Here is a 112,801-nt window from a genome sequence, read left to right as displayed (position 1 = left end):
CCCGCGCGAAGCGGCGGATCGGCCTTGGGGTGACCGGGCTTGCGGATGCGCTATTGATGGTCGGCCTGCGCTACGGCTCCGAGGAGGCGGCGCGTCGGACGGAGCGCTGGTTGCACGCCATTGCCCGCGCCGCCTACCTGGCCTCGGTGCAATTGGCCAAGGAGAAGGGGGCCTTCCCGCTCTTCGATGCGGAGGCGTTCCTCGCCTCCGGCACCATGCAGTCGATGGACGACGACGTCCGCGAGGCGATCCGGGCCCATGGCATCCGCAACGCGCTGCTGACGTCGATCGCACCCACGGGGACGATCAGCCTCTACGCGGGCAACGTCTCGTCGGGGATCGAGCCGGTCTTCGCCTACGCCTACACCCGCAAGGTGCTGCAGAAGGACGGCGCGCGCACCGAGGAGGAGGTCGTGGACTACGCCGTGCAGATGTGGCGCGACCTGCACGGCGACGCCCCCTTGCCGGATTACTTCGTGAACGCGCAGACGCTGGCGCCGCTGGACCACGTCCGGATGCAGGCGGCGGCGCAGGCCTGGGTCGATTCCAGCATTTCGAAGACCATCAATTGCCCCGAGGATATCGGCTTCGAAGACTTCAAGGAGGTCTACATGGCCGCCTGGGACCAGGGCTGCAAAGGCTGCACCACCTACCGCCCCAACGCGGTGACGGGCTCCGTGCTCTCGGTCAGCCCTGAGCCGCAGGAACAGGTCGACGACACCCATTCGGGCGACGTGATCTACATGTCCGAACCGCTCGACCGCCCGCAGGAACTGGAAGGCGCGACCTACAAGCTGAAATGGCCCGACAGCGAGCACGCGATCTACATCACCGTCAACGACCTGGTCGTGGCGGGCCACCGTCGTCCGTTCGAGGTCTTCATCAACTCCAAGAACATGGAGCATTTCGCCTGGACCGTCGCCCTGACGCGGATGATCTCCGCCGTGTTCCGACGCGGGGGCGACGTCTCCTTCGTGGTGGAGGAACTGAAAGCCGTCTTCGACCCGCGGGGCGGGGCCTGGGTCAAGGGCAAGTACGTGCCCAGCATCCTGGCCGCCATCGGCGGGGTGATCGAGCGCCACATGATCGCGACCGGCTTCTTGTCGGGCGAGGGAGCAGGCCTGAAGAGCGACCCGACCGCCGAAGTCACCCCGCTCTCCCCCCCTCGCGGCAAGGCCTGCTCCAATTGCGGCAGCTACGAACTGCGGATGGTGGAGGGGTGCGTGACCTGCGCCAGTTGCGGTTACTCCAAGTGCGGGTAGGTTTCGGGTAAGGTGTGTGAAGCGACCACCAATTATTGACCATTTTCGGGGTCATTTGTCCATTATGACAACCAAAAGCTGGCCATTGGACGATTCCAATGGTTAGTTGGCCGCTCGAGCCGTTTCAGTGGGTCGGATGACCTTGAATGGCGGTGAGAGTCTTTCGGGTCCCACCGTGCCCGAGCGCTGCCTTCGTATCGTTCATGCCCTCGTAGCGGATGCGGTGGCGTTGCAGGCCCGGATCCTGGCGCGGTGCGGGCGGGGCGACGTATGACGTCGCCCCGTGGGCCACGAGTTCCTTTGGTTCACCGTCCGGCAAAGTCGGCGGTCGAGATGACCTCTCCGTAGAAGAAGGCGAGCGCCGCCATGATCGCCGCATGGACCTTGTCCGCAGGCACGGTCATGCCGTCGAATACCAATTCGCGCGTGGCACAGGCATCGTGGATCGTGACCGTTTTGTAGCCAAGATCGTTGGCGGCCCGGGTCGTCGCGTCGATGCACATGTGACTCATGGCTCCGATGACGATGACCTCCTCGATGCCCTTCTCGACGAGCAGTTCCTGAAGGCCGGTCTCGCGGAAGGCGTTCGGAAAGTTCTTGGTGATGACCGGTTCGCCCGGGCCGGGGGTGACGGCTTCGTGGATCTCGACACCCGTCGAACCGGGGACGAAGACCGGGGCCCCCGGCATCTCGTGACGCACGTTAACGATCAGATCGCCCACCGCGCGGCCGTGTGCGATCACGCGGGCGGCATTCGCTGCAGCGGCATCGATGCCTTCGAGCGGCAGGTTACCGTCAGGCCAGTATTCGTTCTGGAGGTCGATCACGACGATGGCGCGCTTGGACATGGAAAACCTTTCAGAGTGCACGTTTCTTGTCTTCGATCTGGCCCGGATCTAGATCGACCGCCATTGGCGCAATCGACAGAACCCGGGGCAATACCGACAAATGGACGAGATCAGGATCGGTATCGTTCTCTATCCCGGTGCACAGCTCTCTGCGGCGATGGGGATGGCGGACCTGTTCAAGATCGCCAGTGACCTAGCGGAGCGTGCGGGGGAAGGTGCACCTCGTCTGCAGGTCAGGACCATCGACCCACAGATGAACGGGGCGGCCGAACTGGCGAAGGGGCAGGATACGAGCCACGTCCTGATCCTTCCTCCCTCCTTGGAGGAGCCCATTCCGCCCGTGATCGCCGCGCCGCTGGCTGACTGGCTGCACGCCTGTCACGACGCGGGTGCGACGCTCGCCTCGGTCTGCGGCGGCGCGTTCCTCCTGGCCGAGACCGGGCTTCTGGCGGGACGGACCGTCACGACCCATTGGGTCTACGCCGACGCTTTTCGTGCGCGGTTCCCTGACGTGGTGCTCGACACCGACCGGCTGATCATCGACGGGGGTGACATACTGTCGGCAGGTGGACTGATGTCGTGGACGGACCTCGGTTTGAAACTGGTGGACCGTTTCCTTGGCCCCGTGGTCATGGGACGGACGGCGCGGATGATGCTCGTCGATCCTCCGGGCCGCGAGCAGCGCTATTACAGTGGCTTTGCACCCCGACTGACCCATGGTGATGCGGCCGTGCTCAAGGCGCAACACGTCCTGCAAGCGAACCAGGGGCGCGATGCGCGTCTGGCGGTTCTCGCGAAGGCGGCCGGGCTGGAACAGCGCACCCTCCTGCGTCGCTTCCAGAAAGCGACTGGCCTGACCACAACGGCTTACGCGCAGCGCCTGCGGGTCGCGAAGGCGCAGGAGTTGTTGCAATTCAACCGACTGCCGATCGAGCGGATTGCCTGGGAGGTCGGCTATGCCGACGCTGGCGCCTTCCGCAAGATCTTCCATCGGATCGTCGGGCTGACGCCGGGAGAGTACCGCTTGAGATTCCGGGCGTGAGCAGACGCGATACCGACCGCTTTCACATCGGACCACGAGATCGCATCGTATGGCGGTCGCGCGTATCCTCACCTTATCGACCTTCGGCTTTGCCCGCAGTGCGAAAAGGAGCCGGCCCATTTACAGCGCTCGTCTCAGGAGAGGCCAACGGTGAAAATTCAACCGTTTTCGACACGAGGGTTTGAGGCGCTCGCCGCCGCTAAGTGGCTCGGATTCACTAGGCTTCTCTCTGCCGAAAAAAATTTCGACCGGCATGCAAGTTTCAGCACCAACACCGTGCATCGTCCCTGATGCTATGAGCCGGGTTGTCCGGACATCCTGCAAAGACCGTTCGACTCTTCACCAGGACCGGCCCTTGCCGGCCCTCAAGACAGGTCAGTGGCCGTTTCGCGGATCTCGAAGATCGTCGTCTTGCCGAGCTTCTGGATCAGGGATTGCTCGACCTCGGCCATCACGGTGGAAACGCGGTGGTGAAACGCGTGGGCCACGGTGCAATCATGGGGTTCTTCCTCCGCATCCGGCGCGGCCAGGCGTTCGTCCAGCGCCAGGTAGACGTCGGCGAGCGTGATCTCCTCCGGTGGGCGGGCCAGCCGCCAGCCGCCCGAGTGGCCCGATTCGGAGACGAGAAGCCCGGCCTGGCGCAGGCTTCCCAAGACGCGGCGCACGACCACGGGGTTCGTCCCTGCGTGAGCGGCGATGTCGGCTGATTTTCGGATGCGATCCGGCTGCCCCGCCATGTGGCCAAGCGTATGAAGGGCAAGGGACAGACGGCTGTTGCGTTTCAAGGAATGAAAATCCCGCAAGTTGCGTAACAGTTGGAGTTGCGGAAAATCCGCAACCTCAGTAGTTGCGGAACCATACCGATCCCAAATCGAGACGCAAGCTGATGACCGATACACGCCTTCCCGTTACCGTGCTCTCCGGCTTTCTTGGCGCCGGAAAGACCACGCTTCTCAACCGTGTCCTGAACAACCGCGAAGGCCGCCGCGTGGCCGTCATCGTCAACGACATGTCCGAGGTGAACATCGACGCCGATCTCGTGCGCGAGGGTGGGGCGAACCTGAGCCATACCGACGAGACGCTGGTCGAGATGTCGAACGGCTGCATCTGCTGCACCCTGCGCGACGACCTTCTGGAGGAGGTCCGCCGCCTCGCCGCCGAAGGCCGCTTCGATTACCTGCTGATCGAATCCACCGGCATCTCGGAGCCGCTGCCGGTCGCCGCGACCTTCGATTTCCGCGACGAGTTCGGTGACAGCCTGTCGGACGTGTCGCGCCTCGATACGATGGTCACGGTCGTGGACGCGGTGAACCTGCTGCAGGATTATTCGAGCCACGACTTCCTGAGCGACCGTGGAGAGACCATGGGCGAAGGTGATGAGCGCACCCTGGTGACCTTGCTGGTCGAGCAGATCGAGTTCGCCGACGTCGTGGTCCTGAACAAGGTCACCGATGCAGGGCCCGAGCGCACCGACGCCGCGCGCAAGATCATCCGCAGCCTGAACGCGGACGCGAAGATCATCGAGACCGACCAGTCGGACGTCGCGGCCAGAGAGATCCTCGACACAGGCCTTTTCGATTTCGACACGGCCCACGCGCACCCGCAATGGGCCAAGGAGCTTTACGGCTTCGCCGACCACGTCCCCGAGACGGAGGAATACGGCGTCACGTCCTACGTCTACCGCGCGCGCAGGCCCTTCGTGCCAGAGCGGATCATGGCCGTGCTGGATGGCGAGATGCCCGGCGTGATCCGCGCCAAGGGGCATTTCTGGATCGCCACGCGTCCGCAATGGGTGGCCGAATTCTCGCTTGCCGGGGCCCTGTCGTCGGTGAAGCCCCTGGGCACGTGGTGGGCTTCCGTCCCGAAGGAGCGCTGGCCCGACCACGAGGGCGCGCGCACCTACATGAAAGCCCACTGGCAGGAGCCCTGGGGTGACCGCCGGCAGGAGATCGTCTTCATCGGGTCCGGCATCGACTGGTCCGCGCTCAAGGCGAAGCTGGACGCGGCCCTTCTGCCCGAGTCCGACGCGGCCGGACCCGATGCCCTGCCGGACCTGCCCGATCCCTTCCCGGCATGGCGCAGCAGCACGGAGGCCGCATGAGCCGTAACCTCGGTCAGACCTCGCTGAAACGGCGTCAATCGAACAACCCCATGCGCGACTTCGATGCCCTGCCACCGGAGTTGCGACGCTGGCTGGCCGACGCCTCGTTGCCCTGGTCGCCCAGATCCTGCCGCCGCATCTGGATGCGGGCCCGGTCTGACGGCTGCGGCATCGATACGGTCCTCGCACGGCTCGATCGTGCGCAGGCCAAGACACTGGCGCGCGACACGGTCCAGATCCCTGGACAAACCACCTCATTCGACACCCACAGAAAGACATGAACGTGATCCGCAGCTTTATCGCGACCACCGCCGTGGCCGCTCTCGTCGCAGGTGCCGGTCTCGCGCAGACCGGCGAGACGCTCGACGTCGCCGCGCAATACGAGATCCAGGGGCCGGAACCCTCCACCAGCGGCTACATCTTCACCCGCATGGGCATCAGCGAGACGCTGGTGAACGCCGACGCGGACGGGCAGCTGACGCGCGGTCTGGCGATTGAGTGGAGCGTCTCGGACGACGGGCTGACGTGGGACTTCACCTTGCGTGAAGGCGTGACGTTCCACGACGGGACTGCGATGGACGCGGCCACGGTCGTGAACGCGCTGGAAATCGCGCGGGGCAAACCCGGCCCGCTGGCGGATCTGCCGATCACGGGAATCACGGCGGGCGACGGCTCCGTCGAGATCGCATTGTCGGAGCCGTTGGCAGCACTGCCCGCCTTCCTGGCCGAATTCCGCGCACAGATCCTGGCGCCCGCGTCCTACGGTGCGGACGGCAGCGGGACCGACATCATCGGCACCGGCCCTTATCGCATCACCGCGATGGAACCGCCGCTGTCGCTCGATGCGACGGCCTATGAAGGCTACTGGGGCGATATGCCCCAAATCGCCGAGGTCACCTATTCCGGCGTCAGCCGGGTCGAGACGCGCGCCTTGATGGCCGAGTCCGGCGAGGCGGAGTTCGTCTTCGGCCTTGATCCCGCCAGTGTCACGCGGCTTGGGGGCCTCGATACCGTCGATGTCCTGTCGGTCGCCATTCCGCGCACGCTGCTCATGAAGGTGAACGCCGGGCATCCCTTCCTGGCCAAGCCCGAGGCGCGGCGCGCGCTGAGCCTCGCCATCGATCGCGCGGGGATCGCCGCGGCGGTGCTGCGCTATCCCGAAGGGGCAGACCAGCTGTTCCCGCCCTCGGTCGCCGGCTGGCACAGCGACGAGATCGCCCCGCTTGGATACGACGTGGCGCAGGCACAACAGATCCTGGCGGACCTCGGGTGGGAAGCCGGAAGCGACGGCATCCTCGCGCGCGACGGCGAACGGTTCGCGCTGACCCTGACGACCTACCCGGACCGGCCCGAGTTGCCGCTGGTCGCCGCGGTGCTGGAACAGCAGTTCCGCACGATCGGCGTGGAACTCACGATCAACACCACCAACTCCTCCGAGATTCCGTCGGGTCACCAGGACGGCTCGCTGGAACTGGCCCTGATCGCGCGCAACTTTTCGCTGGTCCCGGACCCCATCGGGACGGTCATGTCGGACTACGTGGGCAACGGCGACTGGGGCGCGATGAACTGGCAGAATGAGCAATTCGCCACCCTGGTGCGCGGCATCGCGCGCGGCGAAGGGGACGACGGCGACCGGGCGCAGGCCGCGGCGATCCTGCAGGACGAGCTGCCGATCATCCCGATCGCCTGGTACCAGCAGACCCTCGCGGTGTTGGATCGCGTGGAGGGGGCGGAAATCGACCCCTTCGAGCGGTCCTTCGGCCTGCAAGACATGCGTTGGGCGGAATGAACGTCCTCGTCTCCCGCCTTGTTCAGGCGGTGATGGTCGCGGTCCTGATCGGGACCGCGACCTTCGTGATGATGCGCAGCCTGCCGGGGGATGCCGCCTGGCGCATCGCCGCCGGACGGTACGGCTACGATCGCGTGGACGCGGCCTCTGCCGATGCGGTGCGCGCGGAACTGGGGCTGGACGGACCGACGCTGCCCGCGCTTGTGCAATGGCTGGGCGATCTGGCGCGGTTCGACTTCGGCACCTCGCTCGTCACCGGGCAGCCGGTCATCAAGGAGATCGTGCACCAGTTGGGCGCCACCGTGTCGCTCGCGCTGGCGGCCTTGCTTCTGTCGCTGCTCATCGGCCCGCCGCTGGGCATCCTCGCGGGGCTGCGGCCCGGCGGTGCGCTCGACCGGGCACTGCTTGTCGCTTCGACCGGGCTGAAGGCCGCGCCGCAGTTTCTGATCGCACTCGTGTTGATCGTGCTGGTCGCCGTCCAGTTGCGCTGGTTGCCCGCCGCCGGACATGGCGAGCCGCGGCATTTCATACTGCCTGCGCTGACGCTGGCCCTTGGCCTATCCGCGGTGAACGCACGGATCGCGCGCGACGCCATGGCCCGGATCGCGGACATGCCCTACTGGCGGTTCGCGCAGTGGAAGGGCCTGAGCGAGCGGCAGACCCTGCTGCGCCACGGTCTGCGCGGCGTTTCGGTGCCGCTCGTGACCTATCTGGGTCTGCAATTCGTCACGCTGGTTGAAGGGGTCATCATCGTGGAGTCGATCTTTGGCTGGCCCGGGATCGGACACGCGCTCGTCCACGCGATCTTCTCGCGCGACGTGCCGATGGTTCAGGGCACCGCCCTGATGCTGGGGCTGGGCTTTGTCCTGATCAACGCGGCCATCGACCTTGCCGTGAACCGCCTTGATCCGAGGACCGCATCATGACCGCCACCACAGACCTGCCGCTGCGGCGTCCGAGCGTCCTGCGCGCCCGGGGCGTCGGAACAACCCTCGTCCTTGCCCTTTTGGCCTTGGCGCTCCTCGGGGGGCTGATCGTGCCGGGCGATCCTTACGCGCAATCGCTGACGAAGGCGCTTGCGGGTCCAGAGGCGACGGCGCCGCTGGGCTACGACCACCTGGGCCGGTCGGTCTTCCACCGCCTCATCCATGCCTTGCGCCTGTCGCCCCTGATCGCGCTCGCGGCCGTGGCGATGGCGGGCGCGACGGGCCTGATCCTGGGCACGCTGGCCGCCGCCCGCGGCGGCTGGGTCGAGCGCGCGTTGGTGATTCTGACCGACGCGTTGCTGGCCCTTCCGGGCCTTCTGCTGGTGCTGATCGTGCTGGCCATGGTGCCCGGCACGGCGCTTGGCTTCTGGGTCGGACTGACACTCGTTCTCTGGATCGAGTTCTTCCGCCTGGCGCGTGCCGCCACGCGAGAGACTCTGGCGTCGCCCGCCGTGCAGGCCTCGCAACTTCTGGGGTTCGGGCCGGTGTACATCTTCCGCACGCATATCTGGCCCGAGATCGCGCCGATGATGCTGACGGCCGCCGCCTTCGGTACGGCGACCGCCATCATGTCCATCGCGGCACTCGGGTTCGTCCACACGGGCATGCGCGCGCCCACGCCGGAACTCGGCCTGATGATGGTGGAACTTCTGCCTTACTGGCGCGAGGCACCGCTGGCGCTTCTGTCGCCAGTCATCGCCACCTTTGCCCTGCTTCTGGGCCTGACCCTTCTGGCCGGGAGCCGTGAGACATGAGCCTGTTGAAAGCCTCGAACATTACCGTCTCGCAAGACGGCACGCCCATCCTCGAGCCGGTGTCGCTGCGCCTGGAGGCGGGGGAGCCGCTGGTCATCCTGGGCGAGACCGGTTCCGGCAAGAGCTTGCTCGCACAGGCCATCATGGGCACGCTGCCGCGTGATCTTGCGGCCCGGGGCCAGGTCGCACTGGGTGATCACCTGCTGGACGCGGCACGCCCCGTCGGGTTCCGTGCGCTCTGGGGGCGTCAGATCGCGGTGCTGCCGCAGGAACCGTGGCTGTCGCTCGATCCGCTGATGCGCGTGCAGTCCCAGGTGACCGAGGCGCATCGGCTGGTGAACGGCAAGCCGGTGGCGGAGGCGCGGACGCAGGCCTCGGCCGACCTCGACCGGCTTGGCCTGACCGGCGCCGGGCATCGCTACCCGCACGAGTTGTCCGGCGGCATGGCACAACGCGTCGCGATCGCCGCGGCGCGGGCCGGTGGAGCACGCATCGTCATCGCCGACGAACCGACGAAGGGGCTGGACGCCGCGCGGCGTGACGATGTCGCGGACCTGCTTCTGGCCGAACTGGCGCGGGGTGGCGGATTGCTGGTCATCACCCACGACCTCGCCCTCGCACGACGTATCGGCGGGCAGATGATCGTCCTGCGCAAGGGCCAGGTGGTCGAAGAGGGACCGACCGCCGCCGTGATGGCGGCACCGTCACAAGCCTACACCCGCGAGCTGATCGCAGCCGACCCCGAAAACTGGAAACCGCGCACCAAACAGGCGGCCGGTTCGGCGGTCCTGACGGCAACGGGATTGGCGGCGGGGCGTGGCGGCACGCGACTTTTCTCCGACGTGTCGTTCGATCTGTCGGAGGGTGAAATCCTGGGGGTCACGGGACCGTCGGGCTGCGGGAAATCGACGCTCGGCGGCGTGGTCCTGGGGTTGATCGATGCTGCGGACGGCGTTGTGAACCGCGCGGACGGGTTGAAAGCCACGGCCTTCCAGAAGCTCTACCAGGACCCGGTCGCCGCGTTCCCGCGCCACAGGACCCTGGCCCGCACGCTTGACGACGTGGCCCGGCGGCACGGTCAGGCCTTGGGGCGTATCGAGGAGCTTCTGCCACGTCTGGGGCTTTCCCCGGCGCTCTTGTCGCGCAGGCCCGATGCCGTCTCGGGCGGAGAGCTGCAGCGTCTGGCGCTGTTGCGCCTCCTGCTCGTGCGGCCTAGCCTGATCTTCGCCGACGAGCCGACGTCCCGCCTCGACCCGATCACGCAGAAACAGGTGATCGACTTGCTTTGCGAGACGGCCCGAAGCGAGGGATGCGCCATCATGCTGGTCAGCCATGACCCGGCGCTGGTCTCGCGGACGGCGGACAAGATGCTGTCGCTCGGCACAACTGCGGCTAAGGTCGATGTGACCGCGCCGCGTGTCGTGGGGGCGTTGCGATGACCCGTCCAACTCTTATTCGATTAACCTCGAAAGGACTCAACATGAAACCCATCCAGCTGACCCTCGCCGCCTCGACGCTCGCCGTGCCCGCCTTTGCGCAGGACACCCGCGAGATGGACGCCCATGTGCATGGCGTCTCCACCGCGCAGATCGCCATCGAGGACGGCACGCTCGAGATCGACATCGTCTCGCCCGGCATGGATATCGTCGGCTTCGAATACGAAGCGACGTCCGCCGAGGATCAGGACGCGGTGGAGGCCGCCATCCGCACCATGCTGTCGCCCGAGAACATCGTGACCCTGCCCGAGGCCGCCGGTTGCCGGCTGACCGACATCCTGGCCCACCTGCATGGCGGCGATCACGATCACGAGGATGCGGATGCGCATATGGACGAGGATCACGATCACGAGGAGCATGCCGAAGGCGACGACCATGACCACGATCATGAGGACGCGCATGCGGAAGACGACCACGACCACGATCACGACGACGCGCAGGCCGAGGACGACCACGATCACGACGATCACGCGGAAGAGGCGCAGCACAGCGAATTCCACATCACCTATGCCTTCGCCTGCGAGGACGAGACCGCACTGACCACGATCTTCTTCCCGTTCTTCGACCAGTTCGAGAACGCGCAGGAGATCGAGGCCGAATACGTCACCGAAGCGGGTGCCGGTCAGGCCGAAATCGGGCGCGACGCACCGGAGCTTGCGCTGGAGTGACGATCGTCGACCCGGTGCTGACGCTCGAAGACGTCCGCTTCCGCTGGCCGGGGCGGGCGTCTTTCGGCCTGTCCGTACCGGGTTTCCGGGTGGAGCAGGGCGAAAGCGTCCTGCTTCTGGGCGAAAGTGGCTCCGGCAAGTCGACCTTGCTGTCCCTGATCTGCGGGATCGTCACCGCGGACGGTGGGCGTATCACGGTGGGCGGCACCGATCTGTCCGCCCTTCGTGCCGGGGCGCGCGACCGGTTCCGGGCCGAACGGATCGGCGTGATCTTTCAACAGTTCAACCTGCTGCCTTATGCCAGTGTGTCCGACAACATTCTGCTGCCGCTGCAATTTGCCCCCGAACGGCGCAGCCGCGCCGCAGCGGGCGAGGTCGCCACCTTGTGTTCCGCGCTGGGCCTGCCGGACGGGATTGCCGGGACCTCCGCCGGGCGGCTGTCGGTCGGCCAGCAGCAGCGGGTCGCCGTGGCCCGCGCCCTGATCGGGCAACCATCGCTGATCGTCGCGGACGAGCCGACCTCGGCCCTGGATGCTGCGACGCAGACCACGTTCCTCGGCCTGCTCTTCGACCGGATCGCAGCTGCGGGGTCGTCGCTGCTGATGGTCAGCCATGACGAAAGGCTGGGCGCGCGCTTCGACCGGGTCGTGCACCTTTCCAATATCGCCCGGACCGAACGGATGGCCGCATGATCCTGCGGCTTGCCCTGGGGTCGCTTCTGGCGCGGGCGTTGACCGTGAGCATGACGATCCTCGCCATCGCCTTGTCGGTTGCCCTGTTCCTCGGGGTCGAGAACGTCCGCGTGGGTGCGCGGGCCAGTTTCGCCGACACGATCTCCGGCACGGATCTGATCGTCGGGGCGCGCTCGGGGTCCGTCCAATTGCTGCTCTATTCCGTGTTCCGGATCGGCAATGCCACCAACAATGTGACCTGGGAAAGCTACCAGGACATCGCGGCACGCCCGGAGGTCGACTGGATCGTCCCGATATCGCTCGGGGACAGCCACCGGCAGTTCCGGGTCATGGGCACCACGCAAGCCTTTTTCGACCATTACAAGTATCGCGGCGGCCGGTCCCTTGCCATCGAAGAGGGGCAGGGCCTCGATGACCTTTACGACGCAGTGATCGGGGCGGAGGTCGCGGCGGCCCTCGATTACGAGGTGGGCGACCCGATCGTGGTCTCGCACGGGTTGGCCAGCTTCACGGATCACGACGACCAGCCGTTCCGCGTCGCCGGGATCGTCGCGCGCACCGGTACGCCGGTCGATCGCACGGTGATCGTCAGCCTCGAGGCGATCGAGGCGATCCACGTCGATTGGCAGTCGGGCGCGCAGATCCCCGGCCAGACCACGCCGGTCGAGCGGATCCGGCAGATGGACCTGACCCCGACGGCGGTGACCGCGGCCCTGGTCGGGGTGGACTCCCGGCTGCAGATCTTCGGCTTGCAACGGGCGATCAACACCTACCCAGAGGAGCCGCTTCTGGCGATCCTGCCGGGCGTCGCCCTGCAGGAGCTCTGGCAGATCGTCGGCGTGGCCGAGACGGCGCTGGTCGGCGTGTCGGCCATGGTGGTGGTCACGGCGCTTCTGGGGATGATGGCGATGATTTTCTCGTCGCTCAACGAACGGCGTCGGGAAATGGCGATCTGGCGGGCGATGGGGGCAAGGCCGGCGACGATCTTGGGCCTGCTGTTGCTGGAGGCGACGCTCATGGCGGCGATCGGCGCGATCCTGGGGCTGGCCCTGCTCTATGCCGGGTTGCTCGTCGCCCAACCGCTGGTCGACAGCGCGTTCGGCCTGTGGCTGCCGATCGACGCGCCGAGCCTGCGGGAGCTGACCGTTCTCGCAGGTGTGATCGCCGTGGCAGCGGTTGCGAGCCTTTTGCCCGCCCTCAGGGCCTATCGCCTGTCGCTCGCCGATGGCATGATGGTCCGGATATGACCCGCCTAGACCCATCCAGACGCAGCTTCATGGCGCTTGCCGCCGCGACCTTTCTGCCGGGTCGCGCCTTCGCCGACTCATTCCGTGAAATCGCGTGGCCGGACCTGATCCCCCGGGGCGTGCCCTACGGGGAAATCATCGGCCCCGGCCAGATGGACGTCATGAACGATACCTGGGTGCCGGAGTTCGACGAGAATGCCAGCAAGGTGAATACCCGGCGGGACGGGCAACCGGTGAAGCTGCCGGGCTATATCATTCCGTTCGACATCGGGGCCGACGGCGTGACCAGCTTCATGCTCGTGCTTTACGTGGGCGCCTGTATCCACACGCCGCCGCCGCCGCCGAACCAGCTTGTCTTCGTGACCACCCGGACGCCTTGGCCGAGCGAGTCGATGTGGGATCCCGTCTGGGTGTCCGGGCGCCTGCAGGCCCGGGCGATGACCACCCAGATCGCCGATGTCGGCTACCAGATCGGGGCCGAACGGATCGAAATCTACGAATGGCAATGACCCTGCCCTCGCGGCGCGGTCTCGCTTGGTGACGGGGCTTGCGGGGCGCGCTTTTGCGAAAACGGCGGTCGAACGCGCGTGGCGGGACCTTCTGCCCAATGGCGATGCGTCCCTCCCCGGGAACCTGGCGGGCCTCATGCCGCAGGATGAAGGGCAGCCTTCCCGCCCGGCCGCCGATGTCGACGGGCGTGCGTACGGACCGAAACGGGCAGATCGTCCGGCTCCAAGGTTTCATCGTGCCGATCGGTTACGAGGGGGCCGGAACCGCAGCTTTGATTTTCATGCCTTTCGTTTGCGCCTTCGTGCACGTGCCTTTGCCCACGGCAACTTAACTCCTCTTCGTGACCGCCGTCCGGCCCTATTAAAGCTCCGGCCAGTTCGAGGCCGTCAGCCGGTCGGCCTGTTCGAAACCGTGTCGACCCCGATCCGGTTCGCCGAGATCGGTTATACACTGTTGGCGGATGAGGTCAGACCGCATCGGGCCCGGGGCCAGTTAAGATAAAATAGTTCGCTGACGATTTTGAATGTCCCCCATCCGGATCTCGCGAGGGGACCCGCGGCGATGTCGGTCGTCCGAGACGATGCTCGACATTTTGCAAAATTGCGATATCGGGGCCTCGACCGAGGAAAACTGACCCGTGGTGACCCCGTGACCGATCTGCCGAACATAGACTTCGACCACCTGCACGCCATCGATCCCGCAGACTACGCGAACGAAAGCGATGACGGTCACGCGCCGCGTATCCTGATCCTGCACGGGTCGCTGCGCAGCCGCTCCTATTCGCGGCTCCTGGCTGAGGAAGCGGGCCGGCTCCTTGAGCATTGGGGCGCGGAGGTTCGCCATTTCGACCCCACGGGTCTGCCTCTGCCCGACGCGGCCGAGGCGGATCATCCCAAGGTCGCGGAATTGCGCGACCTTGCGACATGGTCCGAAGGGATGGTCTGGTCCTCGCCCGAGCGTCATGGCGCGATGTCGGCGGTGATGAAGGCGCAGATCGACTGGATTCCGCTCTCGCTCGGGGGGGTGCGACCCACGCAGGGCAAGACCCTTGCGCTTTGCCAGGTCTGCGGCGGATCCCAGAGTTTCAACACGGTGAACCAGATGCGCATTCTGGGGCGCTGGATGCGCATGGTCACGATCCCGAACCAGTCTTCTGTGCCGAAGGCTTGGGACGAGTTCGACGACGCGGGCCGGATGCGGTTTTCCCCGCTCTACCTGCGTATCGTCGACGTGATGGAGGAGTTGATGAAGTTCACCTACATGGTGCGCGGTCGCAGCGCGTCCCTCACCGACCGGTATTCCGAACGCGTGGAAAGCGCGGCGGAGCTATCGGTCCGGGTCAACACGCCCAGGCTTTGACGCGGCGGGTCGCCCGCGGCCCCGGGAACGGCGCCCTTTGCCAGATACGCAAGCGACCGGTGAACGAGGAGGCCCGCACCGCACGGCGGGGCCTCCTGTCGGCTGCAAGTCCTACTCGGCGGTGACGGAAAAGAGCATCGTCTCGCCGGAGTGTTCGTCGACACCGTCATTGTCCGTGGAAACCCACATCGTGCCGTCGGCCGCGATGGCCAGCCCTTCGACCTTGTCGAGCACGTAACCGCCCGTCGAGGTCAGGTGGGGCAACAGGTCGACGACCAGTTCGGGCTCCAACACGGCGGGAGTCTCGCCAAGGGGAACCATCTGGTCCAAGGCGCTCATCGGGATCCGTGTGATGATCTTCGTCACGGCGCGGGCGTCGAGCTGGTTGTCGCGCTCGATGAAGTAGACGTGGTCGTCGTGGGCCACGATCTCGGACAGGCCGACCCAGCCGGTCGACGGCTCGGTCAGCGGGTAGTGGATCACCGACCATTCCTCGGACGAAATGTCGTAGCCCAGCACCTTCGCGTGATGCTCCGGATCGTCGCGCCATTCGCGCTGCACGGCGATGTAGAGCATGTCGTCCACACGGGTGATCCCCTCGAAGCCGTAGCGGGTTTCGACGGCGAGAAGTTCCTCGGGGAGGGTGACGTAATCCTCGATTTCACCGTCGGCCGCCACGTGATAGATCGCATGCGGAACGAGCCGATCCGAGCGGCCTTCGGAGGCGATCCAGAACCCACCCTCGCCATCGAGCGCGATGCCTTCCATGTCCATCAGCTGCGCGGGCTGGCCCGCGCGCGTCACGCGGATCGCGTCGATGATCCGGGCCGGCGTTTGCGTCACGTCGATCTCGAAAATCGTGGGCTGCATCGCGTAGAAGCTGTCGGAGACGGCGTACATCGTGCCGTCCTCTTCCATGACCTGGCCGGAGATCGCGCCCCAACCGGTCAGCTCGTCCATGCCCGCCGAGGTTAGGTGCGGATAGACCGCCGGCGCGTCCTGGTATTTGAAGAGCATGACATGCGCACGGGGGCCTTCGTCGTCGGTCTCGTTGGCCGAGATGAGCAGGTTGCGCCCGGGGATCGTGACGTAGCCTTCCGGACCGATACCAGACGGCAGAAGCTGCCGCAGGACCGGGGCCGAGGGGTCGGTCACGTCGTAGACGCCGACGACCGAGGCCCGTTCGGCCCCGACGAAGACGAAGGGCGTGTCACCGAAGGTGTCGAAGGTCACGCTTTCCGGCTCGACACCCTTGTTGCCCGAACGCTGCTCGGGGTAATGGCCGATCTCGATGATGGCGGTCTCGAACGCCATGCCGGCATCGTAGATCAGCTCCCCATCCTGGCTGAAGATCGACCAGCCGCGCGACCCACCGTCCATGTCGCCCTCGTTGGCCATGGCGAAATGCGTGTCGTCGATCCAGGCGATGCTGTCGGGCTCGCGCGGGACGGTGATCGTGTCGGTGAAGACCAGCGCGCCTTCCTCTTCGGTGTCGACGCCGTCCAGCGTGACCTCACCTGCGGAAAAATGACTCAGGACTTCGCCGGCTGCGGACAGGACCACGATGTGGTTGTTCTCCTGCATCGTCACGACGACTTCGTTTTCCGCGTTGATCGAGACGAACTCGGGCTCGGGGTCTTCGGGGGCGATGTCGGCCAGTCCGGTCACGTCGGCGGTCCGCGCCGTGTCGCAATCGATCTGTCCGTCCTCGGTCAGGTCCGCCATGAAGACCGATCCCGCGGGCAGCTGGCCCACGCGACCGTCGCCCAGATCCTCGTCGCGCTCGTTCTCGATCGCGACCGCCACGAAGGAACCGTCGGGGGCCACGGCGACGCTGTCGGGTTGGCCGGGCAGATCGCACCGGCCGACTTCCTGCTGCGTGGTGACGTCGATTTCGACCAGGTAGCCCGAGGGGTTGGTGAAACTTTCCGAGGTGTTCACCCCGGCCAGCGCGTGGTTGCCGATCACGGCGACCGACGTCGGCTCGCCTTCGGGCATGAAGACGCCGGCGGCGGTGGGATTGGCCGGGTCGGTGATGTCGATGAAGCCGATCGAAGCGCCCGGGCTGTCGGTGTAGACGAGGGTCATGCCGTCCTCGGTCGCGGCGATGATCTCGGCCGAGGTTTCCTCGGCGTCGGGCAGGTTGTCGGCGACACGGAAGGACGCGATGCGGTTGAAGTTCATGTCCTGTGCCGAAGCCGGCACGGCAAGACACATGAGGGCCGACGTTGTCGTCAGCACGCGAATGGCCATTTTCATTCTCCCTTATGGCGTCGAACGGATGGGCGCGACCGGGCGCGCAACCGCCGCCCTTATGGTCGCGGCCATGTAACAGGCCCGCGACGGTGGGCGCTGAATGTGACCATCCGCGACACGGGACGCCTTCGTTCGCACGCGCCTAGATGGAAGCGCCTAGACGGTCTTGCCTTACAGACGCGGCGCTATTCCGTGGTTTGCGCAAAACGGCTCTTCAGCAGCGCTTCCGCGTATTCTTCCACGGCGGTGCTGTCCCACACCACGCCGCCGCCCACGTTCAGCCGTGCCATGCCGTCCTGAACGATCAGGGTGCGGATCGCCACGTTGAAGCAGGACGTCCCATCCGGCGCGGCCCAGCCTATCGTGCCGCAATAGATCCCGCGTGCCGCGCGTTCCTGTGCCGCCAGGATCTGCATCGCCATGATCTTGGGCGCCCCGGTTATCGACCCGCAGGGAAAGAGCGCGCGAAGGATGTCCGACAGGGCCGCGTCCGGCATGAGCTGGCCCTGCACCGTGCTCGTCATCTGGAAGACGCTGGCGTAGGGTTCGATGTCGAACAGGCGCGGCACGCGGACGCTGCCGGTCCGGCAGACCCGTGACAGATCGTTGCGCAGCAGATCCACGATCATCGTGTTCTCGGCCAGGTTCTTGGGGTCCTGTCGCAGCCAATCGCGTCGCGCGACATCCTGGTCGGGCGTCTCGCCCCGGGCCACGGTGCCCTTCATGGGGCGCGTCTCGATCAGACCGTCGGGCGTGGTGCGGAAAAACAGCTCCGGCGAGCAACTGACGAAGGCCGGCGCATCCGGTCCCTGTTCGACAAGGGCCGCGTGCGGGACGGGCTGGCGGCGCAGAAGGTGCGCGTAAAGATCCACGGGCGCACCCTCGACCCCGGCAATGATGGGGAAGGTCAGGTTTGCCTGATAGATATCTCCGGCCTCGATCGCCGCGTGGATCGCGGCGAATGCCCGGTCGTAGTCCGCTTGCCCCAGTTGCGGCGCAACGTTCCTGACGGCGGCTTTTTCCGGCAGGGGGAGCCGGTCCCGGTTCGGGGCGTCGAAGACCCCGAAACGCAGAAGCGGACCGCGACGCACTTGCGGCAGGACGGCTAGGAGACGCGGTTCGAAGGCGTGACCCATCTCGTAGGTGGCGTAACCGGCAAGCCAGCCTCCCTTGGCCCGAACTGCATCCATCCGCGCCAGGGCGTCTGCGACCTCCGCCGGTTCCCAGGCCTCTATCACCTCGGAGGGGCGGTCGAAGACGAGGCCGTCGGTTTCGGTCGGATCGGCGTGATCGAACCTGAGTGTCAGCATCCAGCCTGCACCTTTGTGACAGATCCGCGCCGGTGCCCATACCTTGGCGACGTGAAGGACGAAAGCGCCACGTCAAGCCGCCTTCAACCGCGCCGGGATCAAGCCCCGCAGCGAGTTCCCGACCCAGACCTTTCGAGCAGCCCGAAGGTCGGCCAAGGTCAGAACCGCCTCCGCGAACCCATCGTCGAGAAGGGTCTGCCGCAGCACTCCCGGCAGCAGGCCGCAGGCAAGCGCGGGGGTCAGGCGTCGGCCTTGCGCGTCCTCCACGAAGAGGTTGGTGATCGTCCCCTCGCACAGTTCGCCGCGCTCGTTGGCGAATATGACCTCGTGGTCGGGCCGGGCGATCTGTTGCCGCACCTGGTCATAGAGCGCGCGGTTCGACGATTTGATCCGAAGCCATAAGTCGTCCGATCGCAACCGGACAGGGGAAAGTTCGACCGTCCAGGGGCCGGCGTGCGGCGCCATAGGGGATGTCTCGATCTTGACCGAGCCTTCATCATCGAGGGTCAGGCGACAGCGACGCGGTGCCTCTTCCTTCATCATCTCTGCCGACAGTCCCGCGACCTGTGCGTCCAGCCGCTGCGGATCGGAGGGATACCCAAGGTGCTCTGCACTCCGCAGCAACCGGGCACGGTGCAGGGGCCAGCGGCGTATGCCCTCTTGCGGCCAGAAGCCGAAAGTCTCGATCAGGAAAGGGCGCAGGCCACCGCGCGTTGCCTCGGGGACGGTCATCGGGGGCTGATCTTTTCTTCATGGTCGACGCTCCCGGGTATGCGCGGAGCGCTAATCATGCGAAAGACCTGCAACGACCGTCTCCAAGGGTTTTACGGCGGAAGCGTCGTCACCGTCGCCGCAAGAGCCAGATGAAGAACGCGCCGCCGATCAACCCGGTGACGATCCCGATCGGAATGTCGTCCGGTGCCATCACCGTCCGTGCAAGGATGTCGCACCAAAGCAAAAAGACTGCCCCGAACAGGGCCGAAACCGGGAGGACGCGGGCGTAGCTGCCACCGACGACCATCCGTGCGATGTGGGGGACCATCAGGCCGACGAAACCGATGACGCCGGAAAAGGCCACCATCACGCCGGTCACCAAGGCTCCGGCCACGAAAACTTCGAGCCGGAAGCGGGAAACGGCGATGCCGAGCGTGGAGGCGGTCTCGTCCCCCACGGTCATCGCGTCGAGATCCCCCGCCCGCAAACGAAACCACGCACCGCACAGGATCAACACGCCGAGCGGAAAGATCAGCTGCGACCATTGCGCGAGGCCAAGCCCGCCCAGCATCCAGAACACCACCGTATGCGTCGCGCGCGGATCGCCCAGGAAGATCATCACATTGGCCGCGGCCATGATGACGAACGACACGGCGACCCCCGCCAGCACGAGCCGGTCGGCCGACCCCGAATTCGTGATCCGCGCCACGCCAAGGACCAGCCCCATCGCGCCGAGCGCGCCGAGGAAGGCGAAGACCGGCACCGTGGCGAGACCCAGCACGAAGCCCGTGTGCAAGAGCGCCGTGATCGCACCGAAGGCCCCGCCCGACGAGATCCCCAGAAGGTGCGGATCGGCCAGCGGATTGCGCGTCACCGCCTGAAGCGTCGCCCCCACCAACGCAAGCCCCGCACCGACCAATGCCGCCAGGATCGCGCGCGGCAGGCGCAGGTTCCAGACGATGGCCTCGTGCCCCGCGCTCCAGACCGGTTCGACTGCACCGGGCACCAGATGGTTCAGGATCACGCCCCAGACGGTGCCGGTGCTGACGCCGACGGCGCCCAGGCTGACGGCGGCCGAGAAGGATACCGCCAGCACCAGGCCCGACAGCCCGAGCGCCGTTGGAAAGGCGCGGGACCTGGTTCCCGCGCTTGTCGCTGTCAGGGCGTCGCTCACTCCCGTGCCTCTGCGAAGGCCGTGGCGAGGGTGCCGATCGCCTCGATGTTGCGCGGCCCCGGCGTCGCCTCGACGTATTCGAGCGTGACGAAATTGTCCTCTCGCACCGCCGTGAGGTCGGCGAAGGCCGGGTTCGACATCATGAAGTCACGCTTCTGCTCGGCGGTGACATCGCCGTAGTTGACGATGACGATGACCTCCGGGTCGCGTTCGATGACCTCTTCCCAGCCGACGGTGGCCCAGCTCTTCTCGAAATCATCCATGATGTTGGTGCCGCCCGCCGCCTCGATCAACGCGGTAGGCATCGCGTAGCGCCCGGCGGTGAAGGGCGTATCCTCGCCGCTGTCGTAGACGAAGACGCGCGGGCCTTCGGCCGGATCGACGCCGTCCGTCATCGCGGCCACTTCGTCCTGCCAGCCCGCGACCAGCTCTTCCGCACGGTCGGAGACGCCGAAGATCGCGCCGAGGTTGTCGATGTCGGCATAGAGGTCGTCGAGGCTCGCCTTGGACTTGTCCATGATGTGCGTGCAGCTTTCGGTCAGCTCGTAAACCTGGATACCGAAGGGTTCCAGCGTCTCGGGCGTGACCTCTCCACCGACGCGCATGCCGTAGTTCCAGCCGGCGAAGAAGAAATCGGCGCCCGCACCCAGCAGAACCTCGCGGCTGGGATATTGCGCGGACAGTTCGGGCAGCTCCTCGACGCCTTCGCGCAGGCGTTCGTCCAGCGTCTTCCAACCCGAGATCCCGGTATAGCCGACCATCCGGTCGGTGAGGCCGAGCGCCAGCATCATCTCCGTCAGGTTGACGTCGTTCGAGATCGCGGCTTCCGGCGCGTCCTCGAAGGTCACCTCGCGGTCGCAGCTTTGGACGATGACGGGATAATCCTGCGCCGCGGCGGGCGTGGCCAGCAGGGCGAGGGGAAGAATGAAGGTGCGGTTCATGGATCAGATCTTTTCGGAGTTGGGAAGGTGATAGGTGAAATGGGCCCACCCCGACGGCTCGAGCCGTTCGCGGCGGGCGGTGATGTCGAAGGCGCGGGCGACATTGTCCTCGGTCAGCACGGCGTCCGGCGCGCCGAAGGCCAGCGCCGTGCCGCCCGACAACACGAGCACGTCATCGCAAAGGCCCGCTGCAAGGTTCAGGTCATGCAGGCTGAGGACGACCGTCACGCCAAGACCGCGCACGAGGGCGAGCACCTCGAGCTGGTGACGGATGTCGAGATGGTTGGTCGGCTCGTCGAGGATCAGCACCTGCGGTTCCTGCACAAGCGCGCGCGCCACCATCACCCGCTGCTTCTCGCCGCCCGAGAGGGTGCCAAAGAGCCGGTCCGCCATCGGTGCAAGGTCCAGCCGATGGAGCGAGGCCGCGATGATGCCCGCGTCCCGCGCGCCGCCGGAGGCGAGGCCGCTGCGGTGCGGGGTGCGGCCAAGGGCCACAATCTCTCGCACGGTCAAAGCGAAGTCGGTCGGCTGTTCCTGCAATACGGCGGCCACCCGGCGCGCGGTGTCGCGGGCCGTGAGGCGCCAGATATCGTCGCCGCCGATACGCACGGTCCCGGTGTGCGGGCGGTGATAGCGGTAGAGCAGGCGCAGCAGCGTCGACTTGCCCGCCCCGTTGGCCCCCACGATTCCCAGCGTGCGACCGGCGGCGAGGTCGAAGCCGATGTCGCGCAGGATCGCAGGCCGACCGGGCGGCCCCCACCCGAGGTCTTCGACCGTAACGCAGGCGGGCGTCACTGCACTGCCTCTGCATCGGCGCGGATCACGGCGGCCGGCACCCGCGCGAGGGCGGTGTGCCGTAACTTGCCCGGTCGCTCCGCCGCCTTGAACCAGCCGTCGTCGGAGTCCGCATACATCCGCCCGAATTCCACGAGTGCGGCCACGTCCTCGTCCGCGTCGATGTCGCCGAAAAGCCAGACCGTCTTGCCGCAGGCGCGGTAGGCCACGGTGCAGGGCCGTCCGCATCCCGCAAGGCAGGCGGTGCCGCTCACCTCGAAGTCGGGGCCTGCGGCAGGCCCCGCCCGATCGAAAGCGGCGCGCAAGCGGCGAATGAGGTCAAGGCCCGGCCTGCAGTCGGTGCTCTGGTGTCGGCACGAGGTGCAGACGGTCAAGACGTGTTTCGAAGTCCGGTCCATGCAGCCCTCCGCGCATACGCGGGGTGCGTGCGGACAAGAGGGACCGGCGATATGTGACCGGCAACAGCCGACAAGCCATCATGGCCTCCTGCCGGGACACCCCGCCCGGTTGAGATTCATCGATGACGGCAGGTCTCCTGACTTGCGGGTCACGGCCTGTCCCGACCCTTCCCGGACCGTTGGCCCAGTGGTCGTATCGGGTGGCTCGCCGCTTACAGTTGCGGGGGCAGTCACGGAATTGGCGCCTGATGGCTACACCGCACCGTGTTCCCTTTTCATCCCGCTTGCCTTGGGGCGCGCAGGAACCATCTACGGGGACCATGATCGTAAGCCGAATGTGGGTCAACGGGGTATCGGCGCCCCGGATCGAAACGGCGAACCGGTCGGCGCGTCGTGGCTTGCACCTATCTTCTGCGTATCGGCGATCGACACCACCGCGCCGCGCCGGACGAGGCCGGGCAAACTCCCAGCGTGTTTGTCGCCAGTTTCACCGATTGCGGACTGGGACAAAGCATTTCCGCGTCGAGCACCTGATTCGATAGTGCGCAACAGGCCGTGCGGACTGCTTCGATGAAGAGGGAACATCGTTTTCCTGAAGCGCGTTTTGTAGGTGTTATCGAGAGTAAGAGCAGCATGACCCATCGTCGCCCTGTCCCCATCGACCGCCAGGTCGTCGTCCTCACCGGTGCCACTTCGGGGATCGGCCTCGCGGCGGCCCGGTTGCTGGCCTCCAAGGGGGCGGCCCTCATGCTCGTGGCCCGGAACGAGGCGGCGCTCGGTCAGGTGGCGGCTGACATCCGGGCTGCCGGAGGAGCGGCAGATCACGCCGCAGCAGATGTCGGCGACAGGGCGGCGATGGAGGCCGTGGCCCGCCAGGCGGTCCAGAGGTTCGGGCGAATCGACACCTGGGTGAACAATGCCGGTGTCGCGATCTACGCGCGCTTGGCCGATACGCCAGACGACGAACACGAGCGGCTGTTTCGCACCAATTACTTCGGTGTTCGGAACGGCTCGCTCGTCGCATTGTCGCACATGCGCGAACGCGGCGGAACGATCATCAACATGGGCACCATCGGCTCGGAGGTTCCGAGCGCGATCCTCGGGGCCTATACCGCGTCAAAGCACGCGATGCGGGCCTTCACCGAAGCGCTGCGCCAGGAACTCATCATGGACGGCGTGCCGGTCACGGTCGCCCTGTTGCTGCCCGGCGGCGTCGCGACCCCGCTTGCGGAACATGCAGCCGTCCATGCGGAAGGTGATGCGCTGATCCCGCGTCCGACCTATGACCCGCAGGTCGTGGCCGAGGCCATCCTTGATGCCGCCTGTCACAGTCGCGGCAATGTTCACGTGGGCGGGCAGGGGCTGTTCACGGTCGCAGCGACGCGGCTCTTGCCCGGGCTCAACGACCGGATCGGCAAGACGACGGCCCGCACGCTTCTCGATCAAGGGAAGTGGGTCGATCGGCCAGGCGATCTCTTCCACCCGGGCGAGGGCGGTCGGCAGCGATCGCTGTCTCAAAGTGGACGAATTGGCAGTTTGCACGCCGCGGCCCGATGCCATCCGATCCCCCTGGGGCTGGCCTTGGGCGCGATCGGAGGATTCGCGGCCTGGAAGATACTGAAGAACAAGACCTGACCTCTGGATATGGCCGGACCGTTACGTTCTCCGGTTCGTTGACTGACTGATAGGGGGGCCGAAGTTCGATCAATCTGTGCAACGGCTTTCCGCCCTAGGGCACTCCGAACCTAGAAAGTATCATCCCCGGAACGCGCTCTGTCACGATGGCGCGTCGGCGGTCGGGATGCTACGCATCGCCTCCTCTCGGTTTTATGAGTTCGAGCATCACGTAGCCCCCCCGACCCTGCGATTTAAATAAAGGCAGGGGTAACGACCTTGGATAGGTTTGGTTCGCGTTTGCATCCCCTTCATGCGTCTTCGCTGAGGTTGGGTGCGAAGATCAGCGATTGATGTGCTGCGAACCCGGCCATCGCCCCCGCTGCCGCGGCCAGCGTCGCATTGGCCATCGCGGCGGCAAGGTCCCCCGCGGCGAAAACGCCGGGAATGCTGGTCGCCTGCTTTCCGTCCACGGCGATGTAGGGGCCGGTCGGACCGTCCGTCGTCTTGCAGCCCAGTTCGGCACCAAGGCCGTCAGCAAGCGCAGTCTGCGGCGCGATGAACAGACCCACCACCGGGACTTCGCGCCCGTCCTCCAACTGCACCGCGTCGAGCGCCGGGGCCGGGCCGGACAGGCTAATGATCGGCACGTCCTCGATCGCGACGCCTCGCGCGGCCAGCGTCCGCCGGTGTTCTTCGGTCGGCACGAATGCGCCTTGTGTGAAGAGCGTGGTCGGCCCCCAGTCGGGCAGCAGCATCGCCTGGTGCATGGCCATCTCGTTCCGGGCCAGTACGCCAACGGGTCCACGGTTCAGTTCGTAGCCGTGGCAGTAAGGACAATGCAGGACACCATGGCCCCAGCGTTCAGGCAGGCCGGGCAGATCCGGCAGCGTATCGCGAACACCGTAGGCGAGGACAAGCCGGTGGGCCGTGACCGCGGCGCCGCTCGCCAATGCCATGTGGAAACCGTCACCATGCCGGGACGCTGTGACCGCCGCGTCCTCTTCGAATGTGACGGTCGAATAGAGACCAAGTTCATTGCGCAAAGTCGCCCTGATCTCCTCCGGTCGCTTGCCGTCTTGCCCGGGAAAACCGTGTGACGTGGCGGCATAGCGATTGCGGGGGAGTCCGTATCGAGCACCAGCACATCCCGCCGCGCCCGGGCCAACTGCATGGCGGCCGAGAGACCGGCGAAGCTGCCCCCTACACGGCCTCAGAAATCCAGGTGTTCGACGCTCAACGCGTTGTTCTGGATGAACTCGCGCCGGGGTTCGACGACGTCGCCCATCAGCTTGGTAAACAAATCGTCGGCTTCGGCCACGTCCTCGACCTTGACCTGCAGCAAGGTGCGCGCATCGGGGTCGAGCGTGGTTTCCCACAGCTGGTCGGGATTCATCTCTCCCAACCCCTTGTAGCGCTGCAAGGTCAGGCCGCGTTCGCCTTCTTCCAGGATCGCCAGCAGCAGATCGAGTGGCCCGTGGATCAGCTGGCTGCGGTCCTTGCGGTGCAGGCTGGCCGGCAGTTCGTAGACGTCCTGAAGGGCTTTCGTGAAGCTGCCGGTCTTGCGCGCCTCGCCGGAGCGGAGCATCGGGCCGTCGAGGGTGCGGACCTCTTCGACGCCACGCAGGATGCGTGCCAGACGGATGCCATGATCCTGCGTGATCCGGCCTTGCCAGCCGCGCTCCCATTCCAGCGCGATCAGGTTCAGGCGCTGGGCGACCTTGTCCGCCACGCCTTGCAGGTCCTCCGACACGGCGCCCGGGGCAAAGGCCCCCGCGATCGCCGCCTGTTCGAGGATATGGCGCGGATAATGGGTCGGGAAGGCGTCCAGCACGCGCTTCAGGCTGCGCGCGTCGTTCACCACCCTGCGAAGATCCTGCCCCGTCAGCTCCTGCCCGTCGCCAAGGCGCAGCATGGCGCCGTCGACACCCTGTTCGATCAGGAAGTCGTCCATCGCCGCCTGGTCCTTGAGGTAGACCTCTGACTTGCCGCGCTGCACTTTGTAAAGCGGCGGCTGCGCGATGTAGAGGTAGCCACCCTCGATCAGTTCGGGCATCTGGCGGAAGAAGAAGGTCAGCAAAAGCGTGCGGATATGCGCACCGTCCACGTCGGCGTCGGTCATGATGATGACCTTGTGATACCGCAGCTTGTCGATGTTGAACTCGTCGCGGCCGATGCCGGTGCCGAGCGCCATGACGAGGTTGCCGATCTCCTGGCTGCCCAGCATACGATCGAAGCGCGCGCGCTCGACGTTCAGGATCTTGCCCTTGAGCGGCAGGATCGCCTGCGTGCCACGATCGCGCCCCGTCTGGGCGGAACCGCCGGCGCTGTCACCCTCGACAAGGAACACTTCAGTCTTGGTCGGGTCCTTCTCGGAGCAGTCCTTGAGCTTGCCGGCAAGGAAATTCACGTCCATCGGGTTCTTGCGACGCGTCAACTCGCGGGCCTTGCGGGCGGCTTCGCGGGCAAGGGCCGCCTCCACGATCTTGCCGACGATGGTCTTGGCGATCTGGGGGTTCTCCTCGAACCACTCGGAGAGCTTTTCGCCGACGAGGTTCTCGACCGCGGGGCGTACCTCGGACGAGACCAGCTTGTCCTTAGTCTGGCTGGAGAATTTCGGATCGGGCACCTTCACCGACAGCACGCAGGTCAACCCTTCGCGGGCGTCGTCGCCGGTGAAACTGACCTTCTCGCGCTTGGCGATGCCGGATTCGGTTGCGTAGCGGGTCAGCGTGCGGGTCAGGGCCGCGCGGAAGCCGGCCATGTGGGTGCCGCCATCGCGCTGGGGGATGTTGTTGGTGAAGGGCAGCACCATCTCGTTGTAGCTGTCGTTCCACCACATCGCGACCTCGACCCCGATGTCGTCGCGCTCGCCCTTCACGTAGATCGGTTCCGGCAGGATCGAGGTCTTGGACCGGTCGAGGTACTTGACGAATTCTCGCACGCCGCCGTCGTAGTACAGTTCCGTGCGCAAGGGCTCCGCCGGGCGTTCGTCGGTCAGGATGATCCGCACGCCGGAGTTCAAAAACGCCAATTCGCGCAAACGCTTCTCCAGGACGTGGAAATCGTAATCGCGGTTCGAGAACGTCTCGGTGCTGGCCAGGAAGCGCACCTCGGTGCCCTTGCGGCCTTCGGCGTCGCCCAGCACTTCCAGGGGATGGGTGGTATAGCCGCCTTCGAAGCGGGCGTAATGGGCCTTGCCGTCACGCCAGATCCGCAACTCCAGGTAGTCGGACAGGGCGTTCACGACCGAGACGCCCACCCCGTGCAAGCCGCCCGAAACCTTGTAGGAGTTCTGGTCGAATTTCCCGCCGGCGTGCAGCTGGGTCATGATGACCTCCGCCGCGCTGACGCCTTCGCCCTTGTGCATGTCGACCGGGATGCCGCGGCCATTGTCGCCCACGCTGACCGACCCGTCGGCGTGGATCGTGACGCTCACGTGGTCGGCGTGACCTGCCAGGGCCTCGTCGATGCCGTTGTCCACGACCTCGTAGACCATGTGGTGCAGGCCCGAGCCGTCGTCGGTGTCGCCGATATACATGCCCGGACGTTTGCGGACCGCCTCCAAGCCCTTGAGAACCTTGATGGAATCGGCGCCGTAAGCGGTGTTCGGTTCGATGTCGTCGGCCATGCAATCCTGCCCCTTGTCTTATCCGCAAAATATATGCGTTTCCCGGTGGGTTGTCACCCGCTAACCCCTAGATTTTGTGGTCAGACGAAGGGGATGGCGAGGCCCACCGCGATCAGCAATCCGCCGGCCGTGAGGTTGGTCCGCCGCAGCGCGGCGGGGGAGGTCAGCAGACGGCGTGCGCGACCGAAGAATGCCGCCAGTACAAGGTTGCCGATCAGCGGAACCGCAAAGGAGGCGATGCAGATCACCGCGATGTCCGGACGGGTCAGGGCGCCGAGGTCGAAGAACCCCGGCAGCACGCCCATGTAGAACAGGATCGCCTTGGGGTTGCCCAGGATGACCGCAAGTCCGGCCAGGAATCCCGCCCACATGCCGGGCCGCGTCAACCGGCTGTCGGAGCCCACGCCGCTGTCGGCGTGTCGGATGACCAGTGCGCCCATGATCAGGAAGGTCACGCTTGCGACCCAGCGCAGCACGATCATGAAGTCCGCGTAGACCGACACGACCCAAGCCACGCCGAGGATCGCCAGAAGCGGCCAGAGCACGTCACCCACCACCACGCCCAAAGCAAGCGGCCAGGCCGCATTGAAGCCGCCCGAAAGCGTCCTTGCGATCAGCGCGACCCAGACCGGCCCGGGGGTAAGGAAGAGCGCGAAAAGAGCGCCGACATACAAGGCCAGATCCGGAAACGAGATCGTCATCAGAACAGGTGCCCCAGCAAATCCACGGGTGCCGCGAAGTCCCATTGCGCAGACCCCACCGGCAGGACCATCAAGGTGTCCTCCACCCGGCGCTTGACCCCGTGGGTCGTTGCATCGTCCAGGACCGTGTAGGTCAGCGTGTTGTTGGCGCGCACGAAGCCGTGGCCCGCATAGATCGGGCGATCTCCGAAAAGCACGATGAAGTCGGCCAGAGAGGCGCGTGAGGTCGCGATGGCCTCTTGCAAGAGCGCCGTCGCCAGCCCCTGGCCGCGGCGATCGGGATCGGTCGCGACTTCGGCGAGGCCGGTGATCGGCACGAGGCGGTCGCCCAGGCGGATATCGCGCATCAGCACGGCGATATGCCCCACGACGCGGCCCTTTTCGCCGCGGCACAGGACGCGGCAATGATGACGCTGCTTGTAGAAGGAGCGCCCGCCGAAGTCCGGCCCGAACGCCCGGTCGAGCAGATCCGCAATCCCCGCATCGTCCTCGACGCTCAGCGCCCATTCCGGGATTGTCTCAATATGCATGGGGCGTGCTCCTTTCTGGCTGGTGCGGTCGCCCGGGCCGCGTATCTTCCATCTGCCGGGTCATGCCGGCTCCCGTCGGTTCACGACCGACAAGGCATCGGCCTCGGTCACTTCGAGGTACTGCGCCCGCCCGCCCAAGGCGTCGAACAGGCCCACCTCCGTCCCCGTCATCCACGCCTGCGCCCCGAGCGCGCAGATTTCGTCGTAGAGCGCGGCCCGGCGCGCTTCGTCGAGATGAGCCGCCACCTCGTCCAGCAGAAGCACCGGGGGGCGACCGACCTGCGCCTGCAAGGCCCGTGCGTTCGCCAGGATCAGGCTGATGAGCAACGCCTTCTGCTCTCCGGTCGAACAGTCACGGGCGGGCACGCCCTTGCCGGCGAAGACCGCCTCCAGATCGCCGCGATGCGGGCCCGACAACGTGCGCCCGGCGGAAAGATCCCGTGCGCGGCCTTCGGCAAAGGCGGCGCGCAAGGCCTCGGCCCCCTGTGCGGGAATCGCACTGCCGTCCGAAAGGGAAAGATCGGCTGCAGGAAAGGCCGTCTCGGCCCCGTCTTGGGCCGTTCGCAAGGCCTCAAGGCAGGCAATGCGGTTGGCCTGCACCTGGGCGCCCGCCTCGGCCATGCGCGCTTCGAGAGCGGCGTACCAATGCGCGTCGCGCACCATGTCCTTGAGCAGGCGATTGCGCTCACGCATCGCCCGCTCGTAGCTCAACGAGGCCTCAGCGTGATCGGGTACAAAGGACAAGGTCGCCCGGTCCAGGAACCGTCGACGCCCTTCGGCCCCTTCGATCCACAACCGGTCCATCGCCGGAATGAGCCAGAGCACCCGCAAGACGGAAGCCAGCGCCGTCTGCGTCGTGGCCTTGCCGTCGATTCGCACGTCGCGGGTGGCCGTGCCTTCCGCCCCGGTCTCGATCTCGATCGTATGGTTGGCCTCCACACGGGCGGCGACCTTCCAGCCAAGGGACTCGGGCTTGCGGGCCACCTCTCCGGTGGCCGCGCGCCGCAAGCCGCGGCCGGGCGACAGAAAGGAGATCGCCTCAATCAGGTTGGTCTTGCCCGCGCCGTTCGGTCCAAAGATCGCCACGGGCCGCGGGTCGACGTCCAGCCGCGCCTGCCGGTGCGAGCGAAAGTGCGACAGTCGCAGATGCGACAAGCTCAGCCCGCCCAAGCGAGGTCCTCCCTTCTTCCAGCCGGAAATACCTCCGCCGGAGGCATCGGGTTTTCGAAGGAAACCGGAAGGATCACACCCGCATCGGCATCACGACATAGACCGCGGACGTGTCGTTGCCTTCGCGCATCAGGGTCGGGTCGCCGGAGGAGTTGAACAGGAACACTGCGTTCTCGCGGTCCACCTGGCTCGCGATTTCCAGCAGGTATTTGGCGTTGAAGCCAATTTCGAGCCGTTCGTCGGAATAGGCGACGGCCAACTCTTCCTCGGCGTTGCCCGAATCGGGGGCGTTGACCGAGAGGACCAGTCGATCCTCTTCCAGTTGCAACTTGACCGCGCGCGAGCGCTCGGAACTGACTGTCGCGACCCGGTCCACCGCCTTGGCGAAATCCGAGGCATCGACTTCCAGCTTGCGGGTGTTTCCGGTGGGAATGACGCGGGTGTAGTCAGGGAAGGTCCCGTCGATGACCTTGGACGTCAGCGTAATGTCGGGCGTTGCAAACCGCACCTTCGTCTCGGACACGGAGACGGCCACTTGCAGGTCGTCGTCGTCCAGAAGCTTGCGCAATTCGCCTACGGTCTTGCGGGGCACGATGACGCCCGCCATGCCCGCGGCCCCTTCCGGCAGATCCGCGTCGATCCGGGCCAGCCGGTGGCCGTCGGTGGCCACGCAGCGCAGGGTTTTCCCGCCCTCGCCATCGGCTTCGTGCATGTAGACCCCGTTGAGGTAATACCGCGTCTCTTCCGTCGAGATCGCGAATTTCGCCTTGTCGAAGAGGCGCCGCAACACCGGGGCAGGGGCGTTGAAATTGGTGGTGTAATCGCTCGTCGCCATCACCGGGAAATCTTCACGCGGAAGGGTCGCGAGCTGGAAGTTCGACCGGCCGGCCTGGATCGTCAGACGTTGGGTGGCGCTGTCTTCGGACAGGGTCACGAGTGCGCCGTCGGGCAGCTTGCGCACGATCTCGTTCAAGGTGACGGCGGCGACGGTCGTGGCCCCGGCGCGGTCGACCTTCGCGGGCGCGCGGTCCACGACCTCGATATCGAGGTCGGTGGCGCGGAACTGGACGGTGTCCCCTTCGGCCTCGATCAGCACGTTCGCCAGGATCGGGATGGTGTTGCGCCGCTCGACGACCGATTGCGCCTGCGCCACGGCCTTCAGAAGGCTGGCCCGTTCGATACTGAATTTCATGGTCGTCCCCGTCGTTGCCCGGCCACACGTTGCCCGGACCGAGACGCTACCGCTTTTGCCCGGGCGTTCAAGCGCTTCGCGCAGATTTTGTGGACCTGTGGCCTACTCTTCCAAGGCGCGGCGCAGATTCTCGATGTCGTCGGCGATCTGGCTGTCGGTCTGGGACAATTCCTCGATCTTGCGGACCCCATGCATCACGGTGGTGTGGTCGCGCTTGCCGAAACGGCGTCCGATGTCGGGCAGGGACCGGCTGGTCATCGTCTTGGCCAGATACATCGCCACCTGACGGGGGCGCGCGAAGTTGCGCACGCGCTTCGGTCCCAGCAGATCCGACAGGCGAATGTGGTAATAGTCCGACACCTTGCGCTGGATTTCCTCCACCGTGACCTTGCGATCGTTGGCCCGCAGCGTGTCTGCCAGGCAATCCTGCGTCTGCGCCATGTCGATCGGACGACCCACGAGGCTCGCGTGTGCGAAAAGCCGCACCAAGGCCCCTTCGAGCACGCGCACGTTCGTGGTGATCCGCTGGGCCAGGAATTCCAGCACGCCGGGCGCGACCTCGAGGTCGGGGTAGTTCGACAGCTGCTCTTCGGTCTTGGACTGCAGGACGCCCAGCCGCAACTCGTAATCGGTCGGGTGCAGGTCGACCACGAGGCCGGACTGCAGGCGGGACTTCATCCGGTCCTCGAGGTCCTTGATCTCGTTGGGCATCCGGTCGGAAGAGAGGATAATCTGCTTGCGGGCATCCACCAACGCGTTGAACGTGTGGAAGAACTCCTCCTGCGTGGAATCCTTGCCGCCCATGAACTGGACGTCGTCGACCAAAAGCACGTCGACGCTGCGCAGCATGTGCTTGAATTCCATCATCCGGCGTTCGCGCAGGGCCGTGATGAAGCGATACATGAACCGCTCGGCGGACAGGTACAGGACCTTTAGCTCCGGCTGCCGGGCGCGCAACTCGTGAGCGATGGCATGCATGAGGTGCGTCTTGCCGAGGCCGACGCCGGAATAAAGGAACAGCGGATTGAAGGTCACGTCACCGCCCTCGGCGACCCGGCGGGCCGCGGCGTGGGCCAGCTCGTTGGGCTTGCCGACGACGAAGGTGTCGAAGGTCAGGCGCGGGTCGAGCGGAAGCCCCAGGGGATCGTCCTCTCCACCGAAATCGGCGGTGGCGCTGGCAGCCGTCGTCGCCGCGGGGGAGGGGGCGGGCGCCTTCGCGGAGGCCTGTGCCGCGCGGTCGGCATCGACCCTGAAGGCCAGCCGGTCGGTGGCCTGCCCGTTGCGGTTGAACCCGTAGAGGATCTGGTCCCCGAAGTTCTGGTCGACGTAATTGCCGATGAAGGTCGTGGGCACCGTGAAGACCACGGTATTGTCTTCCACCCCTTCGTAATCCAGCGAGGCGATCCAGCTTTGGAACTTGGCCCGGCTGATGTTCTTGCGAAGGTCGTCCTGTACCCGTCCCCACACGGTTTGATCGCCCATGATCTTCTTGCCCTATCTCCAGTTTCTGACGACGGACCCGTGGTCCGCCACGATCCGACAACCGGTCCGGGGCATTCGGCCTGCGCCGGATCTATGCCCGACTGACCCAGCCAAAGGTCGCCCGGCCCACCCGCGAGGGTCGGCAAGGGCGATGACGGTCACGACAGATACGGGTGGTCCAGGCAAGCAGCATGCCCGGTTCCCGCAGACGAACGGCGAGAGCCCACGGCAATCGCCGTGCGCGGATCGCTTCATCCTGTCGGTAGCGCGGAAGAGGGACTAAAACGCGAGGCTGCCGAACACCGGCCAAATCCCGTCCCCGTCCTTCCGCAACCCCTGTCGTTCCCCCCGGAACGTTGTGAATCGCTCGATTAAACTACCAAGCGGAGCGACCGAGACAACAACACAACGCGCTTGACTCAAGCCTTGATCGCTCCGAATCCCGGACCCCTTTGATCTGTCACAAAACTTTTGGATAAGGCCGAAACGGAACGAAAAAGCGCGCCCGAAAGGGGCGCGCTGGGCGGTGGCAACGGTGCCACGGGTCGGGCCGAACGGCCCTGTCGGGATCAGGCCAGAGCCTTCACCCGCGAGGCCAGGCGCGACATCTTGCGCGCGGCGGTGTTCTTGTGAACGACGCCCTTCGAGACGCCGCGCATCAGCTCGGGCTGAGCTTTCTTTAGCGCGTCGGCCGCGGCTGCCTGATCGCCCGAGGCGATCGCCTCCTCGACCTGGCGCAGGTAGGTGCGAATGCGCGAGCGGCGCATCTTGTTGACGGCAAAACGGGCTTCGTTCTGCTTGGCGCGCTTCTTGGACTGGGGAGTGTTGGCCATGATCTGGATCCTTCGGGTCGGTCAAAATACTGCAAGAGCGCCTGAACGGCCCGCCCGGGTCTGGATGCCGGGTTGATCTGCCAAAGCGGGCATCACGCGCATGTCGGGCGGGCTATAAAGTGCGGGCCCGGCTTTGGAAAGCCCCTATTTGTCGCGGAACTGGGGTTCGCGCTTTTCGGTGAAGGCGGCCATGCCTTCCTTCTGGTCCTGCGTGGCGAAGAGACCGTAGAAGGTCCGCCGCTCGTAATTCAGGCCTTCGGCCAGCGTCGTCTCGTAGGCGCGGTTCACGCAATCCTTGACCGCCGTGCTGGCCAGAAGGGACTTGCTGGCGATCTTGGCCGCGGCGGACCGCGCTTCCTCCATCAGCTTGCGGGCGGGGACGACCCGGCTCACGAGGCCCGATTGCAGCGCCTCCTCGGCGTCCATGAAGCGGCCCGTCAGGTTCATGTCCATCGCCTTCGCCTTGCCGATGACCCGGGTCAGTCGCTGGGTGCCGCCCAGTCCCGCGATCACGCCCAGGTTGATCTCGGGCTGGCCGAACTTGGCGGTGTCGGAGGCGATGATGAAGTCGCACATCATCGCAAGCTCGCAGCCGCCGCCCAGGGCATAGCCCGAAACCGCGGCGATCATCGGCTTGCGGATCGCGCCGATCCGCTGGGCCTCGCGCTTGAAATAGGACTGACCGACCATCTCGACGTAGGATTTGTCGGCCATCTCGGTGATGTCGGCACCGGCGGCGAAGGCCTTTTCCGAGCCCGCGATGATGATGCAGCGGCATTCGTCGGACCTGTCGGCCTCTTCCAGCGCATCGCAGACCTCGTTCAGAAGCTGCTGGTTCAGCGCGTTCATCGCGTCGGGGCGGTTGAGCGTGATGACGGTGACGTCGTCGGCGTTGTCGACTGTGATGGTCTCAAAGGCCATGAAGCACCTCGTTCATTCGGGTCAGAGACCTGTGTTGGCCCAAAGCGCCGAACCGTTCAAGTCATCTTTGGCAAGCCGGGCAAAAGAAGGAGGACCGCCCCGACTGCACGATCCGGCGGATGACGCCGGGGCAGGCGGGGCGTGGACAGGGCGCGCCTTCGCGGTCGTAGACGGCGAATTCGTGCTGGAAGTAGCCCAGATCGCCATCCGCCTGTCGATAGTCCCGCAGCGACGAACCCCCCGCCGCGATCGCCTCCGTCAGGACCTCTCGAATCAGTGGCACGAGGCGCGCGACCCGCGCGGCGGAGATCCGGCCGGCCTTTCGGGCCGGGTGGATGCCCGCCCGGTGCAGCACCTCGCAGACGTAGATGTTGCCCAGGCCCGCCACGATCCGCTGGTCCAGAAGTGCTGCCTTAATCGGCGTGTTGCGACCCTTGAGGCGGGCGACGAGGTAGGATTCGTCGAAATGGTTCGAGAGAGGCTCCGGCCCGATGTCGCGGATCAGCCAATGGTCCTCCTCGGACCCCGTGGCCATCAGATCCATCGCTCCGAACCGACGCGCATCGTTGAAGGTGACTCGCGCGCCGTGATCCATGTGCAACACCACGTGGTCATGCTTGGCGGGGGCGGGATGGTCGTGATGGAAATCACCGACCCGCGCCCCGGACACCAGCATCCGGCCGGACATGCCAAGGTGGACCAGCAGCGTCTCCTTGCTGTCGAGATCGGCGAGGATGTACTTCGATCGTCGCCGCAACCGTTCGACCCTGGCCCCCGTCAGCCGGTCCGCCATGCGTTCGGGGAACGGCCAGCGCAGGTCGGGGCGGTTCACCTCCGCCCGCGCGATCCGCCGCCCTTCCATCGCGGGGGCGAGCCCGCGGCGGACGGTTTCGACTTCTGGCAGTTCGGGCATGATGGTTCCTTACTGTCGCACGCCGTTGTAGGGACTGGGCAGCACCCTACATCTGGGGGGATTGAGACAGGACCGCAAGACCATGACTGACGGACGCAAGACCACCCATTTCGGCTACCAGACCGTGGACGAGGACGAGAAGGCCGGCCGGGTGCAGGGCGTTTTCTCGTCAGTGGCATCCCGCTACGACGTGATGAACGACGTGATGTCGGGCGGTGTCCACCGGCTGTGGAAGGACGCCATGATGGATTGGCTGGCCCCACGTTCCGGCCAGCGGCTGCTGGACGTGGCGGGGGGGACGGGTGACATCTCCTTCCGGTTCCTGCGGCGCGCGGGTGAAGGGCATGCCACCGTGCTCGACCTGACCGAGCCGATGCTGGTCGAAGGTCGCAAGCGGGCAGAAGCAGATCGCATGGCCGGCCAGCTCGACTGGGTCGTGGGGGACGCGATGGCGCTGCCGTTCGAGGACGCCACCTTCGACGTCTACACCATCAGCTTCGGCATCCGGAACGTGACCCGCCCGCAGGATGCGCTGGCGGAGGCCTTCCGCGTGCTCAAGCCCGGCGGTCGCCTGATGGTGCTGGAGTTCAGCCAGCTGCCCAACCCGATGATGCAGAAGGCCTACGACGCCTACAGCTTCAACGTGATCCCGCGCATGGGGCAGGTGATCGCGAACGACCGCGACAGCTACCAGTACCTCGTCGAATCGATCCGACGCTTTCCCGATCAGGACACCTTCCTGTCGATGATCCGCCAGGCCGGGTTCGAGAACGCGCGCTACCGCAACCTGACGATGGGCGTGGCCGCGCTGCATTCGGGCTGGAAGCTGTAGGATGCGCGGACCGCACAACATCGTCCGGCTGATCCGCACCGGCGCCACGCTGGAGCGGACCGGCGCGATGGAGGTCGTCATGGACGCCTTCGAGGTGGGGCCCGTCCTGCGCGGCGTGCTGCGCGGCATCGTCTGGCCATTCCGGTGGCTGGGCTACCGTGGGGACGAAACCATGCCTCCGGCCGTGCGTGCGCTGACTGCGCTGGGACCGGCCTACATCAAGTTCGGCCAGGTCCTGTCGACCCGCCCCGACGTGGTCGGCGACGAATTGGCCGTGCAACTGCGCGTGCTGCAGGACAAGTTGCCGCCCTTCCCGGTCGAGGAGGCTCGGGCGGAAGTGCGCCGCGAGTTGGGCGTGTCGGTCGACGACACGTTCAGCGTCTTCTCGGACCCGGTGGCCGCGGCGTCGCTGGCGCAGGTCCACAAGGCCACCCTGCGCGAAACCGGCGAGGACGTCGCCGTGAAGATCCTGCGCCCCGGGATCGAGCGTGCCTTCCGCCGCGACATCGACGCCTTCTACTTCGCGGCACGGGTGATCGAGGTCTTCTCGCCGTCCTACCGCCGGTTGCGCCCGATGGACGTGATCACGCACTTCGAAGGCGTGGTCATGGGGGAGCTGGATTTGCGGCTCGAAAGCTCCGCGGCGGCCGAATTCGCGGCCAACACGGCGGATGACGCAGGCTTTTCCGTGCCGAAGATCCGCTGGCACCTGTCGGGTCGCCGGGTGATGACGCTGGACTGGGTCGATGGCATCGGCGCAGGCGACAACGCGGCGCTGGATGCCGCGGGCCTGGACCGCCGTGCGCTGGCGGATCGGGTTCTCAAACTGTTCCTGAACCACGCCCTGCGCGACGGCTATTTCCACGGCGACATGCACCAGGGTAACCTCAAGATCGCGCGCGACGGGACGATCATCGCTTATGATTTCGGGATCATGGGGCGGATCGACGAATACACGCGTCGCGTCTACGCCGAGATCCTGTTCGGGTTCATCCGCAAGGACTACCAGCGCGTCGCGGAAGTCCATTTCGAGGCCGGGTATGTCCCACCTCACATGGACGTCGACGAATTTGCGCGCGCCCTGCGCGCGGTGGGTGAGCCGATCTTCGGAATGGACGCCAGCCGCATCTCGATGGGGCGACTGCTGGCCTACCTTTTCGAGGTGACCGAACGGTTCGGGATGGAAACCCGGACCGAACTGATCCTGCTGCAGCGCACCATGGTCGTCGTCGAAGGAGTCGCACGATCTCTCGATCCGCACATGAACATCTGGCAGTCCGCCAAGCCGGTCGTCACGGATTACGTCAGCAAGAGCATCGGCCCACGCGCGCTGCTGGACGATCTGCGACGCACGGCGCTGGTGCTCGCCCGCTTCGGTCCGCAATTGCCGCGCCTGGCCGAGGACGCGTTGATCCGGTTGAACAACCCCCCGCCGCCACCCAAACCACAGCGCCGTCGGGCGCGCGCCGCCTGGGCCGGGCTTGGAGCGAGTGTCGTCGCGGTGCTCTGGGCGCTGACGGAGGTGCTCTGAGCTTACGAGGTCCGCAGGCTCGGGTCGCGGATGGCGCTGATGGCACTGGCCGATAGAGCCTGTCCGCTGGCGAGGACGACGAAGGTCTCGCCATCCTTGATCTGGACCTCCGACACCGTGGCGTAGGTGCTGGAAGGCGTCTCTGCGATGACTTCCCCGGCAGAGATGCTGCGCGTCTCGAAACTGTAGGTGCCGTGCGGCAAGGTCTGCCCGGCCTCGGTCTGACCGGACCAGACCACGGGATCGCCGCCCGTTTCGATCGAAATCGTCTGCACCGTTGCGCCCGCCGCGTCCTTGACGATCAGCTGTGCCGAGGTCGCGCCGCGCGCCGGGCTGGGCAGGAGTGTCAGGGGGGTGCCGTCGAAGGCGACTGCGGCTTCGGTTCGCGCTTCCTTGCCGACCCACCCCGCCAACTCGCTCAACCCGCCGGCCGCGAGCTGGCCCGCCATCTGGCGCAGCAGGTCGTTGGTCTGGACCTGCTGCTCCACCCCCGAAAAGGTCGCGAGCTGCGTCGCGTAATCGGCCGAATCGACCGGATCGAGCGGGTCCTGGTTCTGCATCTGGACCGTCAGCATCCGCAGGAAGGTGTCGAAATCCGAATTGATGCCCTCCTTCTTCGGTGCTGCCGCCGTCGCGGCGGCGGGCAGTGAAGAGGATGAGGTCGTTTGAATCGTATCCATGGGGAACCCTTCAGACTTTCAGATCGAGACCGCCGGAAATTCCGGTGAACGCCGGGGGCGGTGAGGTGGGAATGCCGTCGGTGCTTGGTTCGTCAGCGGCTCCCGGCGGAGCGGACGCGCTGGTCCCGCGATCGGAAGTGGCTCTTTCGCCACCCGTCGAGATATCCATTGTCAGGTTGTTGTAGCCCATCTGGCGAAATTCGCTTGCCAGCGTCTCGGCATGGCGCCGCATGAGATCCGCCGTTTCAGGGCGGTCGACCTGGATGACGAGCGTCAGCATACTGTCCTGCGCCTGGATCGACATGCGCACGCGCCCGAGCTCCGCGGGATTGAGGGAGACCTCCACCTGATTGTCCCGGCGTGTCACGACGGCGGAGGCGAGTTGCTGGGCGACCGCCGCGGCCTGCGACCCCGTCGGATTATTGGAGGCGGCTGCGACCGGCGAAGAAGAGGAAAGCGTTGCGGGTCCTGCAGCTATGCCCGGGTCGATCGAAGAATCCTCGACACGCAAGCCGTTTCGATTGCTTTCCGCCACCTGCAACTGGTCGAAGGTCCCCCCGACGCTTGTGCGAATCGCCGAACCATCCGGGCGCGCCGCCGCGCGGAAGGCGATGACGGAAGCCGCTTGGCTCACTTGCGTGTCGGGCCGAAAAGGCTCCGCCGGTCGCGGGGCGGGGTCCGGTCGCGGGCGCTCGGACAGCCCCTGATCTTCGAAGGCCGAACGGTCGTCCATCGCAAGCCCGGCAGCACTCTCCGTCTTAGGAATCGCGGCAGTGGCGGACGCCAGCGTCGGCGCCGCCTCCTGCACGCGCTGGACCGCGCCGGGAGCGAGAACCGGTTCGGAAGTCTTTCCCCGTGCCCCGGGGTCTGGCGGTCGATTCAGGCGCCCCGGGTCGGACAGGATTGCCGCAAGCTCTGTTTTTCCGTGGCCGCGTGGGGCTGGCCTCTTTCCGTGCGGTTCGTCTCGTTCGACCGCTGCCATGTCGGGGCGCATCATGGGCGCAGGCTCCGCGCGCGCAGACCGCCTGAAGTGCGTCTGCCCGGCTTCGGACTTTCCCACGACCACTTGGCGAGGCGTCGGATTTTCCTGGGGTCGGTCCGGGTTCATAGGCTGATCCCGTGATCTGATCGGGCCAAGCGCCTCCCCCGACACCCCGGAGGGAAGGTGTCCCGGCTCTGCAGGCACATTCGGGCGGGCGAGATGAGGTCCTGCGGAAACCGAGGGGGAACTGCCCTGCACGGCATGGATGTTCGGTTGCGACATCTTTGCCTCCGCGCCGGTGAGGCCATGCGAAGGAGCGGTCGATTCGTCCGACGCGACGGCCCCCCCGCCACCGGTCCTGACATCGACCATCGAAGACAAGCGGGCGAGCGGGTCCGGTCGTCGCGGCGCAAGATCTTCGCCATTGCCGTCCCGTACCGGCGCACCGATGGCCGAGGGATCGGGTCGAGCGGCGCGGACCATCGCGAGCGGCGCGGCGATCGCCCTTTCGACCGGACCCGCTGCAGCATTCCGATCCGGATCTTGCGAGATCGAAGAAAGCTCCCGCGCGGCCACCGGCAACGACGCTATCATCGGCCCTTGTGAGGCCCGTTCTTGACGGTCCATCGTTCCTTCGAAGGAAGCGCTTCCGTCCGCCTCGTTTTCGCGCAGGATCGGGACACCACCATCAAGGTCGGGCTTGGCCGGTTCCGAGGGGGTGGGCCCGGCGGATAGATCCAAGCCGGGGCCCGGTGGGACCATGCCCTCGGGGCCCGCGTCAGGCGACAACTCGCCATGGGCGCCCTCGGTGTCCGAATGCGCCTTGCCGGAGTTCGACCGATCCGACGCGGTGCGCTCCACCTTGGCCAACGCCTCCGCGAAAGCTGCTTGAGTGTCGCCGGACCCGGCGGATCCATTCTGACCCGGCTGCTTCGGGGCGGCCCCTGATGTGACGGCTGCAATCTGCATCGTTTTCCCTTCTGGCGATGGCGTGGACCATGGCCGGGGAAAGTTAGGAAAGGTTTTACCGGACAGGTCCATGTTGAAAGAAACGTGCAGGAGGCCAGAATGACCCCGATTCCCGTCCCGCCCGCGCCATCGGCGCCGCTGTCGCCCATGCCCGGGGGACAGCAGAACCTCAAGTTGCTCAAGGCCGCCCAGGATCTGGAGGCGACGTTCCTGTCCGAGATGCTGAAGGCCATGAAGTTCGATACGGTAGCCGGCGGGTTCGGATCCAACCAGGGGGCCGAGCAGTTCGGATCGTTCCTGCGCGACGCACAGGCCGAGAAACTGGTGCAGGCCGGTGGGATCGGTTTGGCCGAAGCCCTGTTCAACGCGATGATGGCCCGGGCCGATGCGTGATCCCGTTGCCGACTTTCTCGATTTGCTGAACGAGGAACGCGCGCTTCTGCTCGAAGGGCGCAGCGACGGGCTGGCCGATCTGGCCGCGCGCAAGGAAAGTCTGGCGGCCACGCTCGAAGCGTCGCGTCCGACACGCGGCGATCTGGTGCGCATCGCGCAGGCGATGTCCCGGAGCGAATCGCTGCTCACGGCCTGCCGGAACGGCCTGCGCGACGCCCACGCGCGGCTGGAACAGGTCCGCAGCGTCCGCGCGGGTCTGAACCACTATACCAGGAACGGCACGGTCGAGACGATCGCCGCCACGGGCCCCGCACTGGAAAAGCGCGCCTGATTTACGGAAAACTGGAACTATTTCGCATCGCCACCGCACGCGGCTCTTAACGATACGTAGACGGTTCGGGTGCCAGAAAGACCCCGTCCAGAACGGACACCGGGATCGTCCCATCAGTCAGAATGACTTTTCCCAAAGGACGCCAAAACCGGCGTCGTTCCCTAGACATAGGGCGGTAAAGCCGTCCGGAAACAGGATACGATACATGTCAAGCATTCTGACCAACAACGGCGCGATGGTCGCGCTGCAAACCCTCCAGGGTATCAACAAGGATCTGGGCAAGACCCAATCGATGATCTCGACCGGTAAATCCGTCGAATCCGCGCGCGACAACACTGCTGTCTGGGCCATCTCCAAGCAGATGGAATCGGACGTGAAGGGCTTCAAGGGCATCTCCGAGAGCCTGTCGCTGGGTAGCAGCACGGTGGCCGTGGCCCGCAACGCCTCCGAAACCGTCACGGAGCTTCTGACCGAGATCAAGGGCAAGATCGTCTCCTCGCAGGAAGCGAACGTCGACCGCGAGAAGATCCAGACCGACATCGACGCGCTGACCGACCAGATCAAATCCGTGACCGGCGCCGCCCAGTTCAACGGTCTGAACCTGCTCAGCAACTCCGAGACCGAGGCGGGATCCCGTAACGTCGATGTCCTGTCGTCGCTCGACCGCTCCGCCACCGGTGTCGCCGCCTCCAACATCAGCGTCAGCAAGCAGGACCTGGGAACCGATGCGGCCGTGGCCGGAACCGCCAACCTGGAAGTCGGAACCGCCAACACGGGTCTCGCCGATGGCGCATCGGCCGCCTTCGCGACCTTCGACGGCCTGGGCGCCGACGACACGATGGTCGCCGGGGCCAACTTCGTCGTCTCCGCCGCGGGCATCACGGACACCGTCAGCGGCGATGCGATCGATTTCGGCGCCGACGTCGCATACGTGGCGCGTGACGGCGACACCCTCAAGGACGTGACGAACGCGATGGTTGCCCGTCTGAACACCGCCGCCGAGAAGGCGGGCATGGACGTGTCCTTCGTCGAGAATGCCGACACAGCGGGTCAGATCGACATCGTCAACAACACCGGTGCGACGATCGACACCGATTCCGCTCAGAGCAACCAGTCGGACAACGCCGACCTGGCGACCTTTGAAACGGAAGCCGACGGCACCGTCGGCGGCGGACTCGAACTGATGGACGGCATCGACGTGACCTCGGACGAAGGTGCGGCCGCAGGCCTTGCCGCAATCGAGAGCCTGATCCAGACCTCCATCGACTCTGCCGCGGCCTTCGGTTCGGCAGAGGGCCGGCTGGACACCCAGTCGGAATTCATCGGCAGCCTGACCGACTCGCTCAAGTCCGGAATCGGCACGCTGGTCGATGCCAACATGGAGGAAGCCTCCGCCCGGCTGCAGGCGCTGCAGGTCCAGCAGCAGCTGGCGGTCCAGTCGCTGTCGATCGCCAACCAGGCACCGCAGTCGATCCTGTCGCTCTTCCGCTAAGACACCCAAGCCGGGGGCACCTCGCGTGCCCTCGGCGCCCTTCATAATGGCCGTGACGAATCCGGCTCCCGTTCTCCCCTGTCCCGAAAGGACCCGATGTGAACGCCATCGATCTCGCCCGGCAGGCCTACGCGCCTGTCCGACCTGCCTTGAAGACCGAAAGAGCGGTCGAAGCCCAGCTTCTGACCCGTATTACCGCCCGGTTGACCCAGGCGGGCTCCGATTTCCCCAAGGCCGCAGCCGCGGTGCACGAAAACCGCCGGTTCTGGACGACGATGGCCGCGGACGTCAGCGCGGCCGACAACAAGCTTGCACCCGAATTGCGCGCCCAGATCTTCTACCTCGCAGAGTTCAGCGAGCAGCACGGAGCGCAGTTTCTCAAGGGTAAGGTTGGGCTGGAGCCGCTTATCGACATCAACACGGCGGTGATCCGCGGTCTCAACGGTGTCGGAGCGCACTGATGTCGGGCCTTGTCCTGAAACTCAGCCCCTACGAGCGCGTGCTGATCAACGGCGCCGTCATCGAGAACGGGCATCGCCGCAGCAAGCTGTCGATCGTCACACCCAATGCCAACATCCTGCGCCTGCGCGACGCGATCCGCCCGGACGAGGCGAACACACCCGTCCGCCGGGTGTGCTACATCGCCCAGCTCGTGTTGTCCGGCGACGTCGGCATCGAAGCCTCCACCGCGCAATTGCGCCAGGGAATAGCGCAACTCAAGGCCGCACTCTGCGGGCACGAGGGGCAGGACTGCCTGACCGCCGCCAGCAAGGCGCTGGAAGAGGGCGACTTCTACCGCGTCCTCAAGTCCTTGCGCGGCTTGCTCGACATCGAAACCACGCTCATGGCCGGGCGGGCGAGCTGATGTTCCAGCCGATCCTTCCCCTGACCGGGTATGTCGGCTGGACCTTCCTGCAACGCACGCTGGACACCCAGCAGGAGACGTTTGCCGCTTCCCCGCGGATCGAACGACAGACCGATCATTTCCGCGAGCGGATTGCGGACATCACCACGGCAGAGGATCTGGTCAAGGACCGTCAGCTCTTGCAGGTGGCGCTGGGCGCCTTCGGGCTGGACGAGGATCTGGACAACACGTTCTTCATCCAGAAGATCCTCTCGGAAGGGACCGAAAGCCGCGAGAGCCTGGCCAGCCGCCTGTCGGACGACCGTTACCGTCGGTTGAGCGATGCCTTCGGGTTCGGGTCCTCCCTTGGTGTGCGCACGGGCGATCCGGGGTTCGCGGACCGGATGGTGAGCCAGTTCGAACGTCAGCAGTTCGAACGCGCCGTCGGGGCGCAGGACAACGACATGCGCAGCGCGCTGAACCTCGGCACGGGCCTGTCGCAGATCGTCGAGAAAACCAGGACGAACGACGGTCGCTGGTTTGCCATCATGGGCGATCCCCCCGTGCGCGCCGTCATGGAGAAGGCTCTGAACCTGCCCGGTTCGCTGGCGCAGATCGACATCGACCTGCAGCTCGAGGCCTTCAAGACCAGCGCGAAGAAGACGTTCGGCACCGATCAAGTCGCCGACCTGCAAAGCGACAAGACGCAGGAGGACCTGGTGCGCCTGTTCCTCGTCCGCTCGGAGGCCGCCCGGGTGGCACAGGCCAACGGCGCGACCGTCGCCCTGGCGCTTGTCCAGGCCATTCCGCGCAAGCCGCTCCTTTCACCGGGATTCTGACAGCGCCTTTCTGAGTTGGCGGAAGTGGATTTCCGGTGTGCATTTGTCGATGATCGACAAGAACGCATCGAGCTGTTCCTTGATGGCGACCGCATGGTCCAGCGCCGGATCCGATCCGGCCTGATACAGCCCCGCGCGGATCATCATCTCGGATTCGGCGTGAAGGGACAGGGCGCGGCGGACCTCCCGGATCGTTTCGTTCTCGGCCCGGTTGGCCGCGTCCGGCAAGGAACGGGACACGCTGCGGGGGACGTCGATGGCGGGAAACTGGCCGCGTTCCGCGATCTCGCGGGAAAGCACGATGTGGCCATCGAGAACCCCGCGCAGCATGTCCGCGACCGGCTCCTCCATGTCGGAGCCGGCGACGAGCACGGTGTAGATCGCCGTGATGTCGCCCATCTCTGCCGTCCCGGGGCCTGCCCGTTCGCACAGATGCGCCACCATTCCGGCGGTGGAAGCGGGATGTCCGCGCAGGTTTGCCGTCTCTCCTGCGGCGACGGTCACTTCGCGATGCGCTTCGCAGAAACGCGTCACCGAATCGATCAGGAGAAGCACTTGCTGGCCACGGTCCCGAAAGTGCTCGGCCACGGCCGTCGCGGTTTGGGCGCAGCGCCGCCGGACCTGTGGCGCCCGGTCCGAGGTCGCGGCGACCAGGACGCTGCGCGCCATCCCCTCCGGGCCAAGGACGTTGGCCACGAAATCCTGCACTTCGCGCCCACGTTCCCCCACCAGTGCAATGACGATCACGTCGGCCTCGACCCCGCGGGCGAGGTTGCCCAGCAAGGTCGATTTTCCGACGCCGGAGCCCGCGAAGATGCCGATCCGCTGGCCGCGCACGAGGGGCAGCACCGTGTTCAGCGCCGCCACGCCGGTGCTCAGGCGGGGCCCAAAGCCACGCCGTCCGTGGGCCGCAGGCGGGTCGCGGCGGACCTCGACCGCCTCTGCGCCCGGCAGCAGGGGGCGACCGTCGAGCGGCGCACCGTCAGGATCGACCACGCGACCGATCCAATGGTCCCCCGGCCGCAGCCTGGGCCGCCCGACATGGGCGACCGTCTGGCCCACGTGCAGCCCGGCGGTGGTTCCCTCCACGATGGCCTCGACGCGCTTTTCGTCGAGCTTGACGACCTCCGCCATGACCGCCGCCGCGGGCGTCAGGACGCGCAATCGGTCGCCAAGTCGCGGAAGGCGACCGAACCCTTCCACGGTCACGCTTGCCCCCCCGACCGCGGTGATCCGCGCGCCGGGCGACCGGCAATCAAGATCGCTCAGGGCGCGGCCCAGCAGGTCGAATGGATCGGTCATGGTCGATTTCCTCGGCTCAACTCACCTTCTTTTAAGGAATCACCCTTAATCCTTCGTGCATCGCCAAAAGGGAGAATCCCCGATGAACGAACCGCTCGCAGTCTTCAGGCTGTCCGCCGACATGGCGCGCCACGCCGGTCAGGCACAGGCCCAGATCGCGCGCAACATCGCCAATGCCGACACGCCGGGCTACCGCGCGCAAAGCCTGGAATCCTTTACCGATACGCTTGGCGGCATGAGCGGAATCACGCAGCGCACCACGCGTCCGACGCACATGATCCGCGAGGACGTCACCGGGCGGGCCCGGCTGGTCGACAGCGGCAGCGAACCATCCCCCAATGGCAACACCGTCTCGCTCGAGGATGAACTTCTGGGCGCGGCAGAGGTGGCGAGCGATCACCGGCGCGCCCTGACGGTCTACGGCCACGCGATGACGGTCCTGCGGACCAGCATCGGGCGATAGGGGGCGACCATGACTGATTTCGCCGATGCACGGTCCATCATCACCAGCGGCATGCGCGCGCAGGCCGCCCGCCTGCGCCACGTGTCCGAGAACATCGCCAATGCCGACACGCCGGGTTTCCGCCGCAAGACCATCTCGTTCGAGGCGGTCCGCGACAGCGGCGCCGTGCGCGTGGGCCGGATGGAACTGGACCGCACGCCTCTGCCGCAGGTCTACGACCCGGGCCACGTCATGGCCGACGAACGCGGCTACTACGAGGGGTCGAACGTGAACCTTCTGATGGAGGTCACGGACGCACGCGAAGCCCAGCGCAGCTACGAAGCCAACCTCAAGATGTTCGATCAGGTTCGCCAGATGAACCAGGGCCTTCTCGACCTTCTCCGCAGATAGAAACATCAAGCAAAAGAGGTATCGACATGGATATCCGGAACACGCTCGTCGCGCAGAACTACGCGAGCAACCTTGCCGCTGCAAAACCCGAACCCGGTGCGGCCGCGCAGATGGCGGGGGCGGCGCAGGACTTCATGTCCACGCTGCAGGCGTCCGAACAGCAGGCGATGTCCTCGATGACCGGGGGCGGCGATCCGCACAGCCTGGTGCAGGCCCTGGCGCAGACCGAACTGGCGGTCCAGACCGCGGTAACGGTGCGCGACAAGGTGGTCGAGGCCTACCAGGAAATCCTGCGGATGCCGATCTGATGCTGACCGCGTCCGAGTTCTACGACACGCTTCGGCAGGGACTGTGGATCGGCCTGTCGATCTCTGTGCCGATCCTGAGCGTGGCATTGATCGTCGGACTGGCGATCGGCCTTTTCCAGGCGCTGACGTCCATTCAGGAAATGACGCTGACCTTCGTGCCGAAACTCGCCGCCATCGTCGGTGTGTTCTGGATCACGATGGCATTCATGACCGAGCGGCTGGTGAGCTTCTTCCAGATCGCTCTCGTTCCCACCATCGCCGGAGGCTGACCGATGGACAACGCGACCTATGCCGTCCTCACCCGCCAGAGCGGCCTTCTGTCGGAAATGCGGATCGTGGCCAACAACGTGGCGAATGCCTCGACCACGGGGTTCAAGGCCGAAGGCATGGTCTTTTCCGAATACATCAGCAGCCTCGATCACGAACGCGGGGACCTGTCGATGGCTGCCGCCCGGATCAAGTCGACGAACCAGGCACAGGGCACGCTGTCACGGACCGACGGGACCTTCGACCTGGCGATCGAGGGGGACGGATATTTCCTGGTCGAAACGGCAGAGGGACCGCGCCTGACCCGCGCAGGGCATTTTACCTCGGACGGGTTCGGCACGCTGATGACGTCGGACGGGGACCCGGTTCTCGACGTGGGCGGCGCGCCGGTCTTCGTGCCGAACGATGCGGGTCCGGTGGGCATTTCCGCGGACGGCACGATCAGCGCCGAGGGGCGCGCGATCGGGCAGATCGGCCTCGTGGTGCCGCTCGATCCCGACGAGCTGCGCCGCCAGACCGGCACCCTGTTCGACGCGCCAGCGGGCGTCGAACCCGCCCCGCAGGCCCGCGTGCTTCAAGGGTTCCTCGAAGTCAGCAACGTGAACCCGATCCTTCAGATGTCCCGCATGATCGAGGTGCAGCGCGCCTACGAGCTGGGCCAAAGCTTCATGCAACTCGAGGATGACCGCATCCGCGGCGTCATCCAGGCCATGGGCCGCTAACTACAGGAGACGTGTAATGCGCGCCTTACAGATCGCCGCCGCAGGCATGACCGCCCAGCAGATGCGGGTCGAGGTCATATCGAACAACCTCGCGAACATGTCGACCACCGGCTACAACGCCCGCCGGGCCGAATTCGCCGACCTGCACTATCAGCAGATGGCCCGTCCGGGTACGATCAACGCCTCGAACGGGGCGATCCTGCCGACGGGCATCCAACTGGGCCTGGGCGTGCGGCCGACGTCCGTCAGCATGATGCTGGAACAGGGCTCGCTGGCGGCCACCGGCGGGGAGCTGGACATCGCCATCGAAGGGGCCGGCTACCTCGAGGTCACCCTTCCCGATGGCACCGCAGCCTACACCCGCGACGGCGCCTTGAAGCTGACCGGGGAAGGACAGCTCGTGACCGCCGACGGCCACCCCGTCGTCCCCGACATCACCGTTCCCGAGGATGTGCGCAGCCTGTCGATCAATGCCCAAGGCGAAGTTTGGGCCTATTTCCTGGGCGACGTGCAGCCCGCCGCCCTCGGTCAGCTGTCCCTGGCCAACTTCACCAACCCCAAGGGGTTGGAGGCGGTCGGCTCGAACCTGTTCCTCGAAACCAACGCCTCCGGCCCGTCGCTGGTCGCGACCCCGGGGGAGGACGGCCTTGGCACCCTCCGCCAAGGTTACCTCGAGGAAAGCTCCGTCGATCCGGTCAAGGAGGTGACCGACCTCATCGCGGCCCAGCGCGGATACGAGCTGAACTCCAAGATCATCACCGCCAGCGACCAGATGCTCAGTGCGATGGTGCAGATCCGATGATCCGTGCGCTTGCCCTGATGACCTTGCTCGCCAGTCCGGCCCAGGCCGATACGGTCATAGCCGCGCGGACGATTCCCGCGCAAACGCTCATCGGACCCGACGACCTTCTGGTTCAGGCCATCGATGTTCCCGGTGGCACAGACGATCCCCTTCTTCTGATCGGGATGGAGGCGCGGACCTCGCTTTACGCGGGCCGCCCCGTGCGGCCGGCGGATGTCGGCGCGCCGGCGTTGATCGACCGGAACCAGATCGTGCCGCTTATCTACGACGTGGGCGGCTTGCGGATCGCCACGGAAGGACGGGCGCTCGGCCGCGCGGGGGAAGGCGAAATCCTGCGCGTCATGAACCTTGCCTCGCGCGCGACCGTCAGCGCCCGCGTTTCCGCCGATGGAGCCGCCTATGTTGCGCCGTAACCTGATCCTTCTCAGCCTGCTGGGCTGTGCGGCCTGTTCCACCACCAAGGTCGGACGCACGCCGGAACTGACCTCGATCGCCGCCACCGCGGACCGCACGGCCATGGTGACCTACGCTTTGCCGCAGGCCATAGACGACACGCCGTCTTTCCCGGGCGAAACGGCCTCCCTCTGGACCAGCGACCGTGGCTCTCTTCTGGGCGAGCGTCGCGCGATGCAGCAGGGCGATATACTGACAGTCGTGATCGAGATCGACGACAGCGCCGAGATCACCAACTCCGGCGACCGGTCACGCTCGGCCAGCCAGTCGTTGGGGATGCCGAACCTCTTCGGTCTGCCGCAGAGCCTCGAGGACAGGTTGCCCGAGGGGGCCACCCTCGGCAGCGCGGTGGGCCTCGAATCCTCGTCCAGCGCGCAAGGGCAGGGGTCCGTCAGTCGCAACGAGCAGTTGGAGCTTCGGATCGCCGCCACGGTGGTCGACGTGCTGCCCAACGGCGTGCTGTCCATCGCCGGCCAGCAGGAGGTGCGCGTGAATTTCGAGTTGCGCGAGCTGACGGTCTCGGGCTTCGTGCGGCCGACCGACATCACCCGCCAGAACGAGATTACCTACGACAAGATCGCCTCGGCTCGCATCTCTTACGGTGGGCGCGGTCAGATCACCGACGTCGTGCAACCCCGTTACGGACAGCAGGCGCTTGAAGCCGTGCTCCCCTTCTAAGCCGCGAAAGGACCCCTCGAGATGAAGAAATTCCTTTTGCCACTCGGCATGATCTTGGTCGGTGCAGGCATCGGCGGGGGGGCGGCCTACGCCACACGCGCGCAACCCGAAGACCCAGCCGAAACCTTGCCGGAACTCGACGAAGCCACTGCCCCCTGCGGTCCGTCGGGGCCTGAAGCGGCAGAGGCGGTCCTGCCGATCGAACCGGAGGCGGCGACGGAATATGCCTTGCTTGAGAAACAATTCCTCGTCCCGGTGATCGAGGACGAGGCGCTGGGGGCCATGATGCTGGTCACGGTCAGCATCGAGGTGCCGGAAGGCGAAATGGACCAAGTCTTCGCCAAGGAACCGCGCCTGCGCGACCGGCTTCTGCAGGACATGTTCGCCCATGCCAACATCGGCGGCTTCACCGGCAACTATACACACGACGACAAGATGCAGGTACTGCGCGAGGATCTGCTACGCTCTGCCCGGGATATCGTCGGAGAGACGGCCCTCGACGTGCTGGTCCTCGATATCGTGCGCCAGGACGTCTGAGCCGAGCGCCGACGGTCGACCTAGTCCGACCATGTGTTTCGGCGGTCTCGGTCCTTTTGGACCAGCGTGACGGCGCGCGCCTCCAGGGCTTCGGCCGCCGCCTTGCGTCCGAACGAAGCTCTCAGCTCTGACTGCAAATCCGCCTTGCGCGCCAAGAGCTGCGCAAGCTCCGTCTGGATGGTCGTGCGCCGGCCCTCGATCCACTGGTGCCAGAGGCGGTCGCCCCCCGCCAACGCCATAGCGTCCGGCGCTTGTGCCGCACGGTCGCGGGCCTGACGTTCCTGCGCCTTGATCTCGTCAAGCTGTGCGCGAAGTCGCTGCTCGGCCCGCTGCACCTTTGCCATCCGGGCGCGATCGGCCTGGAACGCCACCTGGGCGATCCGGGCAAGCTCTGCGGCCTGACGGGGCGTCATCGGCGGCCCCGCATGCGACGGCGCATGTCATCGGCAAAGCGTATCGCCGCGGCCACGGCACGGTAATGATCCGGTGCGATCTCCTGTCCAATTTCGGTCGTCGCGAAGAGTGCGCGCGCGGTGGGCGGATCGGAATGAATCGGAATGGCGTGTTCCGTCGCCACTTCCCGTATGCGGGCGGCAATCTCGTCGGTGCCCTTGGCCACGCAGACCGGCGCGGTTCCAGCCGCCGCGGCCCACTTCAAGGCCACGGCATAATGCGTGGGGTTCACCACGATGACGCTCGCCTCCGGTACGTCCTGCAGCATCTGGTTCATCGCGAGGTCGATACCCTTCTGGCGGCGGCGCTGCTTCATGGCAGGGTCACCTTCGGAGGATTTCGCCTCGTCGGTCATTTCCTTGCGGGACATGCGGTTCTTGCGCTGGTGTTCCGCGTGCTGAAACAGATAATCCACGATCCCGAGCGCCGCCGCGATGCACAGGACGATGCCGAGAAGCGTGGTCATCATGCGCCCGAGCTCCACCACGACCTGGCCCGCAGACAGGGTCGTGGAAGCCACGATCCGATCCTTCTGCGACAACAGGTAGACGCCAAGGACCGTGCTATAGAGCATCAGCTTGGCGAAACTCTTGGCGAATTCGAACAGCCCCTGGCGGCCGAACTTGTTCTTGGCCCCCGTGATGGGCGAAATCCGGGAAAGCTTCGGCGCGATCTTTGTGGGTGCCAGAACGAAGGCCCTCTGCGCCAGGATGCACAGCAAAGCCAGCCCTGCGGGCAAGGTGAACCAGGCGGCCATAGCACCTGCCACGGGCAGCAGGATGCCGCCCATCACCGGTTGCACGCCGCCGTCCAAGGCCAGGGCGGAAAGGCGATCCGCGTGATCCAGAAGACCCCGCAGGCTCGTGGCGGCCGACAGGAACGGCCCCGAGCCAAGGGCCACCAATGCGAGGAGCAACCCCGCATAGGAAGCCGCCGTGATCAGGTCGTTGGACTTCGCGATCTCGCCTTTCTTGCGCGCGTCGTCCAGCTTCTTCTGGGACGCCTCGTGCTGCTTGTCGCTCTGGTCTTCCTCGCTCATCGGAAGGCCCCGGCGGGATCATCCACGACGACGCGCAGGGCCGACAACCAGACCTCCAACATCAGCGGCGCGCAGACCGCCAGCAGCAAGAGCCCCCCTGCGGTGATCGCCGGGGCGCCGATGAAGCTGACCATCAACTGGGGCATCGCGCGATTGATGACGCCGAGCGTGACATTGTAGACGAGCGACGAGATCACGAAGGGGGCGGCCAGCGTGAACCCCAGGGCAAAGACGTGGCTGACCGCCGCCAAGCCGAGGTCCGCGACGACGGTCGGATCCATCGCTTGGCCGATCGGGACCAAGGCATAGGTCTCGATCATGTAGGCGGCGAAATCGGTATGCAGACCCATCGCCGCCGCCAGCGCCAGTCCTGCCGTGACCAGCACGCGACCGATGGCCGGTTGCGGATCGACCCCGGCGGATCCGCCGAAAATCTGGCTGAGGGATGTGGATTGGGCCGCAACGGTGCCCGCGATCTGCAAGGCCAGCACGAAGAATCTCAAGAGAAGCCCGAAGAACAGACCAGCCAGGACCTCCGTCCCCAGGATCGCCACCAACGCCGTGGCGCTCTGCGGGATCTGCGGGATGTCGGGCGCAATCGAGGGCAGCACGACGACGGTGAATGCAAAGGCAAGGCCAAGACGGACCCGAACCGGGATCGATTGTTCCCCGAAAGCCGGCAGAAGCGCCGCAAGTGCCCCGACGCGCAGGAAGACGACGAAGCCGGTCCACAAGAGCCTTTGCGACAGCCCCAGCAGTCCGGCGAGATCCGCGATCACGACGGCACGAGTCCGACGAGGGCGGGGCGGGCGTCGATTCCGATCTCCTCGAAGGACATGACGGGATTGAGCATGCCACGGGCGGCCATGACCGTGCGCAAAAAGCGCCGGCGTCGAACCGAGGTCACCACCGCGGCCAGGGTGCCTTGCGACGCGGCCTCGTCCAGCTTTTCGGCAATGCCGTCGGCCAACTTGTTGAACTCCTCCGGGGGCAGGGCAACATCGGCGCTGCCGCCCCGGTCGGTCCGCACCTCGTAGCTGGCAAAGGTATCTTCCCATTCCGGTGCAAGTTGGATCAGCGGCACCGTGCCGTCGGGGCGGCGAAGGTCCGCAACCAGTTGGAAGCCCAGACGCTGGCGAACGAATTCCACCATGCCTTCGACGGTGGGATGCGATTGCCGCGCTTCTGCCGTCGCTTCAAGGATGAGGGGAAGATTGCGGATCGACACGCGTTCCTCCAGAAGCTGGCGCAGAACGCCCAGCAGCACGTCCATCGGGACGCGGTCGGGCATCAACTCGTCCAGAAGCTTGCGGTTCGCTTCCGCCCGCCTGGCGTCGGAGAGCTGGACCATCTCGTCCAGGCGGCGACGCAGTGCCTTGTGGGTGAGCAGTCGCGGAAAATTGCGTTTCACCACTTCCAGAAGGTGGGTGGCCAGAACCTCGGCGGGTTGCACGGTGGTCAAACCGGCCAAGGCCGCGCGCTCCTGTTCCGCGGCCGAAACCCACATCGCGGGCGCGCCGTAGACAGGTTCCGCCACGCTTTCACCGTTGAGCGGCAGGCTCTCCTCCTCGGACAAGAGGACCAGCGCGCGGTCGGGGCGCAGGATGTCGCGTACCTGTTCGACCCCGTGCACGTGGACGGCGTAGGTCCCGGGCGGAAAGGCGGGATTGTCCGTCAATCGCACTTCCGGCAGTAGCACGCCGAAGCCGGTGGCGATATGCTTGCGCATGTTGACGATCCGCGCATCGAGTCCGGTTCCCTGGTCGACGACCATCTCCACCAGATCCGGGGCGAACTCCACTTGGATATCGTCGAGGTCCAGCATGTCGCCTAAGGACCTATCGGGGGCAGGCGCATCGAAGGCTTCCTGCTCCGGCTCTTCCTTTTGTTGCGCCGCCAGGCGGACGCCACGCCAGGCACAGATCCCCACCACGACCGCACCGGCCATGAAGGGGACGAAGGGCAAGCCGGGGATGATCGCGAAAAGCGCCATCAGCGTGGCGACCGTCGCCAATGCCGCCGGGTGTCGGCCCAACTGTCCCACGAGGGCGACGTCGGTTGGTCCCGTGGCCCCGCCGCGGGCCAGGAGCAGCGCCGAGGCGATCGAGATCACCACCGCGGGAATCTGGCTGACCAGCCCGTCGCCCACGGTCAGGATGGCATAGGTCTCCATCGCCCGGGTCGCTGGCATGCCCATCACGAAGATCCCGATGACCAGCCCGACCACGAGGTTCAGACCGGTGATCAGCAGCCCCGCGACCGCATCGCCCTTGACGAATTTCGATGCACCGTCGAGCGAGCCGAAGAACGTCGTCTCCGCCTGCTCGCGCTCGCGCCGTTCCTTGGCCGTGGCATGATCGATGGCGCCCGCCGACATGTCCGCGTCGATCGCCAACTGCTTGCCCGGCATTGCGTCCAGCGCGAAACGGGCGCCGACTTCGGCCATGCGGGTGGCGCCCTTGTTGATGACAACGAAGTTCACGATCAGCAGGACGCAGAAGACGACGACCCCCAGAATGGCATTTCCGCCCATCACGAACATGGCGAAGCCCTCGATCACGTCCCCGGCGGCCGCGGTCCCGGTATGCCCTTCACCGATGATGAGCTTCGTCGAGGAGACGTTGAGCGAAAGCCGCAGCATCAGCGAAGCCAGAAGCACGGTCGGAAATGCCGAGAAATCGAGCGGGCGATCGATGAAGAGCGTCACGGTGAAGATCAGGATTGCAAGGGCGAAGGACGCGGCCAGCCCCACGTCCAGCACCCAGGCGGGCATCGGCAGGATCATCATCGCGATCACCGCCATCAACGCCAGCGCCAGCATGACCGTGGGCTGGAAGATTCTTCCGGACAGGGTCAGGTCCATAACGGTCCCCGAACGCAGGACAGTTCGAGACGGGCGATCGTGGCAACCGGCATTCTGCACGGCATGAGTTCTATCCTCTTAACGGTTGCCGGATCATGCGGTCGGAATGGTTGATAAATGGTGAGCGGCAGTCAGTTCTCGGGGATCGCGAATCGCTCCAGTCCTGACTGCAACGTCGCCCGTGCGGCGGCGGATTCTTCGAGAAGTTGCCGGCTCGACGTCAGAAGTGCATCGGGCGAGGGGGCGGGGGCCGCACGGGTCGCGAGCGTCGCGAGGCCTTGCAATTCCTCATCTTCCGACTGAACCAGTTCGGTCCAGTCCGACTGTCGCCAAGCCAGTCCGTTCCGCGCTTCGGCGTCGTCGCGCACCTCGGTCCAATCGGCGCCTGACAGGATCGCCTCGGCCCGCGGGGTCGTGATCCCGGACAATGTCTCGGCGGCTTGCACGGCATCGCCCAAGGCGATCTCGGCCTCGGCGCGCAGGTATCGCCGCTCGGCCATCGTCCGGCCGCGGGCGGGACCTTGCAGAAGATCGTGGGCCCGGTCCGGGAAGCCCAGATCCAGCAGCCGGCGGGCCAGGGCGTTCTGTGCTTGCGGTTCAAGCGTGCCGGCTTCGGGGTCGAACGCGACGTCGATGATCGTGGCAACCTCGGCCGCGCCCGCCGCCGCAAGCACGACCTCGGACAGAAGCCCGCTGTCGGGATCAGCTTCCTGCGCGGATCTGGCCCGCGCAATGGCGTCCGGATATAGTTCAAGCGCGGTGTAACTGCGCACGAGCGCGGCCTGCAGTAGAGCGGCCAGAGACGTGTCGCGCGCGGTGAAGACCCGGTCTTCCAACCGTGCGACCAAATCCGGTGGCGGTGCAAGATCAGCCGCGCGTGCACGGTCGGCCAACGCGATCAGCACCTCCGGCGGCAAGTCGGTTTCTGCGTCCAGGAACGCGTTGATCTGTCCCTGCGACATCGGGCCGTCCTGCGAGGCGAGGCTGACGAGCAGATCATAGAGGACCTGGTCCTGCAGCGGTGCGTTCACGGCAGAAAGGCTATCCAGCACCTGGTTCGCATCTTCGGCCTGTCCGTCCTCGGCGAGGCGCACCGCCAGACGGCCGCCCAAGGCCAATTTCAGGCCCGGAGGCAGGGTCTTGAACGTCAGGGTGATGTCCGCAGCAGACGTCGCGGGTTCGGCCTGGGACAGGTAGACCCAAAGTGAGACGGGCCCCGGACAGCCGGCCTGCGACGCGAGCGCAGCACCGGGGCCGCTGTCGTCGGTGATCTCGGCCAGAGATCGCAAGGCCTGCCGGGCGCGGCTGTCGTTGCCGTCGATGTCGAGGACCAGCGCGGCTTCCGCCCCGAAACCATGATGAATATAGGCCCGGGCCAGGTCCGTAATGGCATTCGGATCGGGTGTGTCCCGCGTATCCGTCAGGACCGACCGGCGTTCGCGCAGGCTCGCATATCCCGTTTCCCCTTCAGGCATCCAGCTTGCGACGTCGGTGTACTCCTGGGGCCAGCAGGACGATGGTCGCTCGTCCGACGCCGAAGCGATACGCGGCGTCATGCCATTGCGGAAGGTCAACCCCGGCAGGTCGGCTTGCGTCCCGAGGAGCGCCGGGGGGCCAGCGTTCGTATCGGGCGAGGGTTCCGCCTGATCGAGGACGACTTCTGCCATTTCGCGATTTTCGAGGATGTCGGCTTTGGCGACGTCGCGGAGTGCATCGGATAGTTGCCGCTGCACGTCCCTGAGATCTGCGTCGGCCGCTCGGGATACGGGACTGGGGTCAATCGCCATCGGGCTTGGATCTGACGCGAGGGGGACGACCGTTGGCCCATCCAATCCCGGGACCAGCGGCAATGCCAAGGATTGCTTGGCGAAGGGTGTGGGCCCCGGCGAAGCGGCGGCGCCAGGTTGCGCCTCACGCCGGGCAGTCTCGACATCGACCACGACATAGCGGTCGCGGTAGAGGAAGCTCGTGGCGTCGCAATCGCACGCAAGGTCGATCCTCAACAAGGAGTCGGCCTGGCTGACCTGTGCGATCCGGTCGCGCGTGATCCGGTCGAACACACCGGTAAGATCATAGGTATAAGCCCCTTCCACATCGAGCGCATAGCCGTCGCCCGCGTCCCGAAGGCTCCACCCCGCTCCCCTCGGGATCGGCACCGAAAGCCGGGTGAAACTGCCGTGCTCACCTGACAGAACGGTCCGGGCCGATGATTGCGCAAAGGCAAACGTGGGGAGAAGCGCGCACAGAAGGGCGATCGCAAGACGGATCATGCGGCATCCCTGCGCGCGGATTGCAGCGCGTCCTCGAGATCCCCGAACGAGGGGCGCAGGTGCGATGGCGTGTTCTGCCGACCGACCTCGATGCAGATGTTGGGCGGATGCTGGTGCAGGTTCGCCACCAGAACCTCGCGGGCCAACTGCTGGAAATGCGCGTCCTCCTCGATGACCGCCTTGACCCGAACGGAGAAGGGACCGACCAGCCCGTAAGCCAGGAAAACGCCGAGGAACGTCCCCACCAACGCACCGCCGATCAGCTTGCCCAGCACCTCCGGCGGTTGGTCGATCGACCCCATCGTCTTGATGACGCCCAGCACCGCGGCCACGATCCCCAGGGCGGGCAAGCCGTCGGCGATGGTCTGCAGCGCGTGGGTCGAGTGCATCTTGTGGTGCAACGTGGCCTCGATCCGCTTTTCGAGCACGTCTTCGACCTGGTGCGGGTCGTCATAGTTCATTGAGGCCGACCGCAGCGTGTCGCAGATCAGCGCGACCGTTTCGGTGTCCGCGGCGATCTTGGGATACTTGCCGAAGATGTCCGAGTCCTCCGGCTGCTCGATATGCTTTTCCAGTTCGACCGGGCTGGTTCGGGCGATGCGGATCAATTCGAACAGCAGGCACATCAGGTCCTTGTAGTCCTGCTGCTTCCATTTCGGCCCCTTGAAGACCTTGCCGATATCGCGAAGCGTATGCTTGATCGAAGCCGTGTCGTTGGCGATCACGAAGGCCCCGGTGGCGGCGCCGCCGATCATGATCATCTCGAACGGCAGGGACTTAAGGATGATCCCCATCTTCCCCCCGGCCAGGATGTACCCGCCGAAAACCATGACGAAAACGATGGCGATCCCGATCAGTCCAATCATGTCGCGGCTCCTTCGGCGTTGAAACTGGGTCTGTCATTCATCGGGCAGGTCCGCGTTGCGGCCTGCCAGCACCACGCTGATCGAATAGGCCTGATCGGGCGGGACGAGGGCCATGATCTGTCCCGCGGTCTGCGGGGTGAGCAGCGCCATGAAACCTGCGGCGAAAGTCGGGGGCATCTGCGCGAAGAGTTCCGCCGCCTCCGCCGGTTTCATGTTCTCGTAGACCGCGACCAGCCGCTCGACGTCCGTTTCCGCGGCGATATCGACCTGTTCGAGCATCGCGCGCAGCGTCTCCTCCGCCTCGGTCAGCTGTTCGAGGCGCTCGGACGCCTCGCGCTCCGCCAGGGTCAGCGCGCGCATGCGCTCCTCCAGCCGGGTCTCGCGGGCTTGAAGGCGCGCCTCTCGGCGCTGGAAGGCAAGGATGAGATCCTCCGGCTGGTCGCCCGCGACGACTGGAGCGGCCTGTTCCGGTTCAGGGGCCGGCAGGTTCTCGGCAATGGCTTCGCCGGCGAGTGCGATGCGCACGATGCCGGACAACACGAGCAGGCCGGCGATGGCGTGCAGCGTTCCCCCCCGGGCGGATCTGCGGCTCATGATGCCTTGGCCTGGCTGGTCGCGGTTTCCCGTGGGCGGGCGCGGAACGGATTGGGCGGCGCGCTGCGCTCCGGTTCGTGTTTCGGCTCCGGCGTTGGGTCTTGTGTGACGGGTAGATCGTGCATCGAGGCCACGAGCAGTTCCAGGTGCCGGGCGGCATGTTCCGCGCGCGCGCTGACCTCGTCGAGCGTGGTCACCGAACTGCGCGCGGTGTCCTGAGCGGAAAGAACCGATACGGTCAGATCATCGACCTGCGCGCTGAGCCGCGCGACGGCCCCGCCGACACCCGATTCGAGGTCGGTGAACTTGCGCAACCGGCGCGACAGGATGAAGCAATAGAATCCCGCCCCCAGCGCGCCTGCCATCAAAAGCATGTCGGAAATCAATTCCATGCAACGACCCTTCCTAGTTCAGCACGAATTCCATGATCAGCAGATCGCGGACCCGGTCCGGCCCCGCCACCATCTGCAACCGACGCAGCATCTGTGACCGCAGGCGCAACAGCGCCTCTGCATCGCCCAGATGTTCCGACCCGACCGCCCGCAGGTAATCCTGCAAGGTATCGATCAGCCGGGGCGTCAGCGCGGCGACGGCCTGCTGCTGTCCGGGTGCCACTTCCACCTGGGCCACGAATCGTAGGTGACGGTCGCTGTCGGCGAGCGAGACCAGCATCGGGTCGAGCGCCACGAAGGCCACGTCGCCCCCGGCGCCGTGCGCGTCCGAAGCGTCATCGTGAGCCTTCGCCTGCGCGTCGTCCCCGTGGCTATCCTGACCCGCGGCAGCCTCGGGCGCGAAGAACTTGCTGGCCCCGACGTAACTGCCGCCCGCGGCGACGATCAGCAGGACCGGAGCGACGATGAGCCCAAGCCTGGACGACTTCGCTTTTCCTTTGATCTGATCAGGGGTCACGTCGGTCATGGAACGCTCCGGCAGGTGTTGCTGCGATGGAGGCAAGTTAGCGCGGGCGTCCTAACCGATTGTTAAACCCGTTGGATCAAAAGCGGGGGACACCGTGGCAGAAGCCCGAGAATCGGAGAACGATGTGGAAGGTTTGATGACCGTCTGGACGAAACTGGGACCCACCCGCCGCCTCGTGGCGGTGGGGGCGACCGTCATCGTGTTCCTGGCCGTGCTGCTTCTGGCACGCTCGGCCGGGCAAAGGGACATGACGCTGCTGTTCGGCGGGCTGGAGCCGGCGGCGGCGGGCGACGTCCTTACCGCCCTCGACCAGCGCGGCGTGCGCTACGACGTGAGGGGCGGCTCGATCTACGTCGACGCGGCCGAGCGTGATTCGCTGCGCATGGCCCTGGCGGGGGAAGGGCTGCCCGCAACCGGCACCAAGGGTTACGAGCTGCTCGACAACCTGTCCGGTTTCGGCACGACCAGCCAGATGTTCGATGCCGCCTACTGGCGCGCCCGCGAGGGCGAACTGGCGCGGACCATCCTTTCCAGCCCCGCGATCCGGGCGGCCCGGGTCCATATTTCCACCCCCGGCACCCAGCGGTTCCAGCGGGATGCGGCACCCACCGCGGCGGTGACTGTCACGACCACGCAAGGCGCGATGTCGGCGCAGCAGGTCCGGGCGCTGCAATATCTCGTGGCCTCGGCTGTGACGGGCCTGCAGCCCGAGGGCGTGGCGATCATCGATGACATGGGCGGGCTTCTGTCGGGGGGCGAGGATCTCTCCGTCGCTGCCGGCGGCGATTCCCGCGCCGATCTGCTGCGCCGCCGCGCGGAACGGCTTCTCGAGGCACGGGTCGGCGCCGGCAATGCGGTGGTGGAAGTGTCCATCGATACGGTCACCGCGTCCGAGCAGATCGTCGAGCGGACCGTCGATCCCGACTCCCGCATCGCCATCAGCACCGACGTGACCGAAAACAGCTCCAACGCGCAGGATACGGCGGGCGGGGCGGTCACAGTTGCCTCGAACGTGCCCGATGGCGATGCGGAGGGTGGCGGCTCCAGCGCGCAGGACAGCGAATCGCGGGTCCTGACGAACTACGAGATCTCGCAGACCGAACGGCAGATCGTGAAGGCACCGGGGGATGTGAAGCGGCTGACCGTTGCGGTGCTGGTGAACGACCGATTGGACATCAACCCCGATGGTACGACCGCCGCCGTTCCGCGGACGCCCGAGGAACTGGAGGACATGACCGAATTGGTGGCCTCGGCGGTCGGCCTCGACGAAGGGCGGGGCGACGTGATCACCCTGCGGTCCATGTCGTTCGGGCCGCAGCCGGTGGAAGGCACTGCCGGTGTCGTGCCGGGCCTCATCCGCGGCGGTATCAACCTGATGCAGATCATCCAGATCGCCATCGCCGCCGTGGTCGCCCTGGTCCTCGGACTTTTCGTGGTGCGCCCGATCCTGGCCCCCAACCGCAATGCAGAGGCGCTGCCCCCGCCTGGGCCGGGCGATGCCTCCATGATGGAGGGCGGCGGAGAGGTCTTCGACAGCGCGCCTTCCCTCGAAGAGTTCCGCGCGACAAACGCGGGTGGCGGCGGCTTCGGGAACGTCTTCGATGCGCCGCAGGAGCCCGAGGCACTCGATCCGGTCGCCCGCCTGCGCAGCATGATCGAGGACCGGCAGACCGAGACCGTCCAGATCCTGCAGGACTGGATGGAACGGCCAGAGGGGGAGACTTCGTAGATGACCGTCCTGACACGACTTGCCGATTTCGCCGCCGCCGAACGTCCCAGCGAACCGGTCCCGATCCCGACCGAAGAACTGCCGGGTTACGCAGAAGGCTATGCGGCAGGCCTTGCCGAAGCGCAGAGCGCGCAAGATGACCGCATCGCCGAACTGACCCGTGCGCTGACCGCCCTCTGCCGGACGGAAGAAGAGGCCCACCGCGAGGTGGCCCGGAAGCTCAAGCCGGTGTTCGACGCGATCTGTTCGCAGATCTTGCCCCGAACCGCTCCGCAGGCGCTGGTCGCCGACCTCGCGGACGAATTCGCGCGTATCTCGAAAGGAGTTGCCAACTCGGAGATCGTCCTGCGGTGCGCGCCCGACGACCGCGAGGTTCTGGCGCCCTTGCTGCCGCCCGACATCGCCTTGCGGATGCGGTTGGTGGTCGATCCCGAACTTGCCCCGCTCTGCGTCGTGCTGGGCGGCCCCGGCCAGGACACGATCTTCGACCGCGGGGCGCTGATCGCGCGAATTTCGGCCCTCTTCGATGCCTTTACCGATCACCTGACAGAAAGCGAAACCGATGGATGACATGCAAGCCGCGGCCCCGCAGGCCGACCGCAACCGCCTGCTCGACCAGATTCCGGTCGAGGTGACCGTTTCGGTCGGCAAGGCCCGCCCGATCATCGCCGATCTGTTGAACCTCACCTCGTCGGATATCCTGCCGCTGGACCGGCGGATCGACGACCAGGTGGAGCTTTACATCGGCGACAAGCTGATCGCGCGCGGCGAGTTGCAGGAGATGGAGGGCGACGACAGCGGCCGACTGGCGGTGCGCCTGACCGAGATCGTGAGTGATGCCCGCGCGCTGTCCTGATGCACTCTTCCTTGCGCTGATCGCGCTGGTCTTCCTGGCAGGCCCCGCCCAGGCGCAATCCGTCTCGCTCGATCTGGGCGAGGGGGGCGCGCTGGCCACGCGCGCAGTTCAGCTATTGGTGCTGGTCACGGTGCTGGGGCTCGCGCCCGGCATCCTGGTGATGGTCACCTGTTTTCCGTTCATCGTGACGGTGCTTGCGATCCTGCGCCAGGCCATCGGGCTGCAGCAATCGCCACCCAATATGCTGATGGTCAGCCTGGCCCTGTTCCTGACCTACTTCGTGATGGAGCCCGTCTTCACCCAAGCCTATACCGAGGGGGTCGTCCCGCTGATGGAAGAACGGATTGAGGTCGAAGAGGCCTTCGACCGCGTCATTGCCCCCCTGCGGGACTTCATGGCCGCCCGGGTGGACCTGGCCACGTTGAGCGAACTCGCAGCATTGCGCCCGGATGTCGCGCCATCGGTGTCCCCGGACGAGGCACCGCTTTCGGTTCTGGTGCCATCGTTTCTTCTGTCCGAGATCGCGCGGGCGTTTCAGGTGGGCTTCCTGATCTTCCTGCCGTTCCTCATCATCGACCTCGTCGTGGCCGCGGTGCTGATGTCGATGGGCATGATGATGGTCCCGCCCGCCATCGTGTCGCTGCCGTTCAAGCTGGCCTTCTTCGTCGTGGCCGATGGTTGGGCGCTGATCGCCGCAAGTCTGGTGCGAGGATACAGCTAGGCACGAAAATCGCGCGGGACCCCCCTCGCGGTGCGGCGCAGGGTCGTGCTATCCCTTGTGGCATGACATCCATCGCCCCCCAGATACGCCCCAGTGCCGCGCCCGTGATTCGCCAGCTGGACGAAGCAGCGGTCAATCGCATCGCGGCTGGAGAGGTCGTGGAGCGGCCCGCCTCGGCCGTGAAGGAACTGGTGGAAAATGCCATCGACGCAGGCGCCACCCGGATCGAGATCACCATCTCCGACGGCGGCAAGACCTTGATCCGCGTCTCGGACGACGGCTGCGGCATAGCGCCCGGCGATCTGCCGCTGGCCCTGTCGCGCCATGCGACCTCCAAGATCGACGGCACCGACCTTCTGAACATCCATTCCTTCGGCTTCCGAGGCGAGGCATTGCCGTCGCTGGGGGCCGTGGGGCGGATGACGATCACCACGCGCTGCGGTGAGGAGGCGGCGACGATCCGGGTCGCGGGCGGCGTGATCGAACGCGCCAGACCCGCGGGCCATCCGAAGGGCACGCAGGTCGATCTGGCGGATCTGTTCTATGCCACGCCCGCGCGGCTGAAGTTCCTGCGCAGCGACCGGGCCGAAACCCAGGCCATCGCCGACACGATCAAGCGCCTGTCGATGGCAGAGCCTTTCGTCACCTTCGTGCTGCGCGACACATCGAAGGGCGACCCCCGCACCCTCTACCGCGCCGATGCGGAGACCGGGGATCTCTTCGACGCGCTGCACCGCCGGTTGCGCACGGCGCTGGGCCGCGACTTCGCGGACAACGCCCTTCGGCTCGACGCGGAGCGGGAGGGGATCCACCTGACCGGCTATACCGCGCTTCCGACCTATTCGAAGGGCGCCGCGGTCGCGCAGTACCTTTGCGTCAACGGTCGTCCCGTGCGCGACCGGATGCTGCTCGGGGCCTTGCGCGCGGCCTACATGGACGTGATGTCGCGCGACCGGCACCCGGTGGCCTGTCTCTTCGTCGATTGCGACCCCACGCTCGTCGACGTCAACGTCCACCCCGCCAAGTCGGAGGTCCGATTCCGCGACCCCGCGGCCGTGCGGGGCCTCATCGTCAGCGGCATCCGCCATGCGCTGGCCGAGGCCGGACATCGCACCTCCACCACCGTCAGCACCGCCACGCTGGGGGCCATGACCCCGGTGGTGGCGCCGCGGACCTACCAGATGGACCAGGCCTCGCGACCGGCTTCGCGATTCACGGCGCAAAGCATGACATTCCAGTCGGGCTTTGCAGAGAGCCCGTCGGCCCGGATCGAACCGGTCGGCGACACGTCCGAGGCGCCGGGCGACGAGACGCGGCCCTTGGGGGCCGCCCGCGCCCAACTGCACGAGAACTATATCCTGTCACAGACTGCCGAAGGGCTGGTGATCGTCGATGCCCACGCGGCGCACGAGCGGCTGGTCTACGAGCGGCTCAAGGGGCAGATGGACAGCGCGGGCGTCACGGCACAGGCCCTTCTGATCCCCGAGATCGTGGAGCTGACACCGACCGAGGCCGATCACCTCTTGTCCCATACCGAAGACCTTGCGCGACTGGGCCTCGGAATCGAGCCGTTCGGTCAGGGGGCCATCGCCGTGCGAGAGACCCCGGCGATCCTGGGCACCGTGGATGCCCGCCGCCTTGTGCTCGACGTGCTGGACGCGCTGTCGGACGGCGGCGACACCGCGCCGCTCAAGGCGCGCATCGACGCGATCCTGAGCCGCGTCGCCTGCCACGGATCGGTCCGTACCGGCCGGCGCATGTCCGCGCCCGAGATGAACGCGCTCCTGCGGGAGATGGAAGAGACGCCCAATGCGGGCCAGTGCAACCACGGGCGTCCCACGTCGGTCACCTTGTCGATGCGCGACATCGAACGGCTCTTCGGGCGCACATGATCGAGATCGGGAATATGCAGATCGCCACCGACGACCCTCGCTTATGGGCGGCTGTGCTGGGCGTCGTGCTGATCGCGGCGCTCTTCTGGCTGCTGATCGCGACGGGACGCCGCGCGAACCGCTCGGGGCAGGCGGTTGACGCGCTGGCAGGGCAGGTGGGGCAGCTTTCGGTCTTCATGCAGGACTTGGGTAGCAACCAGACCCGGTTGTCGGAGAATTTGCGCACCGTTGCGGACACGCAGGCCAGCGGCCAGACCCACGTCATCCAGACGATGGAGCGTCGCCTGTCCGAGGTCACGGCGCAGGTGGCCGACCGGCTGTCCGACACCAACGCCCGCGTCGCCCGCCAACTGGCCGAGACCAATACCCAGGTCGCGGAACGGCTGGCGGAAAACGCGCTCAAATCCGCGCGGACCCTGTCGGACATGCAGGAGCGGATGACCGAGACGCTCTCGGGCAGTTCCGAGAAATCGGCCAAGCAGCTGACGGAACTGCAGGAACGGCTCGCCACCATCGACCGCGCGCAAAGCAATATCGAGAAGCTGTCGGGCGACGTGCTGTCGCTGCAGGATATCCTGTCGAACAAGCAGACCCGCGGTGCCTTCGGTGAGATCCAGTTGACGGACATCGTCGGCAAGGCGCTGCCCAGCGACAGCTACACGTTGCAGGCGACGCTTTCCAACGGCAAGCGCGCGGATTGCCTCATCCACCTGCCGAACCCGCCGGGGCCCATCGTCGTCGACGCGAAATTCCCGCTGGAGGCCTACGAGACCCTCGCCCGTGCCGAAGGGCGCGCCGAACAGGAAGCGGCGCTCAAGCAGCTCGGCGCCGCCGTTCGCGTCCATATCAAGGCGATCACAGAGAAATACATCATCGAGGGAGAGACGGCGGACGGCGCGATCATGTTCCTGCCATCGGAGGCCGTCTACGCCGAGTTGCACGCACGCCTGCCGCAAGTGGTGCGCGAAGGTTTCGCGGCGCGGGTCTGGATCGTCTCTCCCACGACCTGCATGGCGACGCTGAATACCATGCGCGCGATCCTCAAGGACGCCCGGATGCGCGAACAGACCGGGGCGATCCGCAAGAGCCTGAAACAGCTGCACCGCGACGTCGAATTGATCGGCGAACGGGCGGGCAAGCTGGAAACTCACCTGCGACAGGCGAACGACGACGTCTCGGGGATCCTGACCGCCTCGACCCGGGCCGGCAAGCGCGCGGACCGGCTGGACAACTTCGATTTCGAGGAGTTGTCTGCCGGCGCGCCAGAGCCATTGCCTCTTGCCGATGCGGGTGCCAATGACACAGAGTGATCCCGATGCCAGACCAAGGAGCCTTCCGATGATCCCACGCCTTACCGTATTGTGCATGGGCCTTCTTGCGGCTTGCGCCACGGCCCCCGATCCGCGGCTGGGCGCGGGCCGGGTCGAGCAGGCGGGCATCGCCTTCGACGAGGCCTTCCGGGACACGCCCTTCGCTGACGGGGCGGCCATCCGCATCGTGGCGACCGACCCCGATCCGGTCCGCAACCTGCTGAGCTACGTGCTCGTCCCCTGCCGCGACGGTACGGCGATCTGCGGTGGCGACGCGAACGGTCCGGCAGGCACGATCGTGAATGTCGAAGGCAGGACCCGCATCACGGGCGCTTACCCGGGGGTGGACTTCTACCTCGATTCCCGGGGGTCGGGATATCTGACCCGCAACGGGGTGAACGTGCCACTCGCCTGGGACTGACCCTGCGACAATTCGGCCGCTGTCCCGCAACCGATCCGCGCTAGGTTCCGTGTCTTGGCCAGACCCAGACCGGAGACCATGATGCCATTCGACCGACCCATCGGGGCCACCCGCCGCGTTGCGGTGATCGGGGCCGGTATCTCCGGCATGGGGGCGGCCTACGCCCTGGCCACGGATCACCGTGTGGTCCTGTTCGAGGCCGAGCCGCGACTGGGCGGACATGCCCGCACCCGCATGGCCGGGCCCGATCGCGACACGCCCGTCGATACGGGGTTCATCGTCTACAACCGGGCGAATTATCCAAACCTCGTGCAGCTCTTCGACGACCTTGGTGTCGAGACCGTCCCAAGCAACATGAGTTTCGGCGCCTCCTTCGCAGGCGGGCGGCTGGAATACGCGCTGCATTCGCTCGACGCGCTCTTCGCGCAGCGGCGCAACGCGGTGAACCCGAAGTTCCTGCGCATGGTGCGCGACATCCTGCATTTCAACAAGTACGGGCTCGCGGCGGCAAAGGGAGGCTCCCTGACCGTGGGAGAGCTGATCGCCAAGCTTGGCCTGTCCGACTATTTCCGGGATCATTACCTGACGCCCTTCTCGGGTGCGATCTGGTCGACGCCGAAAGCCCGGATCCTCGACTTTCCGGCCGATGCCCTGTTGCGCTTCTTCGACAACCACGCGCTTCTGGGCACCTATGGCCAGCACCAGTGGTACACGGTGGCAGGCGGCAGCGCGCAATACGTGCGCAAGCTCGAGACGGCGATGACGGCGCGCGGGGTCGAACTGCGTCCGGGCACGCCGGTGCAGGGCGTGCGTCGAACGCCCGACGGGGTCGAGGTGCGGGGGCACGGTGACGAATGGGATGCCTTCGACGAGGTCGTCTTCGCCACCCATTCGGATGATACGCTGCATCTGCTGACGGACCCCAGCCCGGAGGAACGCGCGATGCTGGGAGCCGTGCGCTATCAGGGCAACCGGGTGGTGCTGCATTCCGATACCTCCGTCATGCCGAAGCGGCGCAAGGTCTGGGCTTCCTGGGTCTATACCGAAGCCGAAGACCGCGCTTCGGACCAGATCGACCTGACCTACTGGATGAATTCGCTGCAGCCTTGGCTGACGGGGGCGGACTACATGGTGACGCTCAACAGCGTGCGCCCGATCCGCGAGGACCTGATCTGGGACGAGACGAACCTGCGCCACCCCGTCTACGACGCCGACGCGCTGCAGGCGCAAAAGCGCGCACGGGCGACCAACGGCACCAACCGCACCTGGGTTTGCGGAGCATGGATGCGCAACGGTTTCCACGAGGATGGTCTGGCCAGTGCGCTCGACGTGGTGGCCGGGATCAACGCCACCCCCGCGCGGGTCGCGGCCGAGTGAGCGGCATCGAGCACGTCGCGGGAGAGACCTTCCACGCCCGCAAGGGGGCCGTGAAGAACGCCTTTCGCTACGGCATCGACTACGTGATGTGCGACATGGAGGCGGAGGTTCCGACCCCCGCACTCTTCGGGCGCAACCGGCGGGGGGTGATGTCGCTGTGGGATGCGGACCACGGCGGCGTCGTGAAGGACGGCCGCGGTGCAGCTTGGGTCCGCGAGGTCTTGGCGCGGACCCCGATGGAACGGATCGGGCGTCTGGTTCTGCTGGCCCAGCCGCGGGTCTTCGGTCACGTCTTCAATCCCGTGTCCTTCTGGCTGTGCCACGATCCCGAAGGCAACCTGCGCGTGGTCATCGCCGAAGTCGGCAACACCTTCGGGGATCGTCACTCCTACCTGTGCTACCACGACGACCTGTCGCCCATCACCGGCGAGGCGACCTTGCAGGCGCGCAAGGTGTTCCACGTCTCTCCGTTCCAGCCGATCGCGGGCGGCTACACCTTTCGCTTCGACATCACCGAGGCCCGGGTGGACATCCGCATCGACTACGGGCGCGAGGCGGGCGGGCTGATCGCCACGCTCACCGGGCCACGTGCGCCGCTGACCAACCGAAGCATCCTCGCGGCGCTGATCCGAAGGCCCTTCGGGTCGCGTCGTGTGCTCGCGCTGATCCACTGGCAAGCCGTCAAGCTTTGGGTCAAGCGCGCCACTTTCCGATCCTGGACCCCGCCGCCCGAGGACGAGGTCAGCCGGTGACGCGGCTTCCGGCCTTCGCGCTCTTCGCCGCCGTCATCAACGCGGCGGGGCTGCCGATCTACATCTACGCCCCGAAATACTATGCGGACACCTACGGGGTCAGCCTGACCGCGCTGGGCGCGGTGCTGGCGGCCCTGCGCCTGTTCGACGTGGTTCAGGACCCGGTACTGGGCTGGATCAGCGAGCGTCTGGACCGCGCGAAACCTGTCGTCGTGACAGCGGGGTCCGCGCTGCTGGCGCTGTCGATGCTGGGTCTCTTTGCGCTCGCGCCCCCTATCGCACCGCTATGGTGGTTCGCGATCACGATCACAGGGCTGTTCAGCGCCTTCAGCTTTCTGACCATCAACTTCTACGCCCAGGGCATTGCCAAGGCCGGGGCCGGAGACGACGGCCACGTCCGCCTTGCCGCCTGGCGCGAGACCGGGGCGCTACTGGGCATCTGTGCCGCCGCCATTGCGCCGACGCTGCTGATGGGGCAGGTGAAGTCCCCCTTCGCGACCTTCGCGCTGGGCTTCGCGTCCCTCACGGCCATCGCGGCGCTCTTGATGTGGCCCGAATGGAAAGCCCGCACGCAGGCGGAGGCGACGCCGATCCGCACGATCCTGTCGGACCACGTCACGCGCCGCCTGCTGGTGCTGGCGCTGGTAAACGCCACCCCGCTGGCGGTGTCCTCGACCCTGTTCCTGTTCTTCGTCGATGCGCGCTTGCAGGCCCCGGGATGGGAAGGACCCTTGCTGGTCCTGTTCTTCCTGGCCGCCGCGGTATCCTCGCCGGCATGGTCCGCCGCCGCCCGGCGCTTCGGCGCGAAACCTGTCCTGTTGCTGGCGATGGTCGCGGCCGTGCTGTCGTTCGGCTTCACCCTCACGCTGGGGGCGGGGGACGAGCTCGCCTTCGCAGTCGTCTGCGTGGCGTCCGGCGCCACGATCGGCGCGGACCTCACGCTGCTGCCGGCGATGTTCGCGCGGCGCATGGCCAAGGTCTCGCCCAAAGGGGGGCAGGGTTTCGGGCTCTGGAGTCTCGTGAACAAGCTGACGTTGGCTTTCGCCGCCGCGGTCCTGCTGCCGGTTCTGGAACAGGCGGGATTCCGGTCGGGTGCGCCAAGCAATCCCCAGGCGGCCCTGTCTCTTCTGACGGGACTATACGCGGGGCTTCCCTGCGCGCTGAAACTCGCCGCGATCTGGCTTCTGTCCAACCTGTCCCTTGAGGAGCCGGTCGCGCCCGCTACCTGACCGGGAAGGAGAAGGAGATCGGCATGAGCGATTGGCAAGGCAAGCGGTACTGGTTGGTGGGTGCGTCGGAAGGACTGGGCCGCGCGCTGGCGCATCAGCTTTCAAAGGTCGGGGCGGAAGTCATCGTCTCTGCCCGGTCCGAAGATCGCCTGAAGGACCTCGTGGCCGAGCTGCCGGGAAAGGCCAGTTACCAGACCGTCGACGTGTCGGATCCCGAGGCGGTGAAAGGGGCCTACGAGGCCGTGGGCCGGATCGATGGAATGGTCTACCTCGCCGGGGCCTACTGGCCGATGCCGGCGACCGAGTGGGACGCCGAGAAGGCCGACACGATGACGATCGTGAACTATCTGGGCGCGCAGCGATGCGTGGGTGCCGTGATCGGCGACATGGTCGCCCGCGACGCGGGCCATGTCGTGCTGACCTCTTCTCTGACCGCATACCGGGGTCTGCCGGGATCGATCGGTTACACATCATCGAAGGCCGCGATCCTGTCGTTGGCCGAATGCCTTTACGCCGATCTGCGCAAGACGGGCATCAAGGTTCAGGTGGCCAACCCCGGCTTCGTCAGGACCCGCCTGACCGACAAGAACGATTTCGAGATGCCGCAGATCATGGAACCCGAAGCCGCCGCGCGCGAGATATTCGAACTGATGGACAGCCACGCGTTCAAGAAGACGTTTCCGCGCCTGTTGGGATCGGCGTTCCGGCTGGGTCAGTTTTTGCCGGACGCGCTCTACTATCCGATCTTCGGTCGCTGACCGATCCGGCCCGGTCGTCGTGTCAGAGACACGCCCGCTGCCGATCTTGCGCAAAGATGCGACCCGCGCCACATTTTCGTCCAGATTTCCGGCCCCGATCGGGACATGGGATTCTTCATCAGACGCGCGCTCGTTCCCCTGATTTTCGCCGGACCGCTGTTTCTGGGCTTGCCAATGGGCAGCGGGATCGCGGCGGCGGCGGGAGCCATCGTCGCGGTTGCAGTGATCGTACCGCTCGCCGTGATCCTGGGCATGGCGCCGCTGCACGCGGTGGTACGTCTGCCAAAATGGCTTCTGCGCGCGCTCATCGGGCGTTAGGGCCGAACCGAGGGTCCCGCCCTTACGCCAAAGCTCACACCGGGTTGTAGCGCTGATGCGCGGGATCGTAAGCCTCCAGCGTGCCTTCGCCGATGTCGTTCCACAGCCCGTGCAGGGAAAGCGTGCCGGTCTCGACCGCGTCGCGCACGAAGGGGAAGGTCATCAGGTTTTCCAGGCTGACGATGACCGCCTCCTTTTCCAGCGCCCGGGTGCGGGTCTCGTCATCGCCTTCCGGCAGACGTTCGAACCCGGGGCGCAGCATGTCCATCCAGCGCCCGACGAAACTGGATTTCTGCTCCAGTTCCGGCGCGTGGCCCGCGCACATGTCATAGCAGCCCTTCACGCCGCCGCAGCCGGAATGCCCCATCACCACCAGATGCGCGACGCGAAGCGCGGTCACCGCGTATTCCACCGCCGCAGAGGTGCCGTGGTAGTCCCCGTCGGGATTGTAGGGCGGCACGAGGTTGGCGATGTTGCGGTGAATGAAGAACTCGCCCTGGTCCGCTCCGAAGATCGACGTCACGTGCACGCGGCTGTCGCAGCAGGAGATCACCATGGCCCGCGGCCGCTGTCCCTCGTTCGCGAGTCGGCGGTACCAAGCCTGGTTTTCGGCGTAGGTGGTCGCGTTCCAGCCGTAGTAGCGCTTGACCAGGTACTCTGGCAGGGGTTTTGCGAACTGCATGTCGGACACTCCTTTTGGACCGCTTCCAAGATTAAGCGGTTCTTGGTTTTGATTCGAGGTGTTTTCGCGCGCGCTTCAACGATTTCGGAACGTCTTGGCCTCATATCACGCGGCGTGTCTTGATGAGGGAACGCTCCGCGATGTCTGCCGTCACCGTCTTGCAATGCGCTGTCGATGCGCGGTGCGATCCGTCCTGCCTCAGCCGGATCTACGAGACGCTGGGCGACGAGAAGGGGGAACAGGCGATTTGCCGTACGCTTGGCAAGCTGGCGGTGCATCTCAGCGCGATCCAGAGCCTGCGGGATGTGGGAGCGGGCAAAGAGATCGCCACCCAAGCCGGGAGCATGTCAGCCTTGGCCCGGGAGATCGGCTTGCTCGAGGTCTCGGAGGCCGCGGACCACGTTCGCACCTGTGCCGAACAGAACGAGGATATCGCGCTCGAAGCGACTCTCGCCAGGCTCGAACGGGGGTTCGACGTGGCGGTCGGACTGGTCTGGGACCTGCGCGCAACCCCGGTTTGAGCCGGACCGGCCGGTGCCAGGCCCGCCGCTCGGTCGCCGACGATGTTGGCACGGGCGTCCGACCTCAGGCGCCGCGCCCGATCCGCGGTTCGGTGCCCGCCCGCAGTCGCGCGATATTGGCGCGGTGGCGCCAGAAGATTACCACCGCCAGCACGACCGACAGGGCAACGCACTCCCGGGCCCCGAGCAGCATCAGGACCGGCGGCGTCAGCGCCGCAGCGACAAGGGCCGCGAGGGATGAAATCTTCGAAAGTTTCGCCGTTGCCGCCCAAATCGCGCAGGCGATCACCCCCGCGATGGGCGCGAGCACCAGCACGAGGCCAAGGAACGTGGCGACCCCCTTGCCGCCGCGGAAACCAAGCCAGACGGGATAGCAATGTCCAAGGAAGGCCGCGAGGGCCGCGATCTGCCCGGCAACCTCGCCCGCCATCCGCCAGGCCAGGACAACCGCGATCACGCCCTTCAGCGCGTCGCCCAGAAGCGTGATCAGGGCGGCTGTCTTGCTGCCGGTGCGTAGCACGTTGGTGGCCCCGGTGTTGCCGGACCCGATGGTGCGCAGATTGCCAAGCCCCATCGCGCGGGCTGCCAGAACGCCGGTCGGGATCGATCCCAGAAGATAGCCGATCACGGCCCAAAGCAGCAGGACGGTGACGGGGCTGGTGAACTCAGGCATCGGTGCCTCCGAAGATGCGGGCGCCGTCGACCCAGGTGCCCAGCACGCGGCCTTGCAGGCGCGCGCCGTCGAAGGGCGTGTTCTTGGATTTCGAGCGCAGCGTCTCGCGGTCGAGCACGAAGGGGGCGTCGGGATCGAACAGGATCAGATCGGCCGGGGCCCCCGCGCACAGACGTCCCGCGTCGAGGCCCAGCCGCCGGGCGGGGTTCAGCGACATGGCTCTGAACAGGCGCGGCAGGCTGACGCCTTCGTGCACAAGCCGCATGGCGGCAGGCAGCAGCGTCTCGAGCGCGACGGCGCCGGAGGCCGCGTCCTCGAAGGGCAGGCGTTTCGATTCCTCGTCCTGCGGCGTGTGCATCGAGCTCACGATATCGATCAGACCCTCGGCCAGGGCGGCGACAACGGCGCGGCGATCATCCTCCGCGCGCAGGGGCGGCTTGAGCTTGAAGAAGGTCCGGTAGTCGGCCACGTCCAGATCGTTCAGCGTCAGATGATGGATCGATGCCCCGGCGGTGATGTCCAGCCCGTTGCGCTTGGCGCGCTCCAGCGAGGGCAGGGCGCGGGCGGTGGTGATCTGGTCAGCGTGATAACGCGCGCCCGTCATCTCGAGCAGGGAGATATCGCGGTCCAGCGCCATCCGCTCGGCCATGGGGGACACGCCCGGCAGCCCGCGGAGAGAGGCGAACTTGCCCGACGTGACCGCGGCCCCGGCGGAAAGGATGGGTTCCTGCACGTGACCGATCACCAGCGCATCCATCGCGCGGGCGTAGGTCAGTGCCCGGGCCAGCACCTTGGTGTCCGTCACGACCCGGTCGCAGTCCGAGAACGCGACGGCGCCCGCGTCCTGAAGCAGCCCGATCTCGGTCATCTCGCGCCCCGCGCGGCCCTTGGTGAGGGCGGCCATGGGCAGGACGTGCACCGCGGCATCGGCGGCGGCGCGGCGGGCGACGAATTCCAGGATTTCGGGCGTGTCGATGGCGGGGTCGGTGTCGGGCCGCGTCACGATGGTGGTGACACCGCCCGCCGCCGCGGCGCGCCCGGCGGAGCGGAAGGATTCCTTGTGCCGCTCTCCGGGCTCGGAGACCTTCACCCCGATGTCGATCAATCCCGGCCCCAGGCAGGCGCCGCCGCAGTCGATCACCCTGGCGTCCGGCGGGGCCTCGGCGTCGCGGGCGGTGATGATCCCGTCTTCGACCGTCAGGGTCCCGGTTTCTTCGGTCAGGGCAATGGGGTCGATCAGGCGGGCTTTGATGAAATGGGTGGCGCTCATGCCGCCGGTGTAGGCAGGCAGGCGAGGCGGGTCAATCGCAGCGCGGCGGCCCAGGGTCAATGGATCCCGACCCTAGCCCATGGCGGCGTCGAAGACCGCCTTCGCGCGCGCCCAGACCGCGCCTTGGGGCAGCGTCGCGAGATGCGGCAGCAACTGCCCGGCGAAATCGCGGCTGCTCTCGAGCGGCATGAGCGAGGGGAGGTTGTCGATTGCGGTGACGTCGAGCGGCGGCGTGTCGTGGACCCGCAGGGCCGGTGCGTCCCAGTCGGTCGTGCGGTCGTAGACCTTGATCGGCGAGAAATCAGAGGTCGGATCGCAGGCGATGTCGCCGATCACGCTCAACCGCCGCGCCGCGACCTTGGAAGAGGCGGGCACGAAGACCGGCGTACCGGGCCGCGCGAGGATGCAGTTCAGGAACAGGTCGTGCGACAGGATCTCGGGGAAGGGGCCGCCATGCGCGGTCTCCTCGACATCCCAGAGCGTCGTAGCCACGCCCATCTCTCGGCAAAGGTCGGCCGCCCCGGTGCCGACGCGCCCCTTCGCGCCGACGATCAGCGCCGTGGGGCGCTGGGTGCCCAAGCGTACCAGATCGGCTTGCAGGTCCCCGACCAGGTGGGCGGCGGAGGGCACCGTTTGCACCGGGCCCGCGATCTCTCCGCGCTGCTGGGCGATCCAGCACCTCAGCGACACCGCGGCACCCGCGAACCCCGCCCAGTACCCGAAAGCTGCCACGCGGCGACCTTCGGCATCGGTCAGGTATTCGAGATCCAGCAAGGTCCCGCCACCCGCCCGGAACCGCTCGAGCAGCCGCACGCCGTCGGGCTGGCCCTTGTAGGCATGGCCGAACATGATGTGGCGGTGGGTGAGGGGAGTACCGTCGTCCGGCAGTTCCTTGAGGCCGAAGATGATCGCCTCGTCGGGGGCGGAGGTCCAGGATCCGCCGCGCGCAACTTCGGCGCCCGCGCGGGCGTAGTCTTCCGTCGGCACGACGCGATCGCCGGAGTCCTCGATCGTGACGGTAAAGCCCGCCCGCCGCAGCTGCGCCACACCGTCCGGCATGATGCCGACTCTCGCCTCGTGAGCGCGCGGTTCGGCCCGGATCCACAGGTGCGGCATGACGCGTCCTTTCAGTAGAATGTCCGGTCGTCCGCCCTGTCGGCGGAATCGAGGTGCGGCGTGCCGTTGAAACTGACCAGGAGCGGCCCGTGTTCCATCACGCGGATCCGGTGGACCGAGGTGTTGAAGATCGGCAGGGCGATCCGCGCCATCTGCGGAATATCCAGCCCCAGGATATCCGAGATCGCCTGGGCGATGATCCCGCCCGAGCTTACGCAGAGCACCCGTTTGCCGGGTTGCGCTGCCATGGCCATGACGTCCCGGACGCGGTCGGTGAAGGCGGCGTAGGTCTCGGGGCCGCCGATCTCTCCGGCACGCCAGGCGGTCAGGGTGGCGGGGAAATGGGTGACGAAATCCTCGGGGTCGTGCCGGGCCGTGCCGTGCACGCGGCTCATCTCGTCGGTGAGGTCGTAGTAGGCGATCTCGTTGAGGCGCGCATCGCGCTCCGCGTCGGGGTATCCGAGGTTGGTCAGCGTCTCGCGCTGGCGGCGCAGGGTACCCGACAGGACGACGTCGTAGGGCCGGTCGTGCGCCCGCATCCACGCGCCCAGCCATTCGGCCTGCCTGTGCCCCAGTTCCGACAGCCGGTCGTAATCGGCCTCGTTCGTCGCCGCGGAGTTCGCCTGTCCATGCCGGACCAATGTGATTTCGCCCATCTCGGCCTCCTCTTCGTCGGGGTGGGGGTAGGCGGTCGCGCCGGGTTTGGCAACGGCTGGAGGGGTAGAGAGTGCGGGAGCCTCCGGCGGGCGTATCTGTCGAAAAAGCGAGGAGGGGGCGCGCGCGCTTGTTAACCGATTCTTCATGTGGGATGAGACAGGCTCGCACGATGTGGGGAACGGGAATGGACGCGGCACGGATCCTGCGGGACGTCTTTGGTTTCGACGGGTTCCGGCCCGGACAGGAAGAGATCGTCGATGCCGTGGCCGCCGGGCGCAACACGCTAGCGATCATGCCGACGGGGGGCGGCAAGTCCTTGTGTTTCCAACTGCCCGCGCTGGTGCGGGGCGGTGTGACGGTGGTGATCTCTCCACTCATCGCGCTGATGCGCGACCAGGTGCGCGGATTGAGCGAGGCCGGGGTTGCGGCGGGCGCCTTGACTTCAGGCAATACCGAGGAGGAGACCGACTCCGTCTGGACGGGCTTGACCGACGGCACGTTGAAGCTGCTCTACATGGCGCCCGAGCGGCTCGCCTCGTACGGCACTCAGCGGATGCTGCAACAGGCGGGCGTCGGCCTCATCGCCGTGGACGAGGCCCATTGCGTCAGCCAGTGGGGTCACGATTTCCGCCCGGACTACTTGCGGATCGGGGAATTGCGCCGCGCATTGGACGTGCCTTTGGCCGCATTCACCGCAACGGCCGACGCCGAGACGCGGGCGGAGATCGTCGAGAAGCTCTTCGACGGCGTGCAGCCCGAAACCTTTCTTCGCGGTTTCGACCGGCCCAACATCCACCTCGCCTTCGCCGTCAAGGACAGTCCGCGCAGCCAGATCCTGAGCTTCGCGAAAGAGCGCAAGGGCCAGTCCGGCATCGTCTACTGCGGGACGCGTGCGAAGACGCAAACCCTTGCGCAGGCCCTTGGGCAGGCAGGCCATTCGGCCTGTGCCTACCACGGCGGAATGGAGGCCGAGGCGCGCCGCGACATCGAGCGCCGTTTCCAGCAAGAGGACGGGCTGATCGTCTGCGCCACGATCGCCTTCGGCATGGGGATCGACAAGCCCGACATCCGCTGGGTCGCCCACGCCGACCTGCCGAAATCCATCGAGAGCTATTACCAGGAAATCGGGCGCGCGGGCCGCGACGGCGCGCCCGCCGAGACCCTGACGCTCTACGGGGCCGACGACGTGCGCTTCAGGCGGACCCAGATCGACGAGGGGCTGGCGCCGCCGGAACGCCGCAGCGCCGATCACGGGCGGCTCAACGCGCTGCTGGGGCTGGCCGAGGCCCAGGCCTGCCGGCGACAGAACCTGTTGCGCTACTTCGGCGAAGACCCCGTGCCCTGCGGCAACTGCGACCTTTGCGACGCCCCGCCGGAGACCTTCGACGCTACGACGCCCGTGCGCATGGCCTTGTCGGCGGCACTGCGAACGGATGAATCCTTCGGCGCCGGCCACCTCATCGACATCGTCATGGGTGCCGACACCGCCAAGATCCGCGAGCGGGGCCACGACGCGCTGCCGACATACGGCGTGGGCCGCGAGTGGTCCAAACGCCAGTGGCAGGCGATCTTTCGCCAGATGATGGGCCTCGACCTCGTCCGCCCCGACCCAGAACGCCACGGCGCCCTGCGCATGACCGAGGCGGCCCGCCCGATCCTGCGGGGCGAGGCGCAGATCACCCTGCGACGCGACACGGTGCAGAACGCGAAGTTCAGCCCCGCCGTGCGGCAGATGGTGTCAGAGGAAAACGCGCCGCTGATGTCGGCGCTGAAGGCCAAGCGCCGCGCCTTGGCAGAGGCCGCGGGCGGTCCTGCCTACATCATCTTCAATGACAAGACGCTGGTGGAGATGGCGGAAACCAAGCCCAGCACGCTTGACCAGATGGCGCGCATCGGCGGCGTCGGGGCTACCAAGCTCGAAAAGTACGGCCGCGCCTTTTTGGAGGTCATCGCAGGGGCCGTGGAAGAGGTTCACCCCGCCCGGATGAAACTGGCGGGCCGCTCGGAAGGGGAAGTCTACGATCGCCTGATGGCGGTACAGGCCGACCTGGCGCGCGGCCCGATCGGCACCGACAAGCCCATGTCTTGCACCGCCGCCCAGCTTGCCAAGGTGGCGAAACTGCGTGACGCCGACGCGGCCGCGGTCGAACGCATCCTCGGACCGCGCCATGCCGAACGATTTTCGGATGCATTCCTCGCGGTTCTGAACGCTTCATGAGGCACCGTTTCGCGCGGCTTCATCTGGCCAGGTAAACTCCCGCCGGAGGCTCCCGCACCCTCCAGCCGCGGAACACTTTGAAGCTTCGTGTAACCTCTCCGCATGCTGGCTCGTCCGTCCGGTCTGCGTTAGAGACAAATGACCTAATTGGAGGCCCCATGCTCGTCACCATCTCCCCCGCCAAGTCGCTCGACCTGAGCCCCGTCGATATCCGGATGACCGAACCGGCCTTCAAGGCCGACGCCATCCGGCTGGCAAAGACCATGCGGGGTCAGACCTTGGCTGACCTCAAGGGGCTGATGGGCCTTTCCGACGACCTGGCGCGGCTGAACCGCGATCGGTTTCGTGACTTTGCCGAGGATCCGGACCCCGAGGCCACGCGTCCCGCCGCCTTCGCCTTCGACGGGGATACCTACAAGGGGCTCGAGGCGCGTACGCTCGAGCCCGACGATTTGGCCTACGCGCAGGATCATCTGTGCATCCTCTCGGGGCTCTACGGGATATTGCGGCCCTGCGACGCGATCCAGCCCTACCGGCTGGAGATGGGCAGCCGCCTCAAGACCCGGCGCGGAAAGACGCTGACCGACTATTGGGGCGATACTCTAGCGAAGGCGCTGAACCGGCAGGCCGGGGACCTCGGCACCGACACGCTGATCAATTGCGCCAGCCAGGAATATTTCTCTGCCGTGGACCGGCCGGCCTTGAAACTGCGCGTCGTTACCCCCCGGTTCCTGGAGGTGAAGGACGACCGCCCGCGCATGGTGTCCTTCTTCGCCAAACGGGCACGGGGCGCCATGGCCCGGTTCATCGTCACGCACCGCCTTTCCGACCCCGAAGAGCTGGCCGTGTTCACCACCGGCGGCTATGCCTTCGCGCCCGACCTGTCGGAGCCGGACCAGCCGACCTTCCTGCGCCCCTACCCGTCGCAATCGTGAGCCGTCCCGACGTTTTGGCGGCGTGACGCGGACGGCGCCGGACGCTAGGTTGCGGTCGACACCACCGGGAGGCCGCAGCATGTCCGACACGATCACCTTCACCCTCGACGGTCAGTCTGTCGACGCCGCCCCCGGCCAGACCATCTGGGAGGTCGCGCATGGGCGCGGGCTCGTGATCCCGCATCTATGCTTCAAGGACGCGGCCTCCTACCGGCCTGACGGCAATTGCCGCGCCTGCATGGTCGCGGTGGAAGGGGAGCGGAACCTCGTCGCCTCCTGCCTGCGCACGCCCACCCCGGGGATGGTCGTCACCACCGACCAGCCGCGCGAACGCCAGGCCCGCAAGATGGTCATGGAACTGCTCGTCGCGGATCACCCGGAGGAAGACCGCGCCCACGACAAGTCGAGCCACATGCGCGAGATGGCCGATCTGACGGGGGTCACGACCTCCCGCTTTCCGGCCAAGCAGGCGGATCATGTTCCGCTGCTCGACGACAGCCACGTGGCGATGCGCGTGAATCTCGATGCCTGTATCCAGTGCAACCTGTGCGTCCGCGCCTGCCGCGAAGTCCAGGTCAACGACGTGATCGGCATGGCCTACCGCGGTCACGATGCCTACCCGGTCTTCGACCTCGATGATCCGATGGGGGCCTCGACCTGTGTCGCCTGTGGCGAATGCGTGCAAGCCTGTCCAACGGGTGCCCTGATGGAAGCCAGCGTGCTGGATGCGGAGCAGGTCGGCGACAGCAAGGATTTCGACGAGGAGGTTGCCAGCGTCTGCCCCTTCTGCGGCGTGGGCTGCCAGATCAGCCTCAAGGTCAAGGACGGCAAGATCAAATACGTCGACGGCATCGACGGCCCCGCGAATGAAAATCGCCTCTGCGTGAAGGGCCGCTTCGGGTTCGATTACATCGAGCATCCGCATCGCCTCACCAAGCCGCTCATTCGGCGTGACGATGCGCCCGCCAAGGGGCTCAACGTCGATCCCGCCGATTACGCGGACGTCTTCCGCGAAGCCTCCTGGGAGGAGGCGATGGAGGTCGCGGCGAAGGGTCTGACCCGGCTGCGCGACTCCGAAGGCGGCGAGCGGATCGCGGGCTTCGGTTCGGCCAAGTGCACGAACGAGGAAGCCTATCTCTTCCAGAAGCTGATCCGCGAAGGGTTCGGCCACAACAACGTGGATCACTGCACCCGTCTGTGCCATGCAAGTTCCGTCGCCGCCTTGATGGAAAACGTGGGCTCCGGCGCCGTCACCGCGACCTTCAACGAGATCGAGAACGCGGACGTCGCCATCATCATCGGTGCCAACCCGATCGAGAACCACCCCGTCGCCGCGACCTACTTCAAGCAGTTCGCCAAGCGCGGCGGCAAGCTGATCGTCATGGACCCCCGGGGCCAGGCCCTGTCGCGGCATGCCAGCCACATGCTGCAGTTCAAGCCGGGCACCGACGTGGCGATGCTCAACGCGATCTGCAACGTGATCGTGGAGGAGGGCCTCTACGACCAGCAGTACATCGACGGCTATACCGAGAACTGGGACAACGAGCGCGAACACCTGCGCCGTTTCACGCCCGAGAAGATGGCGGAGGTCTGCGGCATCGACGCGGACACCCTGCGCGACGTCGCCCGCACCTTCGCCGGGGCGCAAGCTGCGATGATCTTCTGGGGCATGGGCGTCAGCCAGCACACCTACGGCACCGACAACTCGCGCTGCCTCATCAGTCTCGCGCTGATGACCGGCCAGATCGGACGACCGGGCACCGGGCTGCACCCGCTGCGGGGCCAGAACAACGTGCAGGGCGCCTCCGACGCGGGCCTGATCCCGATGTATCTGCCCGACTACCAGTCGGTCACCGAAGAGGACATCCGCTTCAGCTTCCAGGAAGTCTGGGGCAACGACCGCATCAACCCCGAACGGGGCCTGACCGTGACCGAGATCCTCGAGGCCGTGCACGCGGGCAAGATCAAGGGCATGTTCATCCAGGGCGAGAACCCGGCGATGTCGGACCCCGACCTCGATCACGCACGAGGGGCACTGGCGAAGCTCGAGCATCTGGTGGTGCAGGACATCTTCCTGACGGAGACGGCGAACTACGCCGACGTGATCCTGCCCGCCTCGGCCTTCGCCGAGAAGACCGGCACCGTCACCAACACCAACCGGCAGGTCCAGATGGGACGCCCCGCGGTCGCACCGCCGGGCGAGGCGCGCGAGGATTGGGCGATCCTGATCGATCTGGGCCAGCGCATCGGCCTGAACTGGACCTACGAGCACCCCCGCGACGTCTTTACCGAGATGACGCGCGTCATGGCCTCTTTCGATCACATCACCTGGGAGCGTCTGGAGCGCGAGGCCGTCACCTATCCCGTGAAGGGTCCCGATGTGCCCGGGGATTCGATCATGTTCTCGGATGGGTTCCCGCGCAGCAGCGGGCGCGCCAAGTTCACGCCCGCCGAGGTCATCGCCCCCGACGAGACACCGGATGCGGAATATCCGCTCGTGCTGACCACGGGCCGTCAGCTCGAACATTGGCACACCGGTTCGATGACCCGCCGGGCCAGCGTGCTGGACGCGGTGGAGCCGCAGGCGAATTGCTCGATGCACCCGCATACGCTGCGCGATCTCGGCGTGGAGCCGGGAGGTGCCGTGCGGCTGATCACGCGGCGGGGGAACGTCACGCTGATGGCCCGGGCCGACCGGGCCGTGGCGCGCGACATGGTCTTCCTGCCGTTCGCCTATGTCGAGGCGGCGGCCAACATCCTGACCAACCCCGCGGTCGATCCCTACGGCAAGATTCCGGAGTTCAAGTACGCCGCAGTGCGGGTGGAGAGGGCGGATCAGGACACGATCGCTGCGCAGTAGGAAAAACTTGTTCCATCACAATACCGATACGCCCTCAATTTTTTGGCTCACGTGCGCGTGACGGTGGTTAAGATATTGTAGTGGATGAACCTTTTGGTTTTTGCCGCAATGCGGCGTCGCATTTCGGTTACACTACGGGGCCCGGCGCAGGAAAACCGGTCTGCGCCACTCGAACTTTCCGCCGAGATTGCCATTTACCCCTTACACCCGCCGGATGCGGGCCATGAAAGGACAAGCCATGAAAAAACTGAACCTCTTCGTCGCCGCTGCCGCTGCCTCGATGATCGCCGGTGCTGCTGCTGCCCAGACCACCGTGTTCCAGAACGAAGACGCCGCCAACGACGCCGTCGACGACCTGCAGGAGCAGATCGCCGAGGATGCCGAGCGTGACATCGGCCGCTTCGGCAACGAAGGCCGCGTCATCGGCACCTATGGTTCGGTCGCCCTGCGCGCCACCGGTTCCAGCACCGACGAAGGTGACACCTCCAACGTCGGCGTCGGCCTGCGTTACGGCACCTTCGACGGCGTGAACGGCATCGACGTGTCGGCCAAGTACGACTACGCGGACGACGACGGCGACGAGCTGACGAACCGCCTGCTGATGGGCGCCGACTACCGCCGCGATCTGACCCCCGCCTACTTCGCCTACGGCAAGCTGGATGCGGTTCTCGATCGTGCGGCAGAACTGCCCGAGAGCTACGAGACGGACGTCTTCGTCGGCGTGGGCCTGGGCTACCGGGTTCTGAACGACGGCATCAACCAGTGGTCCATCCAGGCTGGCCCCGGCTACCGTTACGCCGAGCAGGTCGACGGCACCACGATCGATGAAGTCGCAGGCTCCGTGTCCTCGAACTACTACCGGTCGCTGTCGGACCTGTCCTACGTCACCAACGACACGGACGTGATCTTCTCGGACATCGGCACCCAGGTGCAGAACGAGCTGGCGCTGAACGTCGCGATGACCAGCGACCTGTCGCTGCGCACGTCGCTGACCACGATCTACAACGACGATTCTGACGACAGCTTCTCCGATGCGGACAACACGCTGGGCGTGTCGGTCGTCTACAACTTCAACTGATATCCTCGGATTGCATTCCCGATCACGTCAGTGAAGCAGGGGCGGTCGCGCAAGCGGTCGCCCTTTGTCGTTGTCGCAGGCCACGAGAAAAAGTTTGACCCGTCGAGGGAGTTCCCGCCATCATGATCCGGCAATGGGCCGGTTTCGGCCCATGACGGCCCGCGCGGCCGGACCTTGGGAGGGGTTCTTGCATGACGGCGATCGCCCTGGGCGACGATGTGCGATCCGTGCCGCATCTGCTGGCACGCAACGTGGCGCGGCACGCGGCGAAACCCGCCTACCGCGAGAAGGAATTCGGTATCTGGCAAAGCTGGAGCTGGGCCGAAGCTGCCGATGAAATCGATGCCTTGGCCATGGGGCTTCTGGCCCTCGGCGCCGACCGCGGGGATCATGTTGCAATCACCGGTCGCAACCGTCCGGCGCTTTACTGGGCGATGGTGGCGGCGCAGAAGATCGGGTGCATTCCCGTCCCGCTCTACCAGGATGCCGCGGTCGAGGAGATCGCCTACGCGCTCGAGCATTCCGGCGCGCGGTTCGCCGTCGCGGGCGACCAAGAGATGGTCGACAAGCTGATCGACGCGCAAGCTGACGGGGCTGCCCTTCACCATGTGATCTACGTCGATCCGCGCGGGTTGCGTCGCTACGACCACACCGCGATGTCGAGCCTTGCAGATGTGCAGGCCAAAGGTCGGGCCAGCAATACCCGTGCCGAGATGGAGGCGCGCACCCAGGCCCTCACGCTCGAGAGCACATGCGTCATGCTCTACACCTCGGGCACCACGGGTCGGCCCAAGGGCGTGGTCCTGTCGAATTACAACGTGATCGCCACCTCGAAGAGCACCGCCGAATTCGACGACCTGCGCGCGGGCGACGAGGTGCTGGCCTATCTGCCGATGGCCTGGGTCGGCGATTTCATCTTTTCCATCGGGCAGGCGATGTGGACGGGGTTCTGCGTGAACTGCCCCGAAAGCCCCGACACGATGCTGACCGACCTGCGCGAGATCGGTCCGACCTATTTCTTCGCGCCGCCGCGGGTGTTCGAAGGTCAGCTGACAACCGTGATGATCCGGATGGAGGATGCGGGACGGGTCAAGAAATGGCTGTTCGATCACTTCATGGCGCACGCCCGCCGCACAGGCCCCGCGTTGCTGGACGGCGAGCGGGTCGGTGCATTGGACCAACTGCGCTACCGGTTGGGGGATTTGCTGGTCTATGGTCCGCTCAAGAACACGCTGGGCCTGTCCCGCGTGCGCGTGGGCTACACCGCCGGTGAGGCGATCGGGCCGGAAATCTTCGACTTCTACCGCTCGCTGGGGATCAACCTCAAGCAGCTCTACGGTCAGACCGAGGCGACCGTGTTCATCACCCAGCAACCCGACGGTCAGGTCCGCTCCGACACCGTGGGCGTGCCGTCGCCAGGGGTGGAAATCCGCATCGCCGACAGTGGAGAGGTCTTCTACCGCTCCCCCGGCACTTTCGTGGAATACTACAAGAATGCGGACAGCACCGCCTCGACAAAGGACCCTGAGGGCTGGGTCGCGACCGGGGACGCCGGCTTCATCGAGGAACGCTCAGGCCATCTGCGGATCATCGACCGTGCCAAGGACGTGGGCAAGATGTCGGGTGGCGAGATGTTCGCGCCCAAGTACGTCGAGAACAAGCTGAAGTTCTACCCCAACATCCTCGAAGCGGTGGTCTTCGGCGCGGGCCGAGATCGCTGCGTGGCCTTCATCAACATCGACCTCAACGCCGTGGGCAACTGGGCGGAGCGCAACAACATCGCCTATTCCTCTTACCAGGAACTGTCGCAGCACCCCCGCGTGCTGGCCCAGATCGAAGAACACGTGAACGCGGTCAACGAAAGCGTGGCCGAGGACCCGATGCTTGCCGCCTGCCAGATCCACCGCTTTCTGGTGCTGCACAAGGAGCTCGACGCCGACGATGGAGAGATGACCCGCACCCGCAAGGTCCGCCGTGCCGTGGTCGGCGACAAGTTCGCCGATCTGGTGGGCGCGCTCTACGACGGGTCCGACACGATCTATACCGAGACCGAAGTCACCTACGAGGACGGTCGCAAGGGCAAGTTGCGCGCAACGCTCGATATCCGGGACGCCAAGGTGGTTCCGGTCGAAGGCCGCCGGATGGAGGCCGCGGAATGACGGGACGACGCTCTTTCCGCTGCGCGGAAAAACGCCCCGCCCGCCATCCCCTGCGGTCGCGCGCCGCCGCGCCTGTCGCAAGGGCTGGAAGGTGCGGGACGCCTCGCCGGCGGGGCAGATATTTTCGGCCAGAAGAAGTCAGGGGTCACGCGTGAAGGATACCGTTGAGCCTTATGTGACCCAGGACGGTCGTGCCATCGGCGGCATGCTGATGCACCTGCGCGGGATCACCCTGCGGTTCGGCGGGGTCGAGGCGATCAAGAACATCTCGTTCGATATCCGGCAAGGCGAGATCCGCGCGATCATCGGGCCGAACGGCGCGGGCAAGTCCTCAATGCTGAACGTGATCTCGGGGTTCTACAACCCGCAGGAAGGCGAGGTCTGGTTCCGGGGGGAGCGACGGCCACCGATGAAGCCCTACCAGGTGGCGCGGCAGGGCGTGGCGCGGACGTTCCAGAACATCGCGCTCTTCGAGGGGATGTCGGTGCTCGACAACATCATGACCGGGCGGCTGACGCAGATGAAGGCCGGGATGCTGGCGCAGGCGCTCTGGATGGGCCGCGCCGAGCGCGAGGAGATCGAGCACCGCGCACATGTCGAGCGGATCATCGACTTCCTGGAGATCCAGTCGATCCGCAAGACCCCCGTCAGCCGCTTGCCCTACGGTCTAAAGAAGCGGGTCGAACTGGCGCGGGCGCTGGCCGCCGAGCCGGACCTTCTTCTGCTGGACGAGCCGATGGCGGGCATGAACGTCGAGGAGAAAGAGGACATGAGCCGCTTCATCCTCGACGTGAACGACGAATTCGGGACGACTATCGCGCTGATCGAGCATGATATGGGCGTGGTCATGGACCTCAGCGACCGGGTGGTCGTGATGGACTACGGGCGCAAGATCGGGGATGGTACGCCCGCCGAGGTGCGCAACAACCAGGAAGTCATCGACGCCTATCTGGGGGTCGCCCATGACTGACGCCGTCCGAAACATCTGGAGCAGCCACGCGTTACCCTTGCGAACATTGCAAGGAGACGACCGTGAGCGACCACGAGACATGGCTGAAGAAGACCCTCGCCGACATTCTGGGCGAGGACCGGGGGCTGCCCGATTACATGATCGACCGGATGCGCAAGTTCCGGCCGGAGGATCTGGACGAATTGCGCAAGAACGAGCGCGACGCGGTGACCTCGGCCATCGGCCGGGTGGCACGCCAGTCGCGCGATGCCCGTGGCGCCGAGCTGGGCGCGGGCGAGGGGCGGCCCGAGTATGTTGACGGCGACATCGACTGGGGCCTGCGCGCGGCCCGTTCCGCGCTCGAAGCGCAGCCTGCGGGCCAGCGCAGCGAGAAGGCCAATGAATTGCTCGCCGATTGCGAATGCCCCGCTGCGACGGGTCCCACTCCGGGGCGCGACGGCGGCTCCGGCTTCGACGATCCCATCGCGACGCAAGACTGACACAACGGCCCGGGCGCGTCCGGCCGGAAGGTTCGGAGGCGCCCATGTCGGCTGATTTTCTCTACGGTATCGAGGTTCTGATCAACGGCCTGATGGCCGGCGTACTCTACGCGCTGGTGGCGCTGGGCTTCGTGCTGATCTTCAAAGCCTCAGGAATCTTCAACTACGCGCAGGGCGTCATGGCGCTCTTCGCGGCGCTAACGCTCGTGGGGGTGATGGAAGGGCAGATCCCCTTCAGCCACCTCATAAACGCGATCTTCGGGACCGACTTGCATTACTTCGGCTGGACCGTGCCCGCGCTGCTGGCAATCCTCGTGACGCTGGCAGTCATGGTGCTCTTCGCCTGGGTGGTGCACACCTTCGTCTTTCGCCATCTGGTGGGGCAGGAGCCGATCATCCTCTTCATGGCGACCATCGGTCTGGCCTATTTCCTCGAAGGAGTGGGGGACCTGATGTGGGGGTCGGATATTAAGACGCTGGACATCGGGCTGCCGCAAGGCGGGTCGATGTTCGTCGAGGATCTGACCGTGGGGCTGGGCGGAGAGGACTTCTACGGCTTCTTCATCGACAAGCTCGACATGGTGGCCACCGTTGTCGCGGCGGTGCTGGTGATCGCGCTGATCGCGTTTGCGCAATACACCAAGCAAGGCCGTGCCATGCGCGCCGTGGCGGACGACCACCAGGCGGCCCTGTCGGTCGGGATCTCTCTCAACTTCATCTGGGTGCTGGTCTGGTCGCTGGCGGGCCTCGTGGCGCTGGTCGCGGGGGTCATGTGGGGGGCCAAGTCGGGCGTGCAGTTCTCGCTAAGCCTGATCGCACTGAAGGCGCTGCCGGTACTGATGCTGGGGGGCTTCACCTCGATCCCCGGGGCCATCGTCGGTGGGCTGATCATCGGGGTGGGCGAGAAGTTGTTCGAGTACAGCATCGGACCGCTAATCGGTGGCGCGACCGAGACTTGGTTCGCCTACGTGCTGGCCCTCATTTTTCTGGTGTTCCGGCCGCAGGGTCTGTTCGGGGAGAAGATCATTGAGCGGGTATGATTGCGAAGGCACCCGTGTGAGGCTGCAGCCCGCGGCGTCCGTCCGCTCGGCCGCGCGGACAACTTTCGGAGGGTATGATGCTCTATCGTGAAGCCGGCGATTTCAAGACGACCTATCGCGCCGACAACCAGACCTTTCCGATCCTCTTCGACCGGGTAGGCTTCTGGATCACGCTCGCCGTGGCCTGGCTGATTGTTCCGCTGGTCATCAACGACTACTGGGCGAACGCGATCCTCGTGCCCTTCCTGATCTACGCGATCGCCGCGATCGGGCTAAACATCCTGACGGGCTACTGCGGGCAGGTGAGCCTTGGGACGGGCGGCTTCATGGCGGTGGGGGCCTATGCGGTCTACAAGCTGATGACGGCCTTCCCGGATGTCTCGATGGTGATACACATCCTTCTGGCAGGCGGAATCACGGCCATCGTCGGCGCGCTCTTCGGCTTGCCCAGCTTGCGGATCAAGGGGTTCTATCTGGCCGTGGCGACGCTGGCGGCGCAGTTTTTCCTCGTCTGGCTCTTCAACAAGGTGCCGTGGTTCTACAACTACTCCGCCTCGGGCCAGATCAATGCGCCGGAACGCTTTCTGTTCGGACAGGCGATCACCGGGGCCAACGCGGGGCCAACCGCGCAGTACCTGATCTGCCTCGCCTTCGTGACGTTCTGTGCGCTGCTGGCACGGAACCTGACGCGGGGCACGGTGGGGCGATCTTGGATGGCGATCCGCGACATGGACATCGCGGCAGAGATTATCGGCGTGAACCCCCTGCGCGCCAAGCTCACGGCCTTCGCCGTCAGCTCGTTCTTCATCGGCATTGCGGGCGCTTTGTTCTTTGCCGTCTATCTGGGCGCGGTCGAGGTGGGGGAGGCCTTCGGGATCAACAAGTCCTTCCTCGTGCTCTTCATGTGCATCATCGGCGGGCTGGGGTCGATCTTCGGCAGTTTCGCGGGGGCCGCGTTCCTCGTGCTGCTGCCGGTGGCGCTGAAGGTCATCGGCGCGGACCTGCTGGGCTGGCCCACGCAGATCGTGAGCCATCTGCAACTCGTCGTCGTGGGCGGGCTGATCATGTTCTTCCTGATCAAGGAACCGCATGGCCTGGCCCAGCTCTGGCGGCTCACGAAGGAGAAACTGCGGCTCTGGCCGTTTCCGTATTAGGCGCTCAGGCGAGGAGGCCTCGCGCTTGACCATCGCCCGGGGGCACCCCTTGGCATACACAACTGGGAGGAAGACCATGAAACGGACGTTCACTGCCGCCGCAGTCGCGGCGCTGATGACGGGAAGCGCCAGCGCGGACCTCGTCATCCCCGACCTCAGCTACCGGACCGGACCCTATGCAGCGGGCGGAATCCCGTTCTCGGACGGCTACCAGGATTACTTCGCTCTGCTGAATGCCCGCGACGGCGGGATCGGTGGAGAAGAGATCCGCGTGGTGGAATGCGAGACCGGCTACAACACCGAGAAGGGCGTCGAGTGCTACGAGAGCACCAAGGGTGAAGGTGCGCTGGTCTACCAACCGTTGTCCACCGGCATCACGTACCAGTTGATCCCGAAAGCCACCGCCGATGGCATTCCGCTGCACACCATGGGCTACGGGCGCACCTCGGCCGCGGACGGGGAGGTCTTCAACTGGACCTTCAACTACCCGGCCAACTACTGGGATGCGGCTTCGGTCGCCGTGAACTACCTTCTGGACGAGAACGGCGACGATCTGTCGGAAACCTCCGTCGCGCTGGTCTACCACGACAGTGCCTACGGGGCGGAGCCAATCCGCACGCTCGAAGAGCTCTCTGCCAAGCACGGGTTCGATTTGTCGCTGTTTCCCGTCACGCCTCCGGGGCAGGAGCAGAAGTCGACCTGGCTGCAGATCCGCCGTGAGCGTCCCGACTACGTCGTGATGTGGGGCTGGGGCGTCATGAACCAGGTCGCTATCCAGGAGGCCGCGAACATCAACTTCCCGATGGAGAACTTCATCGGCAACTGGTGGGCGGGCGCAGAGCATGACGTGACCCCCGCGGGGGCCGCCGCCGACGGGTACAAGGCGCTCAACATGAACCGGATCCAGGACTACCCCGTGCTGGGCGAAATCCAGACGCAGGTGATCGACGCCGGCATGGGTGCGGGTGATGGCACGAACGTGGGCAAGGTGCTTTACGTGCGCGGCATGTATGCCGCGATGCTGGCCGCCGAGGCCATCGCCAATGCGCAGGAGATCCACGGCGTCAGCGACATCACGGCCGCGCAGATGCGCGACGGGATGGAGCAGCTGGAGATTACCGAGGCGCGCATGGAAGAACTGGGCATGGCCGGCGTCGGGCCGTCGTTCAGCGTTTCCTGCGAGAACCACGGCGGATCGGGCGAGGGGCTGGTGCAGCAGTGGAACGCGTCCGACGGCGTCTTCGAGCCTCTGACCGACTTCATCACGCCGGATGACGCGGTCATCGATCCGCTGGTCGAGGCCGATGCCGCGGCTTTCGCCGAGGAGAATGGCATCTCGCCGGGTTGCCTGTAAGGCGCCGGGCCGGGCGGCCCATACGGGCCGCCCGATTCTTTTAAATACTTATAAAAAAAGAGAGCACAGGGGCCCGCGATGCTGGATAGCGCCGAGACCGAGACCGAGACCGAGACGCTGCTCGAGGTCAACAATATCGAGGTGATCTACAATCACGTGATCCTCGTGCTGAAGGGCGTGTCGCTGAAGGTGCCCAAGGGCGGGATCACGGCGCTGCTGGGCGGCAACGGGGCGGGCAAGACGACGACGCTCAAGGCGATCTCGAACCTGCTGCAATCCGAGCGGGGCGAGGTGACCAAGGGCTCGATCCTCTACCGCGGCGACCGGGTGCAGGACCTGTCACCCTCCGACCTCGTGCAGCGCGGGGTGATCCAGGTCATGGAAGGTCGCCACTGCTTCGAGCATCTGACCATCGAGGAGAACCTGATGACCGGCGCCTATACGCGCCGCGACGGGTCCGCGGCCACGGCGGCGGATCTTGAGATGGTCTATGACTACTTTCCCCGCCTGCGCGAGCGGCGGAAAAGCCAGGCGGGCTATACCTCCGGCGGAGAGCAGCAGATGTGCGCCATCGGCCGCGCGCTCATGTCCCGGCCAGAGACGATCCTGCTCGACGAGCCCTCCATGGGACTTGCTCCGCAACTGGTGGAGGAGATCTTCGGTATCGTGAAGGATCTGAACGAACGCGAGGGCGTCAGCTTCCTGCTGGCCGAGCAGAACACCAGCGTCGCCCTGCGCTTCGCCCACCACGGCTACATCCTGGAATCGGGTCGTGTCGTCATGGAGGGTCCCGCCAGGGAACTGCGCGAGAACCCGGACGTGAAGGAATTCTACCTCGGCATGTCGGACGAGGGCCGCAAGAGTTTTCGCGACGTGCGCAGCTACCGCCGCCGCAAGCGCTGGCTGGCGTGAACCTCTAAGAACCGTCTCGCTATTGAATAACCCGCTGCCCCGGATGACATCTTGCCTGTCCGGGGCGTCTTGCATTCCCGAACGAAGGACTTCGCCATGACCCCATTCTACGACGATCTGGAAACCCGTTCCACCGCGGCCCGTGCGCAGGCGCAGCTTGCCGGCCTGAAGGCGCAGGTCGCGCAGGTGAAGGCCTCTGACGCCAGCTGGCTGGGCGAGGCGGTGGTGGACAGTCTCGACGATCTGGTCGAACTGCCTGTCCTGCGCAAATCCGACCTGGTCGAAATGCAGACGTCGCGCCCGCCCTTCGGCGGCATCCCTGTGGATAACGTGAGCCACGTCTTCCAGTCCCCCGGCCCGATCCATGAACCGGGCGGCAACACACGCGACTGGTGGCGCTTCGGGCGCTTCCTGCATGCCTGCGGGATCGGGCGCGAGGACATCGTGCAGAACTGTTTTGCCTACCACCTGACCCCCGCCGGTACCATGTTCGAAAACGGGGCCGCCGCCGTGGGCGCGCGCGTGCTGCCCGCGGGCACCGGGCAGACGGATCAGCAAATCGCCGCCTCCGCGGCGCTGGGGGCGACCGCCTACGCCGGCACGCCCGATTACCTCAAGGTCATCCTCGACCGCGCGAGGGAGAGCGGCACGACGCTAGGTTTCACGAAAGCCGCCGTTTCCGGCGGGGCGCTCTTCCCGGCGCTGCGGCAGGTCTATGCCGACGCCGGGATCACCTGCCGGCAATGCTACGCCACCGCCGATCTGGGCCTCATCGCCTACGAAGCCGCCGAGGAGGACGGCATGATCCTCGACGAGCATGTCATCGTCGAGATCGTCACCCCCGGCACCGGCACCCCCGTCCCCGACGGGGAGGTAGGCGAGGTGGTCGTCACCACGCTCAACCCAGACTACCCGCTGATCCGTTTCGCAACCGGCGATCTGTCCGCGATCCTTTCCGGGCAAAGCGCGACAGGCCGCACCAACCGACGCATCAAGGGTTGGATGGGGCGGGCCGACCAGACGACCAAGATCAAGGGCATGTTCGTCCGCCCCGAACAGGTGGCGGCCCTGGTCGCAGTCACCGGGGCGGAGCGTGCGCGGATCGTTGCCGACCGAGACGGCGATACCGATACGATGGCCGTACAACTCGAAGGCACGGGGCTTGACGCGGAGGCGGCAGCCACGTCTGTCACCGATATTCTGAAGCTTCGGGGCCGCGTCACGCTACATGCCCCCGGCACCCTTCCCCGCGACGGCCTCGTGATCGAGGATCGGCGCAATTACGAGACCTGACAGGATACCTTCCATGCGACAGCTTCTTTTCGCGCTTCCCTTCCTTCTAGGACCGAGTCTGACCTTGGCGCAGGACCAGGCCGATGGCGTGGCACTCGTCGTCGGCAATTCCGATTACGCCGGATTCAAGAACGTCACCAATGCGGAACTGTTTTCGAACTCGGCGACCAAATTGGGATCGATGGGCTTTACCCTTTTCGGGGGACAGGATCTTCAGGTCGACGCACTGCTTGAGGAGGCGGACGCCTTCACGGCAGATCTGATGGACGCGGATCGCAGCTTGGTGGTGCTTGCCGGGCAGTTCGTGACGGACGGCCGAAACAGCTGGTTCGTCGGGACCGATACGGTTGATCCGTCCTTGATGACCGTGGCCCGCTCGGGACTTCAGATCGAAAGTCTTTTGACCGCGCTATCGCTCGCAAACACGCCCACGATCCTGGCCCTGGGGGTCTACCCGAGGGAAAGCGAATACGCGCCCGGATTGCGCAACGGGATCGCCGATCTGGAAATTCCGGAAGGCGTAACGCTCGTCACCGGCTCGGTCTGGCGGGTAAATGAGATGCTGGTCGAAATGGACGAAACGCCCGGATACGACCCGCTCGTCGCGGCGGAAAAAGTCGGACGTCTGCTGATTCAGCGCAGCGGCGATGATGCGCCGGTTGCGATCGACACCCCCGCCGTGGAAACCCCGGCGACGGTCGCGGCGTCCCCGTCCGCCCCGGTCGAGCTGCCCGACAACCTGTCGAGCCTCGATGAGCAGAGCACTTGGACCGCCGTCTCTGCCGTCGACACCGAGACGGCCTACGCGCGCTACCTCGACCGGTTCCCCGGCGGGAAACATGCGTCGCAGGCCGTCGCGCGCCTGGCGGAACTGCGCCGGGCGCCGTCCGATCCCAATGCGGTGGCGGAACGGGCACTTGGACTGGACCTGCAGGCCCGGCAGGCGGTTCAGCGTGATCTGACCGTCCTGGGCTTCGACACGCGCGGCATCGACGGGATCTTCGGAACCGGCACCCGCGGGGCGATCCGGGGCTGGCAGGATCGCACCGGCGTGACCGAGACCGGCTATCTCACAGCCGAGCAGATTCCCGCCTTGCGCGCCGAGGCCCGCGCGCGCAGCGCCGAGCTGGAGGCGCAAGCCGCCCAGCGTCGCGCCGAACAGGAACGCCAGGACCGCGCCCTCTGGCAGCAGACGCAGGCGAACGCCTCGCAGGCCGCCTATTCCGATTACCTCGAACAATTCCCCGACGGTCTTTTCGCCGAGACGGCCCGGGCGGAGATCGAGGACATTCGTCAATCCCAGCAAGCGCAAGCCAGCGCAGAAGATCGTGCGGCCTGGAACGAGGCCCGGGAACGCAACCGGATCAACGCCTACCGCGCATACATCGAGCGGCCCGGCGAGGGCGAGTTCGAACAGGAAGCGCGCACGCGAATCGAGGAGCTGGAAGCCCGCGACCGTCCCAACCCGGCAGCCCAGCGGGAGGCACAGCTGGGCATGGACCCGATCACGTTGCAGTTGGTCGAATCCCGGCTGGCGGCCGAAGGATTGGACCCCGGTGCCGTTGACGGCCAGCTCGACGACCAAAGCCGTCGCGCCATTCGCCGCTACCAGCGCGATCGCGGTTTGAACGTGACGGGATTCCTCGACCAGGCGACGGTCAGCCGGATGCTCGTCGACGCGATCCGGTAGGCCTTGCGGCGGGCCGACAAGGCCCGCCGTCTACACGATGCGTCGTCGCGTCGGGATCGCGGGGCGAGCCGACACCTCGCGATCCGTCATCGAAATGCCGACCGTGGCCCGGCTATTGCGCCGGGATGTAGCGTTCCAGCAGCAAGCGGACGAAGCCCGTGCCGCCCGCGACCTGCTTGACGCCGATCAGGTAGGTGCCCGCGTCGATCCGACTTGCGATCTGGGCATCCGTGCCGGGGGGCGTGTCGTCGTTTTGGGCCACCTGACGGCCACGCTCATCGAAGATCACGAGCCAGGGATCGCCGTCCGGCCCGATCGAAAGCGCCTCGGCCAGGATCACGCCCCGCTCGGGGATGTTCACGGAAAACCAGCTTGCCCGGTCGGTGATCGGCCGGTCCAGCCGCTGCAGGCCATCCAGCGTGCCGAGATCGGTGATCTCGACGCTGCCGTCCAGCGGCGGCGCCGCCTCTCCGCGCGCATAAAGGTCAGCCACCGCAGCACTCGGATCATAGGCCGCCACCTCGACCGTGATCGGAAGGCTCGTATCGCTGAGCGCGCCCAAGGCGACACAATAGCGTCCTGCATCTTGCGACGCGGTGACATCTACCCGCGAATTGAGTCCATCGTAATCGTCGTTCTCTCCCAGAAGCGCTCCGGCGGAGGATTCGATCCGCAATGTCGGGTCGGCGGATTCGTTGCGCGCGGTGACGGTGAAACCGCCCGGTTCGGCCAGGTCGAACGCTAGCCAGGCCGACTCGGCGGGGACGGCATCCTGCGATAACGGCTCGCCTGTGAAAGTGCCCATGTCCAGCGCCGTGTCGCAGCTGCTTTCCGCGACCGGCTCCGGCTCCGTGGTGGTGTCCATCCCGGCGGTCAACGGTTCCTGGTCGGTCCGCGCAATCCGTACGAAGGCCGTCATGGGCGAATCGTCGAAACTGCGGACGACCGCGCAATACGCGCCAGCCGCGAGGTCCAGCTCCGCCCGGGCCGCGCCGTTGCCTCCCGAATCGTCATCCGAGGCGACCTCGGTCCCTTCGGCATCGTAGAGCGTCATCACCGGGTCGCCGTTGCCGCGCCCCTGCGCCTCGATCCGGGTCGGGGTGTCCTCGCTCAACGTGAAGAGGCTCGCGTATTCATTGCCGCCCAGGACCAGCGCCATCTGTTCGGCGTATCCCTCAAGGGTCGCGATGTCGGATCCGGCCTCCGACCCGCCGATCCATTGACCGTCCGAGCCTGTGCCGCTGCAAGGTGACGTCTGGGCGGCCAGTGGCGATGCCGTCATGGCAAGGGCGGCGAGGGCGGACAGGCGGATCATCGGAAGCTCCATTGGGATACACGGTCAGCCTAAGCCCTAGCACCATGCGTCACCAAAGAAAAAGGCCGCGTCCCAGAAGGGCGCGGCCTGTTCCGTGTCGATGTCGAAAGGCTCAGCCTTGGCGAGCCTTGAACCGAGCTTGCGTCTTGTTGATCACGTAGACGCGGCCCTTGCGGCGCACGATGCGGCAATCGCGGTGGCGCTGCTTGAGCGAGCGGAGGGAGTTGCGGACTTTCATCAGAAAGCCTCCTCTGGTCGTCGCGGCGCGGCGATGCGCCCCTGGGTTACGGTCTGGGCGCCCGTTGGCGGCCCGGTGAATTCTGGTGGACGATACTGGGATCGAACCAGTGACCCCTTCGATGTCAACGAAGTGCTCTACCGCTGAGCTAATCATCCATTCCGTGACAAAGCCCGGAAGGCCTTGCGTCGGTCAGGCGGTCTATAGAAGAGCCCGCAGGGGGGATCAAGACACTTTTGCAGCTTTTGAATTTCACCCTATGTTGCGCGGTGAAGAGGAGCGTCCATGTCCACGACCGCATACCAGTTGACCCGGCCATCCGCGACCCGCGGCGCCGTGGTCTTCGCGTCGCCGCATTCCGGGCGAGAATACGACGCGCGGTTCATGCAGATGACACGCCTCGACCCCCTGGACCTGCGGTCTTCGGAAGACGCTTTCGTGGACGAGCTGTTTTCGACCGCGCCGCAGCTGGGGGCGCCGCTGCTATGCGCCCGGATGCCGCGTGCCTACCTCGATCTGAATCGCGCCGCCGATGAACTGGACCCGGCCCTGATCGCGGGCGTGCGGCGCAGCGGGCAGAACCCGCGCGTGACCTCGGGCCTGGGAGTGGTGCCGCGCGTGGTGGCCGGAGGGCGCGCGATCTACGACGGGCGCATTCCTTTGGCAGAGGCGCACCGCCGCATCCGCGAGGTCTGGCATCCCTACCACGACCGGTTGCAGACGCTGATCGACGAGGCCCGACGCGATTTCGGGCGCAGCATCCTGTTCGATTGCCATTCCATGCCGCATGCGGCGCTCGATCACCACGCGGGCCGGGGTCCGCGACCGCAGGTGGTGATCGGCGATCGGTTCGGCGCCGCGGCCGCGGGCGGAATCGTCGCGGCCGTCGAACAGGCCTTCGCCCGGGCGGGGCTGACTACCGCCCGAAACGCACCTTTCGCCGGGGCCTATATCACCCAAGCCTACGGACGCCCGTCCCGTGGTCAGCACGTCGTCCAGATCGAGATCGACCGCGCGCTCTACATGGACGAACGCACCTTGGAAAAGCACGATGGGTTCGAGCCGCTTTGCACCGCCTTGCGGTCCGTCGTCGAGGATCTCGTGCAGATCGGCGCCCCATTGGAGGGGCGCCTGGCCGCCGAGTAGCCTGTCGGCGCGCCGTATCGTCAGTTCGTGCGCGACTGCTTGTCTGCGTCGGGTGAACCGGCGGGACCTTCGTCCATCGTATCCGTCGTGTTCGACAGGCTTTCCTTGACGTCCTCGCGCGGTTTCTTGTCGTCCTGCGCGATGGTCGGGCGGCGGTCTTCGCCGTCGTGGTCGTTGTCCTTGGTCATGGGGAACCTCCTGACGTTTGCGTATGCCCCCCAACGTCTCGCCTTGGTTCGCGTTCCTTACCGCAAGGCACGACCCTTGATGATCGCATCGGTGCCGAAGCGGGCCCGGATGCGGTCGGCGGCCAGTTCCGCCCGGCTGCGCGCCTCGGCCCGCGGGTCCAGAAGATCACCCTCGCGGTCGGCCTGGCTTGCATCCGACAGATCCGAGATACCCACGCCCAGAAGCCGGTAGGGCTGATGCGGGCTTGCGGCATCGAAGAGGCCGCGGGCCGTGCGATAGATCGTGTCGGCCATCTGCGTCGGATGCCGGAGCGATTGCCGGCGGGTGATCAGCTTGTGATCGGCGCGCTTGAGCTTCAGCGTCACCACGCGTCCCGCCGTACCCTTGGCCTTGGCGCGCGAACTTACCTTGTCCGCCATGCGCCAGATGTGCCCGTCGAGGATGTCCGGATCGGCGGTGTCTTCGTGGAAGGTCGTCTCGTTGCTCAGGCCCTTCACCGGCGCGTTGGCGCTGATCCGGCGCCCGTCCTCGCCGCGCGCCAGCCGCCAGAGGCGGTCGCCCATGCCGCCGAACCGATCGCCCAGGTCACGCCGGTCCCAGCGCAGCAGATCGTCGAAGGTCCGGATGCCCGCATCCGCCAGTTGCTGCTGGCCGACCGCGCCGATCCCCCAGATGATCCGCACCGATTTCGGGCGCAGGAATTCCGTCGTCTCGGACGCGCCGATGACCGAGAAGCCGCGCGGCTTGTCGAGGTCGCTGGCGACCTTTGCCAGGAACTTGTTGTGGCTGAGCCCGATGGAGCCGGTCAGCCCCAGCTCGGTCTTCATCCGGGTGATGAGCCGCGCCAGCATGACCGCGGGTGGGGCGCCGTGAAGCCGCGTGGTGCCCGTCATGTCAAGGAACGCCTCGTCCAGGCTAAGCGGTTCGACGACCGGGGTCAGGTCGTCCATCATCGCCCGGATCGCGCGGGAGGCTTCGACGTAAGCCTCGAACCGCGGCTTCACGATCACCGCGTCGGGGCAGAGCTTCAGCGCCTGGAACATCGGCATCGCGGATTTCACGCCCCGGATGCGCGCCACGTAGCAGGCGGTCGACACCACGCCGCGCCGCCCGCCGCCGATGATGACGGGCTTGTCGGCAAGGTCGGGATTGTCGCGCTTCTCGACGCTGGCGTAGAAGGCGTCGCAATCCATGTGCGCGATGGACAGATCGAAGAGTTCCGGGTGGCTCAGGGTACGCGGCGACCGGCACGCGGGGCAGCGCCGCGCGGCATCGAAGGTGGTCTGGCAGTCGCGGCACAGGCTGGGCATGGGTGGAAGATAAGGGGCAGGGGGCATGACGACAACGCAGTTCGACGGTGCGAAAGTCGCGCTCTTCCTGGGCGAACGGTTGCTGATCCTTCTGCGCGACGACGACCCGAGGATCCCCTGGCCCAACCACTGGGATTTTCCCGGCGGTGGTCGCGAGGGGGCCGAGACGCCCTACCAGACGGTCGTCCGTGAAACGTGGGAGGAGGTCGGCCTGACCCTGACCGCCGATCAGGTGATCTGGCAAGTACAAGACGGCGACCTCGACCGCAGGGTCTGGTTCTTCGTCGCCCGACTGCCCGCCAGCGCCGAAGCCGGGATCGTCCTTGGCTGCGAGGGGCAGGCCTGGCGGCTTGCTTCGGTCGACGAGGTGCTTTCGATGACCGACGTGGCGGGTAACCTGCAGTCCCGTCTCGCCCGGTGGCGGGCCGGGGAGGCCGCTTGCGATGTCCCGACTGCGATGCCGTAGCGCCGACGCGGCCCGGGACCGGGGCCTTATGCGTCACCGTCCCCTGCTTCTTCTGGCCGAAATCGAACTCGGAGGACGGCGCGGCCGCGAGGGCGGACAGCCCGCGTCCGAACTCTCCTGCTGACACCCGGGCCGATCCTTGGCAGAACGCGGCCAAAGGGGGCCATCCATGAGCTATCTTTTGGGCATCGACACCGGCGGCACCTACACCGACGCCGCCGTTCTGGACGCGGAGGCCACGCGGGTGCTGGGCCATGCCAAGGCCCTCACCACGCGACCTGACCTCGCTCGGGGCGTGGCCGAGGCGATCGACGCGGCACTCGAAGCTGCAGGGGCATCCGCGCAGGCGGTCGAGATGGTGAGCCTGTCGACGACCCTGGCGACCAATGCGCTGGTCGAAGGGCAGGGCGGACGCGTCGCCCTGGTGGCGATCGGTTTCGCGCCGCAGGATCTCGCGCGGGCGGGGTTGGAGGATGCCCTGCGCGGCGATCCCGTCATCGCACTTACCGGCGGGCACGACCATGCCGGCGGCGAGGCGGCGGCGCTGGATCTGCGTCCGCTCGAGGTGGCACTCGCCGATCCGCAAGGTATCACGGGGTTCGCCGTCGCAGGCGCCTTTGCCACGCGAAACCCCGCCCACGAACGCGCCGCCGCCGACCTGATCCGCGCGCGCTCCGGTCTGCCCGTGACCTGCTCGCACGAGTTGTCCGCGGCGCTGGGTGGACCGAAGCGCGCGCTGACGGCCGTTCTGAACGCGCGTCTCATCGGCATGATCGCGGGATTGATCGATGCGGTCGAGGCGCACCTCTTGGCCCGCGGTGCCCCGGCCCGGCTCATGGTCGTGCGCGGCGATGGTGCGCTCATCCCCGCAGAGATGGCCCGCGCCCGCCCGATCGAGACTATTCTATCCGGTCCCGCCGCCTCGGTCGCCGGTGCCGCCTGGCTGACGGAAGAGCGCGACGCCTTGATCTCGGACATCGGCGGGACCACGACGGATGTCTGCCTGCTGCGCGACGGTGCACCCCGAATCGACCCCAAGGGGGCGGAGGTCGGTGGGTTCCGCACGATGGTCGAGGCCGTCGCCATGCGCACCTGGGGTCTTGGCGGTGACAGCGCCGTCCACGTGACGGACGGCCTGGACGGCGATCTGCACCTCGGCCCGCGTCGCGTGCTGCCGATTGCCCTGTTGGCCCATGAGCATCCCGCGTTGGTGCATCGGGTGCTGGACGCCGCGCTCGCGTCGGACGGGCCAGCGACCGACGGCGGCGGTTTCGTCGTGCCCTTGTGGTCCGCGCCACCCGAAGGCCTTGATCCGCGAAGCGCTGCCCTGGTTCAACGCCTTTCGAACGGTCCCCTTCGGATGGGAGAGGTCGTGGAGACCCGCATGGACCATCCCGCGCTGCAGCGGCTCGTGACCCGCGGATTGGTCCAGATCGCGGGGGTGACGCCATCGGATGCCGCGCATGTGACCGGTCTTGCGGTCCAGTGGGACGCCGAGGCAAGCCACAAGGCACTGACGTTGATGGCCCGCCGAAAGCGCGGCGACGGCCAGCAGATCGCGCCCGATGCCGAGACGCTGGCGCACCGCATCGTGGGTCAGGTGACCCGGCAAACCACCGATTGCCTGCTGCAAGCCGCCTTCGCCGACGATCCCGGCTGGCAGGGTTCGCCCGAAACACTCGCGCGTCACGAATTGACGCGTGCGGGTCTTGATCGACAGTCAGGCCTGATCGAAACGACCTTGCGGCTCGGCGTCCCTGTGATCGGTTTGGGGGCCTCTGCGGCCAGTTATTACCCGGCCGTGGGCGAGCGCCTGGGCACCCGCATGATCGTGCCGGACCATGCCGCGATCGCCAACGCCATCGGGGCCGTGGTGGGGCAGGTCGCGCATCACGCCACCGGCACACTCTCCGCGCCCAGGCCGGGGCACATTTTGGCGCACGGGCCCGAAGGCCCCACGACGCACGACACTGAAGCCGCGGCGATCGAGGCGCTGACCGCATCCCTGACGGCGCAGGCCACGGCACTGGCGCGGCGGTCGGGCGTCATGGACCCGCGCATCGTCGTCACCACCGATGCGCAGCGGGCCGAGGTCGAAGGCCAGAGCACATTCGTCGGGGCGACCCTGCGCGTGACCGCCACGGGTCGGCCGCGCATTGCCCGCGACGGTGCATGACGTCATGCCGGCCCGCCCCTCTGCATGCCGCGGGGTCGTGCACGCCAAGCCCATTCAACACGTTCCCGTCAAAGGGATTGTAGCCGGGGCGGCCCTGCGGCAGGTTGGCGCGGAATTGAGGATCTGCCGTTCATGCTCGACGCCGCTGCCCGCCGCCTGATCGACCCGCCGCTCAATCGGGCGGGCGTCAGACTGGCGCGGGCGGGCTGGACCGCGGACGGGATCACGCTGGTGGGGTTGGCACTGGGGCTCGCCTCGGCTGCGATGATCGCGGTCGGCTTGCCCCTGCTGGCGCTGCTGCCGCTATTGGCCAGCCGGATCGCCGACGGGCTGGATGGCGCCGTGGCGCGGGCCACCGTCGGGTCCGACTTCGGCGGCTACCTCGATATCACCTCCGACTTCCTGTTCTACGGGGCGGTGCCCTTCGCCTTCGTCGTGTTCGATCCCGCGCAGAACGCGATTCCCGGGGCCTTCCTTCTGACGATGTTCTACTTCAACGGGGCCAGTTTCCTGGGCTACGCGATCCTGGCCGAGAAACACGGGATCACGACACGCGCCCAGGGGATCAAGTCGCTCTACTACTCCAACGGCCTGCTCGAGGGGACCGAGACCATCGTCTTCTTCGTGGCCCTGTGTCTCTTCCCCGCGGCCTTCGCGCCGCTGGCCTGGATCTTCGGCCTTGCCTGCGGGGTCACCGCCATCCTGCGCCTTTACGGCGCGCGCCAACTCTTCACTTCGAAAGGATTTCGTTCATGAGACACCTCGCCCTTCTGGCCGCCCTGGCCGCAACGCCTGCCCTTGCGCAGACCGACCCGTCCGATTGGGATGCGGTCACCGCGGCCGCCGAGGGTCAGACGGTCTACTGGAACGCCTGGGGCGGATCCGTGGCGACCAACGACTTCATCGCCTGGGTGGCGGAGCGTGTGGCCGAGGAGAACGGCGTTACCCTCGAACACGTCAAGCTGACCGACACCGCCGATGCCGTCACCCGCGTCCTGTCCGAGCGTCAGGCCGGCACCGATACCGACGGGGCCATCGACCTGATCTGGATCAACGGCGCCAACTTCGCCTCGATGAAGGACGAAGGCCTGCTCTATGGTCCCTTCGCCGAACAACTGCCGAACTGGCAATACGTCGATGTCGAGGGCAAGACCGTACAGACAGATTTCACCGTGCCGACCGACGGCTACGAATCGCCCTGGGCCATGGCGCAGGTGGTCTTCGACTACGATAGCGCGGATATCGAGCCAAAGGGCTCCATGCAGGAGATCCTGGAATGGAGCCAGGCCAATCCGGGCCGCTTCACCTATCCCCAGCCACCCGATTTCCTCGGCACCACCTTCCTCAAGCAGGTGCTGGTCGACATCCTGGACGATCCAGCGGTTCTGGCCGAGCCCGCGACCGACGAGACGTATGACGAGGTGACGGCCCCCCTTTGGGACTACCTCGACGCGCTGACGCCCACGCTCTGGCGCGAGGGGCGGGCCTATCCGCCGACCGGCACCGCGATGTTCCCGCTGATCGCGGATGGGGAGCTGGACCTGTCGATCTCCTTCTCGCCCGGTGCGGCCTCGACCGCCATCGCGAACAACGAATTGCCCGATACGGTGCGGACCTTCGTGCTGGACAAGGGCACGATCGGAAACGCGAGCTTCGTGGCGATCCCCTACAACTCCGGCAGCACCGAGGGGGCGATGGTCGTTGCCAACTTCTTGATGTCGCCGGAGGCGCAGGCCTACGCTCAGGACCCCGAAAACCTGGGCTACGGCACGGTGCTGGCGATGGATAAGCTTTCGGAAGAGCAGCGCGCGGCCTTCGATGCGCTGGAACTGGGCGCCGCGACCCTCAGCCCCGACGACTTGGGCGAGGTTCAGGACGAACCGCACCCCAGCTGGATGACCCGCATTGCCGACGACTGGGTCGCGCGCTACGGCGTGGCCGAGTAAGTCGGACGGTCGCCGGAGGTGACAATTTCAACGCCTGTCATCCCCGTGCACGGCTATTGCGAAGGCCTCGCCCGGCCCCCGGCCGGGCAGCGCCCTCCCTCCCTCCGGAGGGCGCTTTTCAACCTCAGACTGACGCGGCACCGTAATTCGCTTTACAAGGTTTCTCGCCGCTCGACCGTTACACCTGCCCGGCAGGAAGGGCGCTGCCCGGCCTCGCACCTCGAATGAGCCGCCGCTTCCTTCCCCTCCTTCCGGCACTGACGCTGATCGCGATGCTCGGCCCCATGCTGGCCGGTCTTTACGGCACGATCTTGCCAGCCTTCGGCCACTTGCCCGCCGCGGGCCGCGAGGGGCCGAGCCTCGAGGCCTTCCGGGCGCTGGCGGATTGGCCGGGTTTGCCGCGCGCGTCCACTCTGTCGCTGTCCACCGGGATCGTCACGACCCTGCTGGCGCTGGCCATCACCATGACACTGGTCGCGGGGTGGTCCGGAACGCGCGCCTTTCGCGTGCTGGAGCGCGCGCTCTCGCCGCTTTTGTCGGTTCCGCACGCGGCGGCGGCCTTCGGACTGGCCTTCCTGATCGCCCCGTCAGGCTGGGTCGCGCGGGCCACATCGCCTTGGCTTACGGGGTGGGAGCGTCCGCCGGATCTGCTCATCGTGCAGGATAGTTGGGGCCTGACGATGACGGCGGGCCTCGTGATCAAGGAGATTCCGTTCCTCCTCCTGATGACCCTCGCGGCGCTTGCGCAGACCGACGCGGCACGGGCGCGGGCGATCTCGGCGGCGCTCGGCTACGGGCGCGTGACGGGCTGGTTCAAGACGGTCTTCCCCCGCGTCTACGCGCAGATCCGCCTGCCGGTCTACGTGGTGCTGGCCTACGGCATGAGCGTCGTCGACGTGGCCGTGATCCTGGGCCCCAACACCCCGTCCACCCTGTCGGTGCAGATCGTGCGCTGGATGTCGGAGCCCGATTTCGATGCGCGCCTCCTAGCCAACGCCGCCGCCTTGCTGCAACTGGCATTGGTCGTGGGCGCGCTGGTTACGTGGCGGCTGGGAGAGATCGCAATTGCTTGGCTGGGCCTGCGGTGGGTGGCGCGCGGGGGGCGTTCAAGCGGCGATGCGACGCTCGCGGGCGGGGCCTTGGTGCTGTCGGTTACCTCTGCCCTCGCGATCGGGGGCGGGCTCGCCGTGCTTGCCGTCTGGTCCGTCGCCGGGTTCTGGGGCTTTCCCGATCCGCTGCCGGCCAGCTTCACGCTGGGGAACTGGGCGCGCCACGCGAGCGGGTTGAACGAGGCATTGGGCCAGACCGCCGTGATCGCCTGCGTAGTTACGCTTGCCGCGGTGATCCTGGCGATCGGCTGTCTCGAAGCGGAACACCGCCACGGCTTGCGCCTGACACGGCGGGGCATGTGGCTGCTCTACCTGCCGCTGATCGTGCCGCAGACGGCGTTCCTGCCCGGACTTCAGACGCTGCTGCTGAACGCCAACCTCGACCGTGGGATCTGGCCGGTGATGCTGGCACACCTCGTTTTCGTGATGCCTTACGTTTTCTTGTCGCTGGCCGATCCGTTCCGGGCCTGGGATCCACGCACGGCGAACGTGGCGGCGGCGCTGGGGGCCTCGCCTGACCGGGTGCTGTGGCAGGTGCGGCTGCCGATGCTGTTGCGGCCTGTACTGACGGCCGCTGCCGTCGGCCTGTCGGTCAGCGTCGGGCAATATCTGCCGACCTTGCTGATCGGCGGTGGCCGCGTTTCGACCCTGACGACCGAGGCCGTGGCGCTGGCATCGGGCGGGGACCGGCGCGCCATCGCGACCTACGGGCTGATGCAGACCGCGGCGGCCCTGCTTCCCTTCGCGCTGGCCCTTGGGCTGCCGGCTCTGATGTTCCGTAACCGCAAAGGACTGCAACATGGGTGAGGGGCTGACCCTGAAGGACGTGGCGATCGCCAAGGACGGCGTCCCGCTGGTGGCGCTCGACCGGCATATCGGGCCGGGCGAAGTTCTGACGGTGATGGGCCCCTCCGGTGTGGGCAAATCGACACTTCTGGCGTTCGTGACAGGCACCTTGCCTTCGGCCTTCACGGCGACGGGACAGGTTCTGCTGGACGGCACGGACGTGACCCATGCTCCGCCGCATCGCCGTGGAATCGGCATCCTGTTCCAGGACGATCTGCTGTTCCCGCATCTTTCGGTGGGACAGAACCTGGCGTTCGGTCTTGCACCGGGGGGAAGCCGTGCCGCCCGTCGGGCGCAGATCGAGGCGGCGCTTGAGGAGGTCGAACTGGCCGGCTACGCCGATCGCGATCCTGCAACGCTCTCGGGGGGACAGAAGGCGCGGGTGGCGCTCATGCGGATGCTGCTGTCCGAACCGCGCGCGCTCTTGCTGGACGAGGCGTTCTCGCGCCTCGATGCCGCACTGCGCGCCCAGGTTCGTGATCTGGTGTTCGCGCGGGCTCAAGCGCGCGCCTTGCCGATCCTGATGGTGACCCACGATGTCGAAGACGCCCGTGCTGCTGACGGCGCCGTGGTCATGCTCGGTCGGACGTAGCGAATGAACATCACGCGGTTTCTTTCAGAAAGCCACGCAAAGTCGATCCTGTAGGTCGCGCGCATCACCGAACAAAAAATGGCCCGCCGACGAAGCGGCGGGCCAGGATGGAAGGACGGCTGGAAATGGCGCAATCGCTTAAGGGACAGAGGCAGAGATTGCGGCCGGGCCTTCGGAACTGAAATTCAGATGTGCGACATCAGGTTGGAGCCGCTGTCGGACATGCGCAGGGCATGACGGGCCAGACCGCTGCGGACCGTGTCCATGTCCATCGTCATCGGGCCGGCCACCTGACAGGGATAGCGGAAGGTCTGACCGCTGCGGCGGATGTCGACGCGGGCTTCGAAAGCACCGACGGTGGGATTGTAGCGAACGGAACCAAGGTCGATCTGGGTCATTTTACGTCTCCTGCTCAAGGCGGGTCGCGATCATTGAGAATCGCTTTTCCTCGCCGCGTTTGACCAAGAAACCACATGCAACCGTAAAAGGTTCCGAAAGCGCGAAATATTTTTTTTACATTTCCGATTTTTTCCTGACCGGTAACAGGTCCGTGAGAATCGCGTGGACCGAAGCGCGCGGGTCCGCGGACTGCCAGACTGGACGTCCCACGACGATATGGTCGGCCCCGTCGGAGATCGCCCGCGCAGGGGTTGCAACCCGTTTCTGATCGAACGCCTCCGTACCCGTCGGGCGCACACCGGGGGTCACGATCAAACGCCCCGCGGCGGCGGGCAAAGCACGAATCGCGGAAGCCTCCTGCGGTGAGGCGATGATGCCGTCGGCGCCGGCCTCGAAGGCGCGTTCGGCCCGTTCGACCACCAGATCCGGCACCGTGCCGTCCTTGATCAACGCGGCGTCGAGATCGTCGCGGTCGAGCGAGGTCAGCACGGTTACCGCGAGGATCCTCGTGTTCGAGCCCGCAGCGCCCTCCTTGGCGGCGCGTACCACGTGCGGATCCCCGTGGACGGTCAGCAGGTCGATGTCGAACTTGGTAAAGCCGCGCACCGCCGCCTCTACCGTGGCGGAAATGTCGAAGAGCTTCATGTCGAGAAAGATGCGTTTTCCCTGTTCCAGCTTGAGCTCGTTGGCAAGCGCGAGCCCGCCTCCCGTCAGCATGCCCAGCCCGATCTTGTAGAACGACACGGCATCGCCGATCTGGCGGCTGAGTTCGAGCCCCGCAACCACGTTGGGGACATCGAGGGCCACGATCAGGCGGTCGTCTGCAGGCTGGGACATGGGCGCTCCTTTTGGGTTCCAATCTCTTTATGGGCGTATTCGGGTCGGGGCAACGATGCCATGCCGGATGCGACAAAAGGCATATAAGATTGACCTCCGCGGCCTCTGGTTTAGGTAGGTTCCGACAGCCCCGCTCGGGCACAAGCTGACGAAGGAAGACCCACATGGCGCGTTCAAATGGCGGACTGGCAAGCAATCCGTTCTTCATGATTCTCGGACTTGGGGCTGGGACCGCGGCTCTCATCGCCATCGCGATCGCCGCTACCGCGCCCACGACCGGCGATGCGGTCGGCCCAGGCCCCGAGACCGAGGTCGTCGCGGAGTCCGAGGACCGGGAAGACGCCGTGCAGGAAGCCGCCGCCGAGAGCGAGGTGGATTCCGAGGCCGAGGCGGCTGAAATGGCCGAGGGCGAGGCCGATGCCGTTGCCGCCGGAACCGATGAGGAGGCGCCCGACGAGGATGCCCCGGCAGCAACTGAAGAAGCCGCCGATGCCGAGACGGAGTCCGGTGAGGAAGATGCTGCCGCAGAAGGTACCGACGATACCGCGGGAGGGGACGAGGAGCCGCTCGACGCCTCCGAGGCCGAGGAGGAAGCCACCGACGGTGACACCGTCGGATCCGAAGCGCCGGATCCCGAAGCCGCCGTGGTCGAGGAAAGCGGCGATGCCGTCACGCCGGAGGACACGGATGTCACCGTGACGCCCGCGCCGTCCGAAGACACGGAAGCCCCCGCCGCCTCCGACACGCTGATTCCGGAAGTGAGCGAGGATGAAGGCGACGAGGCCGCAGAGCCGACCGAGACCCCCAGCGGGTTGGAGACCGACCTGGTCGAGGACCCCAATGACGGAACGCCCGACGGGCCCGATCCCGACGGCGGGGCCGAGCCTTTCTACCCGACGCCTTCCGGTCCGGAAGGGAACGACGGGGATGCGCTGACGGTCGACTGACCCGTTTCCCGGCCTTGACGCCCCTCATCGGACTGGCAATCGCGCCGTCCCCCGAACAGCTCCGCAGCCCGCCGAAAATCACCTCGGCGGGCTGCGGCCATATTGCAACACCTCTTCATCGTCCCCATCTCTTCGATCGAGGCTCGACAGGGGCGTGCCGCGCAGCGGGCGCCGGGAGCGGGTGCTTTAATGGAGAGACCAGATGAACATCGAGAAATTCACCGAACGCGCGCGCGGTTTCATTCAGGCCGCCCAGACCATCGCGATGCGCGAAAACCATCAAAGGGTTTTACCCGAACACCTGTTGAAGGCGCTGATGGACGATGAGGAAGGGCTGGCCGCGAACCTGATCGCGAAAGCCGCCGGCGATGCCACTGCCGTGCGCACCGCCGTCGATGCCGCCGTCGGTCGGATCGCAAAGGTCACCGGCGATGCAGGCCAGATCTACATCGATACCGCCACCGCCCGCGTTCTGGACGAAGCCGAGAAGCTTGCCGGCAAGGCGGGTGACAGCTTCGTTCCTGTCGAGCGCATCCTGACCGCGCTTGCGGCCGTGAAGTCGAAGGCGAAGGACGCGCTGGATGCAGGCAAGGTGACGGCCCAGGGCCTCAATGCGGCGATCAACGACATCCGCAAGGGCCGCACTGCCGATTCGGCGAGTGCCGAGGACGGCTACGACGCGCTGAAGAAATATGCTCGCGACCTCACCCAGGCGGCGCGGGAAGGCAAGATCGACCCGATCATCGGCCGCGACGAGGAAATTCGTCGTGCGATGCAGGTGCTGAGCCGCCGGACCAAGAACAACCCCGTCCTGATCGGCGAACCCGGCGTCGGCAAGACCGCCATTGCAGAGGGCCTTGCCCTGCGCATCGTGGACGGTGACGTGCCGGAGAGTTTGCGCAACAAGCGGCTGATGGCGCTCGACATGGGGGCCCTGATCGCGGGAGCGAAGTATCGCGGCGAGTTCGAGGAGCGGCTGAAGGCGATCCTGACCGAGATCGAGGCCGCCGCGGGTGAGGTGATCCTGTTCATCGACGAGATGCACACGCTCGTGGGCGCGGGGAAATCCGAAGGCGCGATGGACGCCGCCAACCTCATCAAGCCTGCTCTGGCGCGCGGGGAATTGCACTGCGTCGGTGCCACGACGCTCGACGAATACCGCAAGCATGTCGAGAAGGACGCGGCCCTCGCGCGGCGGTTCCAACCGATAATGGCCGAGGAGCCGACGGTCGTTGACACGATCAGCATCCTGCGCGGCATCAAGGAAAAGTACGAGCTGCACCACGGTGTCCGCATCGCGGACGCGGCCCTCGTGGCGGCGGCGACGCTGTCGCACCGCTACATCACCGACCGGTTCCTGCCCGACAAGGCCATCGACCTGATGGACGAGGCGGCCTCGCGGCTTCGGATGGAAGTCGACAGCAAGCCCGAGGCGCTGGACGCGCTCGACCGCGACATCATGCAAAAGCAGATCGAGCAGGAGGCGCTGCGCAAGGAGGACGATGCGGCCTCCAAGGACCGTCTGGCGAAGCTGGAGAAGGACCTGGCCGAACTGCAGGAGCGCGCGTCCGAGATGACCGCCGCCTGGCAGGCCGAGCGCGATGCTCTGGAAGGCGCGCGTGGGGTCAAGGAGCGGCTGGACCGCGCCCGGGCGGAGCTGGAGATCGCCAAGCGCGAGGGCAACCTCGCCAAGGCCGGAGAGCTGTCCTACGGCGTGATCCCCGAGCTGGAGCGGACGCTGGCCGAGACCGACGGCGACGAGCGCGTGGTCGAGGATGCCGTGCGGCCCGAACAGATCGCCGAAGTGGTCGAACGCTGGACGGGGATCCCGACCTCCAAGATGCTGGAAGGTGAGCGCGATAAGCTTTTGCGCATGGAAGAGGAGCTGGGCCGCCGCGTGATCGGCCAGCGGGCCGCGGTGCGGGCCGTTTCCAATGCGGTGCGCCGGGCGCGGGCCGGGCTGAACGACGAGGCGCGGCCCTTGGGCAGCTTCCTCTTCCTCGGGCCGACCGGCGTGGGCAAGACGGAGCTCACGAAGGCGCTGGCCGATTACCTCTTCGACGACGACGCGGCGATGGTGCGCATCGACATGTCGGAGTTCATGGAAAAGCACGCGGTGAGCCGTCTCATTGGCGCGCCTCCGGGCTACGTGGGCTACGACGAGGGCGGTGTGCTGACCGAAGCCGTGCGGCGGCGGCCCTATCAGGTCGTGCTCTTCGACGAGGTCGAGAAGGCGCACCCCGATGTCTTCAACGTGCTGTTGCAGGTGCTCGACGACGGGGTGCTGACGGACGGGCAGGGGCGGACTGTGGACTTCAAGCAGACGCTTATCATCCTGACCTCGAACCTGGGCGCGCAGGCGTTGAGCCAGCTGCCTGAGAACGGCGATGCCTCTCAGGCCAAGCGCGACGTGATGGACGCCGTGCGCGCGCACTTCCGGCCCGAGTTCCTCAACCGTCTGGACGAGACGATCATCTTCGACCGTCTGGCGCGCGAGGACATGGCCGGCATCGTCAAGATTCAGTTGGGCCGTCTCGAGGCGCGGTTGGCCGGGCGGAACATCACGCTCGATCTGGACGATGCGGCGCTGCAATGGCTTGCGGACGAAGGCTACGATCCGGTCTTTGGCGCGCGGCCGCTCAAGCGGGCGATCCAGCGCAGCCTGCAGGACCAGTTGGCCGAGATGATCCTCGCGGGCGACGTGCAGGATGGCGCGACCGTGACGATCGGCGCCGGCGCCGATGGCCTGATCGTGGGCGACCGGATCAGCGCCAGCAACCGGCCAAAGCCCGAGGACGCCGTCGTTCACTAAGGTCCGTGGTGCGGCAAACCCCCGCCGGAGCGATCCGGCGGGGGTTTTTCGTGCCGGAACCGTCCGGCCGCCCTATGTCTTGTGCAATCGTATTCGACAGGAGCCCGTCCATGATCACTCTCGCCTTCCGCTCGACCCTGTTTGCCGCCGCGCTTTCCCTCGCGGCCTGTGAAGAAGGCGGACCCTCGCTGGTACCCGATGCGCAGGTGGAAGCGATGGGTCTGCAAGAGTGGCAGCAGATCCGGGCCAATGTTCCCGCTTCGCGCAACGCGGCGGACCAGCAGCGGCTGACCCGCGTCACGCGCAGGCTTCTCGCCGCCGCCGGTGAAAGCACGGGCGACTGGGAGTGGCAGGTGTTCGAGAATCCCCAGCCCAACGCCTTCGCGCTGCCCGGCAAACGGATCGGCGTTTTCTCGGGCATGATGCGGATCGCCGAGACCGACGCACAGCTTGCCACGGTCGTCGCCCACGAGATCGGTCACCTGCAAGCCAACCACGGATCCGAGCGTGTCTCTGCCCAGGCGGCGAGCCAGATCGGCCTGCAAGTGCTGGATGCAGCCCTCGGGGCAGGGGAGATCGCGGGGCGCGACCAGATCGGGGCAGCGCTGGGCATGGGCGTCGAGTACGGCGTTCTGTTGCCCTATTCGCGCCGCAACGAGTTGGAGGCCGATCGCCTGGGGATCGAGCTGATGGCCGATGCGGGCTACGACCCGCGTGCCGCGCTGGAGTTCTGGCAGGCGATGAAGCGTGCCTCCGGCAATCGGGGGCCGGAGTTCCTGGCCACGCACCCCGCGCCCGACAACCGCATCGCCCAGATCGAGGAGATCATCGCGGCGCAGTGACTGTAACCCGTCCTGTCGGTGTCGTGAGAAACCTTACAGTCGATTTCGGCGTATATTGGACAAGCACAAAAGGAGTTTTCCATGGCTTACCGCTGGACCAACGATCTGACCGCCGCCGACGTGACCCCGAAATCCGCCTTCCTGAACCGGCGGCAACTGATCGCCGGGACAGCCGGGCTGGGGGCCTTGTTCGCGGCGGGCGGCGCAAGCGCTCAGGAAGAGCTGGAGCCCAACAGCTTCGAAGAGATCACGACCTACAACAACTTCTACGAATTCGGCACCGGCAAGACCGACCCCGCCGACAACGCGGGCGAGATGGTGATCGATCCCTGGACCGTCACGGTCGACGGTCTGGTCGACAATCCCGGTGACTATGCGCTGGCGGATCTGCTGGACGGGCTGACCACCGAAGAGCGGATCTACCGTTTCCGCTGCGTGGAAGCCTGGTCGATGGTAATTCCCTGGAACGGGGTGGAACTGGCCGACATCCTCGACAAGGTCGGCGTTCAGGACACCGCTCGCTTCGTCCGGTTCGAGACCGCCGTCCAGCCCGAGAACATGCCCGGCGTCCGGCGGGGTGTGATCGATTTTCCCTATGTCGAAGGTCTGCGCCTGGACGAGGCGCGTCATCCGCTCACACTCATGGCCACGGGGCTTTACGGCGAACCGATGCCCAAGCAGAACGGCGCGCCGATGCGGTTGGTCGTGCCGTGGAAGTACGGGTTCAAGTCGATCAAGTCGATCGTGCGGATCACCCTGACCGAAGAGCAGCCGGTAAACACCTGGCAGGAGATCAACGCGCGCGAATACGGCTTCTATGCCAATGTGAACCCGAACGTGGATCACCCGCGCTGGTCGCAATCGACCGAGCGTCGGATCGGCGGCGGCCTGTTCAGTTCCCGGCAGGACACCCTTCTTTTCAACGGCTACGAGGAAGAGGTCGGTGAGCTTTACGCCGACATGGATCTGAGCGTCGAATACTGATGACCCTCTCCCAGCGCATCAACGGATGGCTCAGGCCGGTCCCGGCCTGGCCGCTCTATATCCTGACGGCGATCTATACCGTCTGGATGTTCTACCTCGCCGCCACGGGGCAGATGGGTGTGGAGCCGATCAACACGCTCGAGCGCGAATACGGCGAAATGGCGTTGAAGTTGCTGATCGCCGGGTTGATCGTGACGCCGCTCCGGACCTGGACCGGGGTGAACCTCGTGAAGTTCCGGCGCGCCATCGGCCTCTGTGCCTTCTTCCTGGTGCTGGCCCACTTCCTGGTCTTCGCGATTCTCGACGTGCAGTCCCTTGGCCGGGTCGTGACGGAGGTCATCGAACGACCTTACGTGACCGTAGGATTCGTAGCCTTCGTTCTGCTGATTCCGTTGGCGGTCACCTCGAACAACCGCAGCATCCGCAAGCTGGGACCGGTAAGGTGGCGCAACCTGCACAAGCTGACCTATCCGGTCGCGGTGCTTTCGGGGCTTCACTACGTCTGGCTGGTCAAAGGATGGCCAATCGAGCCCTTCGCCTACATGGCCGTGATCTTGGCCCTGCTGGTCCTGCGACTGAAATGGACACGGATTCGAGGCTGGTTCGGGGCAGAGAAGGGCGATGCGCGGGCGTGAAGCACACGAGTCGTCCGCTCACGCAGTCGAGAGGTTTGAATCTTGCGATCTGACGCGGGGTCCGCGATCTAAAATGTTACCAACCCATTAGAAACGCGGAAAAATCAGGGGTCCGGCAGAAAAATCCGAAAAAGGCGAATTTTGTGGTTGCGGCCCCCCGCACCTCTCCGTAAAAGCCCCCTCACCGGCGGCGCTGAGGCGCACAACGGGACGCCAGACGGGCCAGACGGCAACGAGGCGGAGATGAGAAATTCGGAAGTTACGAGGCGGGCGCGCCGAACGAGTTAGGGCGCACCAGAAACCTTTTGACTGCCACGTTGTTTGAAATTGCTAATATCTGAAGAGATATGTGGGCGGTTTGTGTTTGTCGAAGTTCGATGGATCAGACGTCTGTGTATCGCGCTCTTAGGGTGATGTCCCCGTGATGTTTCCCGATTATG

At 66.2% G+C, this 112,801-nt stretch carries 112 protein-coding genes, 1 tRNA gene and 1 riboswitch (1 of these 114 cut by a window edge); of the genes, 70 read left to right on the top strand and 43 right to left on the bottom strand.

Annotated elements, in window-relative coordinates; all coding sequences use genetic code 11:
* Positions 1–1,262, top strand: partial view of an adenosylcobalamin-dependent ribonucleoside-diphosphate reductase gene (locus EU805_RS13215; protein ID WP_129764458.1) — the 3' portion only. It extends 1,000 nt beyond the left edge of the window; the window shows 1,262 of its 2,262 coding nt (coding positions 1,001–2,262); its start codon lies beyond the left edge, outside the window; it ends in the stop codon at positions 1,260–1,262.
* A 305-nt stretch (positions 1,263–1,567) separates the two neighbouring features.
* On the opposite strand, the gene EU805_RS13210 is transcribed toward EU805_RS13215, so the two are convergent.
* A complete protein-coding gene (locus EU805_RS13210) occupies positions 1,568–2,110 on the bottom strand; it encodes a cysteine hydrolase family protein (protein ID WP_129764457.1) in 543 nt (180 codons plus the stop codon).
* 163 nt (positions 2,111–2,273) lie between these two features.
* Here EU805_RS13210 and EU805_RS13205 point away from each other — a divergent pair, with 163 nt between their 5' ends.
* Positions 2,274–3,152: a GlxA family transcriptional regulator gene (locus tag EU805_RS13205; protein WP_242494160.1), complete on the top strand. Its 879-nt coding sequence runs from the start codon at positions 2,274–2,276 to the stop codon at positions 3,150–3,152.
* A 365-nt stretch (positions 3,153–3,517) separates the two neighbouring features.
* Here EU805_RS13205 and EU805_RS13200 read toward each other — a convergent pair whose 3' ends face one another.
* On the bottom strand, positions 3,518–3,937 hold the full coding sequence (locus tag EU805_RS13200; protein ID WP_129764455.1) for an Rrf2 family transcriptional regulator: 420 nt from the start codon (positions 3,935–3,937) through the stop codon (positions 3,518–3,520).
* Positions 3,938–4,038: 101 nt separating this feature from the next.
* Between EU805_RS13200 and EU805_RS13195 the strand changes: the two genes are divergently transcribed.
* From EU805_RS13195 to arsH, 12 genes are all read left to right on the top strand, one after another.
* Positions 4,039–5,253, top strand: a complete 1,215-nt coding sequence (locus tag EU805_RS13195; protein WP_129764454.1) for a GTP-binding protein — start codon at positions 4,039–4,041, stop codon at positions 5,251–5,253.
* Positions 5,250–5,534, top strand: a complete 285-nt coding sequence (locus EU805_RS13190) for a DUF6525 family protein (RefSeq protein WP_129764453.1) — start codon at positions 5,250–5,252, stop codon at positions 5,532–5,534. The genes EU805_RS13195 and EU805_RS13190 overlap by 4 nt, the downstream gene beginning before the upstream one ends.
* 2 nt (positions 5,535–5,536) lie before the next feature.
* Entirely contained in the window at positions 5,537–7,042 is a 1,506-nt protein-coding gene (locus EU805_RS13185) for an ABC transporter substrate-binding protein (RefSeq protein WP_207208107.1), read from the top strand.
* Positions 7,039–7,968 carry an ABC transporter permease gene (locus tag EU805_RS13180; RefSeq protein WP_129764571.1) on the top strand — a complete coding sequence of 310 codons (930 nt, stop codon included), beginning with the start codon at positions 7,039–7,041 and terminating at the stop codon, positions 7,966–7,968. Before EU805_RS13185 ends, EU805_RS13180 begins: the two co-directional genes overlap by 4 nt.
* Complete coding sequence (locus tag EU805_RS13175) at positions 7,965–8,783, top strand: ABC transporter permease (RefSeq protein WP_129764451.1); 819 nt, start codon at positions 7,965–7,967, stop codon at positions 8,781–8,783. Before EU805_RS13180 ends, EU805_RS13175 begins: the two co-directional genes overlap by 4 nt.
* Complete coding sequence (locus EU805_RS13170; protein WP_129764450.1) at positions 8,780–10,222, top strand: ABC transporter ATP-binding protein; 1,443 nt, start codon at positions 8,780–8,782, stop codon at positions 10,220–10,222. The genes EU805_RS13175 and EU805_RS13170 overlap by 4 nt, the downstream gene beginning before the upstream one ends.
* Positions 10,223–10,263: 41 nt before the next feature.
* On the top strand, positions 10,264–10,947 hold the full coding sequence (locus tag EU805_RS13165) for a DUF2796 domain-containing protein (protein WP_129764449.1): 684 nt from the start codon (positions 10,264–10,266) through the stop codon (positions 10,945–10,947).
* 2 nt (positions 10,948–10,949) lie between these two features.
* The gene (locus tag EU805_RS13160) at positions 10,950–11,639 is read left to right on the top strand and encodes an ABC transporter ATP-binding protein (protein WP_165351954.1); all 690 of its coding nucleotides are present in this window, start codon (positions 10,950–10,952) and stop codon (positions 11,637–11,639) included.
* Positions 11,636–12,886: an ABC transporter permease gene (locus tag EU805_RS13155; protein ID WP_129764447.1), complete on the top strand. Its 1,251-nt coding sequence runs from the start codon at positions 11,636–11,638 to the stop codon at positions 12,884–12,886. The genes EU805_RS13160 and EU805_RS13155 overlap by 4 nt, the downstream gene beginning before the upstream one ends.
* Positions 12,883–13,395 carry a DUF3299 domain-containing protein gene (locus EU805_RS13150; RefSeq protein ID WP_242494159.1) on the top strand — a complete coding sequence of 171 codons (513 nt, stop codon included), beginning with the start codon at positions 12,883–12,885 and terminating at the stop codon, positions 13,393–13,395. Before EU805_RS13155 ends, EU805_RS13150 begins: the two co-directional genes overlap by 4 nt.
* Before the next feature lie 98 nt (positions 13,396–13,493).
* Positions 13,494–13,727, top strand: coding sequence for a DUF3299 domain-containing protein (locus EU805_RS17960; protein ID WP_129764446.1), 234 nt, complete (start codon positions 13,494–13,496; stop codon positions 13,725–13,727).
* 317 nt (positions 13,728–14,044) lie between these two features.
* Entirely contained in the window at positions 14,045–14,755 is a 711-nt protein-coding gene (gene arsH, locus EU805_RS13140) for an arsenical resistance protein ArsH (RefSeq protein WP_255465893.1), read from the top strand.
* Between the two features lie 111 nt (positions 14,756–14,866).
* Here the strand turns inward: arsH and EU805_RS13135 are convergent, their stop codons facing one another.
* From EU805_RS13135 to EU805_RS13105, 7 genes are all read right to left on the bottom strand, one after another.
* Positions 14,867–17,008, bottom strand: a complete 2,142-nt coding sequence (locus EU805_RS13135) for an esterase-like activity of phytase family protein (RefSeq protein ID WP_129764444.1) — start codon at positions 17,006–17,008, stop codon at positions 14,867–14,869.
* 188 nt (positions 17,009–17,196) lie between these two features.
* Positions 17,197–18,318: an aminodeoxychorismate synthase component I gene (locus EU805_RS13130; RefSeq protein ID WP_370318212.1), complete on the bottom strand. Its 1,122-nt coding sequence runs from the start codon at positions 18,316–18,318 to the stop codon at positions 17,197–17,199.
* Positions 18,319–18,393: 75 nt separating this feature from the next.
* Positions 18,394–19,053 (bottom strand): aminotransferase class IV family protein, encoded by a 660-nt coding sequence (locus EU805_RS13125; protein WP_129764442.1) that lies wholly within the window; start codon positions 19,051–19,053, stop codon positions 18,394–18,396.
* 109 nt (positions 19,054–19,162) lie between these two features.
* Positions 19,163–20,143: an iron ABC transporter permease gene (locus EU805_RS13120; RefSeq protein ID WP_242494167.1), complete on the bottom strand. Its 981-nt coding sequence runs from the start codon at positions 20,141–20,143 to the stop codon at positions 19,163–19,165.
* Between the two features lie 62 nt (positions 20,144–20,205).
* Positions 20,206–21,150 carry an ABC transporter substrate-binding protein gene (locus EU805_RS13115; protein WP_129764441.1) on the bottom strand — a complete coding sequence of 315 codons (945 nt, stop codon included), beginning with the start codon at positions 21,148–21,150 and terminating at the stop codon, positions 20,206–20,208.
* Positions 21,151–21,153: 3 nt separating this feature from the next.
* The gene (locus EU805_RS13110; RefSeq protein ID WP_129764440.1) at positions 21,154–21,945 is read right to left on the bottom strand and encodes an ABC transporter ATP-binding protein; all 792 of its coding nucleotides are present in this window, start codon (positions 21,943–21,945) and stop codon (positions 21,154–21,156) included.
* On the bottom strand, positions 21,942–22,343 hold the full coding sequence (locus tag EU805_RS13105; protein ID WP_129764439.1) for a DUF1636 domain-containing protein: 402 nt from the start codon (positions 22,341–22,343) through the stop codon (positions 21,942–21,944). The genes EU805_RS13110 and EU805_RS13105 overlap by 4 nt, the downstream gene beginning before the upstream one ends.
* A gap of 109 nt (positions 22,344–22,452) precedes the next feature.
* Positions 22,453–22,668: riboswitch (cobalamin riboswitch) on the bottom strand.
* Positions 22,669–22,976: 308 nt separating this feature from the next.
* Here EU805_RS13105 and EU805_RS13100 point away from each other — a divergent pair.
* Complete coding sequence (locus tag EU805_RS13100) at positions 22,977–23,978, top strand: SDR family oxidoreductase (RefSeq protein ID WP_129764438.1); 1,002 nt, start codon at positions 22,977–22,979, stop codon at positions 23,976–23,978.
* Between the two features lie 290 nt (positions 23,979–24,268).
* Here the strand turns inward: EU805_RS13100 and EU805_RS13095 are convergent, their stop codons facing one another.
* The 10 genes from EU805_RS13095 to mutM all read right to left on the bottom strand — a co-directional run bounded on the left by EU805_RS13095 (position 24,269) and on the right by mutM (position 35,330).
* The gene (locus EU805_RS13095; RefSeq protein ID WP_242494158.1) at positions 24,269–24,916 is read right to left on the bottom strand and encodes an NAD(P)/FAD-dependent oxidoreductase; all 648 of its coding nucleotides are present in this window, start codon (positions 24,914–24,916) and stop codon (positions 24,269–24,271) included.
* A 254-nt stretch (positions 24,917–25,170) separates the two neighbouring features.
* On the bottom strand, positions 25,171–27,588 hold the full coding sequence (gyrB, locus tag EU805_RS13090) for a DNA topoisomerase (ATP-hydrolyzing) subunit B (RefSeq protein ID WP_129764437.1): 2,418 nt from the start codon (positions 27,586–27,588) through the stop codon (positions 25,171–25,173).
* A gap of 80 nt (positions 27,589–27,668) precedes the next feature.
* Entirely contained in the window at positions 27,669–28,289 is a 621-nt protein-coding gene (locus EU805_RS13085) for a LysE family translocator (protein WP_129764436.1), read from the bottom strand.
* Positions 28,289–28,819, bottom strand: coding sequence for a GNAT family N-acetyltransferase (locus EU805_RS13080; RefSeq protein WP_129764435.1), 531 nt, complete (start codon positions 28,817–28,819; stop codon positions 28,289–28,291). Before EU805_RS13080 ends, EU805_RS13085 begins: the two co-directional genes overlap by 1 nt.
* Positions 28,820–28,879: 60 nt before the next feature.
* Positions 28,880–29,989 (bottom strand): DNA replication/repair protein RecF, encoded by a 1,110-nt coding sequence (gene recF / locus EU805_RS13075; RefSeq protein WP_129764434.1) that lies wholly within the window; start codon positions 29,987–29,989, stop codon positions 28,880–28,882.
* A gap of 73 nt (positions 29,990–30,062) precedes the next feature.
* Positions 30,063–31,181: a DNA polymerase III subunit beta gene (gene dnaN, locus EU805_RS13070; protein WP_129764433.1), complete on the bottom strand. Its 1,119-nt coding sequence runs from the start codon at positions 31,179–31,181 to the stop codon at positions 30,063–30,065.
* Positions 31,182–31,283: 102 nt separating this feature from the next.
* Positions 31,284–32,663, bottom strand: a complete 1,380-nt coding sequence (gene dnaA / locus EU805_RS13065; protein WP_129764432.1) for a chromosomal replication initiator protein DnaA — start codon at positions 32,661–32,663, stop codon at positions 31,284–31,286.
* 569 nt (positions 32,664–33,232) lie between these two features.
* On the bottom strand, positions 33,233–33,496 hold the full coding sequence (gene rpsT / locus EU805_RS13060) for a 30S ribosomal protein S20 (RefSeq protein ID WP_129764431.1): 264 nt from the start codon (positions 33,494–33,496) through the stop codon (positions 33,233–33,235).
* 144 nt (positions 33,497–33,640) lie between these two features.
* Positions 33,641–34,417 (bottom strand): enoyl-CoA hydratase-related protein, encoded by a 777-nt coding sequence (locus tag EU805_RS13055; protein WP_129764430.1) that lies wholly within the window; start codon positions 34,415–34,417, stop codon positions 33,641–33,643.
* Between the two features lie 61 nt (positions 34,418–34,478).
* Positions 34,479–35,330 (bottom strand): bifunctional DNA-formamidopyrimidine glycosylase/DNA-(apurinic or apyrimidinic site) lyase, encoded by an 852-nt coding sequence (mutM, locus tag EU805_RS13050; RefSeq protein ID WP_129764429.1) that lies wholly within the window; start codon positions 35,328–35,330, stop codon positions 34,479–34,481.
* A gap of 82 nt (positions 35,331–35,412) precedes the next feature.
* On the opposite strand from mutM, the gene ubiE reads away from it, so the two are divergent.
* Both ubiE and ubiB read left to right on the top strand, forming a co-directional pair.
* Positions 35,413–36,162, top strand: a complete 750-nt coding sequence (gene ubiE, locus EU805_RS13045) for a bifunctional demethylmenaquinone methyltransferase/2-methoxy-6-polyprenyl-1,4-benzoquinol methylase UbiE (RefSeq protein ID WP_129764428.1) — start codon at positions 35,413–35,415, stop codon at positions 36,160–36,162.
* A gap of 1 nt (position 36,163) precedes the next feature.
* Positions 36,164–37,693, top strand: a complete 1,530-nt coding sequence (ubiB, locus tag EU805_RS13040) for a 2-polyprenylphenol 6-hydroxylase (protein ID WP_129764427.1) — start codon at positions 36,164–36,166, stop codon at positions 37,691–37,693.
* Between the two features lie 2 nt (positions 37,694–37,695).
* Here the strand turns inward: ubiB and EU805_RS13035 are convergent, their stop codons facing one another.
* Both EU805_RS13035 and EU805_RS13030 read right to left on the bottom strand, forming a co-directional pair.
* On the bottom strand, positions 37,696–38,373 hold the full coding sequence (locus EU805_RS13035; RefSeq protein ID WP_129764426.1) for a flagellar hook capping FlgD N-terminal domain-containing protein: 678 nt from the start codon (positions 38,371–38,373) through the stop codon (positions 37,696–37,698).
* A gap of 10 nt (positions 38,374–38,383) precedes the next feature.
* A complete protein-coding gene (locus tag EU805_RS13030) occupies positions 38,384–40,324 on the bottom strand; it encodes a flagellar hook-length control protein FliK (protein ID WP_165351948.1) in 1,941 nt (646 codons plus the stop codon).
* Between the two features lie 99 nt (positions 40,325–40,423).
* Between EU805_RS13030 and EU805_RS13025 the strand changes: the two genes are divergently transcribed.
* The 6 genes from EU805_RS13025 (at position 40,424) to EU805_RS13000 (ending at position 44,223) form a co-directional block, all read left to right on the top strand.
* On the top strand, positions 40,424–40,717 hold the full coding sequence (locus tag EU805_RS13025) for a rod-binding protein (RefSeq protein ID WP_129764424.1): 294 nt from the start codon (positions 40,424–40,426) through the stop codon (positions 40,715–40,717).
* Positions 40,710–41,048 (top strand): hypothetical protein, encoded by a 339-nt coding sequence (locus tag EU805_RS13020; protein WP_129764423.1) that lies wholly within the window; start codon positions 40,710–40,712, stop codon positions 41,046–41,048. The genes EU805_RS13025 and EU805_RS13020 overlap by 8 nt, the downstream gene beginning before the upstream one ends.
* A 205-nt stretch (positions 41,049–41,253) precedes the next feature.
* Positions 41,254–42,540 (top strand): flagellin, encoded by a 1,287-nt coding sequence (locus tag EU805_RS13015; RefSeq protein ID WP_129764422.1) that lies wholly within the window; start codon positions 41,254–41,256, stop codon positions 42,538–42,540.
* A 98-nt stretch (positions 42,541–42,638) separates the two neighbouring features.
* Positions 42,639–43,001: a flagellar biosynthesis regulator FlaF gene (flaF, locus tag EU805_RS13010; RefSeq protein ID WP_129764421.1), complete on the top strand. Its 363-nt coding sequence runs from the start codon at positions 42,639–42,641 to the stop codon at positions 42,999–43,001.
* A complete protein-coding gene (gene flbT, locus EU805_RS13005) occupies positions 43,001–43,405 on the top strand; it encodes a flagellar biosynthesis repressor FlbT (protein WP_129764420.1) in 405 nt (134 codons plus the stop codon). Before flaF ends, flbT begins: the two co-directional genes overlap by 1 nt.
* A complete protein-coding gene (locus EU805_RS13000; RefSeq protein ID WP_242494157.1) occupies positions 43,405–44,223 on the top strand; it encodes a DUF1217 domain-containing protein in 819 nt (272 codons plus the stop codon). Before flbT ends, EU805_RS13000 begins: the two co-directional genes overlap by 1 nt.
* Here EU805_RS13000 and EU805_RS12995 read toward each other — a convergent pair.
* A complete protein-coding gene (locus EU805_RS12995) occupies positions 44,209–45,525 on the bottom strand; it encodes a FliI/YscN family ATPase (RefSeq protein WP_129764419.1) in 1,317 nt (438 codons plus the stop codon). The two genes, EU805_RS13000 and EU805_RS12995, sit on opposite strands and share 15 nt — an antisense overlap.
* A gap of 82 nt (positions 45,526–45,607) precedes the next feature.
* Here EU805_RS12995 and EU805_RS12990 point away from each other — a divergent pair, with 82 nt between their 5' ends.
* The 9 genes from EU805_RS12990 to EU805_RS12950 are packed head-to-tail and all read left to right on the top strand — an operon-like array spanning position 45,608 to position 50,145.
* On the top strand, positions 45,608–45,988 hold the full coding sequence (locus tag EU805_RS12990; protein ID WP_129764418.1) for a FlgB family protein: 381 nt from the start codon (positions 45,608–45,610) through the stop codon (positions 45,986–45,988).
* A gap of 9 nt (positions 45,989–45,997) precedes the next feature.
* The gene (flgC, locus tag EU805_RS12985; RefSeq protein WP_129764417.1) at positions 45,998–46,378 is read left to right on the top strand and encodes a flagellar basal body rod protein FlgC; all 381 of its coding nucleotides are present in this window, start codon (positions 45,998–46,000) and stop codon (positions 46,376–46,378) included.
* A gap of 26 nt (positions 46,379–46,404) precedes the next feature.
* Complete coding sequence (gene fliE, locus EU805_RS12980; protein ID WP_129764416.1) at positions 46,405–46,686, top strand: flagellar hook-basal body complex protein FliE; 282 nt, start codon at positions 46,405–46,407, stop codon at positions 46,684–46,686.
* A complete protein-coding gene (locus EU805_RS12975) occupies positions 46,686–46,955 on the top strand; it encodes a flagellar biosynthetic protein FliQ (protein ID WP_129764415.1) in 270 nt (89 codons plus the stop codon). The genes fliE and EU805_RS12975 overlap by 1 nt, the downstream gene beginning before the upstream one ends.
* Positions 46,956–46,958: 3 nt before the next feature.
* A complete protein-coding gene (locus EU805_RS12970) occupies positions 46,959–47,675 on the top strand; it encodes a flagellar hook-basal body complex protein (protein ID WP_129764414.1) in 717 nt (238 codons plus the stop codon).
* Positions 47,676–47,691: 16 nt separating this feature from the next.
* On the top strand, positions 47,692–48,477 hold the full coding sequence (flgG, locus tag EU805_RS12965) for a flagellar basal-body rod protein FlgG (RefSeq protein WP_129764413.1): 786 nt from the start codon (positions 47,692–47,694) through the stop codon (positions 48,475–48,477).
* A complete protein-coding gene (flgA, locus tag EU805_RS12960) occupies positions 48,474–48,890 on the top strand; it encodes a flagellar basal body P-ring formation chaperone FlgA (protein WP_129764412.1) in 417 nt (138 codons plus the stop codon). The genes flgG and flgA overlap by 4 nt, the downstream gene beginning before the upstream one ends.
* The gene (flgH, locus tag EU805_RS12955; RefSeq protein WP_129764411.1) at positions 48,877–49,608 is read left to right on the top strand and encodes a flagellar basal body L-ring protein FlgH; all 732 of its coding nucleotides are present in this window, start codon (positions 48,877–48,879) and stop codon (positions 49,606–49,608) included. Before flgA ends, flgH begins: the two co-directional genes overlap by 14 nt.
* Before the next feature lie 21 nt (positions 49,609–49,629).
* The gene (locus EU805_RS12950) at positions 49,630–50,145 is read left to right on the top strand and encodes a flagellar basal body-associated protein FliL (RefSeq protein WP_129764410.1); all 516 of its coding nucleotides are present in this window, start codon (positions 49,630–49,632) and stop codon (positions 50,143–50,145) included.
* Positions 50,146–50,165: 20 nt separating this feature from the next.
* Here EU805_RS12950 and EU805_RS12945 read toward each other — a convergent pair whose 3' ends face one another.
* The 9 genes from EU805_RS12945 to fliL form a co-directional block, all read right to left on the bottom strand.
* Positions 50,166–50,558 carry a hypothetical protein gene (locus EU805_RS12945; RefSeq protein ID WP_129764409.1) on the bottom strand — a complete coding sequence of 131 codons (393 nt, stop codon included), beginning with the start codon at positions 50,556–50,558 and terminating at the stop codon, positions 50,166–50,168.
* A complete protein-coding gene (locus tag EU805_RS12940) occupies positions 50,555–51,637 on the bottom strand; it encodes a flagellar biosynthesis protein FlhB (protein WP_129764408.1) in 1,083 nt (360 codons plus the stop codon). Before EU805_RS12940 ends, EU805_RS12945 begins: the two co-directional genes overlap by 4 nt.
* On the bottom strand, positions 51,634–52,416 hold the full coding sequence (locus tag EU805_RS12935; protein ID WP_129764407.1) for a flagellar biosynthetic protein FliR: 783 nt from the start codon (positions 52,414–52,416) through the stop codon (positions 51,634–51,636). The genes EU805_RS12940 and EU805_RS12935 overlap by 4 nt, the downstream gene beginning before the upstream one ends.
* Positions 52,413–54,500, bottom strand: coding sequence for a flagellar biosynthesis protein FlhA (gene flhA, locus EU805_RS12930; RefSeq protein WP_129764406.1), 2,088 nt, complete (start codon positions 54,498–54,500; stop codon positions 52,413–52,415). The genes EU805_RS12935 and flhA overlap by 4 nt, the downstream gene beginning before the upstream one ends.
* Before the next feature lie 131 nt (positions 54,501–54,631).
* The gene (locus EU805_RS12925) at positions 54,632–56,770 is read right to left on the bottom strand and encodes a hypothetical protein (protein ID WP_129764405.1); all 2,139 of its coding nucleotides are present in this window, start codon (positions 56,768–56,770) and stop codon (positions 54,632–54,634) included.
* Positions 56,767–57,636 (bottom strand): flagellar motor stator protein MotA, encoded by an 870-nt coding sequence (gene motA, locus EU805_RS12920; protein ID WP_129764404.1) that lies wholly within the window; start codon positions 57,634–57,636, stop codon positions 56,767–56,769. The genes EU805_RS12925 and motA overlap by 4 nt, the downstream gene beginning before the upstream one ends.
* 33 nt (positions 57,637–57,669) lie before the next feature.
* Positions 57,670–58,230 carry a MotE family protein gene (locus EU805_RS12915; protein WP_129764403.1) on the bottom strand — a complete coding sequence of 187 codons (561 nt, stop codon included), beginning with the start codon at positions 58,228–58,230 and terminating at the stop codon, positions 57,670–57,672.
* Positions 58,227–58,622, bottom strand: coding sequence for a hypothetical protein (locus tag EU805_RS12910; RefSeq protein WP_242494156.1), 396 nt, complete (start codon positions 58,620–58,622; stop codon positions 58,227–58,229). The genes EU805_RS12915 and EU805_RS12910 overlap by 4 nt, the downstream gene beginning before the upstream one ends.
* A gap of 13 nt (positions 58,623–58,635) precedes the next feature.
* On the bottom strand, positions 58,636–59,148 hold the full coding sequence (gene fliL / locus EU805_RS12905) for a flagellar basal body-associated protein FliL (RefSeq protein WP_129764402.1): 513 nt from the start codon (positions 59,146–59,148) through the stop codon (positions 58,636–58,638).
* 136 nt (positions 59,149–59,284) lie between these two features.
* On the opposite strand from fliL, the gene fliF reads away from it, so the two are divergent.
* The 12 genes from fliF (at position 59,285) to EU805_RS12850 (ending at position 70,511) form a co-directional block, all read left to right on the top strand.
* Positions 59,285–60,877: a flagellar basal-body MS-ring/collar protein FliF gene (gene fliF, locus EU805_RS12900; RefSeq protein WP_165351947.1), complete on the top strand. Its 1,593-nt coding sequence runs from the start codon at positions 59,285–59,287 to the stop codon at positions 60,875–60,877.
* Positions 60,878–61,447, top strand: coding sequence for a hypothetical protein (locus tag EU805_RS12895; protein WP_129764401.1), 570 nt, complete (start codon positions 60,878–60,880; stop codon positions 61,445–61,447).
* On the top strand, positions 61,440–61,733 hold the full coding sequence (locus tag EU805_RS12890; protein WP_129764400.1) for a FliM/FliN family flagellar motor C-terminal domain-containing protein: 294 nt from the start codon (positions 61,440–61,442) through the stop codon (positions 61,731–61,733). Before EU805_RS12895 ends, EU805_RS12890 begins: the two co-directional genes overlap by 8 nt.
* On the top strand, positions 61,714–62,454 hold the full coding sequence (gene fliP / locus EU805_RS12885) for a flagellar type III secretion system pore protein FliP (protein WP_129764399.1): 741 nt from the start codon (positions 61,714–61,716) through the stop codon (positions 62,452–62,454). The genes EU805_RS12890 and fliP overlap by 20 nt, the downstream gene beginning before the upstream one ends.
* Before the next feature lie 62 nt (positions 62,455–62,516).
* Complete coding sequence (gene mutL / locus EU805_RS12880; protein ID WP_129764398.1) at positions 62,517–64,346, top strand: DNA mismatch repair endonuclease MutL; 1,830 nt, start codon at positions 62,517–62,519, stop codon at positions 64,344–64,346.
* A complete protein-coding gene (locus EU805_RS12875; RefSeq protein WP_129764397.1) occupies positions 64,343–65,656 on the top strand; it encodes a DNA recombination protein RmuC in 1,314 nt (437 codons plus the stop codon). Before mutL ends, EU805_RS12875 begins: the two co-directional genes overlap by 4 nt.
* A gap of 28 nt (positions 65,657–65,684) precedes the next feature.
* On the top strand, positions 65,685–66,077 hold the full coding sequence (locus EU805_RS12870) for a hypothetical protein (protein WP_129764396.1): 393 nt from the start codon (positions 65,685–65,687) through the stop codon (positions 66,075–66,077).
* An 81-nt stretch (positions 66,078–66,158) separates the two neighbouring features.
* Positions 66,159–67,454, top strand: coding sequence for an NAD(P)/FAD-dependent oxidoreductase (locus EU805_RS12865; protein WP_129764395.1), 1,296 nt, complete (start codon positions 66,159–66,161; stop codon positions 67,452–67,454).
* On the top strand, positions 67,451–68,206 hold the full coding sequence (locus EU805_RS17725) for a DUF1365 domain-containing protein (protein ID WP_242494155.1): 756 nt from the start codon (positions 67,451–67,453) through the stop codon (positions 68,204–68,206). The genes EU805_RS12865 and EU805_RS17725 overlap by 4 nt, the downstream gene beginning before the upstream one ends.
* Complete coding sequence (locus tag EU805_RS17720) at positions 68,203–69,435, top strand: MFS transporter (RefSeq protein WP_242494154.1); 1,233 nt, start codon at positions 68,203–68,205, stop codon at positions 69,433–69,435. The genes EU805_RS17725 and EU805_RS17720 overlap by 4 nt, the downstream gene beginning before the upstream one ends.
* A gap of 23 nt (positions 69,436–69,458) precedes the next feature.
* Positions 69,459–70,193, top strand: a complete 735-nt coding sequence (locus EU805_RS12855; protein ID WP_129764393.1) for an SDR family oxidoreductase — start codon at positions 69,459–69,461, stop codon at positions 70,191–70,193.
* 105 nt (positions 70,194–70,298) lie between these two features.
* Entirely contained in the window at positions 70,299–70,511 is a 213-nt protein-coding gene (locus EU805_RS12850) for a hypothetical protein (RefSeq protein WP_129764392.1), read from the top strand.
* Positions 70,512–70,545: 34 nt separating this feature from the next.
* On the opposite strand, the gene EU805_RS12845 is transcribed toward EU805_RS12850, so the two are convergent.
* On the bottom strand, positions 70,546–71,193 hold the full coding sequence (locus EU805_RS12845; protein ID WP_129764391.1) for a carbonic anhydrase: 648 nt from the start codon (positions 71,191–71,193) through the stop codon (positions 70,546–70,548).
* A gap of 140 nt (positions 71,194–71,333) precedes the next feature.
* Between EU805_RS12845 and EU805_RS12840 the strand changes: the two genes are divergently transcribed.
* On the top strand, positions 71,334–71,714 hold the full coding sequence (locus EU805_RS12840; RefSeq protein WP_129764390.1) for a hypothetical protein: 381 nt from the start codon (positions 71,334–71,336) through the stop codon (positions 71,712–71,714).
* Positions 71,715–71,778: 64 nt separating this feature from the next.
* Here the strand turns inward: EU805_RS12840 and plsY are convergent, their stop codons facing one another.
* From plsY to EU805_RS12820, 4 genes are all read right to left on the bottom strand, one after another.
* The gene (gene plsY / locus EU805_RS12835; protein ID WP_129764389.1) at positions 71,779–72,387 is read right to left on the bottom strand and encodes a glycerol-3-phosphate 1-O-acyltransferase PlsY; all 609 of its coding nucleotides are present in this window, start codon (positions 72,385–72,387) and stop codon (positions 71,779–71,781) included.
* Positions 72,380–73,657, bottom strand: coding sequence for a dihydroorotase (gene pyrC / locus EU805_RS12830; protein ID WP_129764388.1), 1,278 nt, complete (start codon positions 73,655–73,657; stop codon positions 72,380–72,382). Before pyrC ends, plsY begins: the two co-directional genes overlap by 8 nt.
* Positions 73,658–73,729: 72 nt before the next feature.
* Complete coding sequence (locus EU805_RS12825) at positions 73,730–74,773, bottom strand: saccharopine dehydrogenase (protein ID WP_129764387.1); 1,044 nt, start codon at positions 74,771–74,773, stop codon at positions 73,730–73,732.
* A gap of 11 nt (positions 74,774–74,784) precedes the next feature.
* Entirely contained in the window at positions 74,785–75,429 is a 645-nt protein-coding gene (locus tag EU805_RS12820; protein WP_129764386.1) for a histidine phosphatase family protein, read from the bottom strand.
* Between the two features lie 185 nt (positions 75,430–75,614).
* On the opposite strand from EU805_RS12820, the gene recQ reads away from it, so the two are divergent.
* The 13 genes from recQ to EU805_RS12755 all read left to right on the top strand — a co-directional run bounded on the left by recQ (position 75,615) and on the right by EU805_RS12755 (position 93,572).
* Positions 75,615–77,648 (top strand): DNA helicase RecQ, encoded by a 2,034-nt coding sequence (gene recQ / locus EU805_RS12815; RefSeq protein WP_129764566.1) that lies wholly within the window; start codon positions 75,615–75,617, stop codon positions 77,646–77,648.
* A gap of 158 nt (positions 77,649–77,806) precedes the next feature.
* The gene (gene yaaA / locus EU805_RS12810) at positions 77,807–78,583 is read left to right on the top strand and encodes a peroxide stress protein YaaA (protein WP_129764385.1); all 777 of its coding nucleotides are present in this window, start codon (positions 77,807–77,809) and stop codon (positions 78,581–78,583) included.
* Positions 78,584–78,662: 79 nt separating this feature from the next.
* Entirely contained in the window at positions 78,663–81,443 is a 2,781-nt protein-coding gene (gene fdhF / locus EU805_RS12805; protein WP_129764384.1) for a formate dehydrogenase subunit alpha, read from the top strand.
* Between the two features lie 238 nt (positions 81,444–81,681).
* Entirely contained in the window at positions 81,682–82,521 is an 840-nt protein-coding gene (locus EU805_RS12800; RefSeq protein ID WP_129764383.1) for a YdiY family protein, read from the top strand.
* A gap of 191 nt (positions 82,522–82,712) precedes the next feature.
* Positions 82,713–84,680, top strand: coding sequence for an AMP-binding protein (locus tag EU805_RS12795; RefSeq protein ID WP_129764382.1), 1,968 nt, complete (start codon positions 82,713–82,715; stop codon positions 84,678–84,680).
* Between the two features lie 205 nt (positions 84,681–84,885).
* Positions 84,886–85,650 carry an ABC transporter ATP-binding protein gene (locus EU805_RS12790; RefSeq protein WP_129764565.1) on the top strand — a complete coding sequence of 255 codons (765 nt, stop codon included), beginning with the start codon at positions 84,886–84,888 and terminating at the stop codon, positions 85,648–85,650.
* A gap of 62 nt (positions 85,651–85,712) precedes the next feature.
* The gene (locus EU805_RS12785; RefSeq protein WP_129764381.1) at positions 85,713–86,129 is read left to right on the top strand and encodes a hypothetical protein; all 417 of its coding nucleotides are present in this window, start codon (positions 85,713–85,715) and stop codon (positions 86,127–86,129) included.
* 44 nt (positions 86,130–86,173) lie between these two features.
* Positions 86,174–87,169 (top strand): branched-chain amino acid ABC transporter permease, encoded by a 996-nt coding sequence (locus EU805_RS12780; RefSeq protein ID WP_129764380.1) that lies wholly within the window; start codon positions 86,174–86,176, stop codon positions 87,167–87,169.
* A gap of 77 nt (positions 87,170–87,246) precedes the next feature.
* Positions 87,247–88,323 (top strand): branched-chain amino acid ABC transporter permease, encoded by a 1,077-nt coding sequence (locus tag EU805_RS12775; RefSeq protein ID WP_129764379.1) that lies wholly within the window; start codon positions 87,247–87,249, stop codon positions 88,321–88,323.
* Positions 88,324–88,399: 76 nt separating this feature from the next.
* Entirely contained in the window at positions 88,400–89,677 is a 1,278-nt protein-coding gene (locus tag EU805_RS12770; RefSeq protein ID WP_129764378.1) for an ABC transporter substrate-binding protein, read from the top strand.
* A 78-nt stretch (positions 89,678–89,755) separates the two neighbouring features.
* Positions 89,756–90,589, top strand: coding sequence for an ABC transporter ATP-binding protein (locus tag EU805_RS12765; RefSeq protein ID WP_129764377.1), 834 nt, complete (start codon positions 89,756–89,758; stop codon positions 90,587–90,589).
* Positions 90,590–90,685: 96 nt separating this feature from the next.
* On the top strand, positions 90,686–91,882 hold the full coding sequence (locus EU805_RS12760; protein ID WP_129764376.1) for a phenylacetate--CoA ligase family protein: 1,197 nt from the start codon (positions 90,686–90,688) through the stop codon (positions 91,880–91,882).
* A 13-nt stretch (positions 91,883–91,895) separates the two neighbouring features.
* Positions 91,896–93,572: a peptidoglycan-binding domain-containing protein gene (locus EU805_RS12755; RefSeq protein ID WP_129764375.1), complete on the top strand. Its 1,677-nt coding sequence runs from the start codon at positions 91,896–91,898 to the stop codon at positions 93,570–93,572.
* Positions 93,573–93,684: 112 nt separating this feature from the next.
* Here the strand turns inward: EU805_RS12755 and EU805_RS12750 are convergent, their stop codons facing one another.
* The 3 genes from EU805_RS12750 to EU805_RS12740 form a co-directional block, all read right to left on the bottom strand.
* Positions 93,685–94,887, bottom strand: a complete 1,203-nt coding sequence (locus EU805_RS12750; RefSeq protein ID WP_242494153.1) for a DVUA0089 family protein — start codon at positions 94,885–94,887, stop codon at positions 93,685–93,687.
* A gap of 112 nt (positions 94,888–94,999) precedes the next feature.
* On the bottom strand, positions 95,000–95,125 hold the full coding sequence (gene ykgO / locus EU805_RS12745) for a type B 50S ribosomal protein L36 (protein WP_129764373.1): 126 nt from the start codon (positions 95,123–95,125) through the stop codon (positions 95,000–95,002).
* Between the two features lie 83 nt (positions 95,126–95,208).
* A tRNA-Val gene (locus EU805_RS12740) sits at positions 95,209–95,283 on the bottom strand.
* Positions 95,284–95,410: 127 nt separating this feature from the next.
* Between EU805_RS12740 and EU805_RS12735 the strand changes: the two genes are divergently transcribed.
* Complete coding sequence (locus tag EU805_RS12735) at positions 95,411–96,271, top strand: N-formylglutamate amidohydrolase (protein WP_129764372.1); 861 nt, start codon at positions 95,411–95,413, stop codon at positions 96,269–96,271.
* A 20-nt stretch (positions 96,272–96,291) separates the two neighbouring features.
* Here EU805_RS12735 and EU805_RS17470 read toward each other — a convergent pair whose 3' ends face one another.
* Both EU805_RS17470 and EU805_RS12730 read right to left on the bottom strand, forming a co-directional pair.
* Positions 96,292–96,459 carry a hypothetical protein gene (locus EU805_RS17470; RefSeq protein WP_165351946.1) on the bottom strand — a complete coding sequence of 56 codons (168 nt, stop codon included), beginning with the start codon at positions 96,457–96,459 and terminating at the stop codon, positions 96,292–96,294.
* Between the two features lie 57 nt (positions 96,460–96,516).
* Complete coding sequence (locus EU805_RS12730; RefSeq protein ID WP_129764564.1) at positions 96,517–97,770, bottom strand: DNA polymerase IV; 1,254 nt, start codon at positions 97,768–97,770, stop codon at positions 96,517–96,519.
* 25 nt (positions 97,771–97,795) lie between these two features.
* Between EU805_RS12730 and EU805_RS12725 the strand changes: the two genes are divergently transcribed.
* The 6 genes from EU805_RS12725 (at position 97,796) to EU805_RS12700 (ending at position 104,905) form a co-directional block, all read left to right on the top strand.
* Positions 97,796–98,236, top strand: coding sequence for an NUDIX domain-containing protein (locus EU805_RS12725; RefSeq protein ID WP_129764371.1), 441 nt, complete (start codon positions 97,796–97,798; stop codon positions 98,234–98,236).
* Between the two features lie 169 nt (positions 98,237–98,405).
* Positions 98,406–100,412, top strand: a complete 2,007-nt coding sequence (locus EU805_RS12720; protein WP_129764370.1) for a hydantoinase/oxoprolinase N-terminal domain-containing protein — start codon at positions 98,406–98,408, stop codon at positions 100,410–100,412.
* Between the two features lie 132 nt (positions 100,413–100,544).
* Positions 100,545–101,168 carry a CDP-alcohol phosphatidyltransferase family protein gene (locus EU805_RS12715; RefSeq protein ID WP_129764369.1) on the top strand — a complete coding sequence of 208 codons (624 nt, stop codon included), beginning with the start codon at positions 100,545–100,547 and terminating at the stop codon, positions 101,166–101,168.
* Positions 101,165–102,358 (top strand): ABC transporter substrate-binding protein, encoded by a 1,194-nt coding sequence (locus tag EU805_RS12710; RefSeq protein ID WP_129764368.1) that lies wholly within the window; start codon positions 101,165–101,167, stop codon positions 102,356–102,358. Before EU805_RS12715 ends, EU805_RS12710 begins: the two co-directional genes overlap by 4 nt.
* A 224-nt stretch (positions 102,359–102,582) precedes the next feature.
* Positions 102,583–104,274 carry an ABC transporter permease gene (locus EU805_RS12705; protein ID WP_129764367.1) on the top strand — a complete coding sequence of 564 codons (1,692 nt, stop codon included), beginning with the start codon at positions 102,583–102,585 and terminating at the stop codon, positions 104,272–104,274.
* Positions 104,267–104,905 carry an ATP-binding cassette domain-containing protein gene (locus EU805_RS12700; protein WP_129764366.1) on the top strand — a complete coding sequence of 213 codons (639 nt, stop codon included), beginning with the start codon at positions 104,267–104,269 and terminating at the stop codon, positions 104,903–104,905. Before EU805_RS12705 ends, EU805_RS12700 begins: the two co-directional genes overlap by 8 nt.
* Positions 104,906–105,090: 185 nt before the next feature.
* On the opposite strand, the gene EU805_RS12695 is transcribed toward EU805_RS12700, so the two are convergent.
* Positions 105,091–105,303, bottom strand: a complete 213-nt coding sequence (locus EU805_RS12695; protein ID WP_129764365.1) for an orotidine 5'-phosphate decarboxylase — start codon at positions 105,301–105,303, stop codon at positions 105,091–105,093.
* A 115-nt stretch (positions 105,304–105,418) separates the two neighbouring features.
* Positions 105,419–106,141, bottom strand: coding sequence for an orotidine-5'-phosphate decarboxylase (pyrF, locus tag EU805_RS12690; protein ID WP_129764364.1), 723 nt, complete (start codon positions 106,139–106,141; stop codon positions 105,419–105,421).
* Between the two features lie 164 nt (positions 106,142–106,305).
* Between pyrF and EU805_RS12685 the strand changes: the two genes are divergently transcribed.
* The 5 genes from EU805_RS12685 (at position 106,306) to msrQ (ending at position 112,361) form a co-directional block, all read left to right on the top strand.
* Entirely contained in the window at positions 106,306–107,088 is a 783-nt protein-coding gene (locus tag EU805_RS12685) for a hypothetical protein (protein ID WP_129764363.1), read from the top strand.
* Positions 107,089–107,290: 202 nt separating this feature from the next.
* Complete coding sequence (gene clpB / locus EU805_RS12680; protein WP_129764362.1) at positions 107,291–109,900, top strand: ATP-dependent chaperone ClpB; 2,610 nt, start codon at positions 107,291–107,293, stop codon at positions 109,898–109,900.
* A 110-nt stretch (positions 109,901–110,010) separates the two neighbouring features.
* Entirely contained in the window at positions 110,011–110,742 is a 732-nt protein-coding gene (locus tag EU805_RS12675; RefSeq protein ID WP_165351945.1) for a M48 family metallopeptidase, read from the top strand.
* Between the two features lie 81 nt (positions 110,743–110,823).
* The gene (msrP, locus tag EU805_RS12670; RefSeq protein ID WP_129764360.1) at positions 110,824–111,726 is read left to right on the top strand and encodes a protein-methionine-sulfoxide reductase catalytic subunit MsrP; all 903 of its coding nucleotides are present in this window, start codon (positions 110,824–110,826) and stop codon (positions 111,724–111,726) included.
* Entirely contained in the window at positions 111,726–112,361 is a 636-nt protein-coding gene (gene msrQ, locus EU805_RS12665) for a protein-methionine-sulfoxide reductase heme-binding subunit MsrQ (protein WP_129764359.1), read from the top strand. The genes msrP and msrQ overlap by 1 nt, the downstream gene beginning before the upstream one ends.
* The last annotated feature ends 440 nt before the right edge of the window (positions 112,362–112,801 follow it).

The sequence above is a fragment of the Salipiger sp. IMCC34102 genome, assembly GCF_004145405.1.
GTDB lineage: Bacteria > Pseudomonadota > Alphaproteobacteria > Rhodobacterales > Rhodobacteraceae > Loktanella.
This window is presented reverse-complemented; position numbering and strand designations above follow the sequence as displayed.

Coding starts and splice junctions, on each gene's coding strand:
- EU805_RS13100 (WP_129764438.1), top strand. CDS start 22,977: ATGACCCATCGTCGCCCTGTCCCCATCGACCGCCAGGTCGTCGTCCTC.
- EU805_RS12845 (WP_129764391.1), bottom strand. CDS start 71,193: ATGCAGTTCGCAAAACCCCTGCCAGAGTACCTGGTCAAGCGCTACTAC.
- EU805_RS12790 (WP_129764565.1), top strand. CDS start 84,886: ATGCTGATGCACCTGCGCGGGATCACCCTGCGGTTCGGCGGGGTCGAG.
- msrP (WP_129764360.1), top strand. CDS start 110,824: ATGGCTTACCGCTGGACCAACGATCTGACCGCCGCCGACGTGACCCCG.
- EU805_RS12865 (WP_129764395.1), top strand. CDS start 66,159: ATGCCATTCGACCGACCCATCGGGGCCACCCGCCGCGTTGCGGTGATC.
- EU805_RS13190 (WP_129764453.1), top strand. CDS start 5,250: ATGAGCCGTAACCTCGGTCAGACCTCGCTGAAACGGCGTCAATCGAAC.
- EU805_RS12950 (WP_129764410.1), top strand. CDS start 49,630: ATGAAGAAATTCCTTTTGCCACTCGGCATGATCTTGGTCGGTGCAGGC.
- EU805_RS13095 (WP_242494158.1), bottom strand. CDS start 24,916: ATGGCATTGGCGAGCGGCGCCGCGGTCACGGCCCACCGGCTTGTCCTC.
- EU805_RS12940 (WP_129764408.1), bottom strand. CDS start 51,637: ATGAGCGAGGAAGACCAGAGCGACAAGCAGCACGAGGCGTCCCAGAAG.
- clpB (WP_129764362.1), top strand. CDS start 107,291: ATGAACATCGAGAAATTCACCGAACGCGCGCGCGGTTTCATTCAGGCC.
- EU805_RS12995 (WP_129764419.1), bottom strand. CDS start 45,525: ATGACCGATCCATTCGACCTGCTGGGCCGCGCCCTGAGCGATCTTGAT.
- EU805_RS12945 (WP_129764409.1), bottom strand. CDS start 50,558: ATGACGCCCCGTCAGGCCGCAGAGCTTGCCCGGATCGCCCAGGTGGCG.
- dnaA (WP_129764432.1), bottom strand. CDS start 32,663: ATGGGCGATCAAACCGTGTGGGGACGGGTACAGGACGACCTTCGCAAG.
- EU805_RS12840 (WP_129764390.1), top strand. CDS start 71,334: ATGTCTGCCGTCACCGTCTTGCAATGCGCTGTCGATGCGCGGTGCGAT.
- fdhF (WP_129764384.1), top strand. CDS start 78,663: ATGTCCGACACGATCACCTTCACCCTCGACGGTCAGTCTGTCGACGCC.
- EU805_RS17960 (WP_129764446.1), top strand. CDS start 13,494: ATGGCGATGCGTCCCTCCCCGGGAACCTGGCGGGCCTCATGCCGCAGG.
- pyrC (WP_129764388.1), bottom strand. CDS start 73,657: ATGAGCGCCACCCATTTCATCAAAGCCCGCCTGATCGACCCCATTGCC.
- EU805_RS12825 (WP_129764387.1), bottom strand. CDS start 74,773: ATGCCGCACCTGTGGATCCGGGCCGAACCGCGCGCTCACGAGGCGAGA.
- EU805_RS12750 (WP_242494153.1), bottom strand. CDS start 94,887: ATGATCCGCCTGTCCGCCCTCGCCGCCCTTGCCATGACGGCATCGCCA.
- EU805_RS13205 (WP_242494160.1), top strand. CDS start 2,274: ATGGCGGACCTGTTCAAGATCGCCAGTGACCTAGCGGAGCGTGCGGGG.
- pyrF (WP_129764364.1), bottom strand. CDS start 106,141: ATGTCCCAGCCTGCAGACGACCGCCTGATCGTGGCCCTCGATGTCCCC.
- EU805_RS13135 (WP_129764444.1), bottom strand. CDS start 17,008: ATGGCCATTCGCGTGCTGACGACAACGTCGGCCCTCATGTGTCTTGCC.
- EU805_RS13175 (WP_129764451.1), top strand. CDS start 7,965: ATGACCGCCACCACAGACCTGCCGCTGCGGCGTCCGAGCGTCCTGCGC.
- EU805_RS13055 (WP_129764430.1), bottom strand. CDS start 34,417: ATGGCCTTTGAGACCATCACAGTCGACAACGCCGACGACGTCACCGTC.
- EU805_RS12915 (WP_129764403.1), bottom strand. CDS start 58,230: ATGAGCCGCAGATCCGCCCGGGGGGGAACGCTGCACGCCATCGCCGGC.
- EU805_RS12715 (WP_129764369.1), top strand. CDS start 100,545: ATGCTCGACGCCGCTGCCCGCCGCCTGATCGACCCGCCGCTCAATCGG.
- EU805_RS12870 (WP_129764396.1), top strand. CDS start 65,685: ATGATCCCACGCCTTACCGTATTGTGCATGGGCCTTCTTGCGGCTTGC.
- EU805_RS13195 (WP_129764454.1), top strand. CDS start 4,039: ATGACCGATACACGCCTTCCCGTTACCGTGCTCTCCGGCTTTCTTGGC.
- EU805_RS12770 (WP_129764378.1), top strand. CDS start 88,400: ATGAAACGGACGTTCACTGCCGCCGCAGTCGCGGCGCTGATGACGGGA.
- mutL (WP_129764398.1), top strand. CDS start 62,517: ATGACATCCATCGCCCCCCAGATACGCCCCAGTGCCGCGCCCGTGATT.
- EU805_RS13150 (WP_242494159.1), top strand. CDS start 12,883: ATGACCCGCCTAGACCCATCCAGACGCAGCTTCATGGCGCTTGCCGCC.
- motA (WP_129764404.1), bottom strand. CDS start 57,636: ATGATTGGACTGATCGGGATCGCCATCGTTTTCGTCATGGTTTTCGGC.
- EU805_RS12775 (WP_129764379.1), top strand. CDS start 87,247: ATGCTCTATCGTGAAGCCGGCGATTTCAAGACGACCTATCGCGCCGAC.
- EU805_RS13180 (WP_129764571.1), top strand. CDS start 7,039: ATGAACGTCCTCGTCTCCCGCCTTGTTCAGGCGGTGATGGTCGCGGTC.
- EU805_RS12695 (WP_129764365.1), bottom strand. CDS start 105,303: ATGACCCAGATCGACCTTGGTTCCGTTCGCTACAATCCCACCGTCGGT.
- EU805_RS12855 (WP_129764393.1), top strand. CDS start 69,459: ATGAGCGATTGGCAAGGCAAGCGGTACTGGTTGGTGGGTGCGTCGGAA.
- EU805_RS12705 (WP_129764367.1), top strand. CDS start 102,583: ATGAGCCGCCGCTTCCTTCCCCTCCTTCCGGCACTGACGCTGATCGCG.
- EU805_RS12720 (WP_129764370.1), top strand. CDS start 98,406: ATGAGCTATCTTTTGGGCATCGACACCGGCGGCACCTACACCGACGCC.
- plsY (WP_129764389.1), bottom strand. CDS start 72,387: ATGCCTGAGTTCACCAGCCCCGTCACCGTCCTGCTGCTTTGGGCCGTG.
- EU805_RS13170 (WP_129764450.1), top strand. CDS start 8,780: ATGAGCCTGTTGAAAGCCTCGAACATTACCGTCTCGCAAGACGGCACG.
- EU805_RS12890 (WP_129764400.1), top strand. CDS start 61,440: ATGGATGACATGCAAGCCGCGGCCCCGCAGGCCGACCGCAACCGCCTG.
- ubiE (WP_129764428.1), top strand. CDS start 35,413: ATGACTGACGGACGCAAGACCACCCATTTCGGCTACCAGACCGTGGAC.
- EU805_RS12700 (WP_129764366.1), top strand. CDS start 104,267: ATGGGTGAGGGGCTGACCCTGAAGGACGTGGCGATCGCCAAGGACGGC.
- yaaA (WP_129764385.1), top strand. CDS start 77,807: ATGCTCGTCACCATCTCCCCCGCCAAGTCGCTCGACCTGAGCCCCGTC.
- EU805_RS12725 (WP_129764371.1), top strand. CDS start 97,796: ATGACGACAACGCAGTTCGACGGTGCGAAAGTCGCGCTCTTCCTGGGC.
- EU805_RS13000 (WP_242494157.1), top strand. CDS start 43,405: ATGTTCCAGCCGATCCTTCCCCTGACCGGGTATGTCGGCTGGACCTTC.
- flbT (WP_129764420.1), top strand. CDS start 43,001: ATGTCGGGCCTTGTCCTGAAACTCAGCCCCTACGAGCGCGTGCTGATC.
- EU805_RS12780 (WP_129764380.1), top strand. CDS start 86,174: ATGTCGGCTGATTTTCTCTACGGTATCGAGGTTCTGATCAACGGCCTG.
- EU805_RS12925 (WP_129764405.1), bottom strand. CDS start 56,770: ATGATCCGTCTTGCGATCGCCCTTCTGTGCGCGCTTCTCCCCACGTTT.
- flgG (WP_129764413.1), top strand. CDS start 47,692: ATGCGCGCCTTACAGATCGCCGCCGCAGGCATGACCGCCCAGCAGATG.
- gyrB (WP_129764437.1), bottom strand. CDS start 27,588: ATGGCCGACGACATCGAACCGAACACCGCTTACGGCGCCGATTCCATC.
- EU805_RS12910 (WP_242494156.1), bottom strand. CDS start 58,622: ATGGAATTGATTTCCGACATGCTTTTGATGGCAGGCGCGCTGGGGGCG.
- ubiB (WP_129764427.1), top strand. CDS start 36,164: ATGCGCGGACCGCACAACATCGTCCGGCTGATCCGCACCGGCGCCACG.
- EU805_RS12990 (WP_129764418.1), top strand. CDS start 45,608: ATGAACGAACCGCTCGCAGTCTTCAGGCTGTCCGCCGACATGGCGCGC.
- EU805_RS12975 (WP_129764415.1), top strand. CDS start 46,686: ATGCTGACCGCGTCCGAGTTCTACGACACGCTTCGGCAGGGACTGTGG.
- EU805_RS12710 (WP_129764368.1), top strand. CDS start 101,165: ATGAGACACCTCGCCCTTCTGGCCGCCCTGGCCGCAACGCCTGCCCTT.
- mutM (WP_129764429.1), bottom strand. CDS start 35,330: ATGCCCGAACTGCCAGAAGTCGAAACCGTCCGCCGCGGGCTCGCCCCC.
- flgH (WP_129764411.1), top strand. CDS start 48,877: ATGTTGCGCCGTAACCTGATCCTTCTCAGCCTGCTGGGCTGTGCGGCC.
- EU805_RS13105 (WP_129764439.1), bottom strand. CDS start 22,343: ATGGACCGGACTTCGAAACACGTCTTGACCGTCTGCACCTCGTGCCGA.
- rpsT (WP_129764431.1), bottom strand. CDS start 33,496: ATGGCCAACACTCCCCAGTCCAAGAAGCGCGCCAAGCAGAACGAAGCC.
- EU805_RS17470 (WP_165351946.1), bottom strand. CDS start 96,459: ATGACCAAGGACAACGACCACGACGGCGAAGACCGCCGCCCGACCATC.
- EU805_RS13125 (WP_129764442.1), bottom strand. CDS start 19,053: ATGACCGTCCCCGAGGCAACGCGCGGTGGCCTGCGCCCTTTCCTGATC.
- EU805_RS12895 (WP_129764401.1), top strand. CDS start 60,878: ATGACCGTCCTGACACGACTTGCCGATTTCGCCGCCGCCGAACGTCCC.
- EU805_RS12800 (WP_129764383.1), top strand. CDS start 81,682: ATGAAAAAACTGAACCTCTTCGTCGCCGCTGCCGCTGCCTCGATGATC.
- EU805_RS13030 (WP_165351948.1), bottom strand. CDS start 40,324: ATGCAGATTGCAGCCGTCACATCAGGGGCCGCCCCGAAGCAGCCGGGT.
- dnaN (WP_129764433.1), bottom strand. CDS start 31,181: ATGAAATTCAGTATCGAACGGGCCAGCCTTCTGAAGGCCGTGGCGCAG.
- EU805_RS13165 (WP_129764449.1), top strand. CDS start 10,264: ATGAAACCCATCCAGCTGACCCTCGCCGCCTCGACGCTCGCCGTGCCC.
- EU805_RS13155 (WP_129764447.1), top strand. CDS start 11,636: ATGATCCTGCGGCTTGCCCTGGGGTCGCTTCTGGCGCGGGCGTTGACC.
- EU805_RS13080 (WP_129764435.1), bottom strand. CDS start 28,819: ATGCATATTGAGACAATCCCGGAATGGGCGCTGAGCGTCGAGGACGAT.
- EU805_RS12730 (WP_129764564.1), bottom strand. CDS start 97,770: ATGCCCAGCCTGTGCCGCGACTGCCAGACCACCTTCGATGCCGCGCGG.
- fliP (WP_129764399.1), top strand. CDS start 61,714: ATGCCCGCGCGCTGTCCTGATGCACTCTTCCTTGCGCTGATCGCGCTG.
- EU805_RS12735 (WP_129764372.1), top strand. CDS start 95,411: ATGTCCACGACCGCATACCAGTTGACCCGGCCATCCGCGACCCGCGGC.
- EU805_RS13210 (WP_129764457.1), bottom strand. CDS start 2,110: ATGTCCAAGCGCGCCATCGTCGTGATCGACCTCCAGAACGAATACTGG.
- EU805_RS12820 (WP_129764386.1), bottom strand. CDS start 75,429: ATGGGCGAAATCACATTGGTCCGGCATGGACAGGCGAACTCCGCGGCG.
- fliF (WP_165351947.1), top strand. CDS start 59,285: ATGACCGTCTGGACGAAACTGGGACCCACCCGCCGCCTCGTGGCGGTG.
- EU805_RS12675 (WP_165351945.1), top strand. CDS start 110,011: ATGATCACTCTCGCCTTCCGCTCGACCCTGTTTGCCGCCGCGCTTTCC.
- EU805_RS12685 (WP_129764363.1), top strand. CDS start 106,306: ATGGCGCGTTCAAATGGCGGACTGGCAAGCAATCCGTTCTTCATGATT.
- recQ (WP_129764566.1), top strand. CDS start 75,615: ATGGACGCGGCACGGATCCTGCGGGACGTCTTTGGTTTCGACGGGTTC.
- EU805_RS12755 (WP_129764375.1), top strand. CDS start 91,896: ATGCGACAGCTTCTTTTCGCGCTTCCCTTCCTTCTAGGACCGAGTCTG.
- fliL (WP_129764402.1), bottom strand. CDS start 59,148: ATGACCGACGTGACCCCTGATCAGATCAAAGGAAAAGCGAAGTCGTCC.
- EU805_RS13085 (WP_129764436.1), bottom strand. CDS start 28,289: ATGACGATCTCGTTTCCGGATCTGGCCTTGTATGTCGGCGCTCTTTTC.
- flgA (WP_129764412.1), top strand. CDS start 48,474: ATGATCCGTGCGCTTGCCCTGATGACCTTGCTCGCCAGTCCGGCCCAG.
- msrQ (WP_129764359.1), top strand. CDS start 111,726: ATGACCCTCTCCCAGCGCATCAACGGATGGCTCAGGCCGGTCCCGGCC.
- fliE (WP_129764416.1), top strand. CDS start 46,405: ATGGATATCCGGAACACGCTCGTCGCGCAGAACTACGCGAGCAACCTT.
- EU805_RS13025 (WP_129764424.1), top strand. CDS start 40,424: ATGACCCCGATTCCCGTCCCGCCCGCGCCATCGGCGCCGCTGTCGCCC.
- flgC (WP_129764417.1), top strand. CDS start 45,998: ATGACTGATTTCGCCGATGCACGGTCCATCATCACCAGCGGCATGCGC.
- EU805_RS12970 (WP_129764414.1), top strand. CDS start 46,959: ATGGACAACGCGACCTATGCCGTCCTCACCCGCCAGAGCGGCCTTCTG.
- EU805_RS12760 (WP_129764376.1), top strand. CDS start 90,686: ATGACCCCATTCTACGACGATCTGGAAACCCGTTCCACCGCGGCCCGT.
- EU805_RS12875 (WP_129764397.1), top strand. CDS start 64,343: ATGATCGAGATCGGGAATATGCAGATCGCCACCGACGACCCTCGCTTA.
- EU805_RS13115 (WP_129764441.1), bottom strand. CDS start 21,150: ATGAACCGCACCTTCATTCTTCCCCTCGCCCTGCTGGCCACGCCCGCC.
- EU805_RS12795 (WP_129764382.1), top strand. CDS start 82,713: ATGACGGCGATCGCCCTGGGCGACGATGTGCGATCCGTGCCGCATCTG.
- ykgO (WP_129764373.1), bottom strand. CDS start 95,125: ATGAAAGTCCGCAACTCCCTCCGCTCGCTCAAGCAGCGCCACCGCGAT.
- EU805_RS12850 (WP_129764392.1), top strand. CDS start 70,299: ATGGGATTCTTCATCAGACGCGCGCTCGTTCCCCTGATTTTCGCCGGA.
- EU805_RS13020 (WP_129764423.1), top strand. CDS start 40,710: ATGCGTGATCCCGTTGCCGACTTTCTCGATTTGCTGAACGAGGAACGC.
- flhA (WP_129764406.1), bottom strand. CDS start 54,500: ATGGACCTGACCCTGTCCGGAAGAATCTTCCAGCCCACGGTCATGCTG.
- EU805_RS13015 (WP_129764422.1), top strand. CDS start 41,254: ATGTCAAGCATTCTGACCAACAACGGCGCGATGGTCGCGCTGCAAACC.
- EU805_RS13035 (WP_129764426.1), bottom strand. CDS start 38,373: ATGGATACGATTCAAACGACCTCATCCTCTTCACTGCCCGCCGCCGCG.
- EU805_RS12765 (WP_129764377.1), top strand. CDS start 89,756: ATGCTGGATAGCGCCGAGACCGAGACCGAGACCGAGACGCTGCTCGAG.